67 protein-coding genes and 1 pseudogene are annotated in these 109,446 nt (G+C 69.3%); 45 read left to right on the top strand and 23 right to left on the bottom strand.

Annotated elements, in window-relative coordinates; translation table 11 throughout:
• Positions 1-313 precede the first annotated feature (313 nt).
• The 9 genes from GXY15_14925 (at position 314) to GXY15_14885 (ending at position 13,448) form a co-directional block, all read left to right on the top strand.
• Positions 314-1,720, top strand: a complete 1,407-nt coding sequence (locus GXY15_14925) for a 3' terminal RNA ribose 2'-O-methyltransferase Hen1 (GenBank protein ID NLV42503.1) — start codon at positions 314-316, stop codon at positions 1,718-1,720.
• On the top strand, positions 1,710-4,268 hold the full coding sequence (locus tag GXY15_14920) for a polynucleotide kinase-phosphatase (GenBank protein NLV42502.1): 2,559 nt from the start codon (positions 1,710-1,712) through the stop codon (positions 4,266-4,268). The genes GXY15_14925 and GXY15_14920 overlap by 11 nt, the downstream gene beginning before the upstream one ends.
• 230 nt (positions 4,269-4,498) lie before the next feature.
• Positions 4,499-7,726, top strand: coding sequence for a family 78 glycoside hydrolase catalytic domain (locus tag GXY15_14915; protein NLV42501.1), 3,228 nt, complete (start codon positions 4,499-4,501; stop codon positions 7,724-7,726).
• 119 nt (positions 7,727-7,845) lie between these two features.
• A complete protein-coding gene (locus tag GXY15_14910) occupies positions 7,846-8,274 on the top strand; it encodes a hypothetical protein (protein ID NLV42500.1) in 429 nt (142 codons plus the stop codon).
• Positions 8,275-8,302: 28 nt separating this feature from the next.
• Positions 8,303-8,770, top strand: coding sequence for a hypothetical protein (locus GXY15_14905; GenBank protein NLV42499.1), 468 nt, complete (start codon positions 8,303-8,305; stop codon positions 8,768-8,770).
• The gene (locus GXY15_14900; protein NLV42498.1) at positions 8,767-10,017 is read left to right on the top strand and encodes a PQQ-binding-like beta-propeller repeat protein; all 1,251 of its coding nucleotides are present in this window, start codon (positions 8,767-8,769) and stop codon (positions 10,015-10,017) included. The genes GXY15_14905 and GXY15_14900 overlap by 4 nt, the downstream gene beginning before the upstream one ends.
• A gap of 251 nt (positions 10,018-10,268) precedes the next feature.
• Entirely contained in the window at positions 10,269-11,258 is a 990-nt protein-coding gene (locus GXY15_14895) for a M23 family metallopeptidase (protein ID NLV42497.1), read from the top strand.
• 6 nt (positions 11,259-11,264) lie between these two features.
• Positions 11,265-11,636 (top strand): polymer-forming cytoskeletal protein, encoded by a 372-nt coding sequence (locus GXY15_14890; protein NLV42496.1) that lies wholly within the window; start codon positions 11,265-11,267, stop codon positions 11,634-11,636.
• 102 nt (positions 11,637-11,738) lie between these two features.
• Positions 11,739-13,448: a DUF262 domain-containing protein gene (locus tag GXY15_14885; GenBank protein ID NLV42495.1), complete on the top strand. Its 1,710-nt coding sequence runs from the start codon at positions 11,739-11,741 to the stop codon at positions 13,446-13,448.
• A 6-nt stretch (positions 13,449-13,454) separates the two neighbouring features.
• On the opposite strand, the gene GXY15_14880 is transcribed toward GXY15_14885, so the two are convergent.
• The 5 genes from GXY15_14880 to lpdA all read right to left on the bottom strand — a co-directional run bounded on the left by GXY15_14880 (position 13,455) and on the right by lpdA (position 20,711).
• A complete protein-coding gene (locus GXY15_14880) occupies positions 13,455-14,543 on the bottom strand; it encodes an alpha-L-fucosidase (protein NLV42494.1) in 1,089 nt (362 codons plus the stop codon).
• A gap of 59 nt (positions 14,544-14,602) precedes the next feature.
• The gene (locus GXY15_14875) at positions 14,603-15,550 is read right to left on the bottom strand and encodes an alcohol dehydrogenase catalytic domain-containing protein (GenBank protein ID NLV42493.1); all 948 of its coding nucleotides are present in this window, start codon (positions 15,548-15,550) and stop codon (positions 14,603-14,605) included.
• A gap of 152 nt (positions 15,551-15,702) precedes the next feature.
• Positions 15,703-17,919, bottom strand: a complete 2,217-nt coding sequence (locus tag GXY15_14870; protein NLV42492.1) for a hypothetical protein — start codon at positions 17,917-17,919, stop codon at positions 15,703-15,705.
• A gap of 155 nt (positions 17,920-18,074) precedes the next feature.
• Positions 18,075-19,112, bottom strand: a complete 1,038-nt coding sequence (locus GXY15_14865) for a hypothetical protein (protein ID NLV42491.1) — start codon at positions 19,110-19,112, stop codon at positions 18,075-18,077.
• A 177-nt stretch (positions 19,113-19,289) separates the two neighbouring features.
• Positions 19,290-20,711, bottom strand: coding sequence for a dihydrolipoyl dehydrogenase (gene lpdA, locus GXY15_14860; protein ID NLV42490.1), 1,422 nt, complete (start codon positions 20,709-20,711; stop codon positions 19,290-19,292).
• A 411-nt stretch (positions 20,712-21,122) separates the two neighbouring features.
• On the opposite strand from lpdA, the gene GXY15_14855 reads away from it, so the two are divergent.
• The 6 genes from GXY15_14855 (at position 21,123) to GXY15_14830 (ending at position 27,313) form a co-directional block, all read left to right on the top strand.
• Entirely contained in the window at positions 21,123-22,658 is a 1,536-nt protein-coding gene (locus GXY15_14855; GenBank protein NLV42489.1) for a solute:sodium symporter family transporter, read from the top strand.
• Between the two features lie 125 nt (positions 22,659-22,783).
• On the top strand, positions 22,784-23,971 hold the full coding sequence (locus GXY15_14850) for a Gfo/Idh/MocA family oxidoreductase (GenBank protein ID NLV42488.1): 1,188 nt from the start codon (positions 22,784-22,786) through the stop codon (positions 23,969-23,971).
• 4 nt (positions 23,972-23,975) lie between these two features.
• A complete protein-coding gene (locus tag GXY15_14845) occupies positions 23,976-25,016 on the top strand; it encodes a uroporphyrinogen decarboxylase (protein ID NLV42487.1) in 1,041 nt (346 codons plus the stop codon).
• Positions 25,017-25,333: 317 nt separating this feature from the next.
• Positions 25,334-26,326, top strand: a complete 993-nt coding sequence (locus tag GXY15_14840; GenBank protein ID NLV42486.1) for a hypothetical protein — start codon at positions 25,334-25,336, stop codon at positions 26,324-26,326.
• Positions 26,327-26,650: 324 nt separating this feature from the next.
• Entirely contained in the window at positions 26,651-27,073 is a 423-nt protein-coding gene (locus tag GXY15_14835; protein NLV42485.1) for a putative toxin-antitoxin system toxin component, PIN family, read from the top strand.
• A gap of 3 nt (positions 27,074-27,076) precedes the next feature.
• Positions 27,077-27,313, top strand: coding sequence for a toxin-antitoxin system HicB family antitoxin (locus GXY15_14830; GenBank protein NLV42484.1), 237 nt, complete (start codon positions 27,077-27,079; stop codon positions 27,311-27,313).
• A gap of 58 nt (positions 27,314-27,371) precedes the next feature.
• On the opposite strand, the gene nhaC is transcribed toward GXY15_14830, so the two are convergent.
• Positions 27,372-28,919, bottom strand: coding sequence for a Na+/H+ antiporter NhaC (gene nhaC, locus GXY15_14825; GenBank protein ID NLV42483.1), 1,548 nt, complete (start codon positions 28,917-28,919; stop codon positions 27,372-27,374).
• 1,089 nt (positions 28,920-30,008) lie between these two features.
• Between nhaC and GXY15_14820 the strand changes: the two are divergent.
• From GXY15_14820 to GXY15_14785, 8 genes and pseudogenes are all read left to right on the top strand, one after another.
• Positions 30,009-30,125: pseudogene (locus GXY15_14820) on the top strand (TetR/AcrR family transcriptional regulator).
• Positions 30,126-30,147: 22 nt separating this feature from the next.
• Entirely contained in the window at positions 30,148-30,522 is a 375-nt protein-coding gene (locus tag GXY15_14815; protein NLV42482.1) for a hypothetical protein, read from the top strand.
• 132 nt (positions 30,523-30,654) lie between these two features.
• The gene (locus GXY15_14810) at positions 30,655-32,244 is read left to right on the top strand and encodes a phosphoglycerate dehydrogenase (protein NLV42481.1); all 1,590 of its coding nucleotides are present in this window, start codon (positions 30,655-30,657) and stop codon (positions 32,242-32,244) included.
• A 76-nt stretch (positions 32,245-32,320) separates the two neighbouring features.
• Complete coding sequence (icd, locus tag GXY15_14805; protein NLV42480.1) at positions 32,321-33,565, top strand: isocitrate dehydrogenase (NADP(+)); 1,245 nt, start codon at positions 32,321-32,323, stop codon at positions 33,563-33,565.
• Between the two features lie 130 nt (positions 33,566-33,695).
• Positions 33,696-34,481, top strand: coding sequence for a hypothetical protein (locus tag GXY15_14800; GenBank protein NLV42479.1), 786 nt, complete (start codon positions 33,696-33,698; stop codon positions 34,479-34,481).
• Positions 34,482-35,038: 557 nt separating this feature from the next.
• The gene (locus GXY15_14795; protein NLV42478.1) at positions 35,039-36,394 is read left to right on the top strand and encodes a Gfo/Idh/MocA family oxidoreductase; all 1,356 of its coding nucleotides are present in this window, start codon (positions 35,039-35,041) and stop codon (positions 36,392-36,394) included.
• 25 nt (positions 36,395-36,419) lie between these two features.
• The gene (locus GXY15_14790; protein ID NLV42477.1) at positions 36,420-37,904 is read left to right on the top strand and encodes a hypothetical protein; all 1,485 of its coding nucleotides are present in this window, start codon (positions 36,420-36,422) and stop codon (positions 37,902-37,904) included.
• A gap of 383 nt (positions 37,905-38,287) precedes the next feature.
• Entirely contained in the window at positions 38,288-39,553 is a 1,266-nt protein-coding gene (locus tag GXY15_14785; protein ID NLV42476.1) for a Gfo/Idh/MocA family oxidoreductase, read from the top strand.
• Positions 39,554-39,997: 444 nt separating this feature from the next.
• Here the strand turns inward: GXY15_14785 and GXY15_14780 are convergent, their stop codons facing one another.
• Positions 39,998-42,844, bottom strand: coding sequence for a hypothetical protein (locus GXY15_14780; GenBank protein ID NLV42475.1), 2,847 nt, complete (start codon positions 42,842-42,844; stop codon positions 39,998-40,000).
• A gap of 233 nt (positions 42,845-43,077) precedes the next feature.
• Here GXY15_14780 and GXY15_14775 point away from each other — a divergent pair, with 233 nt between their 5' ends.
• On the top strand, positions 43,078-44,892 hold the full coding sequence (locus tag GXY15_14775; GenBank protein ID NLV42474.1) for a carbamoyltransferase: 1,815 nt from the start codon (positions 43,078-43,080) through the stop codon (positions 44,890-44,892).
• Between the two features lie 34 nt (positions 44,893-44,926).
• Positions 44,927-45,337, top strand: a complete 411-nt coding sequence (locus tag GXY15_14770; protein ID NLV42473.1) for a hypothetical protein — start codon at positions 44,927-44,929, stop codon at positions 45,335-45,337.
• Positions 45,338-45,550: 213 nt separating this feature from the next.
• Here GXY15_14770 and GXY15_14765 read toward each other — a convergent pair whose 3' ends face one another.
• The 5 genes from GXY15_14765 to GXY15_14745 form a co-directional block, all read right to left on the bottom strand.
• Positions 45,551-57,226 (bottom strand): PASTA domain-containing protein, encoded by an 11,676-nt coding sequence (locus GXY15_14765; protein NLV42472.1) that lies wholly within the window; start codon positions 57,224-57,226, stop codon positions 45,551-45,553.
• A gap of 178 nt (positions 57,227-57,404) precedes the next feature.
• Entirely contained in the window at positions 57,405-57,911 is a 507-nt protein-coding gene (locus GXY15_14760) for a hypothetical protein (protein NLV42471.1), read from the bottom strand.
• A gap of 122 nt (positions 57,912-58,033) precedes the next feature.
• A complete protein-coding gene (locus GXY15_14755; GenBank protein ID NLV42470.1) occupies positions 58,034-60,244 on the bottom strand; it encodes a hypothetical protein in 2,211 nt (736 codons plus the stop codon).
• Positions 60,245-60,368: 124 nt separating this feature from the next.
• Entirely contained in the window at positions 60,369-61,619 is a 1,251-nt protein-coding gene (thrC, locus tag GXY15_14750; protein NLV42469.1) for a threonine synthase, read from the bottom strand.
• Positions 61,616-64,513, bottom strand: coding sequence for a DUF4091 domain-containing protein (locus GXY15_14745; GenBank protein NLV42468.1), 2,898 nt, complete (start codon positions 64,511-64,513; stop codon positions 61,616-61,618). Before GXY15_14745 ends, thrC begins: the two co-directional genes overlap by 4 nt.
• A gap of 283 nt (positions 64,514-64,796) precedes the next feature.
• Here GXY15_14745 and GXY15_14740 point away from each other — a divergent pair, with 283 nt between their 5' ends.
• Complete coding sequence (locus GXY15_14740) at positions 64,797-66,422, top strand: hypothetical protein (protein NLV42467.1); 1,626 nt, start codon at positions 64,797-64,799, stop codon at positions 66,420-66,422.
• Here the strand turns inward: GXY15_14740 and GXY15_14735 are convergent.
• The 9 genes from GXY15_14735 to GXY15_14695 all read right to left on the bottom strand — a co-directional run bounded on the left by GXY15_14735 (position 66,408) and on the right by GXY15_14695 (position 77,763).
• Positions 66,408-68,780 (bottom strand): YfhO family protein, encoded by a 2,373-nt coding sequence (locus GXY15_14735; protein NLV42466.1) that lies wholly within the window; start codon positions 68,778-68,780, stop codon positions 66,408-66,410. The two genes, GXY15_14740 and GXY15_14735, sit on opposite strands and share 15 nt — an antisense overlap.
• A gap of 86 nt (positions 68,781-68,866) precedes the next feature.
• A complete protein-coding gene (locus GXY15_14730) occupies positions 68,867-69,571 on the bottom strand; it encodes a carboxypeptidase regulatory-like domain-containing protein (GenBank protein NLV42465.1) in 705 nt (234 codons plus the stop codon).
• A complete protein-coding gene (locus GXY15_14725) occupies positions 69,568-71,598 on the bottom strand; it encodes an ABC transporter ATP-binding protein (protein NLV42464.1) in 2,031 nt (676 codons plus the stop codon). The genes GXY15_14730 and GXY15_14725 overlap by 4 nt, the downstream gene beginning before the upstream one ends.
• A gap of 68 nt (positions 71,599-71,666) precedes the next feature.
• Entirely contained in the window at positions 71,667-72,497 is an 831-nt protein-coding gene (locus GXY15_14720) for a PTS transporter subunit EIIA (GenBank protein NLV42463.1), read from the bottom strand.
• 163 nt (positions 72,498-72,660) lie between these two features.
• Positions 72,661-74,583, bottom strand: a complete 1,923-nt coding sequence (locus GXY15_14715; GenBank protein NLV42462.1) for a hypothetical protein — start codon at positions 74,581-74,583, stop codon at positions 72,661-72,663.
• 52 nt (positions 74,584-74,635) lie between these two features.
• On the bottom strand, positions 74,636-75,829 hold the full coding sequence (locus tag GXY15_14710; GenBank protein NLV42461.1) for a Gfo/Idh/MocA family oxidoreductase: 1,194 nt from the start codon (positions 75,827-75,829) through the stop codon (positions 74,636-74,638).
• A gap of 288 nt (positions 75,830-76,117) precedes the next feature.
• A complete protein-coding gene (locus GXY15_14705; GenBank protein NLV42460.1) occupies positions 76,118-76,411 on the bottom strand; it encodes a four helix bundle protein in 294 nt (97 codons plus the stop codon).
• A 269-nt stretch (positions 76,412-76,680) separates the two neighbouring features.
• On the bottom strand, positions 76,681-76,938 hold the full coding sequence (locus GXY15_14700; GenBank protein NLV42459.1) for a hypothetical protein: 258 nt from the start codon (positions 76,936-76,938) through the stop codon (positions 76,681-76,683).
• 42 nt (positions 76,939-76,980) lie between these two features.
• Complete coding sequence (locus tag GXY15_14695; GenBank protein NLV42458.1) at positions 76,981-77,763, bottom strand: hypothetical protein; 783 nt, start codon at positions 77,761-77,763, stop codon at positions 76,981-76,983.
• 1,142 nt (positions 77,764-78,905) lie between these two features.
• Between GXY15_14695 and GXY15_14690 the strand changes: the two genes are divergently transcribed.
• The 13 genes from GXY15_14690 (at position 78,906) to GXY15_14630 (ending at position 97,498) form a co-directional block, all read left to right on the top strand.
• Complete coding sequence (locus GXY15_14690; protein ID NLV42457.1) at positions 78,906-80,006, top strand: alpha/beta fold hydrolase; 1,101 nt, start codon at positions 78,906-78,908, stop codon at positions 80,004-80,006.
• 129 nt (positions 80,007-80,135) lie between these two features.
• Positions 80,136-81,359, top strand: a complete 1,224-nt coding sequence (locus GXY15_14685) for a cofactor-independent phosphoglycerate mutase (protein ID NLV42456.1) — start codon at positions 80,136-80,138, stop codon at positions 81,357-81,359.
• A 66-nt stretch (positions 81,360-81,425) separates the two neighbouring features.
• Entirely contained in the window at positions 81,426-83,030 is a 1,605-nt protein-coding gene (locus tag GXY15_14680) for a citramalate synthase (GenBank protein NLV42455.1), read from the top strand.
• A gap of 443 nt (positions 83,031-83,473) precedes the next feature.
• On the top strand, positions 83,474-84,592 hold the full coding sequence (locus GXY15_14675; GenBank protein NLV42454.1) for a hypothetical protein: 1,119 nt from the start codon (positions 83,474-83,476) through the stop codon (positions 84,590-84,592).
• A gap of 83 nt (positions 84,593-84,675) precedes the next feature.
• Positions 84,676-85,566 (top strand): hypothetical protein, encoded by an 891-nt coding sequence (locus GXY15_14670; GenBank protein NLV42453.1) that lies wholly within the window; start codon positions 84,676-84,678, stop codon positions 85,564-85,566.
• Positions 85,567-85,686: 120 nt separating this feature from the next.
• Positions 85,687-86,412 carry a hypothetical protein gene (locus GXY15_14665; GenBank protein ID NLV42452.1) on the top strand — a complete coding sequence of 242 codons (726 nt, stop codon included), beginning with the start codon at positions 85,687-85,689 and terminating at the stop codon, positions 86,410-86,412.
• Between the two features lie 84 nt (positions 86,413-86,496).
• The gene (locus tag GXY15_14660; GenBank protein ID NLV42451.1) at positions 86,497-87,780 is read left to right on the top strand and encodes a glycosyltransferase; all 1,284 of its coding nucleotides are present in this window, start codon (positions 86,497-86,499) and stop codon (positions 87,778-87,780) included.
• A 175-nt stretch (positions 87,781-87,955) separates the two neighbouring features.
• On the top strand, positions 87,956-88,786 hold the full coding sequence (locus GXY15_14655) for a TonB C-terminal domain-containing protein (protein ID NLV42450.1): 831 nt from the start codon (positions 87,956-87,958) through the stop codon (positions 88,784-88,786).
• Between the two features lie 30 nt (positions 88,787-88,816).
• Positions 88,817-90,133 (top strand): Tol-Pal system beta propeller repeat protein TolB, encoded by a 1,317-nt coding sequence (gene tolB / locus GXY15_14650; protein NLV42449.1) that lies wholly within the window; start codon positions 88,817-88,819, stop codon positions 90,131-90,133.
• 319 nt (positions 90,134-90,452) lie between these two features.
• Positions 90,453-92,852: a 3-hydroxyacyl-CoA dehydrogenase/enoyl-CoA hydratase family protein gene (locus GXY15_14645; protein ID NLV42448.1), complete on the top strand. Its 2,400-nt coding sequence runs from the start codon at positions 90,453-90,455 to the stop codon at positions 92,850-92,852.
• Positions 92,853-92,873: 21 nt separating this feature from the next.
• Positions 92,874-94,040, top strand: a complete 1,167-nt coding sequence (locus GXY15_14640) for a thiolase family protein (protein ID NLV42447.1) — start codon at positions 92,874-92,876, stop codon at positions 94,038-94,040.
• Positions 94,041-94,415: 375 nt separating this feature from the next.
• Positions 94,416-97,022: a DNA translocase FtsK gene (locus tag GXY15_14635; GenBank protein NLV42446.1), complete on the top strand. Its 2,607-nt coding sequence runs from the start codon at positions 94,416-94,418 to the stop codon at positions 97,020-97,022.
• Entirely contained in the window at positions 97,019-97,498 is a 480-nt protein-coding gene (locus tag GXY15_14630) for a hypothetical protein (protein NLV42445.1), read from the top strand. The genes GXY15_14635 and GXY15_14630 overlap by 4 nt, the downstream gene beginning before the upstream one ends.
• Before the next feature lie 197 nt (positions 97,499-97,695).
• On the opposite strand, the gene GXY15_14625 is transcribed toward GXY15_14630, so the two are convergent.
• Both GXY15_14625 and GXY15_14620 read right to left on the bottom strand, forming a co-directional pair.
• Positions 97,696-98,025, bottom strand: coding sequence for a DUF86 domain-containing protein (locus GXY15_14625; protein NLV42444.1), 330 nt, complete (start codon positions 98,023-98,025; stop codon positions 97,696-97,698).
• Positions 98,012-98,326: a nucleotidyltransferase gene (locus tag GXY15_14620; GenBank protein ID NLV42443.1), complete on the bottom strand. Its 315-nt coding sequence runs from the start codon at positions 98,324-98,326 to the stop codon at positions 98,012-98,014. Before GXY15_14620 ends, GXY15_14625 begins: the two co-directional genes overlap by 14 nt.
• A gap of 185 nt (positions 98,327-98,511) precedes the next feature.
• Between GXY15_14620 and GXY15_14615 the strand changes: the two genes are divergently transcribed.
• The 6 genes from GXY15_14615 (at position 98,512) to GXY15_14590 (ending at position 109,218) form a co-directional block, all read left to right on the top strand.
• Positions 98,512-100,293: a hypothetical protein gene (locus tag GXY15_14615; GenBank protein NLV42442.1), complete on the top strand. Its 1,782-nt coding sequence runs from the start codon at positions 98,512-98,514 to the stop codon at positions 100,291-100,293.
• A 4-nt stretch (positions 100,294-100,297) separates the two neighbouring features.
• Positions 100,298-100,735 carry a TerB family tellurite resistance protein gene (locus tag GXY15_14610; protein NLV42441.1) on the top strand — a complete coding sequence of 146 codons (438 nt, stop codon included), beginning with the start codon at positions 100,298-100,300 and terminating at the stop codon, positions 100,733-100,735.
• A gap of 132 nt (positions 100,736-100,867) precedes the next feature.
• Entirely contained in the window at positions 100,868-103,183 is a 2,316-nt protein-coding gene (locus GXY15_14605; protein ID NLV42440.1) for a glycoside hydrolase family 95 protein, read from the top strand.
• Between the two features lie 317 nt (positions 103,184-103,500).
• Positions 103,501-104,004, top strand: coding sequence for a rubrerythrin family protein (locus GXY15_14600; protein ID NLV42439.1), 504 nt, complete (start codon positions 103,501-103,503; stop codon positions 104,002-104,004).
• A 160-nt stretch (positions 104,005-104,164) separates the two neighbouring features.
• Complete coding sequence (locus tag GXY15_14595; protein ID NLV42438.1) at positions 104,165-105,613, top strand: hypothetical protein; 1,449 nt, start codon at positions 104,165-104,167, stop codon at positions 105,611-105,613.
• Between the two features lie 140 nt (positions 105,614-105,753).
• Positions 105,754-109,218: a hypothetical protein gene (locus GXY15_14590; GenBank protein ID NLV42437.1), complete on the top strand. Its 3,465-nt coding sequence runs from the start codon at positions 105,754-105,756 to the stop codon at positions 109,216-109,218.
• The last annotated feature ends 228 nt before the right edge of the window (positions 109,219-109,446 follow it).

The raw sequence follows: 109,446 nt of genomic DNA, 5'->3' as shown, positions 1-109,446 counted from the left end.
TGGTATCGCTTCGCTCAACCACCGGCTAATGGCCCTCACCCCTCCGGGGTGAAGAGGGAAAGGACACCCGTATCCATGGCTTCATGGACAGAATTCCCGCCTTCGGCGGTCTGGGGCTCGCAATGACTGTGAAAAAGCGCGTCATCGCGAAGGAGCGAAGCGACTGACGCGATCTCGTGCCCGCCTTGGCTTCGGCGCCCACGCTGTCTTATCCGGCGACCGGGAGACGGGACGTGCCTTGTTTCCAACGGAACTAATTGCATAGGATAGGCAATTCTTCGCGGGACCGGCCCGCGAACAGGGAAGAACGAGCATGCTGTTGACGATAACCACAACCCACCGTCCCGCGACGGACTTGGGGTTTCTTCTTCACAAGAACCCCGCGCATGTCCACTCGCTTGACCTGTCTTTCGGACGCGCCCACGTTCTGTACCCCGAGGCCGGGGAGGACCGCTGCACGGCGGCCCTCCTGCTGGAAGTGGACCCGGTGGGGCTTGTTCGCGGGCGCCGCGGCCCGGCCGGCGAGGGGGGCGCACTGGAGCAGTACGTGAATGACCGGCCCTATGCCGCCACGTCCTTCATGAGTGTGGCGCTTGCGCGGGTATTCTCGACGGCCCTTGCCGGGAACTCCAAGCAGCGTCCCGAACTGGTGGACCAGCCGATCCCCCTGGAAGCGGTTCTGCCGGTCTTTCCGTGCAGGGGCGGCGAGGCGATACTGCGCGGGCTCTTTGAGCCGCTGGGATACGAAGTGACGGCGGAGCGCCTCCCTCTGGACGACCATTTTCCGGAGTGGGGGGAAAGCCCCTATTTCCGGGTGGGACTTCGCGGGACGCAGACGCTCAAGGTGCTGCTGTCGCATCTGTATGTGCTGATCCCCGTGCTGGACAACGACAAGCACTACTGGGTCTCGGAGGACGAGGCGGAGAAGCTTCTGCGGCACGGGGAGGGGTGGCTTGCCGGCCATCCCGAGCGCGACCAGATCACGCGGCGCTACCTTAGACACCAGCGGCGGCTTGTCCGGGAGACCCTGGCGAGACTGACCGAGGAGGACGCGGAGGATCCGGACGAAACCACGGCCATGCGGGAGCAGGAGGAGGCGGAGATTGAGCGGGCCGTTTCCCTCAACGAACTGCGCCTGCGCGCCGTGGTGGAGGCGCTTCTGGGGTCCGGAGCGAAGCGCGTCCTTGACCTGGGCTGCGGCGAGGGAAAGCTGCTCCGCGAGCTGTTCAAGGAGCGCCAGTTCGAGGAGGTCGTGGGGCTGGATGTCTCCCACCGCGCGCTGGAGCGCGCGCAGGAGAGGCTGCGTCTGGAACGAATGGCCGAGCGGCAGCGGGACCGTGTGACGCTGCTGCACGGGTCGCTGACATACCGCGACCGCCGTCTGGAGGGATATGACGCGGCGGCGGTGGTGGAGGTGATCGAGCACCTGGACGAGGCGCGTTTGGAGGCCTTCGGGCGCGTGGTGTTCGAGTTTGCCCGCCCCCGGACAGTGGTGCTGACAACGCCGAACTCGGAATACAACGTGAAGTTTGAGACCCTGCCCGGGGGACAGTTCCGCCACAAGGACCACCGGTTTGAGTGGACCCGCGCCCAGTTTGAGGAGTGGGCGCGCGGCACAGCCGAACGAAACGGCTACGGGGTTCGCTTTGCCCCTGTGGGGCCGGAGGATGGCGCCGTCGGCGCCCCGACGCAGATGGGGGTGTTCACCCGTGAAGATTAGCATCCCCGAACTTTCCCTGGTGGTGCTCATCGGCGCTTCCGGTTCCGGAAAATCCACCTTCGCCCGCCGCCACTTCAAGCCCACGGAAATCCTCTCATCGGACGCCTGCCGCGCCCTGGTGAGCGACGATGAGAACAGTCTCGACGCCACGAAGGACGCCTTCGACGTGCTGTACTTCATCGCCGCGAAGCGCCTGGCCGCCGGGAAGCTGACGGTGATTGACGCGACCAACGTGCTCCCGGAGTCCCGGAAACAGCTTGTGGAACTCGCGCGCCGGTATCACGTCATCCCGGTCGCGGTGGTGCTGGACCTGCCGGACAAGGTCTGCCTGGAGCACAACCGCCAGCGCACGGACCGGCAGTTGCGGGAGTCCGTGGTTCTGCGCCACGCCAAGCAACTCCGCCAGTCGCGGCGCTCCCTCAAGCCGGAGGGATTCCGCCACATCACGCACCTCCAGACGGTGGAGGAGGTGGCGGCGGCGGAGTTTGAGCGGCAGCCGCTCTGGAACAACCGAAGGAACGAGGCGGGCCCCTTCGACCTCGTCGGGGACATTCACGGGTGTTTTGACGAACTGGTTGCGTTGCTCGCCCAATTGGGGTATGTCGTCACGGAAACCCCCGAGGGGCGGTATGTGGTGACACCGCCCGAGGGCAGACGGGCGGTGTTTCTCGGCGACCTCGTGGACCGCGGGCCGAAGACGCCAAAGGTGCTGAAACTGGCCATCGACATGACCGCGCAGGGTGCCGGCCTGTGCGTTCCTGGAAACCACGACATCAAGCTCAAGCGGAAGCTCTTCGGACAGGACGTTCAGATCAAGCACGGCCTGGCGGAGTCACTGGAGCAGTTGGAGGCGGAGATCCCCGAATTCCGCCGGGAGGCGGCCGAGTTTCTGGACGGGCTGGTGAGCCATTACGTCTTCGACGACGGAAAGCTGGTTGTCGCGCATGCGGGCATGAAGGAGGAGATGCAGGGCCGGGGCTCCGGCGCGGTGCGCGATTTCGCCCTGTTCGGCGAGACCACCGGCGAGACGGACGAGTTCGGCCTCCCCGTCCGGCACAACTGGGCGGCCGAATACCGCGGGAAGGCCCTGGTTGTGTACGGCCATACCCCCACGCCGGAGCCGCAATGGCTGAACCGGACCGTGAACATAGACACGGGCTGCGTTTTTGGCGGACGGCTCACCGCGCTGAGGTATCCCGAGGGCGAAGTGCTCTCGGTCCCGGCGGCCAGGATGTACTGCGAGCCCGTCCGTCCACTGACCTCTCCGCAGGCCGAGGGACTCTCCGCCCAGCAGACACACGACGACATCCTGGACTTCGAGGATGTGTCTGGAAAGCGCATCATCTCCACCCGTCTGCAGAGCCAGGTCATCATCCGCGAGGAGTTTTCCGTGGCCGCCCTGGAGGCCATGAGCCGGTTTGCCGCCAATCCCAAGTGGCTCATTTACCTGCCTCCGACCATGTCGCCCTGCGAGACATCCAAGGAGCCGGGCATGCTCGAGCATCCCGCCGAGGCGCTGGGCTATTACTCGTCGGCCGGGGTGGACCGCGTGGTCTGCGAGCAGAAGCACATGGGGTCGCGGTGTGTCGCCATCGTGTGCAGGGATGAACAGGCGGCGCTTCACCGTTTCGGCGTGCGGGGCTCATCGCCCGCCGGAGTCCTGCTTACCCGCACCGGGCGTCCGTTCTTTCAGAACGCCGGCCTGGAGTCGGAGCTGCTTGCGCGTCTCCGCCGGGCCATGGATGCGGCGGGTTTCTGGGAGGAGGTTCGAACCGACTGGGCTTGTCTGGACTGTGAGCTGATGCCCTGGTCGGCAAAGGCCCAGGAGCTCCTGAAGAGCCAGTACGCCCCGGTTGGGACCGCGTCCCGTGCGGCGCTGAGCGCGGCGCTGGAGACGCTCGAAAAAGCGCAGGCCCGGGGGTTGGACACGGATGCGTTGACCGAAAGAACGCGCGCGCGCGCCGAAGCCGCAGGACGCTATGTGGACGCCTACCGGCAGTACTGCTGGACGGTCGGTTCGGCGGATGACTTCCGGATTGCCCCGTTCCACCTGCTGGCCACCGAAGGCGCCGTGCATGTGGACAGGGACCATGTGTGGCACATGGAGGCGTTGGCCCGCTTCTGCGGGGAGGGGGACGGTCTCCTCATCAGCACGCCGTACCGGGTGGTGGATCTGTCGGATGAGGGAAGCCGCGGGGAGGCCATCGCGTGGTGGGAGTCCCTCACCGGCGCGGGCGGCGAGGGCATGGTGGTCAAGCCCCTGAGTTTCATCGCCACGGGAAAGCGGGGACTGCTGCAGCCCGCCGTCAAATGCCGGGGCCGGGAATACCTGCGCATCATCTACGGGCCGGAATACACCCTCCCCGAAAACCTGGAGCGCCTGCGCGCCCGGGGGCTTTCGGCGAAGCGCTCGCTCGCGCTTCGGGAATTCGCCCTGGGTGTCGAGTCCCTGGAGTGCTTTGTGCGAGGGGAGCCCCTGCGCCGCGTGCACGAGTGCTGCTTCGGGGTTCTCGCCCTGGAAAGCGAGCCGGTGGACCCCCGGCTCTAACGGGTTCCCTCGTTCCAACCTTTTACTTGGGAACGAGGGGAACGCGGCATCCTGCCGCGTTCTTTGGGCCAACCAAAGGCCTAAGAACGCGCCAAGATGGCGCGTCTACGTGCGGGGTCCTTCTTCTCCGTTGCGCTTCCCTGGCGGGGTTGCTACAATCGGCGGGGGCCGGGTTTCCGGCCGGTGTTGGGCTGCATCCGGCGGGTGGCCGCCGAACGGGAGAGGTTTCCATGAAACGGACGCTTGGTTGCGTGGTTTGTCTGGCCGTGTGCGCGGCGGCGGGCGCCTGGGCGGCGGGGCCGCTGGCCCCGGCGGAGCTGAAGTGCGAGTATCGGGTGGACCCGGCGGGGATCGGCGAGACGGCGCCGCGGCTCACATGGATCCTCACGGGGGAGGGGCGCGGCCTGTACCAGGCGGCGTACCAGATCCTTGCGGCGGACTCGGAGGCGGCGCTGGCGCGGGATGAGGGCACGCTGTGGGACAGCGGGAAGGTGGTCTCGGGCGAGTCGGTGCTCGTCCCCTACGGCGGCAAGGCGCTGGTGTCGCGGACACAGTGCTTCTGGAAGGTGCGCGTGTGGGCGCGGGGGCAGGAGGAGCCTTCGGACTGGAGCGCCCCGGCGCGGTTCAGCATGGGCCTGCTCGCGCCGGAGGACTGGTCGGCGGAGTGGATCGGCCATGACGCCCCGGCGGAGGACGAGGCGGTCCCCCGGGACCCCTACACCGGCGGCTTCTGGATCTGGTACCCCGAAGGGGTCGCGCCGGAGGCGTTCCCGTCGGGGAAGCGGTGGCTGCGCAAGGGGTTCACGGTGCCGCAGGGCGCGAAGATCGTGAAGGCGGCGCTGTGCGCGACGGCGGACAACGGCGCGCGGGTGAACCTGAACGGCGGGCGGGTGGGCCGGGGGGAGGAGCCCATCCAGAGCCACAGCAAGCGGTATGAGTTCGACGTGACGGCCCTCGTGAAGCCGGGGGAAAACCAGTTCGCCGTGGAGGTGGAGAACGCCCAGGGGAACGCGGGCTTCATCGCCACGCTGGACGTGACGCTGGAGGACGGCTCGATGCTGTCCATCCTCACGGACAAGACGTGGAAGGCGGCAAACGAGCAGCCGGGCGAGGGCTGGCGCGGCGCGGCGTTTGACGACGGGAAATGGGCGGCGGCGCAGGAGGTGGAGGCCTATCCCGGCAAGCCGTGGGGGCCGCTCTTCGGCAAGGACATGTACCTGCCGCCCGCGCCGTACCTCCGGAGGGAGTTCGCGGTGAAGGGCGACGTGAAGCGGGCCACCCTCTACGCGACGGCCCTGGGCATCTATGAGACGCACCTGAACGGGCAGCGCGTGGGCGACGTGCAGCTCGCCCCCGGCTGGACGGACTACAACAAGCGCGTCTATTGCAACACCTACGATGTGACGGGTCTCGTGGCGCCGGGGGCGGCCAACGCCTGGGGCGCGATCCTTGCGGACGGCTGGTACGCCGGGCATGTGGGCAACCGGGGCCGGGGCGTCTACGGCACCGAGCCGCGTTTCATGGCGCAGCTTGAGATCGAGTACGCCGACGGCACGACGGAGCGCGTCGTGACGGACGGCTCCTGGAAGGCCGCCTACGGCGAGGTGCGCGCCGCCGACCTGCTCATGGGCGAGACGCGCGACCTGCGCAAGGCGCTGCCCGGCTGGGACGCGGCCGGCCTCGACGACGCGGCGTGGAAGCCCGTCGCCGTGACGCCGCGCGCGGAGGTGAAGGCGGCGGTGCAGGCTTACCCGGCCAACCCGGTCCGCGCCATCGAAACCATCACCGCGAAGTCCATGACGGAGCCGCAGCCCGGCGTCTACGTCTACGAGATGGGGCAGAACCTGGTCGGCTGGCCGCGCATCACCCTGACCGGCAAGGCGGGCGACACGGTGACCGTGCGCCACGCCGAGCGCCTCCAGGACGACGGCATGCTGTACACCGTGGCCCTGCGCAGCGCGCGCGCCACGGACCAGTACACCGTCGCCGCCGACGGCCCCGTGACGCTGGAGCCCGCCTTCACGTTCCACGGCTTCCAGTACGTGGAGATCACCGGCGTGGCCGCGCCGCCCGCGCCGGAGCAGGTCATCGGCGTCGTCCTCCACAACGACATCCCGCGCGCGGCGGTCTTCGAGGCCTCCGACCCGCTGCTCACCAAACTGGCCAGCAACATCGTCTGGGGCCAGAAGGGCAACTATCTGGAGGCGCCCACGGACTGCCCGCAGCGCGACGAGCGCCTCGGCTGGACCGGCGACGCCCAGTTCTTCATGCCCACGGCGCTGTACACCGCCGACATCGGCGCGTTCCACACCAAGTGGCTCGTGGACCTCGTGCAGGACTCCCAGCATGAGGACGGCAGCTTCGCCCACGTCTCGCCGGACGTCGGCATCGGCGCGGGCGCGGTGGCCTGGGGCGACGCGGCCATGATCTGCCCGTACCTCATGCACCGGTTCTACGGCGACACGCGGGTCATCGAGCGCCACTTTGACAACCTGGTCAAGGGCATGGACTTCCTGACGCGCACCAGCGCGGACCACATCCGCAAGGACCTGGGCTTCGGCGACTGGCTGAACCTCGGCGGCGGCGCGAAGGACGAGGTCATCTGCACGGCCTACTACGCGTACCTGGCCCGCATCATGTCCGAGATGGCCGGCGTCATCGGGCGCAACGAGGAGGCCGCGCGCTACGCCGAGCTCTACGCGAGCATCCGCGACGCCTTTATTAAAGCCTTCGTGTCCGACGACGGCACGATCCTCGAAAGCAGCCAGACGGGTTACGCCCTGGCCTTCGCGTTCGACCTGCTGCCCGAAGAGAAGCGGGCGGACGCGGCGAAACACTTCGAGGCCGAGGTCGTGCGCTTTGACCATCACCTGGCCACGGGCTTCATCGGCACGCCCCGGCTCCTGCCCGCGCTGGTCGCCGCGGGGAAGGAGGACATTGCCTACCGGCTCCTGATGAACAAGACCTACCCCTCCTGGCTCTACCAGGTGACCCTCGGCGCGACCACCATGTGGGAACGGTGGAACGGCTGGACGCCCGAACAGGGCTTCGCCGACCCCGGCATGAACTCCTTCAACCACTACGCCTTCGGCGCCGTCGGCGAGTTCATGTACAGCCACGTCGCGGGCATCGCGCCGCTCCAGACCGCCTTCCGCACCGTGCAGGTGCGCCCGCGCCCCGGCGGCGGCCTCACGTCCGCCCGCCTCGCCCACCGCTGCATCCGCGGCGAGATCGTCAGCGACTGGAAACTCGACGGCGGCAAAATGCGCCTGACCGTGGTCATCCCCCAGAACACCGACGCCGTCATCTGCCTGCCCACCGACGCCCCCGACACCGTCACCGAGGGCGGCCAGCCCGCCGTCGCCGTCTTCGGCCAGAGCATCCGCGCCGAAAGCGGCGAGACGGTGATCCGCTGCGGCGGCGGCAGCTACGCCTTCGAGCTCCCCTACGCCGGATAAGAGAAAAAGGCCCCCCTGCGGCGCGTCCCGGATTCCTCCGGGGCGCGCCGCTTTGCCCGGGGGCGGACGGCTCGGGTATCATGGGGGGAGTCGAGGCCGCAGCCCAGGAAACTCCCCCCATGCCCCCCCTTCCCCATATTGACAAGACGCCTGAAACGGAGACGGAATGGTTTGCCGCGCTGGCGGCGCTGACGCGGTTTCTGCGGTCGCCGGAGGGCTGCCCGTGGGACCGCGAGCAGACGGCGGTGAGTTTTGCCCGGTATGCCGGGGAGGAGTCGGGGGAGTATGTGGAGGCGCTGGAGACTTCCTCCGCCGCGCACGCGGCGGAGGAATTCGGCGACGCCCTGTTTGTGCTGCTTTCGAGCGCGGCGGCGGCGGAGGCGGAGGGGCGGTTCACGCTGAAGGACGCCCTGGCGGCGGCCCATGAGAAAATGGTGCGCCGCCACGCCCATGTGTTTGACAAGACGAAGGCGGCCACCTCCGAGGAGGCGGTCGCCTCCTGGAACAGGATCAAGGCTGAGGAAAAGGCCGCCCGGGGCCAGGCCTGACGCCCCCGGTTTCCGGAGAACACCCCCCATGACACGATGGTTTTCAGCGCGGACGGCGGCCCTGCTGGCCCTGTGCGCCGTGGTGATGGCCGGATGCGGCGGCTCGGATCCGGCCCCCGCGCCCACGCCGGCGCCCAAGCCCCCGGCCGTGGCCCCCGCCCCGGAGCCCGCGCCCGCGCCCGTGGCGCTGCCGGAGGATCCGGTCCACCGGAAACTGGTGGGCACGCAGTGGACCCTGGGCGACCTGAAGGTCACCTTTCTGGACCGGGACCGGCTCCGGGTGGAGGGGGGCGACGTCTCGCCCCATGCCCCGGGCGGCATCACGGTGAAGTACGCCTACACCGACGGGAAGGTGGAGGCGAACGTCATGGGACAGGCCATTGCGGCGGCCTGGGACGGCGCCGCCCTGAGTGTCAACGGCCTGCCCGCCACTGCCGTTAACCCCGGCGCGCCGGAAGGCACCGCCGCGAACGACAAGGAGACCCCCACCCCATGAAGGCTTTCCGCACCGGCTGGGCGCTTTTCCCGGCGCTGGTCTTGTGTGTCTGCGCCCTGGCCCCGGCGGGCGATGTGCTGAATTTCCGCGGCCCCAACCGCGACGGCGCCTTCCCCGGCGAGACGGGGCTCATGGCCTCGTGGCCCGAGGGCGGGCCGCCCCTGCTGTGGACGGCGACCGGCTTCGGCGTGGGGTACTCCTCCGCCGTCGTGCGGGGCGACCGCATCTACCTGACGGGGACGCTGGAGGGCCAGATGAGCCACGTCTTCGAGCTGGACCTGGACGGCAAGGAGCTGCGCCGCCTGCCCTACGGCACCGAGACCACCAAGGACCAGGCCCCCGGCGGGCGCGGCACCCCCACGCTCGACGGCGACCGGCTCTTCGTCCTCACCTCCCTCGGCGAGCTGGCCTGCGTGGACATTCCGTCCTGGGCTGTCGCGTGGAAGGTGAACATCCTGGAGCGGTTCAAGGGGCCGCTGACGGAGTGGGACCTGTCGGAGAACCTGCTGGTGGACGGCGACCGCGTGATCTGCACCCCCGGCGGCGAGAACGCCGTGATGGCGGCCCTGGACAAGAGGACCGGCGACACGGTCTGGGTCACTCAGGGGCTCACAGACATGACCTCGTACTGCGGCCCCGCGCTCGTCACCCACAACGGCCGCCGCATTATCCTCACCCTGACGAGCAAGTTCGTGATCTGCGTGGACGCCGACTCGGGCACCCTGCTCTGGAAGCACCCCCACCCCACGGACTGGGACGTCCACCCGAACACGCCGCTCTACCACAACGGCTGCGTCTATTACGTCGCGGGCTACAAGTCCGGCGGCGGCCTGCTGGAACTGTCCCCCGACGCCTCCTCCTTCACCGTCCGCTGGACCGACACGGAGCTGGACTGCCAGCATCAGGGGGTGGTGCTGGCCGAGGGCGCGATCTTCGGCACCTCCCACCACCGGTCGGGCGGACGCCTCGTCTGCCTCGACTGGGAGACGGGCAAGATGCTCTGGGACGACAAGGCCATCCGCCAGGCCAACCTGATCCTGGCCGACGGCATGATCTACTCCTACGAGGGGCCGAAGAGCGGCGAGGTCGTGCTGTTCAAGCCGTCCCGCGAGGGGTTCCAGCCCGCCGGGAAGTTCACCGTGGCCTTCGGCGACCGGGAGCACTGGGCGCACCAGGTCATCGCGAACGGCCGCCTCTACCTCCGGCACGGGGACGCGCTGGGGTGCTACGACATCACCCAGAAGTGACGCCCGGCTTTGGATGCGCCGGGATTTATTGATTTGCGCAGAATGCGTCGCCCGGCCCCGCCAGGGGTTGACATGGCGGGCGGGGCATGCTATAGTCAAGCCGTTCGTGGAAGGGAACCACGCGGGGCCGACGCGGTATAGTAACGGCGGTCAACGGCGAGAGAATGCGCCGACCATGGGGCTGTCATGGCGGCGCTCCGGATTCAAGGGAAAACCAGAGGCGAATCTTGGTGATCAAGAAGTGGACAGTCATGCTCATCCCCCAGACCCCGGGGGAGACACGCGTCCTGACCGTCTCCAACCTCCATTTTTGGGTGCCCGCCGTCTTTCTGGTGGCGCTGAGCTTTGTCTCCGCCTTCTATTACCAGCGCCAGGGCGAGCTGTCACAGCGCGCCGAGCTGCTGCGCCAGGCCAACCGGTCGCTGGAGCTGCAAAAGGCGAACACCCCCGCGGAGGCGCAGCCCTCCGGCCCCAGCCGCGACGAAATCCGTCAGGTGGAGACCCGTCTCCGGGCGGAGTATGAGGCCAGCATCGGCACGATCACGGCGGCGCTGAACGACCTGTACGAGATGGAGGCCAAGGCGCGCAGCATCACGGGGATCGCCCCGCGCGCGCCGCAGCCGGCCACCGCGCTCCCCGCGCCGGGCAACGGCAAGGGCGGCGTGGCGGGCGGCGCGGGCTTTGCGGCGATGCCGGCGGCCCCGCGGGGCCCCCAGGTCCCCTGCCTCATCTACGGCGTCTCCCGCCCGACGGCGGACCTGCTGCTGCAGGAGATCAGCCTGCGCGCGCGGAGCCTGGGCGACCTGGTCAGCGACATGAACGCGCAGTTGGAGCGGGTGTCCCGCATGCCCGCCGGATGGCCGCTGGCCCGGGGCGTGGGGCGCATCACGTCCACCTTCGGCTACCGCATGGACCCGTTCAACCGCCGCGTGAGCCGCCACAGCGCCATAGACATCTCCGCGCGCCACGGCACCTCCGTGATGTCCACGGCCTCCGGAAAGGTGGTGGAGGCGGGGTACGACGGCGATTACGGGAACAAGGTTGTCATCGAGCACGGGGACGGCATGGCCACCCTGTACGCCCACCTTTCCAAGATGGACGTGAAACCCGGGCAGACCGTGAAGCGCGGCGAGGTGATCGGCCGCGTCGGCACCACGGGCCGCAGCACGGGCGCCCACCTGCACTACGAGGTGCATGTGAAGGGCGCGCCCGTCAACCCCGCGCGCTACCTCTCGAAGTGACCCCCCATGCTTGACACCCGCAAGTCCAAGACCTACAACGAGAACCATGTGGCGACCATCCTCGGCCCCGGCACCGCCGTCGGCGGCGAGATCCGGGCCAAGGGCACCATCCGCATCGAGGGCACGGTGGAGGGCGGCGTCTCCAGCAACGACAGCGTTGTCCTGCTGCCCGACGGGCGCATCCTGGGCGACGTGACGGCCGGGCAGGTGATCATCAGCGGCGAGGTGCGCGGCACCGTGACCGCCGAGGACCGCATCGAGGTCAGGACGGGCGGCCGCGTCACCGGCGACCTCTGCGCCCCCCGCATCAGCATCCAGGAGGGCGTGGCCTTCGAGGGGCGCTGCGTCATGAAGCCCCAGCCCCCCCGCCAGGGGTAGCTCCAGAAACCCCCACCGCATCTCCGCGCAGGGCAAGGCTGTATAATGGGGCGCGGTTTCTGTTTCCCCGGAAACGGAGAGGAAACCCTTTGGAGACCACAGATGGCAGGAGCTTTTCTTCTAAACACCAGCACCGTGAATTTCCTGGACCTTCTCGGCAACGGAAAGACCTACAGTGTCCCCCCCGCCCAGCGCGACTATTCCTGGGAGGAGGAGCAGTGGGAGGACTTGTGGAATGACATTCTCGACATGAGGGGCCGTCCGGACGACCGCCATTACATGGGTGCCGTGGTGGTGCAGACAATGGGGGACCGCGAGTCTCTCATCATTGACGGCCAGCAACGGCTGGCAACGCTCACCATTCTTGGCCTTGCGGTGCTGGCGTCGCTGCAGCGCCTTGTGGACGCGGGCGTTGACGCAGGAGACAACCGGGAGCGCATGACGGAACTGCGCAAGCGGTTCATAGGTGAAAAGGATCCGGCGTCCCTGGTGGAAAGCAGCAAGCTGAATCTCAACCACACGGACAACGGCTTCTTTCAGGACTATCTCGTGCAGTTGCGCACCCCCGTCAATCCCCGCGGGCTGCCGAAATCAAACGCGCTGCTCTGGAAATGCTTCACCTATTACCGCGCGAAGATGGGGGAAGACCGGGACATGTCGTCCAAGGGGGAGCAGCTTGCCGCCCTCCTGAGCGAGACGGTGGCCCGCCAGCTTCTGTTCATCCTGATCAAGGTGGACAACGAATTCAACGCCTACACGGTCTTCGAGACGCTGAACGCCCGCGGTTTGGAGCTTTCCTCCACCGACCTCCTGAAGAATTACCTGTTTTCGCGCGTTAACGCCCCGGCCGACAAGAAGATGCTTGAGCGCCGATGGCAGTCTCTCCTCGAAACCGTCAGGGCGGAGCACTTTCCCGAATTCCTCCGGTATCACCTGCTGTGCGAGCACCCAAAAATCCGCAAGCAGCGGCTTTTCAAGATTGTCCGGGACAGTGTGTCCAGCAAGGAGGACGTCTTCGGCCTCATGGACGCCCTGGAGGCCCGCGCGGAGCTTTTTGCCGCCCTTTCGGACCCTCATCACGGGTTCTGGCAGGAAAATCCGGGCGCGAAGCTCCCCATTCGGGAGTTGAAGCTCTTCAAGTCGCGGCAGTTGACGCCCATGCTGTTCGCCGCCTGGGAGAAGTTCCCCCCCGCCGATTTCGTCCGCGTTCTCCGGCTGGTCAGCGTTGTCATCTTTCGCTACACAGTGGTTTCCGGGCTGAACACCAACGCGCTGGAGCCTGTCAGCCACGCCGCAGCCAAGGCCCTGTTGACGGGGGACGCGCCGACCCCTTCGGCGGTGTTTGAACGGCTGAAGCCCGTCTATGTGGAGGATGGGCGCTTTGTGCAGGCCTTCGCCACATTGTCCATTCCGACACAGGGACAGAAAAAGACGCTGACCAAGTACATTCTGAGCAAACTGGAAGCCGACGCCTCCGGGCGTGCATGCGACCATGAGACGGACCCCGCGACCATTGAACACATCTTCCCGGAGAATGCTCCGGCCGATTGGGACGAGGCCATATCTCAAGAGGAGGGGAAAGGTGCCGTCTATCGGCTGGGAAATCTGGTTCTTCTGGAGTCCCATATCAACAGGAATATCGGAAACCGCCCGTATCCCGAAAAAGTGGGGGGATACCAGGAAAGCGAGTATGCCTCCGCGAAGGCGCTGGCCAAAATGGCGCCCAATGAGTGGACGCTGCCGTTGATCAACCGGCGCCAAGAGGAAATGGCGAAGCGCGCCGCGCATGTCTGGCGCGCCGACTTCTCCTGACGCCCCTCAGATGCCCGCGTTCTGCCTCAGGCGCGTGAGGGCCTGGATGGACTCCTCCGGGATGACGCCGTGTTTGTCGGGGGGCACGGAGAGGAGCAGGTTCACGCCGCGGTCGCGGCAGGCCCTGTACTGGGCGGCCAGCTCTTCGTCGGGGCGGGGGGCGTCGCCCTCAACCCAGAACCACTCCTTGCCTATGGGGTCGCAGACTTCGCCGGGCAGGTAGTAGGTCTTCCCCTCGATCTCGCGGAGCTTCTGGAAGCCCCCCTCGGCGGGGAGACGGCGCTCGATGGCGACCAGGTCGGACGGCCACGCGTAGGCGGCGTCGTAGGTCTCCTGGGTGGAGATGCCGCTGTTCATCATGACCAGCGCGGTCGGCTGGAGCGACGCGATGTGGTTGTAGAGGAAGGTGCGGTAGCCGCGGCCAAGCACGCCGGGGATGTCAATCCACACCTCGGCGAAGGCCCCGTAGCGGGTGAGCAGCTCGGTGACCTGCGCGGTCTGGAAGTCCTGGTAGAGCGAGGTGGTGTAGGCGGGCTCCCCGCCGTCGGAGGGGGTGCGGCTGCTGAAGCGGTGGTGGTTGTCCCAGGAGCAGTAATAGATGCCCGGGAGCACGCCGCAGGCGCGGCAGGCCTCCACGAACTTCGCCACCACGTCCGTCGTGTCGCCGCTGTTCTTCACGGAGTAGTCCGTGTGGTCCGACGGCCACAGGCAGTGGCCGGCGACGTGCTTCGCCGTGAGGACGGCGTATTTCATGCCCGCGTCGCGGGCGACGGAGACCCACTGGTCCACGTCCAGTTTGTCCGGGGCGTAGACCGGTGCGGGGTCCGCGCCGGAGGGCAGCTCGTTCTGCACGAAGGTGCTCATGCCAAAGCACAGGAACATGCCGTAGCCCAGCTTCTCCCACGCCTGGAGCTGGGCCGGCGCGAGACGCTGGCTGCCCGCGGCCCCGGGCTTCTCGGCGGGGTCGCCGCGCCGGGGGTCCACCGGGCGCGCCGGGCCCTTTGACGCCGTGTCCTCCTGGGCGGCGGCGAACGCCGCCAAGACCGTGCCCGCCCCGGCCAGAAACGTGCGCCTCGTGGGGAATTTGTCCAACATCTCCGACTCCTTGGTCTTGGGACCGGCGGCGCCTTTCGGGTGCCGGTCCGCGGGCCGCGTCACATGCGCAACAGGACCTTCATCACGCCCGGGTCGCGGGCGCGGGCCAGGGCGGTGACACCTTCCGCAAGATCATACGCCTCGGTGATCATGGGGCGCACCTCGATCTCCCCGGCGGCCAGGGCCGAGAGCGCCGGACGGAACGGCCCGCAGCGTGACCCGAGAATCCGCACCTCGTTCACCACCGCCAGCACGGAGGCCAGGGGGATGGTCTCGGCGACGGTGGACTTGAGGACAATGGCGCCCTCCGGGCGCACGAGTTCCAGGGCGCGGGCCAGCCCCTCCGGTTTTCCGGTCGCCTCCACCACGAGGTCCGCCCCCGGGGCCACGGGCTCATCCTCCCCCGCCACCGCGATCCCCCGCGCGGCGAGCAGGTCCAGCTTCCACCGGTGCCTCCCCGCGCAGACGAGGCTGCGGGTGCGGGTCGCCAGCACCTGGGCGGCAAGCTGGCCCAGTTTGCCGTCGCCCAGCACCACGACCCGGTCCGCCGGGCCGACGGCGACCTGTTCCAGGATGCGGAAGGCGGCGGCCAGGGGCTCGGTGAACACCGCCACGTCGTCGCGGATGTTTCCGGGGACGGGGTGGAGGTTCTCCTCCGGCAGGGTGAGGTATTCGGCGAAGGCGCCGGGCCGTCCGGCGATGCCGAGGACGGTGCGGGCGGCGCAGTGGTGGAACATTTCCATGCGGCACCACTCGCAGCGGTGGCAGACGCAGTTGATCTCGCCGACGACCCGCTTCCCCTCGAGGGCGCGGGTGGGGGTCTTCTCCACCACGCCGACAAACTCGTGGCCGAGCACGCCGTGGAAATCCATGTAGCCGCGGCAGATTTCGAGGTCCGTGTTGCAGACCCCCGCGGAGAGCACGCGCACCAGCGCCTCACCCGGCCCCGGCTCGGGTGCGGGCAGCTCCTCCACGCGCAACGCCCCGTCGAAAACCAGCGCCTTCATACCGTTCTCCCTGGGCATCCCGGAAGCCGGGGGCCGTCCGTTCCGTCCCCATCATCCCGCCGCCGCGCCAAGATTGTCAAGGGGCGCGCGGCGGAAAAAGCCGCCCCGGCTCGCGGGAGCCGGGGCGGCAAGAAACGGATGTCTTCAGACGCTCACGGGGCCAGGCGGATGTAGTCGCTGCACCGTTCGGAAACCAGGCCCGCGCGGTCGCGGTACTGCGCGCGCACGGTGTAGTAGCCCGGGGCGCTTCCGGCCAGGGTCCATGCCTTGGTGGCGGCCACGGTCTCCCAGGCGCTCCAGGTGGACCCGTTGTTGCTGAACCGCATCCGGCTCACGCCCGAGCCCGTGCCGTCGTCCCAGGTGAGGTTCAGGGTGACATTCTGGCTCGCGGTCACGGACTGGTTGCCGTTGATGAGGATGCTGCCCGTAGGGGCTGCGGCGTCCAGCAGGATGTAGTCGCTGTACCGCGCCGAGACGTTGCCCGACTTGTCGCGGAACTGCACCCGCACGGTCTTGTACCCGTCGCCCGCCGGAAGGGTCCAGGCCTTGGCGGCCGCGGGCTTCTCCCAGGAGGACCAGGTGGACCCGTTGTTGCTGAACCGCATGCCCGACACGCCCGACCCGTCGCCATCATCGTAGGTGAGGGAAAGCAGCACGTCCGGACTGGTGGTGTACGACTGGCCGCTGTTGATCACGACGGACCCCGTCGGGGGCGTGGTCTCACTCACGACAAACTGGTCCAGCCACCCGGCGTCGTCGCCTTCGGAGAAACTCTCGTCCTTGTTGTAGGCCCAGGACAGGATGTTCTCCCCTGCGGGCAGGTCCACGGTCACCTGGGCCCAGCCCACCTCCCCGGAGATTTCCTCGTTGACGCTGTAGTTGACGTAGAAGATCAGGAAGTCCCAGTCTTCCTCGCTGGACACCTTCCACCAGAAGCTGACCGTGCAGGGGCCGGTCACCGTCGTCTGCACCGACGACGCCCCGTTGTCCCCCACACCGCCGCTCTGGAGGGCATTCCAGCCGTCATGGTTGACCGCGGTCTGGAGGAACCAGGACGCGTCGCCCGCGTTCGTCCACTCGCGGTTGCACGCGCCCACCCCCTCGCACAGGTGGAAGTAGGCCCCCGTTGCGGTGGTCAGCTGGTTGCTGTTGACGACCACCGTCTGGCTGTTCGGGGTGTCCCATCCGGCCACAGACTGGAAGGAGACGGTGTGTATGCCAGCCGCAACCCCTGTCAGGGTCGCGCCGGAATCCTGCCACGCGCCGCCGTCGAGCGCCCATTTGGCCCCCGCCGCCACGGCTTCCGGCGGCGAAAGGGTGACCTGAAGGGAGCCCGGATCCACCCCCGCCAGATGGATGATGGTCACGGCCTGCATGGCCATGCCGCTATAGCTGGCGCCCCAGTCCATGCTGTGGACCGAGTTGTCCCAGGTGTCGTGGAGGTAGACGGTGCCGGGGGTCGTGCTGTCGTCATAGCCCACGCCGACCATGGTGTGCCCCACGACATGAAGCATCACGGGGAACCCGTTGTCTATCTCGGTCTTGTAGTCGGCAAAGGAGAACCCGCCCGTGTACAGGGCGTCCACCTTCTGGGTGTAGTTCTCGAGCACCGTGTATCCCCGCGACTCGGCGAACAGCCTCATCCCGTGGCAGGCCTCGGTCTGCGGGAGCCCGTACGATGCCAGGGGGATGTAGTCGTACAACTTCGCGCCGGAACCGGCGGACCAGTAAAGCGTGCTCCCGTCCGTGTTGAAATCCTTTGTGCCGTCCGCGTCCGTGTCCCATTTCCACTGGTTGGTGCCCATGTAATCCGCCGTGCAGTCGCCCCAGGTGTGTTCCGTGCCGCCGCTCTCCCACGGGTCGGGGCCTTCGGAGTCAAGGGAAATCCAGTAGTCGTTCACATGGCCGGGGGTGGTACGCCCGTCGAAGCCGTTCATTGTGGCGATGATGGAGCAGGCGCCGGGGAGGGGGGAGGAGGGGTTGTCGCCCTGCCCCAGTTCCGTCAGGGGGCACACGCCGCCGTTCGTCGGCCCGGTGTACATGTTGGGGTACCCGTTGCGGTCGTAGTAGCCAAAAATCATGCCCGCCGAGGTTGCGGTGCATCCGTAGGTCCATTGGGAGGTGGGCACCGTCAGGATGTTCGTTGTCTTGTTGTCGAGCTTGTTGACATCCACCGCCGGCCGGTCAAACCCCACCGGGGGCGTCGGGGGGCTGTCAATGATGGTCATTTCGATCATCGCCAGCTTTTCCGGCGGCAGGTTGTCCGCCACCGTTGAGGGGGCGGGCACCTGGCCCATCGCCGACAGGCAGGCCAGCGCGACCGTCAGCCCTGAAAACACCCATTTCACCCGTGCCGCTTTTGGAAACATCCCCGACATTCCTTCTTGGCGCCGAAGCGCCCGGTTCAAACCTAACCCAGGGGGCGCTGTCCGCCCCTCTTTTTGGAAGTGTCCCGCCGTCCGCCCGGGCATGTCAAGAAAACGCCCCACCCGTTCCCGTCCCGAGCCGGACCGCCCGCCGTGTCCTAGGGGTCAAGCCGGATGAAGTCGCTAAACCGGTCGGAAACAAGCCCGGCCCGGTCCCGGTACTGCACGCGCACGGTGTAGTGGCCCGGGGTGGCGCCTGCCAGCGCCCAAGCCTTGGTGGCTGCCACGGGTTCCCAGGGGCTCCAGGTGGCCCCGTCGTTGCTGAACCGCATCCGGCTCACGCCAAAACCGTCCCCGTCGTCCCAGGCGAGGGTCAGGGTGACGTTGGGATCCTGCGTTGCGGACTGGCCGCCGTTGATGACCATCCCGCCCGTGGGGGCCGTCGTGTCCACGGCGATGTAATCGCCTGCAATGGCCGAGACATTGCCCGCCTTGTCGCGGAACTGGGCGCGCACGGTCTTGACGCCGTCACCCGGGGAGAGGGCCCACGCCTTGGCGGCGGCGGGTTTTTCCCAGGAAGACCAGGTGGACCCGTTGTTGCTGAACCGCATGCCCGACACGCCCGACCCGTCCCCGTCGTCGTAAGTGAGGGAGAGCGTGACATCCGCGGAGGGCGTCCGGGCGTCGCCGCCGTTGACCGCAACGGACCCCGTCGGGGGCACGGCTTCAACCACCAGAAACTGGTCCACCCACCCGGCATCGGCACCAATGGATAATCCGCTGTCCTTGGTATAGACCCAAGTGAGGAGGTTGGAGCCCGCGTCGAGGGACACGGTCTCCTTCGTCCAGTCGACTTCACCGGATGTCTGGTGAGTCAGCGTCCCGTTCACCGAGAAGCTCAAGACATCGTAATCAACCTCGCTGGAGACCTTCCACCAGAAACTGACCGACACGGGGCCCGTGACCATCGTCTGGAGCGTGGAGGACTGGTTGTCGTACACATCGCCGCTCTGGACGGCGTTCCACCCGTCATGGCTGACCGCCGTCTGGAACAACCAATCGGCGTTGCCGCTGGTGATCCACGGGCGGTTGCACGCGCCCACGCCCTCGCACAGTCCGGGAATCCCCTCGTCCTGCGGGACCGGGATTTCCTTCGCGGCCGCCCCCTGGCTAAAAAGGGCCGCCAACACCGTCAAGAAAAAAACAGAAACCGCCCAATAACCCTTATTCATACCCCACCCGTCCTTTCCGAGTGCCCGGGGCACCTCTTATTGTCATCTTCCCAAACGCACTGCCCATCCGCAATTTCGCATTAAGCGTATCACCACGGCCTGAGAAAATCAAGCAATTTGTGATAACGGTGAGCGGCCGCTCTAACCGCGTTTGGGGCGGTAGATGTGGGTGCTGAGTCCGAAGAGGGCGGCGGCGCTCTCCATGACCGTCTCGCTGAGGGTGGGGTGGGGATGGATGGTCATGTCCAAATCTTCGGCGGTGGCCCCCATCTCGATGGCGAGCACGCCCTCGGCGATGAGTTCGCCCGCGCCGGCGCCGCAGATGCCCACGCCGAGGATCTGCCCGGTGTCCGGGTCGGTGAGGAGTTTGGTGAGGCCGTCGGAGCGGCTCAGCGTGGTGGCGCGTCCGGAGGCCGCCCAGGGGAAACGGGTGATGTGCACCGCGCGGCCTTCGGCGGCCGCGGCGGACTCCGTGAGGCCGCACCAGGCCAGTTCGGGGTCCGTGAAGACCACGGCGGGGATGGCCTGGGGCTCGAAGGCCGCCGGTTTCCCGGCGATGACGGAGGCGGCCACGCGGCCCTCGGCCGACGCCTTGTGCGCCAGCATGGGCTCGCCCGCCACGTCGCCGATGGCGAAAATGGCGGGGTCCGCGGTGCGGCGCTGCGCGTTCACTCCGATGAACCCCTTCTTGTCCACCGTCACGCCGGTGGAGGACAGGTTGAGGCCGCTGGAGTTGGGTTTACGGCCCACGCACACCAGCACGCGGTCGAACAGGCGCGACGGATCGCCGACCGCCGGCCCCTCCAAGGTCACCCGGATGCCGTTCTTTTCCTCCTTCATCCCCGCGACCCTGGTTCCCAGCAGGATTTCGTGCATGAGCGCCTGGAGCCGCACGTGCAGGGGTTTTACCAAGTCGCGGTCTGCCCCGGCCAGCAGGCCGTCGGCCATCTCGACCACCGTCACCTTCGATCCGAGGGAGGCGTAGACGGAGCCGAGTTCGAGGCCGATGTAGCCGCCGCCGATGACCAGCAGGGTCTCCGGGATCTCCTCCATCTGCAGGGCGGAGGTGGAGTTCATGAGGCGGTGGGAGTCAATCAGCGGGCCGAAAAGCGCGGGCCGCGAGCCGGAGGCGATGATCGTGTGCTGTGTCTTCAGGACGATCTCGGAGCCGTCATTGTGGAAGACGGCCAGGGTGTTCGAGTCCAAAAAGCCCGCCCTGCCCTGGATGTGGTTGAGGCCGCGGGCGCGGCAGAGCTGGCCGAGGCCGCCCGTCATCTGCTCCACCACGGACCGGGTCTTGCTGCGGACCTTGTCCAGGTCCATCTTCGGCTCGCCGAACGCCAGCCCCCACTCGGCGGCCTCGCGGGTGTCGTTGATGAGCTTGGCCACATGCAGGAGCGCCTTCGATGGGATGCACCCGCGGTAGAGGCAGGTGCCCCCGGGGTTCGGCTCCGTGTCCACCAGCGTCACCTCCAGCCCCAGGTCCGCCGCGTGAAACGCCGCCGTATAGCCCCCCGGCCCGCCGCCCACGACGGTCAGGAATGTGCTCATCTGCTTGGCCATGACAGAAAAATCCTTGTTCTCTTGGGTGAAAAAGCGCCCCGCTTGGGCGGTTTCCCGTCCGGACACTCTGGAAACAATAAAAGCGATGGGTATCATACCCGAAAGCCGCCTCTCAGTGTCTGCGGCGGAGAATGCCCGGAGCGCGCGCAGGGACCCTTTTTCATCGGACCGATCCGACGGATCCGACCGATCGGTCCGATCTTCCGGCCCCGTCCGACCTGTCCGACTTGTCCGACCTGTCCGACGGGCACCCCGCCGCTCCAGACTCCAGACTCCGGACTCCGGACTCCAGACTCCGGACTCCAGACTCCCCTTGTGGCGGCGGCGGGGTTTCGAGTACCTTTAGAACTCCCGCAGGGGCCGGTCCGGCGGAGTGCCGGGGGCTGGGGCCGCCGCGGGGGGAGGTGACGCGTGGAACTGAGCCTGTTTGATCTGGCGGCGTTTGCCGGGGCCATCGGCTTTGTGGTCGTCTTCAGCATGTACAAGAGCCGGAGCGGCGGCGCGACGGGGGAGGACTATTTCCTCGCGGGGCGCGGGCTGACGTGGCCGCTCATCGGGCTGTCCATTGTGGCGGCGAACCTGTCCACGGAGCAGTTCGTGGGGATGGCGGGCCAGGGGGCGGGGAACGTGGGGCTCGCGGTGGGCAACTGGCAGCTGACGGGGGCCGTGGGCGTGGTGGTGGTGGCGTTTGTATTCCTGCCGCGCTTCCTGCGGGCGGGCATCTACACCATGCCGGAGTATCTGGAGTACCGCTACAACGCGGCGGCGCGGGCGCTGATGGCGGTGTACACCGTGGTCATCTATGTGCTGGTGACGACCGCCACGGTGCTCTACTCCGGCGCGCTCACGCTGCACACCATCTTCGGCCTGCCGATGACGGGCTCCGTCTGGCTCATCGGCGGGGTGGCGGCGGTGTACACGGTCTGGGGCGGCCTGAAGGCCGTGGCGTGGGCCGACCTTATCCAGGGCGCGGGGCTGCTGCTGGGCGGGCTGCTGACGGTGGTGCTGGGCTTTCAGGCCGTGGGCGGTGTGGACGCCTTTTTCGCGCACAACGCGGACCGGCTCCACATGATCCTCCCGGCGGACCACCCCGTGCTGCCGTGGACCGGCCTCCTCGCGGGCATGTGGATCCCCATCTTCTACTACTGCGGCCTGAACCAGTTCATCGTGCAGCGGGCGCTGGCGGCGAAGAGCCTGCGCCAGGGCCAGCTCGGCGTCATCTTTGCGGGCGCCCTGTGGCTGCTGGTGCCCTTCGTCATCGTGTTCCCGGGGATCATGGCGGCGCAGCTCTACGGGGACACGCTGGCCTCGCCGGACCAGGCCTACCCCACGCTCCTGCGCGAGATCATCCCGCGCGGCCTGCGCGGGCTCATGCTGGCCGCCCTGGCCGGGGCCGTCATCAGCTCCATCGCCTCCATGCTCAACAGTGCTTCCACGGTGTTCACCATGGACCTCTACCGCCGCCATTTCCGGCCCGACGCGCCGCAGGGGCTCCTTGTGGGCATGGGCCGCGCCGCCACCCTCGTGTTCCTCGTGATGGGCTGCCTCATCGCGCCCTTCCTCGCCAATCCGCGCTTCGGCGGCATCTTCAACTACATTCAGGAGTTCCAAGGGTACATTTCCCCCGGCATCCTCGCCGTGTTCGTGTTCGGCTTCGTTGTGCCCCGCGCACCGGCCTTCTCCGGCGTCGCGGCGCTGCTGCTGGCACCCCTGGTCTACGGCGCCCTCCAGTGGGGCATGTCCGACGTGGCCTACCTCCACCGCATGGCAATCACCTTCGGCGTCGCGCTGGCCGCCATGGCCGCCATGACGCTCATCGCCCCGGCGAAGGAGCCGAAGGTCCTGCCTGTCCGCGAGGAAATGGACATGCGCACCGACAAGGTCGCCGTCGCCGCGGCGGCGGCGGTTCTTGCGGGGATTGGCGCGTTCTACGCGGTGTTCTGGTGATGGCGGGGGAAGGCCAAAGACAGGGCAGGCGGGACGCCTGCGCTACGAAAAAGCCCGGCGGGTCGCGGCACCGTACCGCAGGCGTCCCGCCTGCCTCAGTAACCTAAGCCGACAGGAGACAGACGATGAAGAAGAAAAGCATCCGCGCCGGGATCGTGGGCGCGGGGTTCAGCGCGCGGTTTCACTGGGAGGCCGTGTCCCGGGTTCATGGGGTGGACGTGGACGTGCGCGGGGTCTACGCGCTGGACCGGGCGCAGGCGGCGGAGTACGCGGCGCAGCGCGGCATCACCGCGTATGACTCGCTGGACGCGCTGCTGGACGACGTGGACGTGGTCCACTGCTGCGTGCTGGTGGCGGGGCATGAGGAGGTGGCCGTGGCGGCGCTGAAGCGCGGGCGGCATGTCATATTGGAAAAACCGTTCACGGGCTACTGCGGCGACGGCTCGGAGGACTTCCACGGGGACCGGTTCCCGAAGGGGGACGCCCTGCGCGCGGGGCTGGAGAGCGTGCGCCGCATGCTGGCGGCGGAGCGCGAAAGCGCGGGCCGCATCTGCTACGCCGAGAACTGGGTCTACGCCCCGGCGGTGCAGCGGGAGCGCGAGGTGCTGGAGAAGACGGGTGCGCAGATTCTCTGGATCCACGGCGAGGAGGCGCACTCGGGGTCGCACAACCCCACCTACGCCTACTGGAAATACTCCGGCGGCGGCGTGATGATCGGCAAGGGCTGCCACCCCCTGACCGCCGCGCTCTACCTCAAGGCCGTCGAGGGCCGCGCGCGCACCGGCAAGGCCATCAAGCCGGTCTCCGTGTCGGCGCGGACCGCCGCCCTCACGCGCATGGAAAACTTCCAGGACGAGGGCCACATCCGCCGCGACTACCACGACATTGACGACTTCTCCATGATGCACGTCACCTTCGAGGACGGCACGCTGGCCACGGTCTTCGCGTCGGACATCGTCCTCGGCGGCATCCACAACTGGCTGGAGGTCTGCGCGAACAACCACCGCACCCTCTGCAACATCAACCCGAACACGGCCATGCAGGTCTACAACCCCGTGGACGCCAACTTCCGCGACATCTACACCGTGGAGAAGACGGGCACGAAGCAGGGCTGGACCAACATGCCGCCGGACGAGGACTGGTTCACGGGCTACCCGCAGGAGATCGAGGCCTTCTACCGCGCCCTCACGGAGGGCACGCCCGTCGAGAGCGACAGCCTCCTCGGCGCGGACACCGTCTCCACCATCTACAGCGCCTACGTCTCCGCCGAACGCGGCGGCGCCGAAACCCCCGTCACCTCGTTCAGGGAGTAGCCCCATGACCAATGAACAGTGGGAGAAACTGCTGGCCGTGCTGGACGGGCACCGCGTGGACCCCGCCCCCGTCGGCTTCATCATTGACAGCCCCTGGCTCCCCGGATGGGCCGGCATGGGCATCCTCGACTACTACGCCGACGGCGGGCGCTGGCTGGAGGCCAACCTCCGCGCTGTCACCCGCTGGCCCGGCATCCTGTTCCTGCCGGGCTTCTGGTCGGAGTACGGCATGTGCACCGAGCCCTCCGCCTTCGGCGCGCGCTGCATGTGGCACGAAAACGAGTTCCCCTTCGCCGACAAGATCGCCGACTCCCTCGACGCCGCGCTGGCCGCGCCGGTCCCCGTGCCCGGCCGCGACGGCATGACCCCCTTCGTGCTGAAACGGCTGGCCCACACGGAGGCGCGCATCCGCGCCGCCGGCCACGCCGTCCGCTTCGCCGTCGCGCGCGGACCCCTCAACATCGCCGGGTTCCTCCTCGGCAACACCGAGTTCCTCCTGGGCATGAAAACCGAGCCCGACAAGACCCACGCCCTGCTCGACCGCGTCACGGACTTCCTCTGCGGCTGGGTTAAGGCGCAGAAGGCCGCGTTCCCCGGCATCGGCGGCGTCCTCGTCCTCGACGACCTTGTCGGCTTCTGCGGCCCTGAGGATTGCGTGGAGTTCGCCAACCCCTACCTGACCCGGCTCTTCGCCGCCCTCGACGTGCCCGTCCGCTTCTTCCACAACGACGCGCACGGCCTCGTCTGCGCGCCCCACCTCGAAAAGGTCGGCGTCAACCTCTTCAACTTCAGCCACGAGCACCCCATCGCCGAGATGCGCCGCCTCGCCGGCGACCGCGTCGCCCTCCTCGGCAACATCCCCCCCCGCGACATCCTCGCCCAAGGCACCCCGGAGGACGTCTCCGCCGCCGTGACCACCCTCCGCGCCGACACCAAAGACATGAAACGCGTCCTCCTCTCCTGCGGCGGCGGCATGCCCCCCGGCGTCCCCACGGAGAACATTGACGCCTTCCTGGCGGCGGTCTCCACCACCAGGCTGCCGTAGAGGTTTACCGACGGTGTCCCTGCAGCTGCAACCCCTTCGCACAAAGGCTGTCTCTGCTGACGTTCATTGGCGTGACGTCCACGCACTGTCCGGGTCCCCCCTTGAGGGGGGTAGTTCGCGGGAGCGAACTGGGGGATGTTCCGGAGATTGGGTTGTGGCGCCAACGCTAAGAACATCCCCCGGCCGCGAAGACGCGGCCACCCCCCTCAAGGGGGGACCAAGACCGGCAGGGCGTCTGACTCAGGTGTCTGTGCCATAATGACCCGCCCCCTCCGGGGGCCTTGGTGTGGAGCCTCAACGAACAGGGAGACACAGGGATGGGCGACTGCAACACGGACCTGGGCCGGATACCGACCCTTCATGTGGTGGGGGACTCGATCCCGCGGGCGTATTACCGGGCGATCAAGGCGGTGTGGGAGCACGGGTACTCCATGCGGACGGAGTATGACCGGAAGAACGCGGCGGGGGAGTTCATTGACCCGCCGAGCCGGGACGCGCGGGTGCTGGTGGAGATCACGGACCCGTTCGCGCAGCCGCGCTTTCCCCCGATCTCGTTCTGCGAGATCGGCACGTACATCGCCGAAATCATGGGGGTGAAGGATTACCGGGTGGTGCCGTTCGACAAATTGCAGGGGGCGGTCCACGGCGAGCTGGAGGCCCACGAGTGGCCCTACACCTACCACCAGCGCCTCTTCGCCCACCCGGACGCAGGCGGGTCGGTGGTGGACCAGATGGCCCTGGCGGTGGAGCGTGTCTGCGCCACGCCGCACAGCCGCCGCGCCGTCGCCACGACGTCGGTGCCCAACCTGGACCCGTATCTGAGGGAGGACATCCCCTGCCTGCGCGAGGTGCAGCTGCGCTGCCCCGAGGACGCGGACGGCACGCTGGTGCTGAACATGAACACGATGTGGCGCTCCCGCGACCTGTACAAGGCGTGGGGGGACAACATTGTCGCCCTCACGTTTCTCCAGCAGGTGCTCGCCCGCCAGATCGCCGAGAAGACGGGCCGGAAGGTGCGCGTGGGCAGCTACGCCGACTACAGCTGCTCGCTCCACATCTACGGGCAGGACTTCGGCGCCGTCGGCGGCAGCGCCGAGCGCGGCCTCAAGAGCTTCTTCGACACCTTCGACGAGGAGAGCTTCGTCGCCCGGTCGCTGCCGAGCGAGTTCGCCAAGGACATGCTCGTCCTCCCGCAGCTCCAAAACCTCCTCACCGCCCGCGAAATCGAGCAGTGGGGGTTCCCGAAAGAGAGCCAGGACCTCATCCGCAGCCTCATCGCCGACATCGAAAGCGGCACGCTGGAGGTGTGAGGGGGGGGGCGGCACATGATTACTGCCCGGAAGGGTTTACATGGATGGACAGGATAGACAGGATTTCCTGCCGCATCCTGTGTATCCTGCCCATCCATGTAACCGTAGTTTCTGTTTCCTTGTCGGGCGGAGGGGCCAGGGAGACGGAAAATCGGACCGATCGGTCGGATCGGACCGATCCGTCGGATGAATTGGGCGGGTCGGACCTGTCCGACGGGTCCGACGGGGCCAATGGGTCGTTGGCGTCCCCCCCATTACAGACGCTTCCTTGGCGAAAACCGTGCTTGTCTTGACAAACGCGGCGGTATCGTATACAATACCAACATGAGCCTGCCCCGGATTGTCATGGACACCAACGTGCTGGTCGCGGCCCTGCGGAGCAGGCAGGGCGCGTCGCACCAGCTATTGATGCTGGTGGGTACCGGGAAGTTCGAGGTGGCGGTTTCTGTGCCGCTGGTGCTGGAATACGAGGCGGAGGCGATGAAGCTGACGCGCCGGGACGGGCTGACTGCGGCGGATGTCTCCGCCATCATTGACTACCTCTGCTTGGTGGCTGTTCGGGCGGAGGTGCATTACCTGTGGCGGCCGTTCCTGCGCGACCCCAAGGATGACATGGTTCTGGAGGCGGCGGTGGCGGCGGGATGCGGGCAGATTGTCACGTTCAACAGGCGGGACTTCTCGGGGGCGGGGCAGTTTGGCATTGGTGTTGCGACGCCCGGCGCGTTTCTTGCCGGGATTGGAGGCTGACCCATGAGCACGATAAGCCTGCGTTTGCCGGATTCACTGCATGACGAGGTGCGGAAGCTGGCCGCCCGGGAGAACGTGTCCATCAACCAGCTGGCGACGCTGGCCATCGCGGAGAAGGTGTCCGCGCTGGCCGCCGAGGAGTATCTGGCGCGGCGCGCGGCGCGCGCGGACCGGAAGAAGTTCGAGCGGGCGATGAGCAAGGTTCCCGATGCGCCGCCGGACAAGGGGGACGCCCGGTAGGGCGTTGCCGCGCCGCCAGGGAGACGGAAAATCGGACCGATCGGTCGGATCGGACCGATCAGTCGGAGGGGTCGGACAGGTCGGACAGGTCTGACAGGTCTGACGGGTCGGACTTGTCTGACTTGTCCGACTTGTCCGACGGGTCCGCGCCTTTCCCTTCGGCGGGCGGTTCTGCTTCGGGTTCCGCCTTGGCGATGGCAATGCCGAAGGCGGCCATGGCGATCGCCACCACGGGGGACAGCAGGTTGAGGAAGCACCAGGGCAGGTAACTGAGCGTGGGCACGGACAGTGCGGCGGCGGCGAAGGCGCCGCAGGTGTTCCAGGGGACGAGGACGGAGGTCATGGTGCCGGAATCCTCGAGGGCGCGGGAGAGGTTCTTGGGGGCGAGGCCCATGTCGGCGTAGGCGGCGCGGAACATGCGGCCCGGCACGACGATGGCGAGGTACTGGTCGGCGGCGAAGAGGTTGAACAGCACGCAGGTGGCCTGGGTGGCGGGGATGAGGGTGCGCGCGCCGCGCACGCCGGCAAGGACGGCCCGGGCGAGGCGGGGCAGCATGCCCGCAGCCTCCATGACGCCGCCGAAGAGCATGGCCATGAGGATGAGGGAGACGGTGGCGTACATGCGGGTCATGCCGCCGCGCGAGAGGAGCTGGTCGAGGGCGGCGTCGCCGCTGTCGAGGGTGAACCCCTCGTAGGCGACTTTGAGCAGGTGGACGTAGCGCGCGCCCGCGCCCCCCTCCGGGAAGAGCCCCGGCTGGAAGACCAGGGCGGCGCCCGCGCCCAGCAGTCCGCCGACCACCAGCGCGGGAATGGCGGGCACCCGTCGCGCCGCCAGCAGGATCACCCCCAGCGGCACCGCCAGCAGCCCCCAGTGCATGAAGAACACCCCTGACAGGCCGTCCACGGTCCGCCCGACCAGCGCGGGATCATAGGCCGCGCCGCCGCGGCCCAGCCCCACAATGGCGAAGCCCGCCAGCGCGAGCGTGCCCGCGGGAATGGTCGTATAGAGCATGTGTCGGATGTGCTCGAAGAGCGTGCTGCCCGCGGCGGCGGGGGCGAGGTTGGTGGTGTCGGAGAGGGGGGAGAGCTTGTCGCCGAAGTAGGCGCCGGAGATGACGGCGCCCGCCACCATGGCGTCGGGGAAGCCGAGGGCGCGGCCGATGCCGATGAGGGCGACGCCGACGGTGCCCATGGTGGACCAGCTGCTGCCGATGGCCAGCGAGACGACGCCGCACACCGCGCAGGCGGCGGGCAGGAACACGGCGGGATGGATCAGGCGCACGCCGAGGGCGATCATGGTGGGGACGACTCCGGAGAGAATCCACAGGCCGATGACGCACCCGACGATGAGCAGGATCAGCACGGCCTCCATGGCGAGGACAATGGACTGGATGGCCCGCAGCTCCAGGTCGCGGTAGGAGCGCCCGAGGAAACCCTTCGCCAGCACGGCGGCGAACACGGCGGACAGCAGCAGGGTGATCTGGTTCGGCCCGGCCGACGCGCCGTCGCGGAACAGGGCCACATTCACCGACAGCCCCCCCATGAGGGCGATGCAGGGAAGCAGCGACAGGAGCAGGGACGGGTCCTTTTCTCGCGCTGTTTTCATCGGGGAGACTCCAGGCGTTACTATAGCGGCCGCAGGCATGTCCGCGCCAGCGGGGGCCGGCCACATTGCCGCGTGAAAGGCATGTATACTAGGGACGGCGGCGCCCTCCGGCGCGGACAAAGAAAAAGGAGGACGTTTATGCGGACAAGCGGTCTGCGGCCCATCCAGGCCGGATTGGTTCCTGTTGTTTTTTGCGTGTTGCTCGCCGCTTCCGGGAGTGCGCGGTCAGCGGATGGCGACATGGTGGTGGAGTCCCCCGCGGCTGCGATGGCGCCCGGCACGGCCCTCTTTGCGGGGGACCCGCGCCCGTATCAGGAAAGCCCTTACGCGCACAGCATGGACCGCGGGCTGAAATTCGTGCTGTTGGACAAGGATCCCGAGCGGTTTATGCACCTGGCGGTCCTGGATTACCTGCAGCGGAAATTCGGATTGGGCCAGCGCTTCAGCATCTCCCGCGCTTATGACCCCGACATCCACATCGAAGTGAACACAAAGGACATGGCCGCCTTTGGACGGCTGACCACCCCCTTCCACCGTTACACGCCCGGCGACACCGGGGAAGTGAGGGACTTCGTGAAGGCCATGGTGGTCGGCCTGTACAGCGACCGGTTTCCACCCCCTCCGGACTATGTGACCCGTCTCCGGGGAGAACTGGAGGCGAACCGGGGCAAGGGCGGCATGCACGACTACGCCGTGACGCACCACGCGCTGGCCTTCCACTGGATGGTGGAAAACAATGTGGCCTGGAATTACGAGGGCAGCAAGGGGCTCCGCCCCGAATTCGCCAACGCCATGGTGGAAATCATCACCCGCAACGGCCCGGACAAGGACATCAGCTACGAGGCCATGGCCTTCCTGCAGTACATGGGCTTCCGGTCCATGGTGAAACAGGAGTGGATCGAGGCCGTCGCCGCCGCCCAGCGGCCCGACGGCGGCTGGGGCTACAAGCCCGACACCGGACCGTCCCACGGCCATCCCACGGTGCTGGCCCTGTGGGCCCTGCTGGAACACGCCCTGCCGGACGTGCCGGCGGTCACCTGGGTGCAGCGCACCGAGGACGACATCAACAGCACCTCGGGAAAGAGCGCTCCGGCGGAGACGCCCCCGGCGGAGACGCCCCCGGCGGAGACGCCCCCGGCGGACACGCCCCCGGCGGACACGCCCCCGGCGGACACCCCCCCGGCGGACACCCCCGCGGCGGCGCCCAAAGAGTAGGAGCCCGGGGAGCATGACGCCGCCCGCCCCCGAAGCCGTCCCCCGCTGCCACCTCTGCGGCGCGGTCTGGCAGGGCGCCGCGGCGCAGCCCGGGTTCAAGGAGACCTGCGCCGGATGCGGCGCCTATGTCCACTGCTGCCTCAACTGCCGGTTCCGCAACCCGTCCCTGCACAACCAGTGCGCCATCCCCGAGACGGACTGGGTGGGCGACCGGAAGCGCCTGAATTTCTGCGAGCAGTTCGAGTTTGCCCGCCGGCCGGAGGCCGGGGCGGCCCCCGGGGACGGCGGCGCGGTGCGGGACCGGTTTGACGCGCTTTTCGGGGGCGCGGCGCCGGGGGATCCGCCCGGCCCGAAGGGGTTTGACGACCTTTTCGGGGGCGGCGGTTGACAATCGAGAAGTTTTTCCTTTATTATTAAGGCGGATGGTGAGATTTTTCTTCGCGACGGGCCGCGCACGGGCCGTTTTTTTTCTTTCCGGCGCGCGTGCCGGGCCGCGACAACCTGCTGGAGGCCTGGGCTTATGTTTCGAGTGCTGGTGCTGGACAATCTGAGCGAGGAGGGCGTCGAGGTCTTCAAGGCCGAGGGGATCGAGGTGGACGTGCGCCCGCCCCAGAAGCCCGCGGAGCTCGCCGCGGTCATCAACGACTACGACGGCCTGGTGGTGCGCAGCGCGACCAAGGTGACCGCGGAGGCCCTGGAGGGGTCCACCCGCATGAAGGTCATCGGCCGCGCGGGCGCGGGCACGGACAACATTGACAAGGACGCCGCCACGCGCCACGGCATCGTGGTGATGAACACGCCGGGCGGCAACACGATCTCCACGTGCGAGCACACCTTCGCGCTCATGATGGCCCTGTGCCGCAACATCCCGCAGGCCCACGCGTCCATGGCGGCGGGCCGCTGGGACCGCAAGCTGTTCATGGGCAAGGAGCTGAGCGGGAAGACCCTGGGCATCGTGGGCATCGGCCGCATCGGCGGCGCGATGGCCAAGCGGGCCAAGGCCTTCGAGATGAAGATTCTCGGCTTCGACCCGATCCTGAGCCCCCTCAAGGCCGAGGCCCTCGGCGTGGAGCTGGTCCCCCTCGACGACATCATCGAGCGGTCGGACTTCATCACCATCCACGCGCCGAAATCGGACAAGACGAACAACCTCTTCTCCATGAAGGAGTTCAAGCGGATGAAGCGGGACTGCCGCATCATCAACTGCGCCCGCGGCGGCATCGTCAACGAGCAGGACTTGGCCCAGGCGCTCCGCGAGGGCGTCATTGCCGGGGCCGCGCTGGACGTCTACACCTCCGAGCCCTTTGAGAACAACCCGTTCCTTGGCCTGGACAACATCGTGATGACGCCGCACCTGGCCGCCTCGACCGACGAGGCCCAGGTCACCGTGGCCGTGGACGTGGCGAGGCAGATGTCCGACTGCCTGAAGACCGGCGCCATCGTGAACGCCGTCAACGTGCCCAGTCTCGACAGCGAGACGCGCGCCGCCCTGCAGCCCCTCCTGTTCCTCGCGGAGCGCATGGGGCTCTTCCAGTCGCAGTTCGTCCAGGGACGGCCCCGCTCCCTGGAGATCGAGTACATCGGCGACTGCGGCGCGGCGGACACCTACCCCGTCACGGCGGCGGTCATGTCGGGCTTCCTCACCCCCATGGTCGAGGCGGTCAACATGGTCAGCGCGCCCAGCCAGCTCCAGGAGCGCGGCATTGAGGTTTCCGAGAAGCGCAGCCCCGAGTCCTCGTCCTACGCCTTCGAGATCGGCGTCACCGTCAAGTCCGACACCGAGACCCAGCGCATCCGCGGCACCCTCTTCAACGGCAACGACCCGCGCATCTGCACGGTCAACGGCATGCGCGTGGACGCCGTGCCCGTGGGCAACATGCTGGTCTGCCTGAACGAGGACAAGCCCCTCATCGTCGGCCGCATGTGCACCCTCATCGGCGAGGCGGGCATCAACATCGCCAACCTCATGCTCGGCCGCGACGCCAAGGGCGGCCAGGCCCTCACGGTGCTCAACCTCGACCAGCCTGTGCCCGGGGACGTGCTGGACACAATCCGCGCCGCGGCCCACGTGAACGAGGTCCGGCTCGTGGCGCTGCCCGACGCGAAATAACCGCGCGCTGCGCGGCGTTCTGAAAACAGGCGGGACCGGTGCGCCCCGCCGCCCCGTGAACAGGAAAGGAATCCCCATGTCCCGCTACCAGCACATCACCGTCCCCGAAGGCGAGAAGATCGAAGTGGGCCCGGCGGGCCGCCCCCAGACCCCCGACCGGCCCGTCATCTGCTTCATTGAGGGCGACGGCACGGGGCCGGACATCTGGCGCGCCTCCAAGCACATCTTCGACGAGGCGGTGGCCCGCTGCTACGGCGGGAAGCGCTCCATCGCGTGGATGGAGGTTTTCGCCGGCGAGAAGGCCAACGGCGTCTGCGGGTCCTACCTGCCCGGCGAGACTCTGGAGGCCATCTCCGAGTACGGCGTGGCGATCAAGGGGCCCCTCACGACGCCGGTCGGCGGCGGGTTCCGCAGCCTCAACGTCACCCTGCGCCAGGAGCTGGACCTGTTCGCCTGCGTGCGCCCCGTGCGCTGGTTCGAGGGCGTGCCCAGCCCGGTGAAGCACCCCGAACTGGTGGACATGATCATCTTCCGCGAGAACACCGAGGACGTGTACGGCGGCCTGGAGCTGGAGGCGGACTCCGACAAGGCGAAGCGCCTTTCGGACTTCTGCGCCGCGGAGTTCGGGTGGAAGATCCGGCCCGGCTCCGGCCTCGGCCTCAAGCCCATCAGCGAGACGGGCACCAAGCGCCTCGTGCGCGCCGCCATCCGCCACGCCCTGGAGCACGGCCTCAAGAGCGTCACCCTCGTGCACAAGGGCAACATCATGAAGTACACCGAGGGCGCCTTCCGCAAGTGGGGCTACGAGCTCGTCCGCGAGGAGTTCGCCGACGTCGCCGTGGCCTGGGACGACTGCGGCGGCGACCCCAAGGGCAGGCTCCTCGTGAAGGACACCATCGCCGACATCTTCCTCCAGCAGATCCTCACGCGGCCCGACGAGTTCGACGTGATCGCCACCATGAACCTCAACGGCGACTACGCCAGCGACGCGCTGGCGGCCCAGGTCGGCGGCATCGGCATCGCCCCGGGCGCCAACATCAACTACGAGACCGGCAAGGCCGTCTTCGAGGCCACCCACGGCACCGCCCCCAAGTACGCCAACCTCGACAAGGTGAACCCCAGCAGCCTCGTGCTCTCGGGCGTCATGATGTTCGAGTACCTCGGCTGGCAGGAGGCCGCCGACACCATCATCGCCGGGCTCACCGCGGCCTTCGCCAACAAGACCGTCACCTACGACTTCGCCCGCCTCATGGAGGGCGCCACCCTGCTCAAGTGCAGCGAGTTCGCCCGCGCCGTCACGGAGAATTTCAAGAGGGTATAGGGTCTGGGGTCTGGGGAGTCGGACAGGTCCGACTTGTCCGACAGGTCTGACGGTTGCGGGTGGGCCTGCGCGTTCCTCCGCCCCCCCCGGTGGTATACTTCCCTCTGACCAAAGAATGGAGGGTGCCGCCATGCGTTGCGCGCTTGTGTTGGCTTTCTGCCTCGCCCTGACGGGCTGCGGCGTGGAGCTGCTCACCACCACGGCCATCCAGGGCGAGCTGCAAACCCAGCAGATGCAGGCCATGAAACGCCAGGTGCAGTCGGCCTCCGACACCTCGGGGCGCGTCACCCTGGAACGCGCCATCCAGACCTACCGCGCGGAGAAGGGGGACAATCCCGCCTCGCTGGACGACCTGGTGCCCGACTATGTGCCCGCCATCCCGAAGCGCGGCGACGGCACGGAATACGGCTACGACCCGGCCCGCGGGGTGCTGCTGGACGGCCCGGCGGCGCCCGCCGCCGCCCCGGCGGCCGCCGCCCCCGGCGGCGCGACCCCGGCAGACCAGCAAATGATGACCGCCATCCGCGACGCCATCACGCGCTACGGCACGGCCACCGGCTATTACCCGGCCACGCTGGACGCGCTGTACCCGACCTACCTCGCCAAACCGCCGCGCACCAGCGCGGGCGAGGCTTTCCTCTACAACAACCAGAACGGCGCGGTGACCCACCCGCGCGGCGGCGGCGCCCCGACCGCGTCCGCGCCCGCGCCCACGGCGCCCCGCGTCCCGTCCGGGGTGGGCGGCGCGGGCCCCATGGGCGAGGTGATGACCGGCATCGGCATGCAGCAGCAGCTCAACAGCATGGGCAGCAGCGGCGCGTCGGCGGCCCAGGGCCACGCCACCCGCTCCCTCGGCGGCGTCTCCTCGGGCCACACCGACGCCCAGAACCGCGCCATGGACCAGCTCGGCCTCTGAGGGCGCGGTCCCTTCCGGGGACAGGGCAATCGCACCAAAATCCGGCCACCCTTTCTGACAAAGAGTTCTTTCGCCCCCTGCTCCTTGTTCTTTTCAACGCTGAAAGCGTTGCCGAATATAGCCCAGGCCAGGCCGCCGCCCGAAGGGCCAGGCCTGCCCTGGGTCGCCCGGACAGGAAGAATCATGCCCCAACGGGGCAGCCGAAATTGCGGCGGGGAGTGCCGCGGCGGCCTTGGGGAAACGCGCGGTCCCAGTCGTTTTTCGTGCGCCCCCGCGCGGGCAAGCCCACGCGAAGAAAGGCGGCAGCAAGCTACCGCACTCCAAGGCGCTGCGCGCTGTGCAGACCCGGGGCTGCGGTAATGGGCGGCGGCCTGCCTGGGTCCTATGCGGATGTCCGGTTGGCCCAACAAAGACAAAGGTACAAATCCAAGGGGCATTGTAGTGCGATTGCCCTGCTTCCGGGGATGCGCCCGTCCCCCGCCGCTGATATACTGCGGCGAGGCTGGACGGCCCGGAGGACGGTTCCGGGCCGCCGCAACATTCAAGGAGCGGCGCGCATGGACGGCATGACGCGGCGGGGGTTCATTTCCAAGTCGGCGAAAAGCATGCTCACCGTCGTGGGCGGGGTTGCGGTCGCCGCGCTGCCCGGAAAGGCGCGGGCGGTGTCCGCGAACGACCGGGTGGTCATGGCGGTCATCGGCGTGGGCGGGCGCGGCCGCGACGTGTCGCGCCAGTTCGTCAACAGCAAGGGCGCGGTCATGGCCTACGTCTGCGACGCGGACGAGAAGCGCATCGGCAGCTACCCGGACCAGCTGGAGCGCCTCCAGAAGCGCGCCCCGAAGGCGGTGCAGGACATGCGGCGCGTCTTCGACGACAAGGAGGTGGACGCCGTCCTTGTATCCACCTGCGACCACTGGCACGGCCTCGCCACGGTCTGGGCCTGCCAGGCGGGCAAGGACGTCTATGTGGAAAAGCCCCCCTGCCACAACCTCTGGGAGGGGCGGAAGATGGTGGAGGCGGCGCGCAAGTACGGCCGTGTCGTCCAGTGCGGGCTGCAGAACCGCAGCGCCGCCTACGCCCTCGCCGCCCGCGAGTACCTCCAGAGCGGAAAGCTCGGCGACATCCCCCTGGTCAAGGTCTACAACATGAAGGGCGGCGGGCCCTTCACCTGCCCGCCGGACTCGCCGAAACCGGACGGCGTGGACTACGACCTCTATCTCGGCCCCGCGCCGTCGCGCCCGTTCAACGAGGGCCATTTCCACGGCGGCTGGAAAATGTGGTGGGCCTACGGCGGCGGCGACATGGGCGACGACGGCATCCACCAGCTCGACCTCGCCCGTTTCGCCCTGGGCGACCCCCCGCCGCCCAAAGTGGTCACCGCCAGCGGCGGCCGGCTCGCCTTTCCCGACGACCGCGAGGTGCCGGACACGCAGACGGTCACGTTCGAATACGAGCGCCGCATCATGACCTTCGAGCTGACGCAGTACTCCCCCTACATGATCAAGGCGGACGACGACGTCCGCAACGGGGACAAGTACCCCTTCTGGCCGACGAACGCCACGCGCATCGAGTTCTACGGCACGCGCGGGCTCATGTACCTCGGCCGCCACGGCTGCGGCTGGCAGGTCATCCGCGAGAACGGCGAGGTGGTGGACGGGGGCTACGGACGCCAGGCCAACGACGAGCACCGCGCCAATTTCCTCGACTGCGTCCGGACGCGGAACAAACCCGCCGCGGACATCGAAACCGGTGTGGCCAGCAACCTGCTGGTCCACTACGGCAACATGGGCGTCCGCGTCGGCGGACGCCGCATGGCGGTGGACCCGCAGACGCTCCAGACTGCGGACAGCGAGGTTGACGCCCTCTTCAAGCGGGAGTACCGCGAGCCCTTCGCCATCCCGGAACAGGTCTGAAAACACCCCCAACGGAGCCCGCGCCATGAGACCCTTTTTCGCCTGCCTGGCCCTGTGCTGCCTGTGCGCCTGGACCGCCCCCGCGCAGGAGGCCCCGCTCCGGGTCTGCCTGGTCTCGGGGTCCTTCGAATACGACTCGGACACCGCCCTGACGATGTTCAAGGCCTATCTGGAGGAGAACTTCGCGGCGGAGTGCGTGCTGCTGCGCGCCGACGGCTGGGAGAACCTCCCCGGACTGGAGGCCCTCGACACCTGCGACACGGCGCTGTTCTACACGCGGCGGCTGGAAATCTCGGGCGACCAGCTCGACCGCGTGAAGCGGTACTGCGCGGCGGGCAAACCCCTCGTGGCCGTGCGCACCGCCAGCCACGGGTTCCAGAAGTGGCTCGCCTTCGACCGCGAGGTGCTCGGCGGCAACTACAAGGACCACTTTGGCGAGGGCCCATCCATAGAAACCTTCCTCATGCCCTCCGGGAAGAAGCACCCCGTTTTCGAGGGCGTCGAGCCGTTCCGCTCGCGGTACAGCCTCTACCGGACCAAGCCCGTCGCCAGGGACGCCGACGTCCTCATGACGGGGAGCACCCCGGCGTCCCGCGGACGGCAGCCCGTCGCCTGGACGCGCGTCCACAACGGCGGCCGCGTCTTCTACACCTCCCTCGGCGGCGTGGGAGACTTTGAGAACCGCGCCTTCGCGCGCATGGTCGCCAACGCCCTGTTCTGGACGGCGAACCGCGCCCCGGCGCTCAAGACGCCCGCCGTGCCCGCCCTGCGTGAAAAGCGGGCGGGCGCGATAGGCCTGTCGCTTCGCACCCGCGACGCGGACGACCTGACGTCGGAGGGGCGCACCGCCGCCGCCGAGTGGCCCGCCGCCGAGACCGCCGTCATCGTCAGCGACATGTGGGACAAACACTGGTGCGACTTCGCCTCGGAACGGGTGGGGGAGATGGCCCCGCGCATGGACGAGCTTCTGAAGCGCCTGAGGAACGCGGGCGTCCAGATCATCCACTGCCCCTCCGAGACCCTCGGCTTCTACCAGGACACCCCGCAGCGCCGCCGCATGCGGGACGCGCCCGCCGCGGACCTGCCCGCGCCGCGGGACATCCAGGACCCGCCCCTGCCCATAGACGACTCCGACGGCGGGTGCCCGGGAGAGGAGGGCTTCTACCCGGCCTGGACGCGCCAGCATGCCACCCTCACCATCGCCCCGGAGGACGGCATCTCCGACGACGGCCGCGAGATCTACAACTACCTGCGGCAGGAGGGCATCCGGAACCTCCTCTACGTCGGCGTCCACACGAACATGTGCGTGCTCAACCGCACCTTCGGCATCCGCCAGATGACCCGCTGGGGCGTCAACTGCGCCCTCGTCCGCGACCTCACCGACAGCATGTACAACCCGGCCATGCCCCCGAAGGTGCCCCACGACGAGGGCACCGGGCTGGTCGTGCGCCACATCGAGGCCCACTGGTGCCCGTCGGTCATGAGCGGCGAGATTGCCGCGGGGAAGTAACCACCGATGAACAGTGATAAACACCGATGAAGAGGGGAATGATAGGCCCGGAGCGGGCTCCGGAAAGTGCGGGGTGTTCCGGGAACGGGATTGCTTCACTTCGTTCGCAATGACGGGAATAAGCGCGTCATGGCGGGCTCAGTGCGGTCCTCTCGTACCCGCAAAGTAGACGCGGCATCTTGCCGCGTTCTTTGGGCCAACGAAAACCCCAAGAACGCGGCAAGATGCCGCGTCTGCTTTGCGTCCCCCCCGCCCGGCGGTTCGGGCCGAAGGCGCGCGGTTGACCGGATATCCCTCCGGCTCCCATACTCTTCATCGGTGTTCATCACTGTTCATCGGTGGTTCCCCTCCCTCCGGAACCGTCCAACGAGAAGGAGCATCCCATGGACGCATGCAGCCGCCGCACCTTTCTGACCGCCGCCGCGCTCTCCGCAGGGACGGCATCCCTCGTCCTGCCGCGCGCCGCCCGCGCGGAGGATGTGAAGATCCGCCACGCCGTCATCGGCCTCGGCGGCCAGGGCACGCACCACGCGCGCACCCTCAGCGGGTTCCCGGACTGCGAGATCGCCGCGCTGTGCGACGTGGACCCGGAACGCCTCGCCAAGGTCGGCGAGAAGCTCCCCGGCGCGAAGCTCCACGACGACTTCCGGCGCGTGCTGGAGGACAAGAGCATTGACTCCGTGAGCGTCGCCACGCCGGACCACTGGCACACGCCGGTGGCGCTGGCGGCCCTCGCCGCGGGCAAGCATGTCTACGTGGAGAAGCCCTGCGCCCAGACCCTCCACGAGGCGCGCACGCTGCGCGACGCCGCCGCCCGCTCCGGCAAGGTGGTCCAGCAGGGCACCCAGGGCCGCAGCGGCCAGTCGCTGAAGGACGCCGTGGCGTTCATGCGCGACGGCGGCCTCGGCAAGGTGCGCGCCGCCAAGGCGATCAACCACCAGCTCCGCGAGCCCATCGGCCGCGCGCCCGAGTCGGACCCGCCCCCCGGCGTCAACTACGACCTGTGGCTCGGCCCCGCGCCCAAGCGCCCCTTCACCGCCAACCGCTGGCACTACAACTGGCACTGGTTCTGGGACTACGGCTCCGGCGACGTGGGCAACGACGGCATCCACCAGCTGGACCAGGCGCGCTGGGGCCTCGGCGGCGGGGTGCCCCACTCCGTCACCGCCACGGGCGCCCAGCTCTTCTACGACGACGACCACGAGACCCCCGACACCATGACGGCGGTCTTCGACTACGGCGACCGCCACCTCATCTACGAGATGCGCCTCTGGACCCGCTACCCCCTCGAGGGCCATGACAACGGCGTGGTCTTCTACGGCGACAAGGGCCGCCTCGACTTCGGCAGGAAGGGCTGCACGGCGACCTTCACCGACGGCGCAAAGCGCGAGTTCGGCCCCTACGGCGACTTCGACGCCCACCAGCGCAACTTCCTGGACTGCGTCAAGGCGGGCGACCCGACGGGGCTCAACGGCGGCATCGCCGAAGGCGCCGTCTCCACCGCCCTGTGCCAGCTCGCCAACATCGCCCACCGCACGGGCCGCAAACTCGCCGTGGACCCCGGCACCTGGGAAATCCCCGGCGACCCCGAAGCCATGAGGCTCTTCACCCGCGAATACCGCGAGGGCTACGGCCTGCCTGCCGTGTAGGGCGTTCCAGAGTCCGGCGGTTCCGGCGCGAACGGTCGCCTGGATCCGACGGAAACGCACCCATGGACACGTCACAAAGACGGGGCAGGCGGGACGCCCGCGGTACGGAATGTGCCGACGGGGGCAAACCGTACCGCCGCCGTCCCGGCGGCCTTGTCTTTGGGTGCCCGTCCCCGTTTCGGCTGCCCCGTTGGGGCATGATTCTTTCTGTCCGGGCAACCCAGGGCAGGCCTGGCCCTTCGGGCGGCGGCCTGGCCTGGGCTATATTCGGCAACGCTTTCAGCGTGAAAGAGAACAAGAAACAGGGGGCGAAAGAGCTCTTTGTCGGGAAGGGTGGGCGGATTTCTGGTGCGATTGTCCTGGCGATGAAGTTGCGAGACTCGAAAGGCGGTGACCAGTGGGATTGCCGCGAGGGAACACCCCGACGGTTTTCGAGAGCATTCCTCAATTCAACTCAGGGCCCTCGATGCGCTCGCCTTTTAGCTGGCGAGCCTGGTCTTCGGGCTTGAAGGTGCCGTAGAAGAGGGCGTTGGCGTCCATCCAGGTGGTGAGGCGGTCCTGGTCTTCGGCGGACAGGGCGACCTCGTGGTGGCCCGCGTCGAGGAGGGCGGTGAGGCGGCTGGCGACGGCGCCGAAGCGGCCGGGCGGGGTTTCGGGTTCGCTGTTTTCCTGGAGGCCGGCCCAGGCGGTGTAGGCGACGAGGGGGCCGAGGGCGTTGTAGGACTTGGAGAACGCCCCTTCGGGGTCGCCGGTGAGGACGGGCGGGGCGGCCTGCGGGCCGCCATCGTGGCAACGCACGCAGTTCCGGTCGAGGACGGGCTGCACGAGGATCGGGTAGCTGAGGGGCTTGGACCCGTCGGGGCCGGGGGTGAGGACGGAGGGTTCGCGGCGCGCGGCGAGGGTCGCGGCGGCGGGGGGCGGGGTGCCGTGGCGGGACTCGTGGCAGCCGACGCAGGAGGCCTTTTCCCCCGGCTGGAGGTAGGTCACGCTGCGCATGGTCTGGAGGGCGCGGCCGCGTTCGTCGAGAATCTGGAAGTGCAGGGGGATGCGCGCGGGGGCGCGGAAGTACGCGGAGCCGTCGGCCTCAACGGGCACGGTGCCGAGGACCTGTTTCCCCGGCGAGGCGCTGGCCAGGCCGACCATGGGCTGGTTGGCGTTGGGCGTGGTCTTGGGCAGCACCTGCACGATGCGGAGCTGTTTCACGGACCCGGGCGCGATGCCGTAATTGCCGCGCGCCACGTCCTGCAGGTAGAAGACCCCCTCGTCGCCGAGGGCGGCGTCGGTCTCGTCGGGGAGGACCGGCGGGCGGGGCCGGGGACGCAGCGGCGCGGCCCAGAGGCTGGAGATGTTCGGGTCGCGGTAAAGCAGCTCGCGGTTGCCGTCGGCGTCGGCGAGGTAGAGGCCGAACTGGTTGGCCGGGTTGGCGGCGGGCTCGCCGATGAGGCCGTCGTAGCTGTACGAAACGAGGAAGACCGTCTCGGACAGGGGCGTCGGGCTCTTGTAGCAGTGGCCGGGCCAGCGGCGGTCCTCCTCCGGGGTCAGGTACTCGGCGGGGCTGCCGGGGGCGTGCCAGTTGGCCGGGGGCACGATGGTCTCGCTCTCGGGGAAGGGGGCGTCGGGCGTGAGGCGGCGCAGGGGCGCCTCATTCTCCAGCCCGAGGCGGCGGTCCACCAGCACGACGGAGCCCGCCGTCATGGCGTGGTGCGCGGCGGCGGTGGCCATGACCAGCGGCGACCCGGGCACCTGCCGCGCCTCCCACACGCCCACGGGGTTGAACGTGTTGTTGCCGTAGTAGGCGCCGGGCGACGACCCGTCGGGGCGCGTCATCCAAAGCTGCTGGTAGTGGACGGCGTTGCGGTCCACATAGTCCCAGCGCGTGTAGACCACGCGGCCGTCGGCCAGCACCGCCGGGTCCCACTCGTTCGTCTCGTGGAACGAGACGGGGTGCGGGTTGGCGCCGTCGGCGTCGGCCACGGCGAGGGTGTACACGTCGCAGGGCCCGCCGCCGCAGCGGTGGAATCCGCCGCGCCGCGTGGAGACGAACAGGATCTTCCCGCTGGGCAGCTCGCGGGGCGAGAAGTCGTCATACGCCCCGTCGGTCAGCTGCCGCAGGCCGGAGCCGTCCGGCCGGATCTCGTAGAGGTGGTAGTGCCTCGCGCGGGTCTCCGGCGTGGGCTCCCACGCGGGCACGGACGGCGACGCGCACCACGCGAAGAGGATGCGGTCCGCGTCGTGGGTCGGCTCGGGGTGCATGAAGTTGCCGTCGGGGAAGAGGCCGTCCGTCAGGGGGCGGCAGGCCATGGATTCGCCGGGGCTCTCCAGCACGAAGAGCCCGCCGCCCGCGCGGGCGAGGCGGCCGTAGACCTGCGTGAGCTGGTGGCTGAAGGCGGACGGCACATGCTTCGCGAAGAGGATGGGGCCGGTCTGCGCGAGGGGGTCCGACAGCATCAGACGCCGCCGCGCCCAGTGCGTCCGCCGCCACAGGTCCTCCCAGCGCGGGTCGCCGTCCGGCGGCGCGACCGCCGTGAGGGCCGCGTGGGCGGCCTCCAGGGCGCGCCACTCCGCCAGCAGGGCGTCCGGCGGCGACGCCAGCCGCGCGACGAGGGCATTGCCCTGCGCGAGGACGCGGGACACCGCCACGGCATGCGTCACGGGCTCGCGCGCCGCGCCGATGCCGTCGCGCAGCCGCCAGTCGTGCTCAATGAGCGCGCGCTCCAGACCGGGGCGCGGCGCCGGGGACACGGGGGGCGGGAACACCTCCGCCGCGGGCGGCGGCGTCAGCGGGACCAGAAGCGTCTCCGCGCCCAAAGCCAGCGCGGCGCTCCGCCACTGGACCACGCACTCGCCGGGGCCGCCGACGACACGCAGGCGGAGAATGCCGTCTCCGTCCCCGGGGACGGCGGCGTCCAGCCGCAGCGTCTGCCCGGCGGTGAGTTCCTGGAGCGCGGGGTCCGGGTCAAACGACATGCCGACCCGGGCCGACCGGCCCTCGGACAGCGTCACCTCGGCGCGGCAGGGCGTCCCGGCGGGAACCCCGCCGACGGGGACTTCGATCACCACCTCCTCGCCCCGGCGCAGGCACGCGGCGAAGGCGGCGCCGCCCAGCGCGGCGACCTGCGGCCCCTCCGCCCCGGCGACCAGATAGAACCCGCAGGTGGCGGGCCCCGGCGCGGGCGCGGGCGCGCCGTCATAAAACACCCGGGGCGTGCCGAGAACGGGCGCATCAGCGGCCAGGACGCACACGGGAAACACCGCCAGCACAAGACAGCAAAGAACGGTTCGCAGAAACATGACAACCTCCAAGGTCTGCCACCAACCGCTCCAGTGTACACCAAACCCCGCCGGAACAGGGCACGCCGCAGGCGGCCGGTGGACGAAGTGGACAGGGTGGACGACGTGGACAGCGTAGAGGAGATTGAACCGATGCCCCCGCGCCGGAATCCCGCCGGGCGGCCGGCCGTTTACTTGGACGCGGCCGCGCGGGTACAATGGCGTCTTCATGGGCGGCAGACGGAAAGAACCGCATGTACATTCTCGGCATATCGGCGTTTTACCATGACAGCGCGGCGGCGCTGCTGCGCGACGGCGAGATCGTCGCGGCGGCGCAGCAGGAGCGCTTTTCGCGGCGGAAGCACGACCCGCGCTTTCCGAAGGAGGCGGCGGACTACTGCCTGGCCGAGGCGGGGATCACGCTGGACGAGGTGGACGCGGTCGCGTTCTACGACAAGCCGCTGGTGAAGTTCGAGCGGCTCCTGCTGACCTATGCCGCCCTCGCCCCGAAGGGCATCCGCTCGTTCTACGAGCAGGTGCCGTCGTGGCTCTCGGAAAAGCTCTTCATGCGCGGCACGCTCCGCAAGGAGCTGGGATACAAGGGGAAGGTCTACTTCTCGACGCACCACCTGTCCCACGCGGCGTCGGCGTTCTTCCCCTGCCCGTGGGAGGAGGCCGCCTTCATCACCGTGGACGGCGTGGGCGAGTGGGCCACCACGACCTACGGCGTCGGCCGGGGCAACAGGGTGGAAATCCTCAAGGAGATCACCTTCCCCCACTCGCTGGGGCTGCTGTACTCGGCCTTCACGTACTTCACGGGGTTCCGGGTGAACAGCGGCGAGTACAAGCTCATGGGCCTCGCGCCCTACGGCGAGCCGCGCTACGCGGACATCATCCGCCGCGAGCTGGTGGACCTCCGCGACGACGGGTCGTTCCGCCTGAACATGAAGTATTTCGACTACTGCGCGGGCCTGCGCATGACGAACGCGGCCTTCGCCGGGCTCTTCGGCGGGCCGGAGCGCAGGCCGGAGACGAAGATCACGCAGCGCGAGATGGACCTCGCCCGGTCGGTGCAGGAGGTGACGGAGGAGATCATGCTGAACATGGCCCGCCAGGTCCACAAGGAGACCGGGGCGCGGCACCTGGCCCTCGCGGGCGGCGTGGCGCTGAACTGCGTGGCCAACGGGCGGCTCCTGCGCGAGGGGCCCTACGAGGATGTGTGGATCCAGCCCTGCGCGGGCGACGGCGGCAACGCCCTGGGCGCGGCCCTGAGCGTGTGGCACCAGTGCCTGGACCAGCCGCGCACGCCGGACCCCCGGCGACAGAAGGCCACCTATCTCGGGAACACCTTCTCCGACGAGGAGATCGGCCGCTTCCTCAAGGAGCGGAACATCCCCCACAAGCACTATTCCATGGACGAGATTCCGGACGTGGTCGCGGGGATCATCGCCGGGCAAAAGGTCGTGGGGTGGTTCCAGGGGCGCATGGAGTTCGGCCCGCGCGCCCTCGGCGCGCGCAGCATCCTCGGCGACCCCCGGTCCCGCGAGATGCAGTCGGTCCTCAATCTCAAGATCAAGTTCCGCGAGTCCTTCCGCCCCTTCGCCCCGTCGGTCATGGTGGAGCACGCGGACGAGTGGTTCGACCTGCGCGGCCACGAGAGCCCCTACATGCTGCTCGTGGCGGACGTGCTGCCGGACCGCCTGCGGGCGCTGACGGAGGAGGAGACCGCCGCCCAGGGCTTTGACAAGCTCAAGGTGGTGCGGTCGGAGATTCCCGCGGTGACCCATGTGGACAACTCGGCGCGCATCCAGACCGTGCGGCGGGAGGACAACCCCGCCTACCACGCCCTGCTGGACGCCTTCCGCCGAAAGACCGGGTGCCCGGTCCTCATCAACACGTCGTTCAACGTGCGCGGCGAGCCCATCGTGCGCACGCCCGAGGAGGCCTACACCTGCTTCATGCGCACGCACATGGACTTCCTGTGTCTCGGCGGCTACGTGCTTGACAAGACGGAGCAGGCCCCCTGGAAGGACGAGTCGGACTGGAAGGCGGAGTTTGAGCTGGACTAACACGCGGGGGAACACCCCCCACGGACGGTGAAGAATGAAGAAGCCGGACATATCGGACAGAAACGAGCAGCGTAAATTTGGGCTGGTCATGGCTGCGGCCATCATCGTGCTGGGCCTCGTGCGCTGGGCATTCCACGGGTTCCACGGCGTGCCGTGGGCCTTTTTCGCCGTGGCCGCCGTCTTCGCCGTCCTCGGACTCGCCGCGCCCGGCCTGCTGAAGCCTGTCTTCGCCGGGTGGATGAAGTTCGCCGAGGGCGTCAACTGGGTCATGACCCGCCTCATGCTCGGCATCGTCTTCTACGGCATGCTCACCCCCACGGGGTTCATCATGCGCATGATGGGCAACGACCCCCTCAAACAGCGCCGCGCCGCCCCGGACCAGTCCTACTGGGAGACCCCCGAACCCCAGCCCTCCACGGAAGAGCAGTTCCGGCAGATGTTCTGAGCGGGGGACACGCCCCTCGCCACAGACAACGCCCCGGCCCCCCCCACGCCAGCCCGTCGGACCCGTCAGACAAGTCCGACCCGTCCGACAGGTCTGACTTGTCCGACCGATTGGTCTGATCGGTCCGATCCGACCGATCAGTCCGATTCCCTCCCAAAAAGAGCACCGCCCGCCGGGGCATCCCCCCGGCGGGCGGCTTGATTCAGTCATTCACTACGGCATCCGGCGGCGTCCCGCGGCGGCCAGCAGCGTCAGCGCCAGCCCGCCCAGGAACAGGTCGCCGAGGCGCGACTTCAGGCCGTCCACGGTCATGTCGGACTTCTTGCAGCCGCACCCGCAGCCGGTCTCGGCGCCCAGCTCCTCTGCGGACAACTGGCCGTCCCCGTCGGTGTCGAGGGCGTTGAAGACGAGCTGCGTCACCGACGGCACGGCCGCCTGCGCCTCGCCGAAGCTCAGGGAGCCGTCGCCGTCCGTGTCGGCGTCCTCAAACATCCCCGCCAGCGACGCCCGCGCGGCGTCCGAAACCGCCTGATCCACGCCCTTGCTCACCACGAGGGCCACCGCCGCGCCGGGGGGCGCCTGCGCGCCGGCGGCCGGATCCTGGCTGATGACGGACCCGGCGGGCACCGTGTCGCTGAAGGCCTCGGTCACCGCGCCGACCGTGAGGCCCGCGCCGGTGATCGCCGCCTCGGCGGCGGACTGCGTCATCCCGGCCACATTCGGCACCGTCAGAGGGCACGGCCCGCTCGAAACGTGCAGATTCACCGCCGCGCCCGGGGCCACCACCGTGCCCGCCGCCGGATCGGTGCGGACCACGCGCCCCTCGGGCACCGTGTCACTGCACTCCCCGGTGGTCTGGCCCACGGTGAGCCCGTCGCCGGTGATCATGCCTTCGGCAACAGTCCCGGTCATGTAGGCCGTGTCGGGCACGGCCACCCCGTCCGCGGGATTGGGGCCCTTGGACAGGAGAATGTTCACCGGCGTGGCGGCGGCGACCATCGCCCCGGCGGCGGGATTCTGGCGGATGACCTGCCCGGCGGGCACGGTCTCGCTGTACGCCTCGGTCACCGCGCCGAGCGAGAGCGACACGTCCGTGAGCGCCGTCGCGGCCTGCGCCTGCGTCATCCCGGCGAGGCCGGGCACCTCAATGTCGCCCGCAGGCGCCGGGCCCTTGGACACTTCGAGGTCCACCGCCGTTCCCGGCGGCACCTCCGCGTCCGCGGCGGGGTTCTGGCTGATCACCCGGCCGACGGGGATCGTGTCGCTGAAGGCCTCGACCACCTGGCCAACGGCCAGCCCCGCGCCCGTGAGGGCGGCCTCCGCGTTTGCCCGGGTCCTGCCGGTGACATCGGGCACCACGGCGGGCTCGGGGCCCCTGCTCACGGTGAGGTTCACCGCCGTCCCGGCGGCCACCTTCACGTCTGCGGCGGGGCTCTGGCTGATCACCTGCCCGGCGGGCACGGTGGCGCTGTAAACCTCCGAGACCGTGCCGAGGGACAGTTCGGCGGCGGTGAGCGCCGCGCCCGCCTGCGCCTGGGTCATCCCGGCGAGGTTCGGCACGGGAATGTCGCCCGCCGGCGCGGGGCCCTTGGAGACTTCCAGGGCGACCGCCGCGCCGGGAAGGACCGGGGTCCATGCGGCGGGGTTCTGGCTGATGACGGACCCGGCGGGCACGGTGTCGCTGTAGGACTCGGAGACCTGGCCGGCGGCCAGCCCCGCGCCGGAGAGCGCGGCGGCGGCGGCGGCCTGGGTCATGCCGGTGACATTGGGCACGGCCACGGGCAGCGGCCCCAGGCTCACGGTCACGGCGACGGCGGTCCCTTCCAGGACCTCCACGCCCGGCGCCGGGCTCTGGCCCATGACCTGTCCGGCGGGCACGGTGTCGCTGTTCACCTCCGTGACCGCGCCCAGGGTGAGGTCTGCGCCGAGCAGCACGGCCTCGGCCCCGGCGGCGGTCATGCCGGAAAGGTCGGGTACGGCGATCATGCGCACGCCCAGGCTCACGACGAAGGACACCGGCGTGCCCGGAGGCGCCTCGGTCCCCGCGGCGGGATCTTGGCTGATGACCTGTCCGGCGGGCACGGTGGCGTCATACGCCTCGGACACCTGTCCAACGGACAGATTCGCGCCGGTGAGGGCCGCCTCGGCAGCCGCCTGGGTCATGCCGGTGATGTCGGGCACGGGTACCGGCGTCGGCCCGAGGCTCAGCACCATGTGCACCATGGCTCCCGGCGCCGCGGGAGTCCCGGCCAGCGGATTCTGCTGGATGACCTCGCCCGCGGGCACGGTGTCGCTGTACTCGCTGGCGACCTGGCCGACGGCCAGCCCGGCGGCGGTGATTTCCGCCTCCGCCTCGGCCTGCGTAAGCCCCACGATGTCCGGCACCGTGACCACGACAAACTCGAGGTCGTCGCAGTCAATGACGCCGTTCTTCGGGGTGGTCAGGTCCGCCGCGTTGAACACCGCGGCAGGCAGCGCCGGATTGAACGCCTGGTACTCCGCCAGGGACACAGCGTTGTCCTCGTTCGTGTCGAGGGCGAACAGTGGGTCGAGGGCGGTCCAGGTGGACACCTCGAACTCCGGCATGGAGGCCCGGTCGTCGCCGTTGGTGTCGAGCTGGCCCCAGTTGTTCATCTGGATCCCGATGAAGCCGGTGAGATCCTGGAACTCCTGCTTCGTGAGGTGGCCGTCGGCGTCGGGGTCGCCCGCGAAGAGCTGCAGCATGCGGAAGACGCTCAGGCGCGCGCCGATCTCGCAGAGCGGCGGGACATAGCCCACCTCCTCCGGGCTCAGCTCGCCGCTCTCGTCCGTGTCGAGGGCGTCGAAGTCCTCGGGCCACAGGCCGGGATAGCCCGCCAGCGCCTCGTCCCACGACAGGCCGCCGCTGGCGTCCGTGTCCAGCGCGTCGAAGGCCGCCAGGAGCGCGGCCATGGCCGCGTCAAGCGGGTCCTCGCCCGCCGGGTCGGTGCCGGTGGACACGGCGATGTGTATCTGGGAGTCCTTCGCCACCGTCGTGCCCTGGGTCGGGTACTGGCGCAGCACCTTGCCCTTGTCGGCGTCGTCGCCTGTCTGCTCGTAGCGGACCAGGCCGAGGGCCAGCCCCTCGCTGACAAGCCGGTACTCCGCGTCGGAGTAGGCACCGATGGGGTAGGAGTATTCGGCCATGTCGGTGCCGGGCGGCGGCTCGACCCGGGGGGCGTAGGCCTTGCCCACGACATTGGGCGTCGTGACCGGCCCGGGCACGAACACGGGCTCCACGATGTGGCCGGACGACAGGGGCACGGTGATCGAGGGCTGCGCGCCCTTGGTCGGCACCGCCGCGCCGTCGAGCTTCCAGTGGGAGAACACGTAGGTGCCGTAGACGGGCGTCGTGGTGAGGGTGACGGTGCCCGCTGAAGCGTACTGGCGGAAGAACTCGCGGTAGCCGCCGGTCTTTCCGTCCACCACGTCGGGAACGCTGACATCCACCCGCGGCGACACCCCGCCGCCGGAGGCGACGTAGATGTCCGAGACGTTCGCGGGCTTCGGCGTGTAGCTGAGCAGGAAGGCCAGCCGCAGGCTGTTCACCGTGAACCCGTCGCGGTAGGGGCTGTCCAGCCGGATCTCGATGTCGGCCCACGCGGACGGCACGCAGTAATAGAACTGGTTCTCCTCCAGCCCGATGAAGTCGAGCATGGAGTCCGCCTCGCTGCTCAGGGTGGACTCGGTCCACGACCCGTTGTAGTTCGTGTAGCGCGCCTTCCACTGGAGCGGCGTCGCGTCGGGCTTGGCGTAGTGCTGGAACTTCAGCACCTTCCCCCGCGACCGCATGCGCGACACCCCGCTGTGCGTGTACGAGATGTCCAGATAGGCGTTGTCCGGGTCGCCCCCGGCGTAGCCCGCCGTGACCGCATCGGTGACCAGGCCGCGGATGCGGTGGTTGTCCTCCCCGAGGGAGAGGATGCCGAGCTGCTGGAGGTTGATGGTGAGGCGCTTGCGCCGGTTGAGGGTGTCCAGCTGCTCCGGCGAGAGGGCGTAGGTCAGCGGCAGCTCCTGGTCCACCCCCGCGGCGTTCGCGTCGTCCACGAAACGCTCGACCACGGCGCGCATGTCCTGCTCGAACGGCACCTTGAGGGTTTCCACCTCGTCGGCCGTGAGCACGGGCCCGTGGCGCAGCTCCGGGTTCATGGGGTCGGGCTCGGCCAGTTTCTGCATGAGTGCCGTCAGGATGTCCTGCGACAGCCGGATGGGCTGGTTGTAGGGCTTCAGCGTGCGGAACTCGTAGGCCTTCGCCATGTAGTAGTGGTACTTGAGCAGGCGGTGGCGCACCCGCTGGTCGAGGTCCTTGAAGTACTGGCGCGACCGGTGGTCCTGGGACCGCGTGGTCGTGAGCAGGGACTGGCGCTGCTCGCCCAGGGCGACCAGGGTTGTTCCGAGGTCGGTGACCGCCTGGTCCAGCTCCGTGGACAGTGTTTTGTACCTGTCCGTCGCCGTCGTTTCCCGGTCCGTCAGGTCCTTGATTTTTCCGGCCAGTTCCTGGAAGGCCGCGCTCTTGGCCTTCAACTCGTCCAAAATGCGTTCCACCTTGGACTGGGGCGCGCCGTTGACGCGCACCGCCTCCTGGTACTTCACGGACTCCTGGGCCAGGGCGTCCAGCTTCGTCTTGTAGTCGCCGTAGAGGGCCGCCGCGTCCTCGCGGCTGTCTATGACCGACGGGTCTATGGCCGCGGCCGTGTTGACCACCTGGTCCAGGGCGTTCCCGTAGCGGTCGAGCTGCATGTTCAGCCCGAACTCCACCCCGTTGTCGGCGAGCTGGGCCGCGCTTTCCCAGGAGAAGTCCTGCACGAGGTCTATCGCCCCGCCGAGAAGCTGTGTCTCCGGCAGGGGGATCACCTTGAGCAGCGAAGTGGTCACCTTGAGCGCCTTCTTCCACCACGGGTCCTCGGCCTCCTCCTGCGCGCGCTCGCGCAGCTTGGTCTCCAGAATGGCGCTCTCGGCCTCCAGATTGGCCTTTTCCACGGCCAGCGCCTGCGCGCCCGTCGCCAGCCCGGGCAGTTCGGCGCGCTTGCGGTTGATCGTGGACTGGAGGGATGTGATTTGCCGCTCATACTCGGTGATTTTTGCGTTGATCGAGGCGACGTTCGTCTCCTTGCGGTGCTCCTCGTCCTCGATCCACTTGGAGAGGAACAGGGTGCGCACGGCGCTCTCGTACTCGTCGCGGAAGAGGGTGGCGTTCGCCTCGAAGGAGAGCATGGGCGTCCATCCGGGCGGGTTGCCGAAGTAGTCCAGCCCCGCGGCGGCCCGCTCGTAGATGACCTGCAGCTCCCCGGCCAGCGTCTCCAGAATCCGCGCCTCGTCGGCGGCGGGCGGGTGGTAGGCCAGGCGCCCGTAGATGCGGTTCAGGTACTCCATGGCCGTCCTGCGCACCCGCAGCGTGTTCCCGTTCAGGTACAGATCCTTCAGGTGCATGAGGGCCGGCTGGAGCACCTCCGGGCAGATCCAGGCGTCCTCGGCACCGGCCGGGGTGTGTTCAAGCGGAGGCGCCGGGTTCCCCCGGATCAGACCGCCCTGCGTCTCGTCCTGGAGCTGCGTCTGGTTCGGATCCTCATTCCGGTACCAGTACACCTCCCAGTCGTCCTTCTTCCGGTGGTTCAGCTGGAGTCCCTGGCTTTCGGCGAGCGCCCGCGTGGCCCCGGAGGGGCCGGTGGCGTCGGGGTCGCCGATCCACAGCCAGAACCCGGGGTCCGGCACGGGCATGTCGCCCACAACGGGGACATCCGGGTCAAGCGTCCCGGGGTCGCCATAGTCGGCGTCAATGAGCGCGGCGAACTGGCTGAAGGGCGCCAGGAGCGTCCCGTAGTCGCCGCCTTTCCCCGGCGCGCCCCGCGCGATGATGGGGGTGTGGGGCGTGGGCCAGACCGCCGCGCCGCGCGCCTCGGTCACGTCGGCGTTGTGCAGGTAGATGACGCGCCCCACCATCTCCGTGCGCGTGGCGCTGTCCACCCCCGCGTTCTTCACCTTGTCCTGCCAGCCGAAGGACGACGGGCCCCTTACCTCGACGACGCCGCCGCTCACGCCGTCCTGCCCGGCGCCGCCGTCCTGTCCGCGCGCGCCGTGGAGGACAAAGCGCTTGACGGAGCCGCTGTTGTCAAAGGCGCAGTGCTCTATGTTGAGGAAGAGGTCCCCGCTGTCCTGCCCGTTGAAGCCGGCGGACCCGGTGGCCGGGGCGGTGGTGATGGCGTAGGGGGTCAGGTCAATCCGCCCGGGGTTTCCGGGGAGGTCCTCGAAAACCAGGTTTCGGGCCGTGATCGTCACCCGCGCCCCGGGAATGCGCAGCGTGCCCGCCACCACCACGTTCTCCGCGAACAGGGTGACGCTGTACAGGTCGCGGACCGCGCTGGCGTCCAGCTCGTTGAACAGGTTGTTCTCGTGCCCGTCCTGGATGCGCAGGGTCTTCCCGCTGATGCGCAGGTTCCTCACCTCGACTTTGGGCATCGCGTTCCACGTCCGCGTCATGTGGATGTCTTCGGAGATCGTGATGTAGTCCCGCGAGTTCTCGTCCGGGATGAAACTGTCCGGATTGTCCGGCTTCACCGTGTCGTCCTCGGTCACCGGACCCGCCACCGGGTACACCGTCACGGCCTGGCAGACAGGGTCGCCGCCGGGCGGCGTGGCGCAGAAGGTCACCTGGAAGGACTCCACATCCGTCTCCGCCGCCGTGTAGGTGAACACGCCGGAGGACGGGTTGAACGTGATGGGGCCGTCGGGCGCGCCGCTCAGGGTGTAGGACAGCACCGTGCCCGGGGGCATGTCCTCCGGCACCAGCACCTGCACCGCCGTGCGCTGCCCCTGGACCGCCGTGATCTCGGGGATGAGCCCCAGGGTGTACTGCTCCACGCGGAAGTAGTAAATGTTGACGGTCGAGCCCCGGCCGGCCGAAACCACCGCGTCAAACGGGGCCACCGGGAGCCACCCCTCCACATCCTCGCAAATAATTCGGACCACGCCGGGCCGCACGTTGGAAATGGACTGCCCCGAGTTCGCCCAGGCATAGCCCTCCACGCGCCACCGCGCGCCCGCCGCCGCCGCCTCCGGCGGGTTGGCGATGCCGGTCACGCTGCCGGGGTGCAGCAGCTCGTTGACCCCCACCTCCGGCAGCGGCTCATAGCGCATCACCACGTCCGCCGTCTCGCCCGGATTGATCGTCACCCGGTTGTTCTGCGGGCTGAGGTAGCCGTTGACCACCGGGGTGAACACGTCGTAGACCCCCGGCGGAATGTCCGGGATGGTCTCTCCGGACGCCGCCACCCGCTGGTCGGGCGCGTAGATCCAGAAGTCGCCCGCCACGGGGGCGCCGTCGCGCTCGAGCGAGACGCGCAGGGCGCCCGCCTGGGTGAACACCACGGCGACCTCCTCGATTTCCCCCTGGCGGACCCAGACGTTCTGCCGCGCGGGCGGCGTCCATCCGGAGGGCGGATTGAACTCGATGATGTAGTTCTTCTCCACCTGGACCATGTCCGTGTAGGCGGCGCCGCCGTCCTGCCACGGCATGGCGGCCTCGCTGGTCAGTTTCCACTGCGCCCCCGCGGCGGCGGCCGCCGCCGGGAAGATGTTCACGCGCACCCCGCCGCGCTCCCCCTGGACGAAATAATAATCAGCCTCATTCAGGACGTCCGGCAGGACCTCGGGCGCCGCGGAATACGACGGGTCCGGGACCCAGCCGTTCATGTTGTTGTGCGAGAGCGGGTTGACCCCGAGCGCCACGTTGCCGCGCGTGGCCCCGCTTGCGGTGTAGTTCAGCGAGCGCGGGAGGGCATTCCACTGCACGCCCGCAGTGACGGCCGCCGCCGGAAAAATGTCCACTTTCAGCTGCCCCTTCGCCGCCGGGACGGTCGCGCAAACGCCCGCCCAGTCCGAAGCGCAGGCCCAGCTGATGCCGTTCTCATAGCTGCCGCCCGTGACCGCCTTGCCGGTCACCAGCGCGCCGCCCCCGAGCAGGGCCTTGGACTCCGCCTGCCCCTTCCAGAGCAGGACCAGGTCCCGGTCCTCGTGGTTTGTCGCGGTGTCCAGGTTCGGTGAAAAATCGCCCGAAGCCACACTCATCACGTCAAGGTACAGGCCGTCGCTCGGAACCACTTCGGGACCGCCGTGGGAGGCCGACGGCGCGGTTCCGGAATGCGTGGAAGAAGACAGCGGCGCGGCCAGGTCCACATCGTTCAGGAACAGGCACACGGCCTGCATGGAGAAGGCCGCGCTGGTGCCGCCGAAGAGCACCGTGACCACATTGCCCTCCGTCTCCTGCGTGTTCGGGTTCTTCAGGTAGTACATCGCCGCGCGCACGGCGCCGTTGGCTCTCTCGGCCCAGAGGGTGTAGGTGCCCTGGTCCTGGTCCAGGGTGACGGTGGGGGCGGCATAGTCCGCCTGCCAGGTCAGCGCCACCACTGAGAAGTCGGGCAGCGGCCGCGGCAGGGCGATGTCGAAATTCGTGAGGCCGGTGGTGTCGCCCTCCCAGAAGCTCTGGCCGACCACGCGCGGCGTGCCCCACGGCTCGTACCGCACCGTGTGGGTCCGGGTCTCGTTGTGGGCGACAAACACGTCCAGCACCGGCGCGCGCCACCCCTCCAGTTCGGAGAACTCCACCGTCCGGCTGCCCGCCGCTGCTTCCGCAGTGTCCTCCAGGGTGTACCACGTCTCCGTGCCGGCAAAGCGCCACAACGGGTTCTGCGCCGCCGCCTCGGGGGGCTCCACGATGAAGTTGACGTTTCCGTGCTGGTTCCAGGTGACGGTATGGGGGTTCGTGGCCCCCTCGGTGACCGTATAGCAGGCCGTCGCGGGCGCGTCATAATCCCCGTAGCCGGAGGCCCCGGTGAATTCGAGCTCCACGCAGCCCCGGTTCACGTCCTGCGCCGTGATCCCGGTGTAGGTGTACCCGTCCCCGTGCCAGGTGTCCTCGGGCGTGCGCCCCTTCACCCGCCAGGTCGCCCCCCCCTGCGCGGCGTTCTCCGGCAGGATGAACACGCGGATTCCCGTCGCGGCCAGGGGCGCGTAGTGCAGCGTCCGCGAGACCGTCTCCCCCTCCGCCACCTCCACCCACAGCTCCTCCGGGTCCGTGAGCCGGTAGTCCGGGGGCTCGGCCACCGTGAGCTGCTGCCAGCCGCACAACGACGCGGCCGACGCCCCGGAGGCGAAACTGCCCGTCGAGCCCGCCACCTGCCACAGCATCTCGGGGCGCGCCGCCAGCGCGGGCGGGTCTATGGTCACGGTCACCGTCCCCGTCGCGTGGGGGACCATCCCCTCCGCGCCGCCCCAGAACCGGCTCACAATGAAGGTGGGGCCCTGGGCCGCGGCGGGCAGTCCGCCCACGTCGGCCAGGGAGGTATACCCCACGAAGCTCTGATTCACCGCGCCCGCGGCGTTGTAGCCCTTCTGCCACCACAGCCAGGCGGGGTTCATCACCGGCGACGTGGTGTGCGTGTCCAGCGAGGCCGTGCCGCTCGCCTTGACCGCCCCGCAGAGCGTGTCCCACTGCGTCGCGCCGGTCAGCGTGTTGAGCACGTTCGCCGGCGAGGCGGTCCCCCCGCCGCCCGCCGTGTTCGGATAGGGGGGATGTCCGCCGAGGCCCAGGGCCGCCGAGTCCACATTCCGGAACAGCATCACCGAGCCCCACACCCGCGTCTCCCCGACGCCGTAGTCCAGGTCCCACACGCTCGTTGCGGGAATCGTGGTGTTGGAGCGCGCGAACAGGGTGGAGCGCGCCGAATCCGACTGCGCGTCGGCGCTGCGCGCCCACTGGGTCAGCTCCACCGTCCCGCTGTGGGCGGCGGAGACCGCCGTGCCCGAGGGGGACCCCATCGCAACCACCAGCAGTTCGGCGGCGTAGTCGGCGGGGTCCGCCGGCAGCTGCGCGCGCACCTCAAGGTTGCCGTGGCTGTCCGTCACCCCCTCGAAGGAGAGCATCTGGAAGGGGTGGGGGATGCCCGACAGGGAGAAGGAGGCGCGCTCCGTGTTCACGACATCCGGGGCGACCACCACCCAGCGGGGCGACGGCGCCTGGAACCGGCGCGCGTCCGGATTGAAAAACTCCATCCAGTGGTAGCCCGCGGACACCAGCGGCACCTGCTCGCCCGCCGGGTGCCATTCCCGCCCGTCGATCCGCCACAGGGCGGGCTCGCCGATATGCGCCGTGTTGAGCACGGTCTGGAGGTCCCCCCGTCCCGCGTCCGGCAGGACGACAAGCATCAGCTCCCAGGCCCGCTCCGTCGCCGCCACGTCCCAGGTGAGCAGTGCGTCGTCCAGCTCCGGCTCAAACGGACGCACCGCGCCCACCGAGGCGAAGCCGTCCCCCGGCGCGGGGCTGTTCCAGAGCTGGGTGTGCGTGGGGTCCGTCACCCCGCCGAGCGGCCCGCCGCTCGAAAGGACGGAGAACACCACCTCGCCGTTCACCGGCTCATCCTGGGGGTCGAAGGCATAAGACGCGGACACGCCGGTCCCGGAGACGGTGGAAGGGGCCGGGAACGCCGCCGTGGCGGCCCAGGGGTCGCTGAACGCGGCCAGGTCCACGCCGCGCAGGAACACCAGGTTCAGCGTGCAGGGCACATCGGACGTCCCGTCCGCCGGCGTGACCACAACCCCGCCGTCATAGTGCGCCCCCGCAAGGAGCTGGGGGCGTTTCATGAAATAGACCCGCGTGTGCACGCCCGTCTCCGCCGCAGAGGGGGACTCGAACAGTTGCGTGGGCGCGGAATGCTGGGGATAGGCGCTCAGGCCCGAATCCGGCCAGGAAACCGTCAACGCGCCGTCATGCCCCGCCGAAAGCGTCATCAGCACCAGCTCGCCCTCCCAGGGCGTGTCGCCGGACAGGGGCAGGGCAAACCCGCCCGCCGCCGTGGCCGTGCCCTGGAAGCTCGCCGTGCCCACCACCTCCGGCGTGCCCTCGCGCTGGTAGCGGGCCGTCACCGTCGCCAGTGCGTCCGGCGGCACCTCCGCCGTCAGCGAGGGCGTCCTGTAGCCCGGAACGTCCGTGAAATCAACGGGCCAGCTCCCCGAAGGCTCCCCGCTGAGAAGCGCGCCGGAGGCCAGCCAGCCCCCGCCCTCAATGCGCCAGCGCGCCCCCGCGTTGCGCGCGGCCTGCGGCGTGATCTCCATCTGCAGGGAACCGAAGGCCCTCGGGCGCAACGGCACCATGAACATGGAATACTCGCCCGTGACCCCCGCCCAGCCGAAGGTTTCGCTGGGCAGCGTGTCAAGCACGCGCGTTACCGACGCCACGCCGGTCATGCCGGCGCCCGACGCCCGCGACAGCTCCTCCATGTGCGGCTGGTCCGCCGCCCCCACCCCCGTTGCCGCCCCGATGAAGTTCAGCACCAGGTCGCCCCGCCGGAAACCCTCCCCGTAGGTGTACCCCACCGAGCCGGCGGCCGTCCCGCTCGACTCGCCCCAGTCACCGTCGAAGGGCGTGTCCGTGCCCGGGAAGTCCGTCATGTCCGCCCCGCGCACGCACACCGCCGTCACCACCGCGCTGAACGAGTCCTGGAAGCTGCTGCTCATGCCCACCAGCAGCTCGCCTATGGTTCCGGGGGAGGGCGCCGGCAGGCGGCGGTAATAGACCGCCGTCGTCATGTCCAGCGACGCCATGCCGTCCGTTTCGGCGATGAGCCGCGCCGAACCCCCCGGCGCCACATAGTCCACCTGCGCGCCCAGCAGCGACCCCGCGCTCACCGCCACCAGGATCATTTCCGTGCCTGGGGCGACGGTCATATCCAGCGAGATCTCATCGCCGTCGGAGGTCAGGACATGGAAGGTCTCCGACTCCAGCACCTCCAGCGGCGCGGGGGGGAACTCCTGCGCCTGCGCGGTTCCCCCGGGAACCAAGAAGGTCACCAAGGCGGCCAGCAGAAGAAGGATGGACACACTATCCGCGCGACGTGACATGAGGCTCATTGGACCGTTCTCCCGTGAAAAACACTTCCGTCAAACACACCAAGAGCGTACCACAGGAGGGCCATTTTCGCAATAGGAAATTGAGAAGAACTCCCAATTATGCGAAATGGCAGGCCCAATTGTCCGGCGGACTTTACTTTCAACGGGGTCAGACGGCGGGCGGCGTCATCCCCATGGCCGCCCAGTCCTCCCGCGCGGGGCCGTAGGTGCCGGGCACGCGGAGCCCCGCCAGCCGCATCAGCGCCGTCATCTGCCCGCGGTGGTGAATCTCGTGGAGCAGCAGCACGCGGAGCGTCATTCCGCGCGGCCAGGTCTCGCCGTACAGGTTGTCGGTCACGGCAAGCGTCTCATCGGTCCACTCGGCCGCCAGCCGCTCCGCCAGCTCCGCCGCCGCGCGGCCGTAGGCCGCCGCGATGTCTGCGGCGCGGGCGGGCACCGGCGCTTCCCCGTCCACCGACGACAGGTGCAGCCCCGTCCGCGCCATCATCTCGGGAAGCGTGGTGACGACGTGCCACGCGATCCGGCCCAGGGTCCGGTCCTCCGCGCCGCCCGCGGGCTGCGCGAGCGAGGCGTCCGTGAGCGCCGCCATCACGGCGCGGGTCATGCCCGACTCGCCCTTCCAGTCTTCCAGAAATTCCGCCACGCGCGTGTAGATCATGGGACAATCCTCCATCCGCCCCGGTCCGGGGCTTTCCCCGTAGCCTATTCCCGGAAACCATCGAAATGCAACGCGGACCCGTCCCATCCGTGTTCTCCACGTGTTCCGTGGTGTCCTTCTCAGGGGCGCACCGCGAGGCAGTGGGTGTCCCGGGCCAGGGCGGCCAGCAGGGGCACCGCCGCGCCGGGGGGCGTTTCCACGCGAAGGCAGGCGTCCTCCAGAAAGGCGTGGAGCGCGGTTTCGGGGTCCGGCATCCCCGCCGGCCGCGAGCCCCCGCCCAGGGAGACGCCGGGGCTGTACTCGGGGGCCTCCATGTCCGGCCGGCGCTGTTGCAGCGCGGCCAGGGCCGCCGGATGCGCCGCCGCATCGAGGGCGGCGAAACGCTGGGAGACGTCGCCCCCGGCGCCCTCCACGAGGGACAGGCGCATGTTCCGGCGCCGGGCCTGGTCGCGGCAGGTGTGGTCCGCCCGCGCCAGAATCTCCGCGGCCCGCCGGTCGCGGTCGCCCGCGCCGCCGCCGGGCAGCAGGTCCAGGCACTCCCGCAGCCCCTCCAGGGCAATCTCGAACACCAGGTCCTCGGCGCGGAGCGGCGGCGTGCCGTCCCCGGCCAGCAGTCCCAGGGGCCCGCGCTCCCCGGCGACCAGCAGCTCCTCCACGAAGCGCCGCTTCTCCTCGTGGGCCTGGGCCGCCGCCGCGAGGGCCCGGTCCAGATGCCGGAGGAGTCCGGCCAGGCCGTCCTCCGTCACGAGCGCGGCGCGGGGCAGGTTGACGCTCACGCGCTGCGCGACGACGCGGGCGCCCTCGTCGGCGCCCCGGTCAAAGCGGACCTCCGCCATGCCGCCGGCCTCCATCAGGGCGCCCAGAGGCGCAAGCATCTCCCGGGTGGACGGCCCGTCAAAATCGCCCACGCGCAGCAGGATGCCCGCGACGGGCTCGGCGAGGGGCACGCCGGCGGCGGCCTCCGCGAGCACGGCAAAAACGGCGCAGGCGGCGCGCTGGGCCGTGAGGGTGTGCTGGTCGTAGGTCTCCCCGTCGGGATTGCCGCCGGGTCCCACGGCCTCGCGCAGGGCCGCGCCGGGGCCGGGGGTCCAGTGGGCGCACAGGCGCGCCGCGGGGCCGGCGTCCGGACGGGTGAGGGCGTGGTGCGCGAACTCATAGACGACCATCCGCGCGAACTGCTCCAGCTCCGCGTCGCTCCGCCCCGCGAGGTAGGGGGCGGCGGACAGGTTGAACCCTTCCCAGCACAGGCTTTCGGAAAAGAGGGGCTCCAGCAGGGCGTGGCGCCGCAGCCACTGCGACAGCAGCGCGTCGGGGGTCTCGGGCGGCCCCGCCAGCACCGCGCCGCGCACGCGCAGGCCGCCGCGCAGGAATGCGGACAGGTCGAGGCGGGCGGCGTGCAGCCGGTCCACCTCCTCCAGGTGGTGGAGGTGGATGTCGCCGAAGAGGTGCGCCGCCACGGTGTCCTGCGAGAAGACCTCCGTGAGCGCGTACTCGCGCTTGAGCGCCTTCGCCAGCACGCGCGCCGTGGTGTCGGGGGAGCCGCGCATGGTCTCCGGGGTCTGGCCGCGGAGCATCCGGGCCGTGTCGTAGAGGGGCACGCCCAGCCGCTGCTGGCGCTCGCGCGCCTCGCCCAGGCCCTGCTCCACGAGAGCGGCACCCGCCAGTTCGCGCAGAAGCGAGGTCGTGGGCGCGGTGATGCCCGCGCGGGCGATGTGGCCCTCCACCGCCGCCGCCACCAGGTCCGCGGCGGCCCGGTCGAGCCCCGTCTCGCGCACCAGCGCGTCGGCGATGCGGCCGCGGTCCCAGGGGCGCACGCGCCCCTGGCTGTCGCGCACGCGGACCGCCGCCCAGTCGAAGCCCCCCGGGGCCTCCGGCGAGCGGGCCTCGCGGATTTCGCGCAGCACGGCGCGCAGGTCCCCCTCGCGCAGGCGGCGCATCCGCGCGCGGCGCTCGCGGTCCCGCGTGAAGACCAGCGCCTCCGTCACATGGCCCATGTGGATCAGCACCCGCTCCGCCGCGTCGTCCACCTGCTCCACCGTCGCCGATCCGCCCGCGAGGGTTTTCTGCAGGAAAAGGGACACCGCGTTCGCCAGCCCCTCCGCCGTGGGCCGGTCAATCGTGCCGCCCGCGCCGCCGCACCGCACCAGCGCCGCCGCCACCCGGGCACGGTCAAAAGGTTCCACCGTGCCGTCCGCCTTCACCACCGTGCAGAGCGGCTTCGGCGGCTCCCCCTCGGCGAAGGGCAGCGAGAGCTGCCGGTCGCACATCCCCTCCTCCCCGAAGAGGCTGTCTTCGGGGCGGGGATCCTCCTCGTGTGGGCGGTCGGTCATGGGCGTCCTGTCCGGGGGTGTCTGCGCCGTCTCGTGGCGGCCGACCAGTGTAGCCAAGCCCCGGCCGCCGGAGCAAGCGCAACGCGTCCGCGCCCGGACCGGCGGGGATTGCGGGGCGGAGGGGTCAGGCCTGATCCCCAAGCGCCGCTTGGACGGCCTCCAGGGTGGCTTTCACCGGCACGGGGCCGGACGTCCTGCCCTGGAAGAAGGCGAGGTCTTTGAGGCCGTTGCCCGTGACGAGGCAGCAGACACGGGTGTCAGGGCCCGCGCCGGGGAGTTTCTTCAGGGCGGCCACGGCCACGGCGGCGGTGGGCTCGCAGAGGATGCCCTCGTCGCGCGCGAGGGCGAGGGCGGCCGTCTTAATCTCCTCCTCCTCCACGGTGACGGCCGCGCCGTCCGTCGTGCGCAGCGCCGGGAGCACGGCGTGCCCGTCGAAGAGGATGTCATCGGCAATGCCGCCCGCCATCGTCTTCGGATCGGGCCAGGGATGGCGCAGCGACTCCTGAAAGGAGAAGCCCCCGTCCAGGGCCTGCTTCAGGGGGGCGCACCCGGCGGCCTGCACCCCCGCCATCCGGGGGATGCGGTCCACGAGGCCAAGACGCTGCAGGTCGCGGAAACCGCGCCACACCCCGCCCAGCAGGCCGCCGCCGCCGACGGGCGCGACCACCCACTCAGGCAGGTCGCCGCCGTACTGGCGGAACAGCTCGTAGGCGACGGTTTTCGCGCCCTCCACGTTCCACGGTTCGTACATGCCCGCCGTGGACAGGTGGGCCCATCCCCAGGCGGCGCAGGCGTCGAGGCACAGCCGAAACGCCTCGCTGGGCGCGGGCGTGTCCACGCGCAGCACGCGGGCGCCGTGGGCGCAGGCCTGGGCGATCTTGCCCGCGCCGGCCTGGCCGTGCATGAACAGGACGGCGCGGATGCCCGCGCGGGCGGCGTAGGCCGCCGCGGCCACGCCCACATTGCCCGAGGACACGACGGCCACGGTGTCGCAGCCGCGTTCGAGGGCGCAGGTGATGCCGACGGACACCTGCCGGTCCTTGAAGGAGCCCGTGGGGTTGAGGGTCTCGTTCTTGAGGTGCAGCTCGCCGAGCCCGCAGTCCCGCGCGAGACGGCGCGCGGGCACCAGCGGGGTCGCCCCCTCGCCGAGGGTGACCGCGCGGAAGGGGTTGCGCACGGGCAGCAGGGGCGCGTAGTGCCAGAGGCTCTCGGGCCGGTCGTGAAAGAGCGCGGCGGGCACCCCGGCCGTCGCCCGCAGACTGCGCGGGTCGCCGCAGCGCGGACAATGAAAGTCCTCCGTGAGCGGTCCGGTGGACGCGCAGGCGAAACATTCCCACTCAAAACCTGGAAGGGGGGGCGCGGGCGTCGGGTTCATGGCTTCGCTCCAAAGTTCCTGGTGGGGCCGGGGGCGGGCGCGGGCAGGGGTGCGGGCGATCCCGGAAGGCCCGGCGCAACGCCGGGCGCGGGAGGCGCGGGTTTCAGCGCGGGGGACGCGGGTTTCGGCGCGGGGGGCGCGGGCGGGGCCATCGGTGCCTTTGCGGCGGGCGCAGCCTTGAGCGCGCGCCCCATCTCGACAATCGTCTCGCCGATCTCGCCGCGCTTTTTCAGAAGCTCGGCGGTGTCGCGGGCAAAGGTGACCAGCGAGGGCAGCAGCGCCGACAGGTCGCCCGCCGCCTTAACCCGCGCCGTCAGGGCCTCGGGCGCGGCCCGCCCGGCCAGGGCGGCGCGCCGCTCCGTGAAGAGCGCCAGATAGTCGTAGTCCTCGATGCCGTCGCGCACGGTCTCCCAGCGGACCGAGTTCACCGGGCCGTCCTTCCCCGGATAGACCAGGCAGCCGTCGCCGTTCACGGGCGTCGTGTCGAGCGGGTCGGTGAAGGGGTCCTGCCCCTCCGGGGCGTAGTTGACACACCAGTACTGCACGCCGCGCATGCCCAGCGCCCACGTCTGCCAGAAGAGGATGCGGTGCTCCACCGCCGTGAAGTCGAGGAAAAGGTTGCCGTAGGGCCGGGGGGGCTGGTGGCTGAAGTACCACCACACCTCGCGGCCGCCGCTGATGCGCTTGAGCAGCTCGATGCCCGCGGGCGTGTCCATCACCTGCGCGTGGACGCACCACAGGCCCACGTCGTCCGGGAGGAAGGGCCGCAGGCCGAGGGTGCCCACGGCGGCCGGCACCGACGGCGCGCCCGCCCGCCATTTCGCGAGGCTCTCCATGAGCCGGGGCCACGCGGGCTCGGCGGGCTCGTGGCTGAGGGGGACAAAGACCCGCCCCTCCAGCTTCTCGCGCTTGACGAAGGCCTCCAGCGCGGCGAGCTTCTCCGGCGCGTCCAAAAGGGCGGGCGGCGCGGCGAGGGTGGTGGCCCCGCCCGCCAGCGCGGCGCGCAGGTCGGGCAGGTGCTTCTGGAGGGTCGCCGCGTAGTCTCCAGGGCCGGGGGCAGGCAGGGCCGCCGCCTCGCGCAGGGTGACCCGGTGCTCCAGTGCGTTCTTCATGTAGGCGGCCAGCAGGGCGTCCGGGTTGCCGGATCCGCCGCGCGCCTTGGCGCCCGCCACCGCTGTCTCCTCCCAGTAGCCGAAGTCGGTCTTGAGCCCCGGCGTGGCGGGCAGGTCGAAATCGAGCACGCGGGCCTCGATGGTGAACTCCCGCTGCGGGCCGTCCACCGTGGCCAGGCGCAGGGGGCCGCGGTAGACCCCGGCGGGCAGGCCGGGCCGGGCGAAAATGGTCACCCACACGGCGGAGGTCGTGCCCCTGTCGGCGACGAAGGGCTTGTGCGGCGTGAGGGGGTCGGGCCAGCTTCCCGTGGGCCCCTCGAAGTGCGAGGGGATGCGGACGGGCACCCAGCCGACGTCCGCCACCGTGATGTCCGCGGCGGGGATGCGGGCGTCGCCCGTCTCCGAGACGAGGTCACCCGGCGTGAACGACACGCCCAGCAGCGGGGCCGTCTCCGGGCGCATGCACACCTGGAAGGCCTCGCGCTCGCCGCGCGCCAGACTCACGCGCGCCACGGGCGACGGCGCGCCCTTCGCCTTCACCCGGTCCTCGCGGAAGACCTTCTCCAGCGCGGACTCGACCCACAGCAGGGGCTCCCCCGCGAAGGCGGGCGCGCGCTCCAGGGTGCGGGCACCCCGGTCCAGCGCGTGGGGCGCGTCGGTCCACGGTTCCATGCGGCGCGGTTTGGGGGCGCCGACAGCGAAGCGCGTGTCTATGCCGCCGTGGGGTGAGCCGGTCTCCACGCCCAGGGGCAGCGTGAGCCCGCCCTGCTTCAACTGCGCCATGAAATCGTAGTGCCCGTCGGCGGGGGCCTCCCACGCGTAGGTGCAGCGGATGACCTTGCCCGGCTCCGTGTCGAACTGCTTGCCCTGGAGCTTCCAGACCCGGCCGTTTTCGGCGACCACGCTGGCGTCTATGCGCACGCCCGTCATGGGTTTCACCGTGGCGATGTACGCCAGCAGCGCGCCCGGGGTGTATTCCAGCTGCACCGCCAGTTCGTCCGTGGCGAAGTCCACGCGGCGGAGACCGCGCGTCACGCCGAGGCGGTAGACCGTCTTCCACGACGCGCCCGGCTTCAGCAGCACCGGCACAAAGGCCGCCTGCACCCCGCGCCCCACGCTCGACTCGCCCCAGAGCGTCAGATACGAGTGGATTTGGTCGGAGTTGAAGACCCAGTAGAGGCTCTCCTGCGCGGCGGGGGCCGTCACGGCCAGCCAGTTGCGCGAGGCCACATGCCACGCCGTGCGCGTGGCCCGGACCACGCCCGCGTCCGACGGCAGGTCCAGCCGGTCGTCCGCGCTGATGCCGCCGCCCGGCAGCACGTCGTTCCCGATCCAGGGGGCCACCCACTGGGACTCCGTCCCCCTGTTCTCCACGGTCCAGGTCACGCGCAGGGCCGCCTCGTCCGGCAGCGGCTCCATCAGGCGGGTCACATGCAGCCCGTCAATGTTCGGGCCCTGGCAGTCATAGCTGAACCGCAGCACGGGCCGCTCCCCGAACTCCTCCAGCGCCTCCAGCGTCTCATTCAGGCGGCGGTTGGGAACATAGGGGCTGGCCACGCCGAAGCCCTCCAGCAGGATGCCCGCGGGGCCCACAAGGTTCTGCGCCCCCGTCAGCAGCCGCATTTGGTGGATGACCCCGCCGTCCCCGGGGGCCATGAGCAGCTGCATGTACCTGCCCGAGATGTCCGCCTCCTGGTCAATCACCGCCGCGTGGGCGGCGGCGGCCAGCAGGACGCATGCGGCCGCCACAAACGGCGGGCGCGGAAATCGGAAACGGCGCATGGGGGAAACTCCCTAATGATGACGGTGATGTGCACCATAGTAGCCAATGGGACGGGTCCGTGTCACCCGCGACGCCGGGAGCGGGCGAGAAACTGGACGTTATGGACAGAATGGACAAGATGGACGGCATGGGCAAGAAGCCCCGGGGCCCTTCCTTCACCCCGGTCCATCTCGTCCATTTCGTCCATTTCGTCCATACCGTCCATACCGTCCATGGGGCCCATGCAAGTCCGTGCGCGTCCGCCCCGCTCCCGTGTGCGGACGCGGGCCGGGGTGCCGTACAATGCGGGGCATCATGGCGTGCTGCACCACACTGTCCGGCGGCCGGGCGCGGGTCTGGGCGGCGGGGGCTTTCCTGTTCCTGCTGGCGCTGGGGCTGCGCCTGCGCGGGATCGGCGCGGAGTCGGTCTGGATGGACGACTTTTTCTCGGCGGCCCGGCTGGACGCGCCAAACCTCCTTCAGTTCCTGCGGGACCAGCGCGGCGACAACTGGGAGATGGTGCCGGTCTACTACACGCTGGAGTATTTCTGGGCGTGCCTGCTTCCGGGGAGCCTGGCGTGGGTGCGCGGGCTGTCCGCCCTGTTCGGCGCGGGGGCCGTGGTGATGGTGTTCTCGCTGGGCCGCCGCCTCGGCGGGATGGTGGCGGGGTGCGTGGCGGCGCTGGTGATGGCGCTGTCGCCGTGGCAGGTTTTCCACAGCCAGGGGCTGCGCCCCTACGCCCTCATGCTGTTTCTGTCGCTGGTCTCCATGGACGCCCTGCTCCGCTGGACGGAGTCCCGCCGCCCCGCGCCGCTTGCGGCGCACCTTGCCGCGAACCTCCTGATGCTCTGGAGCCATCTCTTTGCGCCGCTGTTCTTCCTGCCCCAGGGGCTCATCGTGCTGTTCGCCCGCGGCGTGTCCTGGCGGGAACGCTTCTTTTGGGGCGGTGCGCACGCCCTGTTCCTGCTCGCGGTGCTGGGCTATGTCGCCACGATCAAGCCCGCGCCGGACCCGCCTGTGACCCCGCCGGGCTGGGGAAATTCCTGGGCGGTGGTCACGGGGGCGGGGTTCTACGCGGGGGACGACACGCTCACCGGCGGGGTGCTCTCCGCGGACGGGGAGAACCTGCGCTGGGCGGAGTACAACTCGCCGACGGTCCTCCGCGACCCGGCGCACCCGCTGGCCGCCGACCTGCTGCCCCTGCGTCCGGCGGTGGAGCTGGCCCTGGCGCGGTGTTACCTGCTGACGCTGGCGCTGGCGCTGTTTTTCGCGGTGCGGTGCGCGCTCCGCCGCGATGAGGAGTCCCGCCGGGAACTGCGGAAGACCCTTGTGCTGCTCGCGTGGTTCCTCGTGCCGGTGGCCGCGCTGTTCCTGGTGGCGCAGTTCTGGAAGCCCCACGCCTTCCAGCGCCGCTACGTCCTCTACGCGTGGCCCGCCCTGTGCCTGCTGGTGGGGGTGTCCGCCGCGCGCCTGCGCGGCCCCGCGCGCTGGGCCCACGCCGCCGCGCCCCTGGCGATGCTGGCGGTGCTGGCGGCGGCGGCGGCGGCGCTGCCCATGCGCCACGACTACCTGTCCGCCGCGGGCCTCCTGCGCGCGCACGCCGCGACCCATCCCGCGGCCATGACCGACAACTGGAACCTCATGCGCATCCTGCGCTGCAACGACCCCGGGCTGCCGGTGCCCGTCGAGCGGTATTTGAGCCCCGAGGAGACCGCCTCGCGCGCGGTGGAGACCGTGCGCGCGGGCACGGGGGTGTGGGTGCTCTTCGTGGGCCCGGAGAGCCTGCCCCAGCGCCAGTCCCTCGAACAAACCCTGCGCGACAACGACATCCCCTGGGGGCGCGTCATCCTGCCCGGCATGCAGAGCCTCTACCTCTACCGCTGCGACCCCGCCGAACCCGCGCTGGTGATGGCGTCATCCCCCGGCTGAGGCGCGCCGCCGCGCGCGCAGCAGCGACCAGGCCGCGAAGACGCCGATCCCCAGCAGGGAAGCCACGGACACGGCCAGCCCCGCGGGCAGGGTCCAGGGTTTGTACTCGAATACGACCTCGGAGGCGCCTGCGGGCACCTTGACGGCGCGGAAACAGTGGTAGGCCGGGAGGACTTCGGCGGGCGCGCCGTTGACGGTGGCCGTCCATCCGGGATACCACGCGTCGGCGAGGACGAGCATGCACGCCGCGCGCGCGCCGGCCTCCAGCCGCACGCGCTGGCAGCCGTAGTCCAGCACCCGCACCGCGCCGGGATCGCCCGCCACCGCCGGGGGCACGCCGTCGGCGGGGGCCGCCTCCAGGAAGACCACCTCGGCCGGGTTGAAGGGGGGGGCCTTCATGTGCTTGATCGCGGCGTCGGGGTCGGGCACGACCTCGGCGCGGGGGACCAGCCGGGCATGGGGCAGGGCGCGCGGGTTGCGCATCACCTGCACGCCGTCCACCTCCGCCTCCAGCTCCAGGCGGGCCAGGACGTCCTTGGGCATGATGGAGGGATAGCGGGGGTCGTTCAGAAAGTACTGGATGGCCGCGGCGGGCTCGAAGGCCTCCCAGATGTCCGTCTTGAGCCCCCGCTGCACCTTCCAGACGCGGCCGGGATAGAGCCCGTCGTAGCCGAGCCAGTCCTGGATGTTGTAGACGTTCATGATGCCCGAGGGCAGCCCGCCCTCGTTCACGCCGATCCGGCAGGGCTGGCCCTTGGCGCGCAGGTGGTCCGTGAGGTTCGTCCGGGGGAAGAAGTCCTCCCGGCGCGAGGTGGGGTTGAGGCCCCACTGGCCGTAGATGAGGTTGGCCGCCGTGAGCAGGGTCACCAGCGCCGCCACCGTGCGGGGCATGGGCCGGAAACACTGGAGCGACAGGGCCGCCGCCACGGCCAGAAACAGGCCCAGCGCAACCCCGGTGTGCAGCAGGACATGCCCGGACACGCCCTCCAGCACCAGCACCTTCCAGAAGAAGACGCACACCCCGGCCGCCACCGAAAAGCCGGCCGCCGTCACGGCGAGGGGGACCAGCAGGTCGGTGGGCCGCCGCCGCTCCGCCGTCCACCGGTCCAGCCCGTGGGCGGCCGCGAGGGCCAGCGCGAACAGGGGAAAGGCGACGTAGTACCCGCGCAGGGTCGCGCCGAACACAGGCAGGCGGTGCACCCAGTCGAGCGAGGGGATGCAGAAGGCCAGCCCCATGCAGATGAACCCGCTGAAAAACAGGGCCAGCAGCCGGACGGGCCACAGGTCGGGCGCCGCGTCCGTGTCCGCCGCCGCGGAGGGCCGCCGCGCCGCGCGCGCGAAGGCCCAGCCGGACAGCAGCAGGACCGCCGCGCCGGGATGCAGCATGGTGTCGAGGTTGGCGTTCACAAGACCCCAGTAGTTCTTGAGGTACTCGGCCCCCAGGCAGCGCGGCACAAACACGGCCACCAGCGACCGGAGGGGGTAGGAGACCATGTGCTCCATGTCGTGGCGCGCGTAGAAGGTGGCGCTGTTCAGCAGATACTCCGCAAAGGGGAGGAGCTGGGCGGCGCAGACGCCCGCCGCGATCACCCACAGCCCGCCGCACACGAGCACGGGCCGCACCACGGGCCCGCGCCGGAGCGCCTGAAACAGCAGCCGCACGGCGAAGTAGAGGCCCGTCCCCACGCCGAACGTGAAGACGGTCTCCGGATGGCCCGCCAGCAGCATCATGGCGCCCGCAAAGGCGCCCGCGGCGAGCCCCCGCCGGTAGCGCCCCTGAAGCGCCCACTCGACCCCCAGGATCAGGATGGGGAACCACGCCGCCACGTCCGTCAGCGGCCAGTTGGCCCAGATGAGGTTGTATTCCGCGAAGCCCCACGCCACGGCCAGGAAGAGCGAGCCGCGGCGCGACAGGGCCAGCCCCCGCCCGCCGAGATAGGCCGTCAGCCCGCACAGCCAGATCTTCAGCAGCACAAAGACCGTCATCGCGACGGGCAGGTCGAGAACGAGCAGCAGCATCCGGGGCGGATAGAACACCGATGCCTGGTAGTTGGCGAGCACGGGCATGCCCGCCATCTGGTACGGGTTCCACAGGGGCCATTCCCCGCGCTGGAAGCCCTCGCGGACATTGTGGTAGGTCTGCGAGAAGAAGGCGTAGATGTCCAGCATGATGTGGTAGGGGTTGCCGTTCCAGCCCTCGGGCGCGTACGCCTCCCAGGGGCGCAGGTTGCACAGCACGTCCGCCGGCCCCGCGATCTCCCCCCGCAGGAAGATGCCCGGATACACCACGGCCGTGCCCAGCACCATCAGGGCTGCCACGAGCAGCACCATCCCCCCCTCACGGCGACAAGCACTCATTGCACAAAGACCTCCCGCGTTCGGACAAGTCCCACCATGCGCATACTTTACCCCCGCAGGGGCATAAAATCAACGGCGCGGGCGGTTCAGGGGGCCGGCGACAGCGTGGGCGCGCCGAGCTCGTTGGGCGCGCCGGGCTGCAGCGTGACCTCCTCCAGCATTGCCGCGCCCGCCGCGGCGGTCAGCTCCACCCGGAAGACACCGGGCGGGATGTTCGGAAACGAAAAGGCGCCATCGGCGCCGGTCACGGCCTCCGCGGGCCACCACGGGCCGCGCGTGGGGTGGGAAAGCATGAGGGAGACGGGGGTGTTCGCCGCCGGACCGCCGCCGGGCAGCAGCAGCACGCCGTGCGCCTCGGCAGCGGGCACCATGGTGACCGGCGTGTCCGCGGCGACGGGACCGGTCACCGGGCCCACGTCGAAGTAGTTGTTGGCGAAGTAATGCAGGTCCGCGTCCCACGCGCGCAGGCACAGCGCCTCCCCGGCGGGGAAGGCAAACACGCTGCGGCCCGCCGCGTCCGTCGGGTCGCCCCGGGTGACGGGCGGGTCGAAGGCGTTGGGCTTCCGCGTGACGATGGGGACCATGCCCGCGAGGGGGGCACCGTCGAGGTCCCTGACGGTGACGGTGGCCGTGATGACCGGCGGCCCGGCAGGTATCGCCGGAGCGGCCTCTTCCGGGACGGCGGCGGATGGTGCCGGCGCCGGGGCGGGTTCGGGATTGCACCCGCCGCAGCCGGACAGGAGGCACGCGGCGGACAGCAGGCCCGCGGCAAGCGCGCGGGCGGGGGTCATGGCCGGGGCTCCGTGCGGGCGGGATGGTCGCGGAACTGGGTGTTGTGCAGGCGGCGGTAGAGGCCGTCGCGGGCAACCAGCTCGTCGTGGGTGCCCTGCTCGACGATGCGGCCGTGCTCCATCACGACGATGCGGTCGGCGCGGCGCACGGTGGAGAGCCGGTGGGCGATGACGATGGTGGTGCGGCCCGCGACGAACTGGTCGAGGGCCTCCTGGATGAGGCGCTCGCTCTCGCTGTCGAGGCTGGAGGTGGCCTCGTCGAGGATCAGGATCGCCGGGTCCTTGATGATGGCGCGGGCGATGGCCAGGCGCTGGCGCTGCCCGCCGGAGAGGGAGTTGCCCGACTCGCCGATGACGGTCTCGAAGCCCTCCGGCAGCGCGTCAATGAACGCGTCGGCGTGGGCGGCCCGGGCGGCGGCGCGCACGCGCTCCACCGGGTACTCGGCGCGCCCGAAGGCGATGTTCGCGCGCACGGTCTCGGCGAAGAGGATGGTGTCCTGCGTGACGATGCCGATCTGCTCGCGCAGGCTGTGGAAGGACGCCCTCCTGATGTCCACGCCGTCCAAAGTGACGCGGCCCGCCGTGGCGTCGTAGTAGCGGGGGATGAGCTTCACCAGGGTGCTCTTGCCCGCGCCGCTCGGGCCGACCAGGGCGATCATCTCGCCCCGGCGCACCTCCAGCGTCACGTCGTCGAGCACCTGGTCCACGCCGTTGTAGGAGAAGCTGACGTTCTCGAAGCGCAGGGCGTCCGCCAGCGGCGCCAGTTCGGCGGGCTCCGTCGCCTCCACGATGTCGGGCACGGCGTCCACCAGCTCGAAGCAGCGCTCGGCGCTGGCCACGCTCGTCTGGACCAGGTTGTTCACGTCAGAGAGCTTGCGCACCGGGTCGAGCATCATGGCCAGGGCGAAGTAGAGCTGCACGAGGGCCCCGGCGTCGAGCAGGCCCTCCTCCACGCGGTGGCCGCTGTAGAGGACGAAGGAGACGACGCCGAGGACGAGGAGGAACTCGGTGACGGGGCCGGTGGCCGCGTGGAGGCGGGCCATCCGGTAGAGGAACTTCCGGAGGCGGTCAATCTCGCCGCGCATGCGGCCGATCTCGTACTCCTCCATGTTGTAGCTCTTGATGACCGCCATGCCGCGGACGGTCTCGCCGACGACGGTGGTCATGGAGGCGATTTTCTGGAGGGAGCGGCGCACGCTCTTGCGCATCTTCTTGCCGATGAACACGAGGGCGTAGAGCACGACGGGCATGACGCACACGCCCACCAGCGTCAGCTTGAAGTCCACGCTCAGGGCCACGGCGAGGAAGGCGGCAATCTTGAAGGGCTCGCGCATGAGCTTGACGAAGACGCCCTCGAGGCCGCGGTTCACCATGAACATGTCGTTGCTGAACCGCGCCAGAATCTCGCCGCTGTTGCGCGTCTCGAAGAACACCATGGACTGGCGCATGAGGTTGGCGTACATGTCGCGGCCGATGTCCGTGGTCACGCGCACGCCGATGGTGGCGGCGAGGTACTCCTGGAAAAAGCGCGACACGCCGACGAAGCCCGCCAGCAGGGTCACCAGCGCGCAGGCGTAGAGCAGGGCGCGCATCCGGTCCGCGCGCATGCCCGCCACCACGTCCAGGAAGCGCCGGTCCAGCCCCCCGGGCCCCCAGCCGGTGAGGCGGCGCATGGTTTCGGAATAGTCGGCGATGTCCCGCGCCATGCCCTCGGCGGGGTCCTCCTGCGTCTTGGCGGGGGCGTCCCCGCTTTCCGGGGCCTGCGCGGCGGGCTGGTAGAAGGTGAGCCGGATCACCGTGCCCACGCCGACCAGCATGGCGCCGAAGGAAACCGCAATCAGGATGGCCAGGGCCATGGACCCGAAGAGGCGGGCCTTGTACCGCCAGGCGTAGCCGACCAGGCGCGCGTACACCCGCCACGCCGACCCGCGGGGCGGCGCGGCGGAGGCGGCGGCAAAGGGGCTGCTGTAGTCGGACATGTGGCGGGACCCGTTCATGGTGACACTGGAAGGCTGCGCGCAGAGCATAGCACAGCCCCCAAAAACCGTTCAAAAACGGGGCGTTTCGCGGCCCCGCCCGCACGCCGGAAACCGGGTCAGACGATGTAGATGAAGCGGCTGCAGTTCGGGCAGGTGTGGATGTGGTCCGTGTCCTCGCGGACGCGCTGGGCGAACTGGGAGGGCAGGCGCATGAAGCAGCCCTGGCAGGTGTCGCCCTCGACGGGCACCAGCGCGGGCGGGCGCGCCGTCATGAGGCGGTCGTAGTGCTTGAGGATGCGCGCGTCCACGAGGCTGCGGATGTTCTCCATCCGCTGCTTGATCTGCTTCTTGCCCGAGCGGGCCGCGTCGTACATCTCCTGGCAGAGCTGGAGCCGCGCCAGCAGAATGAGGTCGGCGTGGGCGTCGCGCGCCTGGAGCAGTTCGGGGTCCGCCTTGAGCTTCTTGGCGTAGTACTCCTCGGGGGCCGCCAGCTTGTGCGCCATCTCCGTGAGCACCTCGAGGAACACCTTCTCGTCGGCCGCGGCCATGAGGGCCTTGAAATTCTCCGGAACGCGCAGCATCTTGGCCAGCGTGGCCACGAAGTTCAGGTAGGTCGTCTGCTGCGTGGGCGGGTAGACGATGAGGAAGACCAGGTTGACCGGCTTCTTGTCCACCGCCGCGAAGTCCACGCCCGCCGCCACGCGGCCCGCCGCGCAGTACAGCGACTTGAGGCCCGACACGCGCGCGTGGGGCACGGCGAGTCCGTGGCCGATCCCCGTGCTTTCGGTGGTCTCGCGCGCCATGATCTGGTCCAGCGCGGGCTCGACCCCCTTGATCTTCTTCTTGTCGAACAGGAGGCGGGTCATCTCCTTGAGCACGTCCTTCTTCTCCTTCGCCTCCAGCTCCGGCACAATGCAACTGACGTCTATGTAATCACTTAGCAGCATGGTTCGCTCCTTGCCTGGGGTTGTCCCGACCGCGCCGCGTTCCGACCGGAACCTCACGCCTTCATGCCGCGGCGCGGATGCAATTGTAGCACTCCCGCGCCGTCTTCGCAATGGTTTACGCGGTTTTTTGCGGCCCGCGCCGCGAAAAACCCGCAAGACCGGATTATTGCAGGGCGGCAGAGACCTTGGCGGCGCGTTCGCGGACCGCGTCACTGGCGGCCCGCTCGGACACCAGGGCGAGGGCGGCCTTCACACGCTCCTTCGCCGCCGCGTCCTGTTTCGCCAGTTCAGGGGCCAGCGTGATCACCGCGGCGGCGGCCTCGTCGCGCGCCTCGTCCCGCGCCAGTTCGGCGGTCAGCTGGTCCAGCGCGTGGGCCGTGGGGGTCTTTCCCCAGGCGGCCAGCAGCATGCGCCGCTCCTCCACGCGCTTCACCAGCGTGGCCGCGTCGTCGAGCAGGGTCTGGCGCTTGCCGAGGTCGGACTCCGTCTGGGCCAGGCGGATGAACCCGCGCAGGCCGAGGATGTGGCGGCCCTCGTCGGCGCCGGCGGCCAGCGCGCGCAGGGGGGGCAGCGCGTCCAGGGTGCGCCATTCGGACAGCGCGCGCAGGGCCTCCTCGGAGACGGTCCCGTCGGCGTCCTCCAGGGCGGTCACCACGGCGTTCAGCGCGGCGGGGGACGCGGCCTGCGCCAGCACACGCACGAGGGATCCCCGCAGGGCCGCGTCGGGGCCGGCCAGTCCGGCCAGCACGGGCGCCAAAGCGGGGTCGCCGTTGCGCACACTGATGGAGCCGAGGGTCTTCTCAACGGCGCCGCGCGCGTCGGGCGCCGCCGCCGCGAGCATCTCCAGGCACGCGGGCACCTCGCCCGCGCCGCCGTGCTCGGCCAGCAGGCCGAGGGACGCGGCGCGCACCGCCGGGTCGGCGTGCTTCAGGCCGTCGAGCGCCAGGGCCACGCCCTGCGGCGCGGCGCGGCGGGACAGGATGCCAAGAATTGTCGCGTGCACGCCGGGGGCGGCCTGCGGCAGGAACGCCGCGAGCGCCTGGTCCACGGCGTCCCCGGCCATGGTGTCGAGGCTCTTCTCCGCCTCGGCGGCCACGGCGTCGCCGCCGCCGAGCAGCGCGGTGAGGCGCGGGGTGTCGGCGGCGTCGCCAAACACGGCGAGGGCGCGGACGGCCTCCATGCGCACGGCCGGGTCGGCGCTGTCGAGGGTTTTCAGCACGGCGGGCCGGGCGGCCACGTCTCCGCGCCCCGCAAGGCCCCGCAGCATGCGGACCTGCGCCTCCGCGGGCAGTGTGTCCAGCGCGGCGGCGTAGCGGTCCGTCGCGCCGTCGCCCGCCGTTTCAACCATCATCTGCGCGGAAAACTCGCGGAACAGGGGCTCATCGCCGTTGACCGCGGCGAGCAGGCGCTCCGGCGCGTCCCCCGGGCGGGCCAGCGTGCGGCCGCGGAAGGCGCCCAGCCGGACATGGTCCGGCCACTCGGTGCCCAGCAGCCCCTCAAAGATTCCGGCCGCCGCCTCCCCCTTCTGCTCCGCCGCCCAGATGTCGGCCAGGCACAGCAGCGCCTCGCCGAGGGCGGCGCGCTGTTCGGGCGCGGCACCCTTCGCCGCGTCCTGCAGCGCCTGGAGGGCGTCCTTGGTGGCGATGCGGCCCAGGGCCGCCGTGGCCGCCCCGGCCACCGCCGGGTCGGCGCCCGCCATCAGGGCCGCCAGCGGCGCCACGGCCTCCGCGTCGCGGCGCACGGCGAGGGACGTGGCCACGCCGGCCTGAAGCGCGCCGGAGGTCGTGCCGAGCGCGCCGCGGAGCGCCGCGCCCGCCTCAGGGAAGGGCATGGGCTCCAGTGCGTAGCGGGCCAGGTTGGAAAGCTGGGGGTCGGCCAGCAGGGCCGCCAGGGCGGGCACGCTCGCGGGGGTGCCGGTCTGGCGCAGGGCGCGGCAGGCGGCCTGCTTCTCCATGAACGGGGCGTCGCCGGACAGGGCGGCGATGAGCGCCTCCTCAGAGGTCTGGGCGGCGGCCAGCCCGGCCAGGCAGAGGCAGCAGCAGAGCGCGGCGAACGCGCGGGTCCGGGGGGTCAACAGAATGTGCATTGTCAAATCCTTCCTCGCCGGCCGGGGCCGGAAACATGCCTTCGCCAAAAACTCACATGTGCCACGGCTCGCGCCACGCGCGCGCCCGCATCCGGTTCGCCTCGGGGTCGTCCGGGAAGGTCTCCGTGGCGGGGTCCCACTTCACCGGGCGGCCCAGGCGCTTGCAGATGTTGGCCACATGGCACGCCGAGATGGAGCGGTGCGCCGTCTCCGCGTGGGAGTTGGGCTGCCGCCGCGTGCGCACGCAGTCGAGGAAGGTGCGCGCGTGGTTGTCCACGGGGTACCCCCCCTTGAAGCGCATGTCGCGCGCGAGGGATTTCGGGTAGATCTCGATCTCGCCGGAGTCGCCGGTCTCCACCCAGCCGTCCTCGCCCTCATAGCGCACGGGGCACGAGCCGAAGCGCAGCCCCGTCCGGATCACCAGCTTCACGCCGTTCGCGTAGCGGCCGATGAAGCGCTCGCCCTCCTGCCAGAACTCCACGGGGCCCGTGTCGTCGGCGCCGTTCGCCCACTGGCACAGGTCCACCGTGTGGCTGCCCCACTCCGTGATGGAGCCCCCGCTGAAGTCCAGGTGGTCGCTCCAGTAGCCGCGCTGCGGGTACTTGCTGTTGAAGGGCCGCCAGAGCGCCGCGCCCAGCCAGCCGTTCCAGTCAAGCTCCTCGCGCGGGGGTTCGGGTTCGGCGGGCAGCACCGTCTCATGGATGTTCTTGAACCCCGACGCCTCCTCAGCGTGCAGCTCCTTGAGCCGCCCCAGCTTGCCGCTCAGCGCCAGGTCCGCCGCGAGGCGGAAATTGCCGATGCTGCGGCGCTGGGTGCCGCACTGGAACACCCGGCCCAGGCGGCGCATGGTGTCCGACACGGCCCGCGACTCCGAGATGGCCACGCTCATGGGCTTCTCGCAGTACATGTCCTTGCCCGCGCGCGCCGCCATGATGGCCGCCAGAGAGTGGTTGTTGTCCCCCGTGGCGATGACCACCGCGTCTATGTCCGGGCGCGCCAGCAGCTCCATCATGTCAATGTACGCGGCGCAGTCCTCGTTGCCGTAGGCCTGGTTCACGATGCCGCGCACCGCCTCGCGGCGCTCGCGCTTGGCGTCGCACACCGCCACCATCCGGACGTCCGGCTGCGCCATGAACGCCTGCATGTCGTACTCGCCGCGCCCCCCCGCGCCGATGAGGCCCATGGTGATCCGGTCATTCGCCCCGGGCCGCGTCGCGTCGCCCAGCGCCCCGTTCGTCAGCACCATCGGGAACAGCGGCACGGCCGCCGCCGCCCGCCTCAGAAACTGCCGCCGGGAGCATCCCGGCGCGGAAGACGTGTGTTTCATGCGGAGTCATCCTTCGACGTTGGAAAACCGGCCATGGCGCAATCCGCAACCGCCGCAGAACGCGCCGCCCGGTCCATTGTACCCATCTCCCGCGCGCGATGCCAGCGGGGGAAATGGGAGTTATGGGACGTATGGGACGGATGGGAAGTCAGGCAGGGGTGTGGCCGTCGGTTTTCCCCTGTCTCCGGCTTTGGAGGCGCGCCTGGGTCATGCGCTCGCGGAGGCCGCCTCGCGGCTGTCCTTCTCCCGCACCGCCAGACCATGCACACGCGGGAAGTCCAGACAGTCCTCAAGAAGTTCCTCCAGACTCGCCCGTGCGACATTCGTCCGCTTGATCTCCATTTCCCTGGAGGCGATCGCCGCCTTGCTGCCCTCCACAATGTTCTGCTTTCCCGAACGCGCCGCCTGCACCATCTGGTCAACGGTGTGGTCTCCACGCGACGGAAAGCGCGCACAGAACACGTGGATGATTTGGTGGGCGACGACGGCTTTTTTTTGCAGGAGAGCAGGGTGCGATTATCGCCCCGTGGACGGAGGAAGGCGGGGCAGGGAGGAGGCGGAGAGCGGGGGAAGTCGGGAGTCGGGAGTCTGGAGTCTGGAGGAAGAGAAGAAGACAGGCCTCACACGGAGTCACAGGGGCGCGGAGAACGGCGGGAACCTCCGTCCTGAAGCCTGAAGTCTGAAGTCTGAAGCCCTCTCCCTGGAGTCTGGAACCCAGAATCTGATGCTCTCTTCCTGAAGCCTGAAGTCTGAACTCTGAAGTCTGAGGTCTAATAAGCGTGACCTCCACCCCCGTCCAGATACCGGCCCGTGTAATACGGTTCCGGATCCGCCGTGATGCCCGGATCCTCCAGCACCAGCGCCCACTCCGGCGTGAACCCCGCCCCCAAGGCGATGTCATCCGTCATCTCCAGCACGCCCCCGCTTCCCACAAGGGCGGCGTCATCCCCCAGCCATCCCGTGAACCGCCACGGGGCGTCCTCCTCCACGGGAGAGGGATAGAGCGTCAGCTCCGTGCCATAGTCCACGACATACTCATATCGTAACTAGCTCTGCAACAGATGAAAGCATCAATTCTCATACTCGAGATACTTCAAATCATATTGCTCTGGGTACTTATCGCATAGCGAAGCCAGAATCGTACTCACCTCAGAAGAACCCGACTCATTCATTCTATGAATACACCACACAAACCCGAGGTCTTGCCACTTCCAAGCACAATCGCGCCGCCAAAAGTTACAATTATTGGACATTTCAACAATTCTGCGCGCCAGTTCAGAGGAAGCGTTTTGGGCAATATTCTCCCATGCATATATGGCAATTCTAGGAGAAAAAGCAAATCCATCACTCTCTGAAAACAGCAGATCAAGCTGGCTATCAGTTGCGGCCGCGCCATACGCACAAAGTAAAGTCGCCGCCCCAGAAGGCAACTTTTGAAAAATGCTTCCCTTCGGACCAAGTTGTTTTCGGCAGACCTCTCCAAGAATGGTTCTGTAGTTCTCTCTCAGCGATGATTCATCCCCATTCCTCACATTTACAGTTAGTGGTGGAAGCAGCACAATGTGTGTCTCGCCTGTTTTGCTAACTGAAGACTTGCGGACTACTATGATGTGAATTGGAGATAGCATAATGGAGTACACTCCAGCGGGAAGCCTTGTATCCCATTGCAGATGGAGGGGATATTCCACGGTAACAGACGTTTCAGGCATGATTTCCGAATGAAGAATCCACATAAACGCGCTGGAATATATAGGGAGATTACGTCTATGAATATGTTGCGGTGATACAGTTTGGCTTGTTATGTGTATATTAAAGGTGTCTCGAGAAAAAGTGGAATTCCCAAGGATCTTCACTAAGCAAGACTCCTGTGTTGTGTTTGCGGCTGTTATGAATAGACTCACGGGGCTACCCGAAGTAATTGAGTCGCTTGACAATCGGCAAGAGATAGCGATTGGGTTGCTTGACGCAGCCCACGCATACGTATTGACAAAAGTACACAAGAAAATGACGCGCGATAGAGTTTCCATGTCTTTGGCTCCTTTATTGGCAAGGGCAATTAATAATTTACAGTCATCGTTTATTTGTCTCCTCATGGGGTTTGTGCTCCGTTGGGATGCTTGCGCCAGCTTTTTTGCCTGCCGATGGGGAGGGGGCGGACGCGTTTCTTGCGGGTTTTCTCGATGGACTCGAGGAAGGATTCGCTGCCGAGGGGACGTCCGGTGCTGGGGACGGCGCGGAGGGCTTGGTGGCCGGGGTTTTCGTGGAGGCATGCTTCGAAGGTGGCGCGTCCTTCCCCGGGGGGGACGGGGTTTTCCCCTACGGCGGGGTCGAGGGGGCAGGAGTGTCCGTTCTTCAGGGGAACTGCCACGCCGTGAGCGAACCGGGGGATGTTCCGGATTCCGGGGCGTTGGCGAGCAAGAGATTGCTTCGCTTCGCTCGCAATGACAGGTATTTTCGCGGTCATTGCGGGCGAAGCGAAGCAATCTCGCTCCCGCGAAGATGCGTTCCCCCCCCTCAAGGGGGGACCAAGACAGGGCGGCCTGCCGGTGACGTGGTGCGGCACGCCGGGGACGACGGTTCTGGCGCATCTGGGCATGGGGGAATGATAGCGGAGGGGGTGTGGGAATGCAATAGGAGGGGTGAGTCTGGAGTCCGGAGTCCGGAGTCTGGAGTCTGGAGGAAGAGAAGAGGGGGAGGTTTTTTCACGCGGAGGCACGGGGGCCCGGAGAGTTGAGGGGGGAAGAGTCTGGAGTCTGGAGTCTGTAGTCTGGAGTCCGGAGTCTGCACGAGGAGGCGCGCGGCGAGACAATAGGCGGGAACGCCGGCAAGATCGTAGAAGCGGCTTCCAGCCGCTTTCTTCCGGGGTATCCATCGCCCCAAAGAACGCGGCTGGAAGCCGCGTCCACGTTGTGCGCGCCGCCGCATTTCCCGGGCCTGTGGTACAATTTGCTCGTTTGGGGGCGCAGTGCGCGGGGGGCGGGGGACCGAGGGCCTGATGGACGCGGAGTTTTTGCACACGTTTATCGCGCGGGTGGCGGACTGGTTCCGTCGGGCTGTCGCGTGGCCGGGGGAGGCCTGGGGGCGGCGGCGCGCCTCCGGCGCGCTGGCGGAGACGGAGGACCGGCGCTTTGAGGAGGACTACGCCGTCCACTACAGTCCCGGCCTGACCAAGCCCCCCGATGTGGGCCGCCCCTTCTTCCTGAAGCCCCTGGGGCGTGTCCGGGGCGGGGTGGTGCTGGTGCACGGGTACATGGCCGCGCCGCTGGAGGTGCGCGCCCTCGGCGAGCATCTGCGCGGGGCGGGCTTCGCGGTGTACGGCGTGCGCGTGGCGGGCCACGGCACGGCGCCCGAGGACCTGGCGGGCCAGAGCGTGGCCGCCTGGGTGGCGGCGGTGGAGCGCGGCTGCGACGTGGTCCGCGCGCTCACGGACAACCTGGCCGTGGGCGGCTTTTCCATGGGCGGCTGCCTGGCCCTGCTGGCGGCGGCGCGGCGGCCGGAACAGGTCCGCGCCGTGTTCACCATCTGCTCCCCCCTGCGCCTGCGCAGTTCCTCCGCCCGGCTTGCCCCGTCGCTGCTGGGGCTGAACACGCTCCTGAAGCGGTTTGGCGCGGCGCGCCCCTCGCTGGAATATGTGGACAACCATCCCGAGAACACCCATATCAACTACACCCGCAACCCCCTGGCCGGGGTCAGGGAACTGCTGGACGTCATGTACGAGACAAACCGCTGCCTGCCTTCCGTCACCGCGCCCGCGCTGGTGGTGCAGGCCTCCGACGACCCCACGGTCCACCCCGACAGCGCCCCGGCGCTCTTCGCCGGGCTGGGTTCCGCTGAAAAGGAGCTGACCGTTTTCCAGCGCACCCGCCACGGCATCGTCAACGGGGACGGCAGCACGGCGGTCCACGACCGCGTGGCGGCCTTCCTGCGCCAGACGCTGGTCCAGCGTCCCTCGCCCGGCGCGGTCCTCCTGGAAAAGGCCTTCCCGAAGCCCGAGTCCACCGTGGACGCCGCCTCCCTCACCATTGAGGCCGACTCCAACCCGGAGGGCGCGCCCGTTGAGGAGGACGAGGCGCTCAGCACGCTGCCCTCGGGCTGATCCACCGCGCCCGACGGGCATACTTCCGCGCAACCCCGTGTTTCTCAAGAACATACCGCGCCGCATCTTTGCGGCGCGGCGCGGAAATGCGGTAGAATTGCGGGAATATCCAACACAAGAGGGCGTGCGGTGAAATATCTGGTGCTCATAGGCGACGGCATGGCGGACCACCCGCTGGAGGTGCTCGGCGGGCGCACGCCCCTGGAGGCCGCCGATGCGCCCGCCCTGGACGCCCTGGTGGCGCGCGGGATGGTCGGACAGTACTGCCCCATCCCCGAGGGCATGCCGCCGGGCAGCGATGTGGGCAACCTCACGCTCTTCGGCTACAACCCCCGCGAGACCTTCACCGGCCGCGCCCCCATCGAGGCGGCCAACCAGGGCATCCAGCTCGCGGACGACGAGGTGGCCTTCCGCTGCAACCTGGTCACCCTGACCGACGGGCGGATGGAGGACTTCACGTCCGGCCACATCACGACCGACGAGGCGCGGGAGATCATCGCCGCGCTGAACGACACCCTGGCCCGCGAGTTCCCTGTGAAGTTTAACACGGGCGTCAGTTACCGGCATCTGGCCGTGATCCGCGGCGGCGACGCCGCGGGAGTGGCCGGGCTGGTGGACGCGGTCTGCGAGCCGCCCCACAACATCACCGACCAGGAATACGCGCCGTACCTGCCCCAGGGCGGCGGCGCGGACCTGCTGCGCACGCTCATGGACCGGTCGCGCGAGATCCTCGCCGCGCACCCGGTGAACGCCGCGCGGCTTGCCGAGGGAAAACGCCCCGCCGTCTCCATCTGGCTGTGGGGACAGGGCAAGGCCCCGGTGATGGACCCCTTCCTCACCAAGTTCAACCGGACGGGCGCCGTGGTGTCCGCCGTGGACCTCGTGAAGGGCATCGGCGTGTGCGCGGGACTGGAGGTGCTTAACGTGCCCGGTGCCACCGGCTGGCTGGACACGGACTACGCGGGCAAGGTGGCGGCGGCGCTCGACGCGCTGAACCGCTGCGACGCCGCGTACATCCACGTGGAGGCCCCCGACGAGACGGCGCACCAGGGCCGGGTGGACCTTAAGATCCAGGCCATCGAGGACTACGCCCGCCTCGTGGTCGGCCCCTGCCTCGACTACTGCGACACCCATCCGGACACGCGGGTCTTCGCCGCGCCGGACCATTTCACCCTCATCTCCACCAAGACCCACGCCGGGGGCCCCGTGCCCTTCGGCATGTGCGGCCCCGGCATTCCCCGGGACGCCGCCACGGCCTACACGGAGGGCACCGCCGCCGCAAGCGGCGTGCATATTGCCGAGGGGCACCGCCTCCTCCGCAGTTTCCTCTGCGACGAGACGGTGGTCCTCTAGGCGTTTTCTTTCCAAGGCCCGCATTGCCCCCCGCCCAGACCGGCGGATTTCCAGGAGTCGAAATCAATGAAAGCCCAGAAACCAAGAATCGAGATGTATGACACCACCCTGCGCGACGGCGCCCAGGGGCCCGGCGTCAAGTTTTCCGCGGACGACCAGCTTCGCGTGGTGAAGGCCCTCGACCTGCTCGGCATCCGCTACATCGAGGGCGGCCAGCCGGGGTCCAACCCCAAGGCGGCGGAGCTCTTCGCGCGGACGCGCGACCTGAAGCTGAAGAACGCCGAGATGGCCGCCTTCGGGAGCACCCGCCACCCGAAAATGGCCGCGGAGGACGACCCGAACCTGAAGGCCCTGCTCGACGCGGGCACGCGCGTGGTCACGATCTTCGCCAAGACCTCGCCGTTGCATGTGCGCGAGATCCTCGGGGTCTCCCTCGAACGCAACCTGAAGATCGTGGAGGAGTCCGTGGCCTACCTCCGGGCGAACAAGCGCCGCGTGTTCCTCGACGCCGAGCATTTCTTCGACGCCTATGCCGAGGACGCGGACTACGCGCTCTCCGTGCTGGAGACGGGGCTGGAGGCGGGCGCGGAGGCGCTGGTGCTGTGCGAGACCAACGGCGGCCGCCTGCCCTTCGAAGTGGAGGCGGCGACGGCGGCGGTGGCGGCGCGGCTCCCCAAGGCCTGCATCGGCATCCACACGCACAACGACTCGGGCTGCGCCGCGGCCAACGCGCTGGCGGCGGTGCGCGCGGGCGCGCGGCAGGTGCAGGGCACGATGAACGGCTACGGCGAGCGCACGGGCAACGCGGACCTGTGCACCATCATCCCGAACCTCCAGCTCAAGATGGGCTATGACGTGCTGAAGCCGGACCAGCTCGCCCGGCTCACGCGCAAGAGCCACCTCGTCGCCGAGCTGGCCAACATGACGCCGCGCGACAGCGCGCCCTATGTGGGCCGCGACGCCTTCACGCACAAGGGCGGCATGCACGCCGACGCCGTGCGCAAGTGCAAGGCCAGCTACGAGCACGTGGACCCCGGGCTGGTCGGCAACGCCACCCGCATCGCCGTCAGCGAGATGTCCGGCCGGTCCAGCCTCATCCAGAAGGCGGCGGAGCTGGGCATCCTCCTCGACAAGAACGATCCGGCGACGAAGAGCATCCTCAGCCAGGTGAAGCAGCTCGAGAACGAGGGCTTCGAGTTCGAGGGCGCCGACGCGTCCCTCATCCTGCTGATCCGGCGCGGCATGGGCGCCGTCGAGCCCTTCTTTACCCCGCTGAGCTACCACGCCCACGTCAACCAGAACAGCGCCGGTGCGCCCGTGTCCGAGGCCACCGTGAAGGTGGCGCTGCCCGACGGGTCCGAGCGGCACACCGTGGCCGAGGGCCACGGCCCCGTGGACGCGCTCAACCTGGCGCTGCGCAAGGCGCTCCAGGACCACTACCCCGAGATCGGCGAGGTGCACCTGGAGGACTTCAAGGTGCGCATCCTGGACGGCAAGCTGGCCACCCAGGCCAAGACCCGCGTGCTCATCGAGTCCAGCGACGCGATGGAGTCCTGGAGCACCGTCGGCGTGTCCGAGAACATCATCACGGCCTCCTTCCTCGCCCTGGCGGACAGCGTGGCCTTCAAAATCCTCCGCACCCGCGTGAAGAACGGGAAGGCTGCGGACTGACGTCCGGTGTGGCGAAAACGCCGAATCGTTCGTTTGCGGGCATGCCCCGCCGGGTTGTTTTAACTGCGCGGCGGGGAAGCGTGTTGGAACTCAGACTGCGGAAGACAGCTGGGTTTCGCGCGAAATGCTGAACGGTTCCGGCCCGCCGCCCATTTCTGGGGGAGGCCGTGAAGCCGTCGGATTGGACAGCGCTGAAAGCGCGGCATACAATAGCCCGGGGCGCAAGCCCCGGGAAAGCGGGTCCTTCTCCTCATTACAGCCCTGCAAGGGCGGCACAAAGGATGCCCCATGGCCGGTAACGGCCTGCCGCGCGCGGTCGGCATGATCCGCACGTTGCGGCTTGGGGCGGGGGGCTTTATAATGCCGGCGGCTTCAACATTTCGGGCCGCCCCGGGCGGCAGGAGGCGTGCGGACACATGACGGTCTTCCAGGGGAAACCAGGAATGGAGACGCGCCGCCGGGCGGTGGCGGGGGCGCTGTGCCTGCTGCTTTGCGCCTGGGCGGGGGCGCAGGAGACTCCCGGCGCACCGCCGTCCGCAGAGGATTTGGACCGGCTCCTCCGGGAGGTCACCCCCGCCTTTCCCGCCCCGTATGTGCAGGCGGTGTTTGGTCCGGAGGCGGACCCGGGGCCCCTGCGGCTGCTGGGGCTGGACCTGGCGCAGGACGCGCCGCTGACCGACAAGACCCCGCGTGTGGACGGGGCGAAGACGTTGACGGTGACGGCCTACTGGGTGCCTTCGGTGCGCATCACCGGGAAAATACCGGCGCAGCTCCGGTTCTGGCTGGAGAAGGTGGCCCTGGCGCGGACGCTGGACGTGTCCGCCGGCCCAGGCCCGGGGGAAGCGCCCTGGGAGCCGGGCGTGGTGGCGCGCCAGCCTTTTGAGGTGCCCGTGCGGGAAATCGTGTATGTCCTGAACGGGGCGGCGCATCTCACCGTGCAGTTGGCTGCGCCGCCGGGACGGAATGCGGGCCCGGGGCTCGTGCTCCAGAATCTGCCGCTCCACCTGGGGCCCGCCGCGGGCCGGGGGCGCCTGCGTGCGGAGCGCTGGGAGGCCTTTGCGGGGCCGGGAGTGCGGACGCTTTCCGCCAGTTTCCGCCTGTGCAACGACGCGGTGCTCACACTGCCCGTTTCGGCGGCGGACGGGGCGGAGGTTTCCGCGCTGGTGCTCTCATCCGCCTATGCCTACGGGATTGTGCCGCAGGGGGAGCCGGTGATGGAGGTGGTGCTGCGCGGCGGGGACGGCGAACGGCGGGTGGAACTGCTCAGCGGGGTGCACACCGCGCGGGCGGACTATGACTATTTCACGCCGGGTTCCCAGCGGCATGAGCGGGCCGTCATCGTGGAGTCGCAGGATGCCGACCACATGGACAGCACAGGCGCGCCGTTTCAGCGGCACCGCTACGGCGGGCGCGTCCCGCTGGATCCCCCCTTTCGGGACCTGAAATCGCTGGAGTTTCGCCTGCGCGCCGGGGTGGTGGTGGATGTGTTTGAGGCAGGGCTCGCGCCCGCGCCCGTGCCGGCGCCGCCCGCCGATCCGCCGGCGCAGGGCGCCGCGCCGTGAGTCCGCGTTCCCGCCGGGGGTTCCTGGCGCCGCTCTTCCTGGCCTGCGCATTTTCCGCGGCGGGGGACGGGATTCCGATACCCGTGCGGCCGCCGGCGGAGACACTGGCCCGCCCCGCCGCCCCGCTGGAAGTGGCGGAGCTTGTCCTGCGCGACGCCGGCGGTGCGGCGCTGACCCCGCCCCTGGCGATGGCGGAGGGGGAGGGGTACGATTGGTCCGTTGAATGGCGCATTCCCGCGCTGGTGGCCGGGGGCAACTACCGGCTGGCGGTCACGCTGGATATCAGCGGTCCGGTGGTGACTTCGGAGACAGTCGTGCCTTGGGACGGCCCCGCGCCCGGGGCCTGTGCCGGAAGGCTGGAGATTCCCCCGGTGACGGGCAGCGGGCGCGCCGTGCTCCGCGCCGTGCTGCTGCCCGGGGCGTCCGCCGAAGAGGACCCGGGATGGGTGCTGGCGGTGCTGCCGGTCGAGGTGCTTCCGAAACCGGCGGAATCCCGCGTTTCCCCGGACCGCGTCCGGGAGCTTTTCGGCGACGCGGCGCGTCCCATCGGGCAACGGGTGCGCGTGGGGCCCGGGGCGTCGGCGGAGCTGGCCGTGCCGGACCCGTCTGTCCCCTTTTCCCGGGTGGTGGTCGTTTCCTCCGTGGGCTGGCTGCCCCGTCAGGACCGCCGCAGGGCGGGCCAGGTGGTGGCCACGGTGACCCCGGTTCCGGTTTCGGGCGGGTCCGAGCCGTTTCCCCTGCGGCTGGGCCGCGAGACCCTGCAAACCGACCACCGGGCGTTCGCGCGGGAGAAGGCTCTCGAAAGGGAGGCGGTTCCTGTCTTCGAGACGTGGACTGCGGGAGACGGCGGGGACAGGGCCAACTATTGGGCCGAGTTTCGGCCTGTCCGGCCCCTGCGTCTGTCGGCAGTGCGGATAACCCACGCGGGGACCAGCGGGGTGCTGCAGGTGGACGAGGTGGTGCTGTTGCCGTGACCGGGGCCGAAAGGGCCCGCATGGTCCTGGGGGGGGTGTCAGGCCCCCAAACTGGGGAAATGTGCTATCATGGGTCGGTTTTGATCAACAGAGAGCCGCGAAGAGAGAAAGGATTCTGAGATGCCGAAAGGATGGACAGTGAAGGTGTTGGGTGCGGGCCTCGCGCTGGTGCTGATGATTGGGCTTTCCGCCTGCGGTTCGGGCGGTTCCAGCCAGCCGGAGGCGGCGAAAGCCGCCGTCCCCGCCGCAAAACCGGCCGACAAGCCCGCCGCGAAGCCGGCGGAAAGGGCCGCCGCGAAGGCCGCCGCGAAGCCGACGGCGAAGGACGCGAAGAAGGCCCCGTCCCTGAAAGACACGAAGAAGCCCGCGTCGGCCAAGTCTTCCGCGGCGGTGCGCCGCGCGCCGATGAGCCTGGTTGCCAACGGGACGTTTGCATCGTGGATGAAGGACGGGCGGCCCAAGGGCTGGCGGGGCTCCGCCTCCGCCGTGGCCAAGGCCCCGGGCCAGAAGCCGGGCGCCAGCGCCCTCCAGCTTAAGCCTTCGCAGGGGGACAGCGTCCTGTCCTGCCCGGTGAAGGGGGCGCTGGCGGGGAAGACGCTGACTCTTGCGGTGACCGCGCGGGTGCAGGACGCCAACGCGCTGGGCATGGCGGTGGACTACAAGACCGCGGCGGGTCCCAAGACCGAATTCTGGTATTTCAGCAAATCGCCGTCCTGGAAGAAGGAGATGAAGAAGGTGACGCTTCCGGCGGACGCGGCGGCGGACTCCGTGTCGGTGCGGCTGGTGCTGCGCAACAGCGCCAAGCCCGCCGAAATCGCCGCGGTGTCCCTGACGCCGGCCTCCTGATCCCGCAGTGAACGGTTGATGTTTTTTCCCGTGGAACGGCGGGGTGATTCCGCTGTTCCACGGGTTCTTTCATGGGAGAGCCTTATGACGCCGGAATCCCGGCCGGACACGGCGGCGCGGGGGGGCGCCGGACTGCGCATGGCCTACATGGCCCCGCAGATCGGCGTGCTGTCCGCCACCTTTGTCTACCGCGACGTGGAGGGGCTGCGCGCGCGCGGGGTGGAGGTGTCGCTGTTCTCCCTGCGGCGGCCCCGGCAGGAGGTGACCTCCGCCGAGGCGGACGGGTTCATCCGCGAGACCTGCTATCTCTACGATCTGGGCGCGGGCGCCGTGCTGCGCGCCGCAACGGGCAGGCTGCTGCGGCACCCGGGACGGTTTCTGCGGACCGCCGCCCTGGCGGCCCGCGACGCCCTGCTGGCCCGCACGGCGGCCCCGTCCGACCGCCCCAAACTGCTGGGGCATTTCCTGGCGGGCTGTCTGCTGGCGGAGCGGGTGGAGCGGGCGGGGGCGCGCCACATCCACTGCAATTTCGCGCACGCCCCGGCGGCGGTCACCATGTATGCCGCCCTCCTGGCGGACGTACCGTACAGCTTTCTGTGCCATGCCCATGACATCTTCGTGCACGGGGTGGCCCTGCGCGAGAAGACCGCCCGGGCGGCCTTTGGCATGTGCAGCTCCCGGTTCAACGTGCGGTTCCTGGTGGACGAGATGGGCTGCGACCCCGGCAAACTGGACGTCATGCGGACGGGGGTGGACCTGGAGGCGTTTCCGCTGCGCGCGGAAAAACCCTTCTCCAAACCTTTTCAGGTGCTCTCCGTCGGGCGGCTGGTGGACAAGAAGGGCTTTGACCTGTTGATTGCCGCCGCCGCCGAACTGCTCCGCGAGGGACGCGATCTCCGGGTGACCATCGTGGGCGGCGGCCCCGCCGGGGCCGCCCTGCGCGCGCAGGCGGCCGACCCGGCGCTGGGCGGGCGGGTGACCCTGACGGGGCCCCTGCCGCAGGAGGAGGTGCGCCGCCATTTCGCGGCGGCCGACGCCTTTGTGCTGCCCTGCCGCCAGGCGAAGGACCGTGACATGGACGGCACGCCCATTGTCCTGATTGAGGCCATGGCCCTGGGGGTGCCGGTGGTCAGCACCGCCGTCTCGGGCAATCCGGAGCTTGTTGAGGACGGCGTCTCCGGGTTTCTGGTGGCCCCGGAGGACGCGGCGGCGGTGGCCGGGGTGGTTCGACGGCTGATGGACGATGCGGCGGCCGCTCGGCGCATGGCGCTGCGGGCGCGGGACACGATCGAGGGCGCCTTTGACCTTGCGGGCAACATTGCCCGACTGGTGCAGAAGGTGGAGGCGTCACAGGCAGTCCGGAAATGAGGGACGTGGAAACCTTTCCCCCGATTTCGGTATTCATGCAGTGGATACCGCCACTACATGTGGGACACGGTGTCCGTCATTTTTGCCCGAGAGACACAATTTGTAGTGGTGAGGCCTTGATTTTGTCCGGGGGCTTCGGTATCCTGTACACGAATGAAAGCGCGATCTGAGCGTCATGAGTCCCATTTCGGCATACGACGAGCTCAGGGCCGAGTCCCGACGGTCCCTGAAGCGGATGATCCTTCTCTCCATCGCCCTCCATGTGGTGGTGGCGCTGGTGCTGCTTGGATTTCTGCGGTGGCACCGCATGCCGGATCCGGTGAAGGTGTATTCGGTGCAGTTGATGGACGCGCCGCCGGGGCCGGTGGCCGAACCGGCCCCCACGCCGCCCGCGCCGGAGCCGCCGGAGGAGGTGAAACCGGAGCCGCCCCCGCCGCCGCCGGAGCCGCCCAAGCCGGAACCCAAGCCGGAGCCCAAGCCCGAACCGAAACCGGATCCGAAACCGGATCCGAAACCGGAGCCCAAGCCCGAGCCCAAGCCGAAACCGGAGCCCAAGCCCGAGCCAAAACCGAAGAAGACCCAGCCGAAGCCGCCCCAGTTGAAGCCGTCCGAGCCGCCCAAGGACCCGGTGCAGCTCGTCCCGTCCTCGCCGCCGTCCACTGTGGAGGGGCCGGTCGCCATCGTGGGCGATGTGCCCGACGAATTGGGCCAGTGGGTGGGCCTGTTTCAGCGGGCGGTGTACCGGGAGTGGATGCTGCCGTCGGCCATTCCGATGAACGATGCGTCGTTCATGCCGGAGGTCATGGTCACCGTGGCGCGGGACGGGCGGATCATGGACGGGCCCACGGTGACAAAACCGTCGCCGAACGAGGAACTGAACGAGTCCTGCATCCAGGCGGTGCTGAACGCGACGCTGCCGCCGTTTTCGGAGGCGGCCACAGTAAACGAACTGACACTGCTGGTGCGGTTTCAGCCGCAGGCCCGGGCGGCCGCGGCGGGATTCTAGCCGCGCACGGACATTGAAGGAGAACGGACGATGAAGACACGACGCCTGTTGACGGTTGTCGCCGCGGCGGCCGCGGCCCTTCTGGGGGGAATGGCGCATGCCCAGCAGCCGGTGCTGGTGGACATCACCAAGGGCGTGGACGCGCGCATCCCCATCGCCGTGCCGCCCTTCGCCACCCAGGACCCGGGACTGGCCGCCGTCGCGGAGGACGTGGCGCGGGTCGTCGCGGACGACCTGACCTTTTCGGGGGTGTTCACCGTGCTGCCGCGGGACGTGTATCCCGTGAGCTTCACGGGGTTCACGGCGGACCTCAAGAGCATCAACTTCCCCGAATGGCAGGCGACGCGGGCCGAGAATCTCGTGTACGGCCTGATCTTCCAGGAGGGCAGCCAGATCGTCGGGCAGTTCCGCCTCTTTGATCTGAAGTCCTTCAACCAGGTCTACGGGCAGGAGGTGCGGGTGGACGCGAAGAACGCCCGCCTCGCCGGGCACCGCTTCTCCGAGGAGGTGGTGCGCTATCTGGACGGCGTGGCCGGGGGCGCGACCTCCGAGATGGTCTTCAGCGTGACCGCCGGGGAGACGAAGGAAATCTACGTGGCGGACTATGACGGGGCCAACGCGCGCAAGATCACGGACCACAAGTCCCTCTCCATCAAACCGAAGATCTCCCCCGACGGCAACCGCATCGCCTACGTCTCCTACAAGGACCGGTACTCCTACCTGTACGTCCTCGACCGCCGCACCGGGAAGTCCACCCCCCTGTCCAAGGAGGTCGGGCTCAACTCCGCGCCGTGCTGGTCGCCCGACGGGTCCCGGCTCGCCATTACCCTGAGCAAGGACGGCAACACGGAAATCTACCTCCGCAATCCGGACGGGTCGAACCCCGTGCGGCTGACGCGGAACACCCAGGGGGACACCTCGCCGACCTTCTCCCCCGACGGGAGCAAGATCGCGTTTGTCAGCGACCGGGTCGGGCGGCCGCAGATTTATGTCATGGACAGCAACGGCGGCAACCAGACCCGCCTGTCCTTCCACGGCGGAAGCGCCTTTGATCCCGTGTGGTCGCCCGACGGCAAGATGGTGGCCTTCGTGTCCGAGGTCAGGGGCGAGGGGATGGAAATATATGTGATGGGCGCGGATGGGGCCAACCCGACCAAGCTCACGGACTCCCAGGGCATCAACGAGTCGCCCAGTTGGAGTCCCGACTCCCGTCATGTGGTCTTCTCGTCCAACCGGACCGGGCGCAGCGAGGTATATGCGGTTAATGTGAAAACCGGGGAGGAGATGCGCATGTCCCGCTTCCCCGTGCCGGCCGAAGGGCCCAGTTGGGGCCCCCGGCGCCGGTAGAAAAGAGGCGATTATCTCGCGGGCCGCCCTCCCCGGGCGGCCCGCGTTGCTTTTTTTGGGAATGGGGATTGGGGGAGGCAGGGGGAGCATGAGAGGGGGTGGCGGCGGTCTTCTTTCTGTGTCCTCCGCGTGTTTCGTGGTCCCCTGCACGTGCTATTTTCCCTCTTTCTACGAATACCGCCAAAACGCCGGTCGAGTTTTTCGCATTGTGCTTGACTTGCGGCGCGGATTATTCTATGCTATGGACGGTGTTCTAACGAACGTTAGGTATAGAACGGCCCCCGGGCGAAACCGCAACCACCGAAGGAGAGCAGCAACCATGAGGGAAATCAAACGCGTCGCCGTGCTGGGTTCGGGCGTGATGGGGGCGACCATCGCCGCCCATCTTGCCAACTGCGGCATTCCCAGCATCATGTTGGACATCGTGCCGCCGAACCTGTCCGAGGAGGAGCGCAAGAGCCGGAAACTGCGGAACAGCTTTGCGGACAAGGGGAAGGCCGCGCTGCTGAAATCGTCACCGGCAGCCCTCTACGTAAAGTCCAATGTGGACATGATCGAGACGGGCAACTTTGAGGACGACATGGCGCGGATCGCCGAGTGCGACTGGATCATCGAGGTGGTGATGGAGAAGCTGGAGATCAAGCACCAGGTGTTCGCGGAGGTCGCCAAGCACCGGACACCCGGGACGATCGTGAGCACGAACACGAGCGGCATCCCGATCGGGAAGATCGCGGAGGTCATGGACGCGGAGATGCGGGCGCACTTCCTGGGCACGCACTTCTTCAACCCGCCGCGCTACCTGAAGCTGCTGGAGCTGATCCCGCTCCCCGACACGAAGCCCGAGGTGATGGCGCAGATGGCGGCCTTCGGCGAGAACGTGCTGGGCAAGGGCATCGTGTATGCCAAGGACACGCCGAACTTCGTGGCGAACCGGATCATCACCTTCGCCATGCAGTGGCTCATGCACGAGATGACGAAGGCGGGGCTCTCAGTGGAGGAGGTGGACGCGCTGACGGGGACGAACATCGGCCACGCGAGCTCGGCGACCTTCCGCACGGCGGACCTGGTGGGGCTGGACACGCTGCAGAAGGTGGTGGGCAACGTGCGCACGGGCTGCCTGGGCGACGAGCGGCTGGACCTGATGCAGGGGCCGGACTGGTTCGACGCCATGGTGGCGAAGGGCCTCTACGGCAACAAGTCGGGCGGCGGCTTCTACAAGAAGACGGACGAGAAGGACGAGAAGGGCAAGAAGATCGTGCTCGGGTTCGACCCGGCTACGGGCGGGCACCGGGCGCCGGTGAAGCCCCGGTTCGCCTGCACGGGCGCGGTGCGGTCGGCGGAGACGGTGGAGGAGAAGATCCGGATCATGCACCTGGGCGACGACAACGGGTCGAAGTTCCTCTTCAGCTTCTTCGCCAACCTGGCGCAGTACGCGGGGAACCGGATCCCGGAGATCGCGGACGACATCGTCAACATTGACAACGCGTGCAAGTGGGGTTTCGCGTGGGAGCGGGGCATCTTCGAGACCTGGGACATCCTGGGCTTCGACGCCGTGTGCGAGCGCATGGCGGCCGAGGGCGTGGCGCTGCCGCCGGTGGCCGAGGCCCTGAAGGCGGCGGGCGGCGGCTCGTTCTACAAGCTGGAAAACGGGCGGCGGATGCACTTCGACGCGGCGTCGAAGTCCTACAAGCCCGTGCCCGTGAACCCGCGCGAGCTCGTGCTGGTGAACGTGAAGACGGACAGCACCCGCATCGTGCAAAAGTTCGACGACGCGAGCCTGGTGGACCTGGGCGACGGGATTGTGTGCGCCGAGTTCCACTGCAAGATGAACGCCATCGGCCCGGACATCATCGCCGCGCTCAACGCGGGGGTGGACCTGCTGGAGGCGGGCAGGTTCGAGGGGATGATCCTGGCGAACCAGGGCCCGCATTTCAGCGCGGGCGCGAACCTGATGCTGGTGCTGGGCGCGGCCATGCAGGGGCAGTGGGACTTCATCGAGAACATGGTCCACCAGCTCCAGAGCGTGGGCGCGCGCATGAAGTACTGCCCGAAGCCCGTGGTCGGCGCGCCGCACCACTACACCTTCGGCGGCGGCGTGGAGCTGAACCTGCACACCGACAAGGTGGTGATCGCGGGCGAGACCTACGCGGGCCTGGTCGAGGTCGGCGTGGGCGTGATCCCGGCGGGCGGCGGCACCAAGGAGCTGCTGGTGCGCGCGCTGGAGAACATCCCGGCGAATGTGGCGGCGGACCCCTTCCCCTTCGTGCGGCGGGCGTTCGAGAACATCGCGACGGCGAAGGTCGGCACGAGCGGCGCGGAGGTCGTCGAGCTCGGCTACTTCCGGACGACGGACATCGTGCTGCCGAACTTCGACCACCAGGTGCAGCGGGCGAAGGACGTGTGCCTCGGCCTGGTCAAGGCGGGCTACACGCCGCCCAAGCCGCCGCGGCTGTACGCCCTCGGCGAGACCGGCCTGGCGTCGTTCCGCGCGGCGGTCTGGGGCATGCAGCAGGCCGGGTTTGCCAGCGAGCACGACATGCTCATCTCGGAGCATCTGGCGCGGGTCCTGTGCGGCGGCGACCGCCTGCAGGGCGCGCCGATGACCGAGCAGGACGTGTTGGACCTTGAGTGCGAGGCCTTTGTCAGCCTCTGCGGAACCGAGAAGACCCAGGCGCGCATCCAGCACATGCTTGCGACCGGCAAGCCGCTGCGCAACTAACCGGAAAAAAGGAGCCTTACCATGGAAAAGTCATACATCGTCTCCGCGGTTCGCACCGCGGTCGGAAAATCCAAGGCGGGCAGCGCCATTGCCCACGTGCGCCCGGACGACCTGGGCGCGGCGGCGATCCGCGAGGCCGTGAAGCGCTCGGGCGTCCCCGTTGAGCGCATCGGCGACTGCGTCATGGGCTGCGCCTTCCCCGAGGCGGAGGCCGGCATGAACGTCGGGCGCATCGCCCAGCTCGCGGCCGGGCTGCCCGACACGATCCCCGGCGAGACGGTCAACCGTTTCTGCTCGTCCGGCCTGGAGGCCATGACCACCGCGGCGCTCAAGATCGAGGTCGGCATGCTGGACGCGGCGATCGCGGGGGGCCTGGAGTCCATGAGCGTCATCCCCATCGGCGGCAACAAGACCTGCCCGAACCCGTGGCTGACGAAGAACAACCCGCGCGCCTACACCGGCATGGGCCAGTGCGCGGACAACGTGGCCAGGGACTTCGGCATCACGCGCGAGGAGTGCGACGCGTGGGCGCTGCGGAGCAACCAGCGCGCCGCCGCCGCCATCGGGAAGGGCCTCTTCAAGGAGGAGATCGTTCCCCTTGAGGTGATGGGGCCGGACGGCAAAACCTTCATCTTCGACACCGACGAGGGCCCGCGCGCCGACACGACCCTGGAGGGCCTGGCCAAGCTGCGGCCCGCCTTCGCCGCGTCGCCCAAGCTGGGCATCCACACGGCGGGCAACTCCAGCCAGACGAGCTGCGGCGCCGCCGCGGTGGTCATGGTCAGCGAGGCCGTCCTGAAGGAGCTGGGCCTCAGGCCGCTGGCGCGCCTGCGCGGCTACGCCGTCGCCGCGGGCGACCCCGGCTACCTCGGGCCGCCGCAGGTGCCCGCGATCCTCGACGCCTGCGAGCAGGCGGGCATCAACGTGGAGGACCTCGGCCTGGTCGAGTGCAACGAGGCCTTCGCCGCCCAGACCCTGTATGTGGTGAAGAACCTCAACCTGAGCGAGGACATCGTGAACGTGAACGGCGGCGCGATCGCCCTCGGGCATCCGCTCGGCTGCACGGGCGCGAAACTCGCCACCCAGCTCATCCACGAAATGAGGCGCCGCGGCGTGAAGTGGGGGCTGGAAACCATGTGCATCGGCGGCGGCATGGGCGGCGCGGGCGTCTTTGAGCTCTGCGACTGATCTTTGGCTCCAAGTCAAGGGACCGGGACGGCGCGGCGGCGGGACTACCACCCGCCGCCGCGCTCATGTTTTTCTGCGGCGAGACCGAAGGCCGCCCTTCGCGCGGGGGGACTGGCCCCCATTTATAGTGTGTGCGCACGAGTTGGCGGCATATAGGGGGCCAGCCCCGCGCCCGCGCGCCCCATATATGGGCTCTTGCCGGAAATCAACGCAATATATGGTTGAAAAATTGCCGGGCTTCTGCTAGACTGGTCTTGGTGTCAGGGCCACCTCATCGTCAAGGGAGCCTGTACGGTGCAGAAAAAAAGGTCGCTAAGTCACAGATGCCGATGTTACACGCTGGGGGTTTGCACCCTCATCGTGACGGCCACCCTGATGATATCGCTGATCGGCGACGGGTTCGACGCGACGGTGCAGGACGGGCGGCCGATTGACGGCATGCTCTCGGTGCCGAACACGCTGGGTCCGCTGGGGGCCTTTCTTGCGGGGACGCTTTCCCTCTTCTTCGGCGATGCGGCGCACCTGCTCTACTCGGTGACGTTCATCTGGATGCTGATGCTGTTCTGCCTGCAGCCGCTGGACCGTCCTGCGACGCGTCTGGCGGGGCTGACGCTGCTGACAGGGGCGGCGGCGGGGCTGGCGCAGATGGACTTTGCGTCGGGCTGGAGCAACAACGCGGCCGGGGGGCTGGTGGGGGCCTTTGTGACGGACCGCCTGCTGATGCCGTGGTTTGGGTTCGCGGGGTCGCAGGTGATCGGCATGATGACGGCGGTCATCGGCCTCCTGCTTTGCACAGACTTCCTGTTCATTCATCTGCTGGTCTACGCGGGCCGCGCCGTGGCGGTGCTGGGCCGCGTGCTGCTGTACCTGGCGGCGGCCTGCACGGGCATGGGCGGCCACTACCGCCGCTGGCGCACGGGGCGGCGCATCCGCCGGGCGCGCGCGCGTGTTGCTCCGCGCCCCGCAGACGAGTCACCGCTGGACGCGCCCCCCGAAGCGGGCGAAATGGCCCCGTCCGGGGCCGCCGCGCAGGACACCCGGTCGCCGTGGAGCGGCGAGCCGGTCATCAAGGGGGCGGGGGTTCCCGTGCCGTCCACGCCCGCGCCCGCGGTGCGCAAACGCCCCGCGCCGCCCTATCCCGAGACGGCGCCGCTTCCCTTTGACCTGCCGCCCGACGAGGCCGCGCCCGCGCCCGCGCCCGCGCCCGCGACGGGGTCCGCGGCGGCGCTTTTCGACCTGGGCGACGGCGAGGACGAGGACGACGACCCGCTGTCCACGGCGGCCTTCGGGCCGGCGGTTCCCGCGTTCCCCGAGCCGGCGGCGATGCCGGCGCCCGCCGTGCCGTCCGTTCAGGAGCCCGCGCGCGCCGTGGTGATCCACACGCCCGCGTCGGCCCAGGAGACGCGGACCCTGCGCAACGCGCCGGTGCCCGCGCCGGCGGCCCCCGCGCGCGGCCTGCGGCGGAAGACGGGGGACCAGGGCGACCTGCCCGAGGGCTACGTCTACCCGAAGAAATACACGGCGCCGCCGCTGGAGCTGTTCCGCCCGCCGGAGCATGTGGTGATCCCGAATCTGGAGCAGAAGCTGCGGCGGTCGGCCGCGGTGCTGGAGGAGACGCTGGCGGAGTTCGGCATTGAGGCGAAGGTGACGGACATCACGCGGGGCCCGACGGTGACGCGCTTCGAGCTGGAGCCCGCGCCGGGCATCAAGGTGAGCAAGTTCCTCGCGCTGACGGACAACATCGCGCTGACGCTGGAGGCGAAGGGCGTGCGCGTGGAGGCGCCGATCCCCGGCAAGGCGCGGGTGGGCATCGAGGTGTCCAACCTCGAGCGCGACCCCGTGGTGCTGCGCGAGCTGCTGGAGAGCGCCGGGTTCCGCCGGGGCAAGGGCGCGCTGAACCTCGCGCTGGGCAAGGGGATCAGCGGCGACGTGTGCATTGCGGACCTGGCGCGCATGCCGCACCTGCTGGTGGCAGGCGCGACGGGCGCGGGCAAGACGGTGTGCGTGAAGGCGCTGTTGGCGAGCCTGCTGCTGCAGCACACGCCCGAGCAGCTCCAGCTCATCCTGATAGACCCCAAGATGGTCGAGCTGAGCATCTTCGACGACATCCCCCACCTGATCACCCCGGTGGTCACGGACGTGAAGAAGGCCTCGGCCGCCCTGTGCTGGCTGGTGAACGAGATGGAGGAGCGCTACCAGCTTTTCCGCGACCTCCAGTTCCGCAACATCGAGGTGTACAACGAGAGCGTCGAGAACGGCGAGGTGGAGATCGTGAACGCCGGGGACGGCCCCAGCTCCGTCAGCGTCGTGCGCCGGCTGCCCTACATCGTGTGCGTGATAGACGAGCTGGCGGACCTCATGATGCTGGCGCGGGCGGAGGTCGAGGACTCCATCGCGCGGCTCGCGCAGAAGGCGCGCGCCGTCGGCATCCACCTCATCATCGCCACGCAGCGCCCGTCGGTGGACGTGCTTACCGGCGTGATCAAGGCCAACTTCCCCTCGCGCATCTCCTTCCAGGTGTCGTCGCGGGTGGACTCGCGGTGCATTCTCGACGAGATCGGCGCGGAGCGCCTGGTGGGCATGGGCGACATGCTCTACCTGCCCGCGGGGCAGGGCAAGCCCGACCGCATCCAGGGGGCCTTCGTTTCGGACGACGAAATGGACGCCCTGGTGGCCTGGCTCAAGCGGCAGGCCCCCCCGCAGTACCGCGACGAGGTGGAGAATTTTGGGAAAACCAAGGAGTACCTGGAAAAACTGGCGGACGAGGACGATCCTGAGTATGATAACGCCGTGGATGTTGTCCTCCAGTCGGGCCAGGCCTCGATTTCGATGCTGCAGCGCCGGCTCCGTCTGGGGTATAATCGGGCCGCGCGGCTGATAGACATGATGGAGATTCGGGGAATCGTCGGGCCGCACATGGGTAGCAAGGCGCGGGAGATTCTGGTGGACCAGAAACAGTCGTCAAGGGACGAAGTGGCATGAAACAGCTGCGGTTTCCAGGGCACCTGCTGCGCGAAAGGCGCGAGGAGCTTGGACTGTGCCTGGACGCGGTCCGCGACCGCGTCCATGTGCCCACCGACTGCCTGCGCCATTTCGAGGAGGGCAACCTCGCCGCGCTGCCGGTGAAGACCTACGCCCTCGGATTCCTCCAGTCCTACTGCCGCCTGCTCGGCCTCGACTCCGAGTCCTTCACCGCCCAGTACCACGCGTGCATGCTCCAGTCATCCCGGAGCGGGCGCGGCCTTGCGCGGCTTGCGCCGTCCCCCGACGCGCCGCCCCGGTCCCTGCCCCGCTGGGTCTACGAGGCCCAGGTGTGGGGCGCCGTGTGCGCCGTCATTGTCCTCGGCTGGTTCGCCTACACCACCGTGGCCAGGCCCCTCGTGGACTCCCTGCGCAACCGCGCCGAGGCCGGCACCGTCGAGATCACCCCGCCCGTCCACTTCGAGCAGGAGCGCTGACGCGCCGGTTGTTTTCCCGCCCGTTTCCCCCTTGCGCCTGTTTCTGTTTTCCCCCCCCAAGTCCGGCCGGTCTGACCTGTCCGACTGGTCCGACGGGGCCGCAGTCTTGCTCACCCGCCGAAGGCGGGACGAAAACGCCCCCAGGGCCCAAGCCGTTTACAGGGGCCTTGGCGCCGGGAAACGGCGTCTTTTCGTGTTCAGCGGTCCGCGACCGCGCGAAACAGCTCGGGAATCGCCTCGCTTGCTGTTCTCCACACCACCCCCAGGTCCACCGTCCCATAGCCGTGAATCAACCGGTCTCGCATGCGCGCAATGGCGTTCCAGGGTATATCGGGGTGGGTTTCGCGAAAGGCCGGCGTGAGGTGCTTTGACGCCTCGCCAATAATCATGATTTGATGCTGCACGGCGGCCTGGGTCTTCAAGTCCCCACGAAACGCGGCCTCATCCATGCCCTCAATGAACGAGAGAACGGCCCGTGCCGCATGCGCGATGTCAAGCAGGCAGGTGCTGTCGTCATGGCGCGACATAGAGGGGCTCCATGCTTTCCAAGATGGCCTGGCGCCGAATCCAGTTGGGGGATTCCTCGACCGCGCGCCGACTCAGCAGATCCACCGGCCGGCCAAACAGCGTCTCAAGCTCCTCCTCCATGAGCGCCTCGTCAAACAGGGTGATCCGGGCGTCCGGCGCGTACACCGCGAGCAGGTCCACATCGCTCTCCGGCCCGAAGTCATCCCGCAATGCCGAACCGAACAGGTCCAGCTCCAGAATACGCCACCGGGCGCAAAAAGACGCGAGCCGCCCCCTGTCTATGTCCAAAGGCGTGTTCATGCCGCAAGTTCCTGCGCCCAGTATACCATGCCGTCCCGCCCCCGGCACCGGTCCATTTCTTCCCGCAGCCGCTTATTCGGCGGGTCAGGGACCGCCGACCGCTTGTCCGGGCGGCGGGGGATGGTCTACCATGGCGGGACAGGCGCGGTCGGCACGTCAACTCCGCCGCGCGGGAGCACCCACTCATGAGGCACGGAACCCGGTTTGCATTTCTTGCGGCGTGCACGCTGCTGGCGGCGGGGGGGTGTGGGGCGGAGAGCCTCGCGGAGAAGTCGCTGGCGAAACTGGCGGCGACCCCGGAGGCCTGCGCGGAGGCGGTGGACTTCATTGTCTGCGCGGACCCGCAGCCGGGGGGGATGCTGGGCACGCCGCAGGTTTTCCTGGACATGATCCAGGAGTGGAACGCGCTGAAGCCGGACTTTGTGGTCTGCGCGGGCGACATGATCATGGGCGGGCCTCCCGCCGAGGTGGGGCCCATGTGGGACGAGTTTCTGGGCAATGTCGCCGCCCTCGACGCGCCGTTCTTCCCCGTGGCGGGGAACCATGACACGATGAACACGGACCCCGAGGTGCTGCGGGTGTATGAGGAGCGGGTCGGCCCGTTCAACTACACGGTGCGCCGGGGGACCGTGGAATGCGTCGTGCTGAACACGGAGGAACCGGGCGACCCGGACGGGTTCAGCGCGGCGCAGCGGGAATGGCTGAAGACGGCCCTCGCGGCGAGCACGGCGCGCCACCTCTTCCTGTTTCTCCACGCGCCGCTGTTCATGGGGAACTGGAACCGCGACTGGGCGCACATCGCGGAGATGATTAGACCATACCCCGTGCGCGCCGTGTTCGCCGGGCACCTGCACTACTACCGCCACTGGGGCGAGCGCAACGGCGTGCAGTATGTCGTGGCGGGCAGCGCCGGGGGCGCGGTGCGCGAGCCGGAGGAGGGCGGGTTCTTCTGCCACCTCGCCGAGAAGGTGCGCGGGGACGCCGTGTCGTGGACCGTGGTGAAGCCGCACGCGACGCTGCCCGCGGACACGGTCACCGAGGCGGGCGTGCTGCGGGCGCGCGCCCTGAAGGGCATGCTCGCCACGGAGGAGGTCACCGTGCCGCTGGGAGAACCCTTCCGGGGCGAAGGGGTGATGACGCTGGAAAACCCCTTCGCGGTCCCCGCCGGGGGCGTGTTCCGGTGGGACGTGCCCGCGGGCTGGACCGTGGACCCGCCGGAGATGACCCTGAACGCCGCGCCCGGCGCAACGGCGCGGGCCACCGCGCGCGTGCGGTCCGAGGGGACGGCGCGGTTTCCCGTGCCCGCGCTGAAGGGCGAAGTGGACAACCCGGAGACGGGGAAGCCGCTGGCGCTGGCGCGGGAGATTAATCTGGTGCCGACGCTCCGCGCGCCGAAGGCGCGGGGCCCCGTCACGCTGGACGGCGACCTGTCGGAGTGGGGCGACGCGCCCGCCGCGCCGCTGACCTACGGCGTGAGTTTTGACCCCGCCGACACCGAAGACCTCCGGGCCTTTACCCGGGTGATGTGGGACGAGGGGCACCTCTATCTCGCCGTGGAGGCGGAGGACAACGAGTTCTTCCAGCCCTTTGCGGGCGACACGGTCTGGATGAACGACAGCGTGGAGTTCTGGGTGGAGGGGTCCAACTGGAGCTTCAGCCTCACGCCGAAGGGGCCGCAGGTCTTCTCCCACGAGCGGCCCGACAAGAGCGTGGACTCCGTCACCGCCGCCGTGCCGCTTGCCGTGAAGCGCGACGGGCGGCGGACGGTGTACGAGGCGGCCTTTCCCGCCGCCGAGCTGCCCTGGCTTGCCCTGAAGGCGGGCGGCACGGCCGGGTTCTCCCTGCTGGTCAATGACCTCGACCCCTCCGGGCCGCTGGAAAAGCGGCACTGGGCGGAACTGACCCCCGGCGCGGGCGAGCATTTCGCCTGCCCCAAGGTCCGCATCCTGTTTGAAGGGGGGAAGTGACGCCATGCTGGGTTCGTGGTTCAAGAAGGCCGACCCGGGCGAGCAAAAAGAGACGCGGGAAAAGCGCCTGCAGCGGGCGGTGTGCATGCTCCTGCTGGAGGCGGCCGCGGCGGACAACACCCTCGACCCCGCCGAGACCGACCGCGCGGCGGAGACCCTGCGCGGCAAGTTCGGCCTGGACGACGACGAGGTGCGCGACCTCTTCGACGCCTGCGCCGCCGCGCGGGAGGGCAGCGTGGGGCTCTTTGAGCACACCAACACCGTGAACCAGAGGTTCACTCAGGAGGAGCGCGTCTGGATGATGGAGGAGCTGTGGCGCGTCTTCCTCGCCGACGGCGTCCTCAGCGCCCACGAGGACCATCTCGCCCACCGGTTCATGGATTTGCTGCGGCTCAACCACCGGCAGTTCATAGACGCCAAGCTCCGCGCGCGCGGGGTGTGAAGAAATGGACGGTATGGACGGTATGGACGGTATGGACGGTATGGACGGTGTGGACGGTGTGGACGGTATGGACGGTGTGGACGGTGTGGACGGTGTGGACGCGGCCAAGCGCTGCGGAAAAGGAGACTCGTCATGGGACTGATATGCGCGCTGGTCTTTGCGGTGTCGGCGGGGGCGGAGGCCGCCCCGGACAATCTCACGCTGTGGTATGAGCAGCCCGCCGCGCAGTGGGTGGAGGCGCTGCCCGTGGGCAACGGGCGCCTGGGCGCGATGGTCTTCGGCGGCGCGCCGGAGGAGCGCATCCAGTTCAACGAGGGCACGCTGTGGGCCGGGGGGCCGCGCGACTACGCCCGCGAGGGCGCGGCGGAATATCTTCCCGAAATCCGCCGCCTGCTCTTCGAGGGGAAGCAGAAGGAGGCGCAGGACCTGGCCATGGAGCACTTCATGTCGGCGCCCCTGCGCCAGCTCCCCTACCAGGCCTTCGGCGACGTGCTGATCCGTTTCGACCACGCCGACGGCGTGAAGAAGTACACCCGGTCGCTGGACCTCGACACGGCCACGGCGGTCACGGAATACACCGCCAGGCGGGTGACGTACCGCCGCGAGGTCTTCGCCAGTTATCCCGCGCGCATCCTCGCCCTGCGCGTCACGGCGGACCAGCCCGGCGCGGTCTCCTGCACCGTGCGCCTCGCGTCGCCGCACCAGCAGGCGGTATGCGAACCGGCGGGCGCGGACAGTCTGGCCCTCCGGGGCCGGCCCGACGACTACCGTTTCGAGCCGGGGGATCCGGAGACCATCCCGAGCCTCCTGCGCTTTGAGGCGCGGCTGCAGGCCGTGGCCGAGGGCGGCAGCGTCACCGTCGCGGGCGGCGAACTCCGCGTGGAGAAGGCGGACGCGGTGGTGTTCTACCTTGCCGCGGCCACGTCCTACCGCGACTACGGCGACGTGTCCGGCGACCCGGCGGCGGCGTGCGCGGAGATGCTGGGCGCGTCCGCGCGCGGCTGGGACGCCCTGCGGGCGGAGCACGTCGCGGACCACCAGGCGCTGTTCCGGCGCGTGTCCCTCGACCTGGGGCCCGCCCCGGCGGGGGTGCCCACGGACGAGCGGATCCGCCGCTACGCCGCCGCGCCGGACCCCAGCCTGCCCGCGCTGCTGTGCCAGTACGGGCGCTACCTCATGATCGCGTGCAGCCGCGCGGGCGGCCAGCCCGCCACGCTCCAGGGGCTGTGGAACGACAGCCTCACCCCGCCGTGGGACAGCAAGTACACCGTGAACATCAACACGGAGATGAACTACTGGCTCACCGAGCCGGGCAACCTGTCCGAGTGCCACGCGCCGCTCTTCGACGCGCTGGAGGAGGTGGCGCAGTCCGGCGCGCGCGTGGCGCAGGCGCACTATGGCGCCCCCGGCTGGGTGCTCCACCACAACTTCGACCTGTGGCGCGGCGCGGCGCCCATCAACGCCAGCGACCACGGCATCTGGCCCACCGGCGGCGCGTGGCTCTGCCAGGACTTCTGGCGGCACTGGCAGCACACGGGCGACGACGCCTTCCTGCGCGACCGCGCCTACCCGGTCATGAAGGGGGCGGCGGAGTTCTTCGCGCAGTACCTCGTCGAGGACCCGCGCGACCCGGCGAAGCCGCTGATCAGCGGGCCGTCCAACTCGCCCGAGCAGGGCGGCCTCGTCATGGGCCCCGCCATGGACCACCAGATCATCCGCGGGCTCTTCGCCGACACGGCGGCGGCGGCGCGCGTCCTCGGCGTGGACGCGAACTTCGCGGCGCGGCTGGACGAGCTGCGCGCGCGCATCGCGCCCAACCGGATCGGCCGGCACGGCCAGCTCCAGGAATGGCTGGAGGACAAGGACGACCCGAAGAACGACCACCGCCACGTGTCCCACCTGTGGGCCGTGTTCCCCGGCGAGGAGATCACCCCGGCCACGCCGGAGCTGTTCCAGGCGGCCAAGCAGTCGCTGATCTACCGGGGAGACGCCGGAACCGGCTGGTCCATGGCGTGGAAGGTCTGCCTGTGGGCGCGCTTCCTCGACGGCGACCACGCGTGCAGGGTGCTCGCCAACATGCTCCAGCCCGCCGACGGCACGGGCAAGCGAAACCAGCGCGGCGGCATCTACCCCAACCTGTTCGACGCCCACCCGCCCTTCCAGATTGACGGCAACTTCGGCGTCGCGGCGGGCATCATCGAGATGCTCCTCCAGTGCCACGACGGCGCGGTGCGGCTGCTGCCCGCCCTGCCCACGGACTGGCGCGACGGCAGCGCGGCGGGCCTCCGCGCGCGCGGCGGCCTCACGGTGGACCTGCAATGGCGCGATGGAAAGGTCGTGCAGGCCACCCTGCGCGCCGACCGCCCCGTGGAGACGACGCTCGTCTGCAACGGCGAGAAAATGCCGCTTGCCCTCGCGGCGGGGGAGGCGTTCACCTGGGAGAAATGACCGAACCCCTGCTCGCCGCGTCGCCGCATGCGGGGGGTGGCAGGGGTGTTCCCGGGAAGAGGGCGCGGCAAGCGGTACCCTACGGGCGGCGATCCCGGCGTTTTCGTGTGTGCCCAAGGCATGGGCAGGTAGGGGCGCCGCTTGCTGCGCCCTCTTTCTTCACGGCACGACCATCTCACCCGGCCGGACGTTTCGGGGGGCGCTTGCATGGCGTTTGCGCATTTGATAAGGTTTCCTGACAAGACCGCGCGGCGCGGTTCCGGCGGGGGAGCGTCCCCGGGGCCGGGCGCCGTGCAAACCAGAGAGGAATGGCTATCATGAGCAGCATGGACAATCTTCAGGCGGCGTTTGCGGGCGAGAGCCAGGCCAACCGGAAGTATCTGGCGTTTGCGAAGAAGGCGGAGCAGGAGGGCTTCCCGCAGGTGGCGAAGCTGTTCCGCGCGGCGGCGGAGGCCGAGACGGTGCATGCCCACGCGCACCTGCGCGCCATGGGCGGCGTCACCACCACGCTGGAGCATCTCCAGCAGGCGATTGACGGCGAGGGGCACGAGTTCCAGGAAATGTACCCGCCGTTTGTGGAGGAGGCGGTGGCCGAGGGCAACCGCAAGGCGGAGATCAGCTTCCGCAACGCGATGACCGTCGAGGGGACGCACCACGGGCTGTACCAGGGCGCGCTGGCGGCGGTGCAGGCGGGCGGCGATCTGGCGGCCGCGCCGATCTATGTGTGCGAGATTTGCGGCCACACGCACGTCGGCGACGATGTCCCCGACCGCTGCCCCGTGTGTAACGCGCCGAAGGAGCGGTTCTTCGAGGTGAAGTGAGGCGGCAAACGCCCCCGCCGTCATTCCCGCGCACGCGGGAATCCATCCGGGGTAGGCCGGTTGCGTCCCGAGCCGAAGGCATGGGCCCCCGCTTTCGCGGGGGTGACGAGGGTGCGGGTTTTCACGGCGCGCGGGGAGAAGACTGCGGCGCGCCCCAACATTGCCGGGAGGATACGTTATGTCCGCCATGGAAAAGGAATGGGTGTGCATCGTCTGCGGGTATGTCCACAAGGGGCCGGAGCCGCCGGACGAATGTCCGGTGTGCGGGGCGGGCCCGGGGGACTTTGAAGAGCAGGCCCCCCTGCCCGCGCCGAAGCCCGCCGTGACTGCCGCGCCGGTGACGGCTCCCGCAGCCCCGGCGGCGGAGGGCCCGGGCGGCGTGGACCCCGGCTACCTGTCCGCGTGGCGCAAGGACAAAGACGACGGCGAGCCGGGCATGGCCCGCATCCAGCAGATGGCGCTGTCGGGAGAGAGCGAGATCACGGCCATGCGCACGCGCCGCCCCGTGCCGGGGTGGGAGGCCGTCCTGTTCAAGGGTGTCCAGTTGTCGCGCCTGCCGCTGAACGAGGACGAGCCGGTGAGCCTGCGCACGGTGATCGGGCCGGGGGCGGCGAAGCCCGTGGTGCTCGATGTGCCGTTCTACGTGTCGCACATGTCCTTCGGCGCGCTCTCGCGCGAGGCGAAGATCGCCCTGGCGCGGGGCTCCAGGCGCGCGGGCACGGCCATGTGCTCCGGCGAGGGCGGGCTCCTGCCCGAGGAGCGCGCCGAGGCGGGCGTCTACATCTACGAGATCGGCACCGCGCCCTTCTCGTGGCGCGAGGAGGCGGTCCGCCAGGCGGACGCCGTGGAGATCAAGATCGGCCAGGCGGCCAAGCCGGGGCTCGGCGGCCACCTGCCCCAGGCGAAGATCACCGATGAGATCGCGGCGATCCGGGGCATTCCGCGCGACCGTGACGCCATCTCGCCGGGGCGGCCCTTCCATCTGGAGCGGCCCGAGGACCTCGCGGCCACGGTGGCGCAGCTCCGCGAATGGATTGACGGCCGGCCCGTGGGCGTGAAGGTGGCGGCGTGCCACATCGAGGAGGACCTGGCCATCGCCCTCGCGGCGGAACCCGACTTCATCACCGTGGACTGCCGCGGCGGCGGCACCGGCGCGGGCCCCGTGTTCGTCAAGGACAACACCTGTCTCCCGCCGGTCTACGCGGTCCACCGCGCGCGGCGCTTCCTCGACCAGGCCGGGAGCCGGGTCACCCTGTGCGTCACCGGCGGCTTCCGCGACAGCGCGGACATCGCCAAGGCGATCGCCCTCGGCGCCGACGCCGTGGCCCTCGCGACGGCGTCGCTCATCGCCATCGGCTGCCAGCAGTACCGCGTGTGCCAGACCGGCAAATGCCCCGTCGGCATCACCACCCACGACCCGGGCCTGCGCGCGCGGCTCGACGTCGAGCAGTCCGCCCGCCGCTTCGCCAACTTCGCGGCGGTCCTGCGCCACGAGCTGGAGGCCTTCGCCCGCATCAACGGCCGCGCCGACATCCACGACCTCAGCCGCGCCGACCTCGTCACGACCTGCGAAGACATCGCCAACCACGCCGGCATCGAGCACGCCTGAGGCGGAGGGGAAGGAAAACCCCGTTTCCGGTGCGCCGCGCTTCTAGAAAGCGCCGCGGGTCCGCCCCACACCGGTGGCATCGGTCCGGCGGACCCGTCCCGGAGCCTCCTTCCTATATACTTCCCGCGGGAGAAAAAGGAATGATGAGCAGGCGCGCGGGTTTGGCGTGTTTCGCGGCGGTGGCCCTTTCATTTGGGGCGGCGGCCGCTGCCGGGGCGGCTCCCTTCCTTTCCGGGGAGACGGCGTCCGGCGCGGAGTGGACGCGGCAGCCGGAGGGCCGCGCGCCCCTGTCTTTCGCCGCGCCGCAGGGGGAGCTTCGCGCCGAGACCTCCACGACACATGAGATCGTCGTCCGGGATCAGGGTTCCCGCCGGGTCCTGAGGCAGACGCAGCACTGGCTGCCCGATGCGGCGATGCACCTCCTGACCACGCGGGTCGAGCGCCCAGCCTTGGGCGAATCCCAGGCAAACGTCGTGGACTGGACGTTTCCGTGTGAGGGCGGGCGCGACGGGGCCCGGTTCCGGGAGCTGGAGCCTTCGGGGGACACCTGGTACGGGTCCACCTACTGGACCGGCCCGGACTGGACGCGTGTCGGAAAGGACTGGCAGCATTCCGGCGAGGCGACGTCCAGTGTCCGCCTGTTCACGGTTCCCCGCGATGGAAAGGTGGTTGTATCCGGGCGGGTCTGCAAGGCCGACACCAACGGCGGCGACGGCGTGCGGGCAAGCATCCGCCACAACGCGGCGGTCGTCTGGACGCAGGACATTGAGGCGAATGACGCCCGGGGCGCGGACCCGGCGGTGCCGCTGGACGTCCGGGTGGGGGACCGCATCCGGTTCGTTGTTCACCGGCGCGGCGCCATCGCGTGCGACACGACACATTGGGATCCCGTCATCACCTACGCCGACGGTGTCCTGTTCCGCGCCTCGGAAGGGTTCGGGGCGCAGCCCCGGGACGGCTGGTCCTACCAGATGGAAATGGAGATGGCCGCGGGATTCCCCCGTCTCTACAGTTTCGACCGCCATTTCTGCCTCCACGAGCGCCTGTTGACCCCGGGAAGCAGCGTTGTGCTGGAGGGGGAGTCCAGCCTTCCCCTGTTCATTCTGGCGGACGACAAGGACTCCTGCGGCCTTGCGGGCGCGGTGGTCAACACCTGTCCGTGGCGGCTTGAGGTGTCCTTCCCGGAGGACGGGGGGCTGGCCCTGCGGATCCGGAACAAGACCGGATCCCGTCTTCCGGTCGTTGCCGCGGGCGTCTACCGGGGCACCTGGACGGCCGGGGCCGCGCGGCTTGAGGCGCTTCGCCGGTCGGACACGACGCGGGTAAATCTCGGGCCTTTCCGCGACCGGCTGGGGAAGGCGTTCAGGGAGGTGCTCGGGGACATCGGGCCGGAGGCGGCGCCGGAGCTGGACCTGTGGGCCTGCGTCCAGTGGGACTGGCATTTGCAGGACGGCCTTGAGGAGACGCCGCAGGGGTATGAGGCGGCGATCCGCTCGACCGCGAAGAAGGCCGGCGAACTCGCGGCGGACCTCGGCGTCCCGTGCCCGCCGCCGGACACCCGCGGGGAACCGTGCCTGCGCTATCTGCGCGCCCATGCCCAGCGGAGAAAGACCGCTCTGGGCAACCCGCTCATGCAATTCGGCCCGCTCTTTTTCTGCAAGCGCGTTCCGGCCTCGTACAGCCATCTCGTGATGCAGTACTTCGGGTGGCGGGCCCGGCCCGGCGGCGGCCTCTTTGTCCTGGAAAGGCCGGGGTATTCCTTCGCGGCGCGCGACATCCTTAACGGCGCGCTTGAGAAGGGCTCCGTGCTTGAGCCCCGGCTGTCGTATGACGGCGGTCGCGTTCTGTTCTCCCTGGTGGCGACCGCGGGCGGGGACTACGACCCGGCGCGGCTGGACAACGGGACCGACGAGGGGTTCTACCATGTCTGCGATACCGGCGTGGACGGGACCGGTTTCCGGCAGCTCACCAACGGCCCCTACGACGACCTGATGCCGGCGTACCTTCCCGACGGGGGCATCGTCTTCTCCTCCACCCGCCGGGGGGGGTATGCCCGGTGTTTCGGCGCGCAGTTCAGCCCGCGCTGGCATGTGTACACCCTGCACCGCATGGACGCGGACGGCGGCAGCCTGCGGATGCTCTCGTTTCACGACACCAACGAGTGGTTCCCGGCGGTTTCCAACACGGGGCTGGTTCTGTACAGCCGGTGGGACTACATAGACCGCGACGCCGTCACGCATCAGACGCTCTGGGCGACCCGTCCCGACGGCACCAACCCCGCGGCCCTCTGGGGCAACGCCACGGCGAAGCCCCACTGCACCTTCCAGACACAGCCAATCCCCAACAGCCGGAAGATGGTCTTCACCGCGGCGGCCCACCACTCCATCACCGGCGGGCCGCTGGTCGTGGTGGATCCGGACGCGGGCAGCAACGGACAGGACGCCCTGACGCGGATCACCCCGGGCATCCCGTTTCCGGAGGCCGAGTCGAGCGACATCCGGGAGTACTACGACGCGCCGTGGCCGCTGTCGGAGAAGTACTTCCTGGCAAGCCACAGCCCCTGGCCGCTGGTGTGGGAACCCGGCCCCAATCCGCCGCAGGCCCTCGGCCTCTGCCTCGTGGACGTGTTCGGCAACCGGGAACTCCTCTACCGCGACCCCGCCATCGGCAGCACGAACGCCTGCCCGCTCGCGGCGCGCCCCGTTCCGCCGGTCCTGCCCGACGCGCCGCCGCAGGACGCGGACGCCCCGGGGAGCGTCCTCGTCTCCGATGTGTATCAGGGGCTCGGCGAAACGCCCCGGGGCTCCATCAAGGAAATCCGCGTGGTCCAGATTTTCCCCAAATCCACCCCGGTGGGCGGGGCGCCGCCCGTCGGCCTCGCCGGGGAGGAGAACGCGCGCGCCGTGCTGGGGGAGGCGCCGGTCGAGGCGGACGGGTCCGCCCATCTCACCGTTCCGTCGCGCACGCCCGTCCTGTTTCAGCTGCTCGACGAAAACGGAATGGCCTTCCAGACCATGCGGTCGCTGACCTACCTCCAGCCCGGCGAGACCGTCTCCTGCGTCGGCTGCCATGAGGGCCGGGGGAACGCGCCGCCGTCCGCGATTCCCGCCGCCGCGCGGCGGCCCGCGTCCCCCATAGTCCCCAAGGCCTTCGAGGGCGAGCCCTTTTCCTACGTCCGCGCGGTGCAGCCCGTTCTGGACGCGCATTGCGTCCGCTGCCATGGCGGCCCGGCGCCCCAGGGGGGGAAGGACCTGACCGGCGAGCCCCTCAACGGGTTCACGCGGTCCTATTGGGCGCTGTGCGGTGACCGGGATTTCGCCGGGGAAAACACGAACCCCGAAACGGCGGCGGCCGCGCTGGTGCCGCGGTTTGGCATGCGCAACCAGGTGCAGATGACGCCTCCGGGCGGCCTCTACGGCGCCCGCGGCAGCAGGCTGCTCGCGATGCTCCGCGCCGGCCACCAGGACGCGCGCCTGACGCCGGAGGACTTCCGGCGTCTGGCTCTGTGGATTGACTGCAACGCCGTCTTCTACGGGGTCAATCTGCCCGAGGACCAGGCCCGGCAGCTCCGGGGAGAGCGCCTGCCGATGCCGGAACTGCAATAACGGCGGGTTCCCGGAGGCGCGCGCCGCGGGGGCCTGCGGCGGAATTGGGGCGTTATGACAAGTGATTGCTTCACTTCGTTCGCAATGACGGCGGGTAACCCGTCATTGCGAGCCCCAGACCGCCGAAGGCGGGAATTCTGTCCATGAAGCCATGGATACGGGTGTCCTTTCCCTCTTCACCCCGGAGGGGTGAGGGCCATTAGCCGGTGGTTGAGCGAAGCGATACCA

The sequence above is a fragment of the Candidatus Hydrogenedentota bacterium genome (assembly GCA_012730045.1).
Lineage (GTDB): Bacteria > Hydrogenedentota > Hydrogenedentia > Hydrogenedentales > CAITNO01 > JAAYBR01.
The sequence above is the reverse complement of the archived record's forward strand: the minus strand, read 5'-3'. Positions and strand labels throughout refer to the sequence as shown.

Coding starts and splice junctions, on each gene's coding strand:
- GXY15_14925 (NLV42503.1), top strand. CDS start 314: ATGCTGTTGACGATAACCACAACCCACCGTCCCGCGACGGACTTGGGG.
- GXY15_14915 (NLV42501.1), top strand. CDS start 4,499: ATGAAACGGACGCTTGGTTGCGTGGTTTGTCTGGCCGTGTGCGCGGCG.
- GXY15_14910 (NLV42500.1), top strand. CDS start 7,846: ATGCCCCCCCTTCCCCATATTGACAAGACGCCTGAAACGGAGACGGAA.
- GXY15_14905 (NLV42499.1), top strand. CDS start 8,303: ATGACACGATGGTTTTCAGCGCGGACGGCGGCCCTGCTGGCCCTGTGC.
- GXY15_14900 (NLV42498.1), top strand. CDS start 8,767: ATGAAGGCTTTCCGCACCGGCTGGGCGCTTTTCCCGGCGCTGGTCTTG.
- GXY15_14895 (NLV42497.1), top strand. CDS start 10,269: ATGCTCATCCCCCAGACCCCGGGGGAGACACGCGTCCTGACCGTCTCC.
- GXY15_14890 (NLV42496.1), top strand. CDS start 11,265: ATGCTTGACACCCGCAAGTCCAAGACCTACAACGAGAACCATGTGGCG.
- GXY15_14885 (NLV42495.1), top strand. CDS start 11,739: ATGGCAGGAGCTTTTCTTCTAAACACCAGCACCGTGAATTTCCTGGAC.
- GXY15_14880 (NLV42494.1), bottom strand. CDS start 14,543: ATGTTGGACAAATTCCCCACGAGGCGCACGTTTCTGGCCGGGGCGGGC.
- GXY15_14875 (NLV42493.1), bottom strand. CDS start 15,550: ATGAAGGCGCTGGTTTTCGACGGGGCGTTGCGCGTGGAGGAGCTGCCC.
- GXY15_14870 (NLV42492.1), bottom strand. CDS start 17,919: ATGTTTCCAAAAGCGGCACGGGTGAAATGGGTGTTTTCAGGGCTGACG.
- lpdA (NLV42490.1), bottom strand. CDS start 20,711: ATGGCCAAGCAGATGAGCACATTCCTGACCGTCGTGGGCGGCGGGCCG.
- GXY15_14850 (NLV42488.1), top strand. CDS start 22,784: ATGAAGAAGAAAAGCATCCGCGCCGGGATCGTGGGCGCGGGGTTCAGC.
- GXY15_14845 (NLV42487.1), top strand. CDS start 23,976: ATGACCAATGAACAGTGGGAGAAACTGCTGGCCGTGCTGGACGGGCAC.
- GXY15_14840 (NLV42486.1), top strand. CDS start 25,334: ATGGGCGACTGCAACACGGACCTGGGCCGGATACCGACCCTTCATGTG.
- GXY15_14835 (NLV42485.1), top strand. CDS start 26,651: ATGAGCCTGCCCCGGATTGTCATGGACACCAACGTGCTGGTCGCGGCC.
- GXY15_14830 (NLV42484.1), top strand. CDS start 27,077: ATGAGCACGATAAGCCTGCGTTTGCCGGATTCACTGCATGACGAGGTG.
- nhaC (NLV42483.1), bottom strand. CDS start 28,919: ATGAAAACAGCGCGAGAAAAGGACCCGTCCCTGCTCCTGTCGCTGCTT.
- GXY15_14815 (NLV42482.1), top strand. CDS start 30,148: ATGACGCCGCCCGCCCCCGAAGCCGTCCCCCGCTGCCACCTCTGCGGC.
- GXY15_14810 (NLV42481.1), top strand. CDS start 30,655: ATGTTTCGAGTGCTGGTGCTGGACAATCTGAGCGAGGAGGGCGTCGAG.
- icd (NLV42480.1), top strand. CDS start 32,321: ATGTCCCGCTACCAGCACATCACCGTCCCCGAAGGCGAGAAGATCGAA.
- GXY15_14800 (NLV42479.1), top strand. CDS start 33,696: ATGCGTTGCGCGCTTGTGTTGGCTTTCTGCCTCGCCCTGACGGGCTGC.
- GXY15_14795 (NLV42478.1), top strand. CDS start 35,039: ATGGACGGCATGACGCGGCGGGGGTTCATTTCCAAGTCGGCGAAAAGC.
- GXY15_14790 (NLV42477.1), top strand. CDS start 36,420: ATGAGACCCTTTTTCGCCTGCCTGGCCCTGTGCTGCCTGTGCGCCTGG.
- GXY15_14785 (NLV42476.1), top strand. CDS start 38,288: ATGGACGCATGCAGCCGCCGCACCTTTCTGACCGCCGCCGCGCTCTCC.
- GXY15_14780 (NLV42475.1), bottom strand. CDS start 42,844: ATGTTTCTGCGAACCGTTCTTTGCTGTCTTGTGCTGGCGGTGTTTCCC.
- GXY15_14775 (NLV42474.1), top strand. CDS start 43,078: ATGTACATTCTCGGCATATCGGCGTTTTACCATGACAGCGCGGCGGCG.
- GXY15_14770 (NLV42473.1), top strand. CDS start 44,927: ATGAAGAAGCCGGACATATCGGACAGAAACGAGCAGCGTAAATTTGGG.
- GXY15_14755 (NLV42470.1), bottom strand. CDS start 60,244: ATGACCGACCGCCCACACGAGGAGGATCCCCGCCCCGAAGACAGCCTC.
- thrC (NLV42469.1), bottom strand. CDS start 61,619: ATGAACCCGACGCCCGCGCCCCCCCTTCCAGGTTTTGAGTGGGAATGT.
- GXY15_14745 (NLV42468.1), bottom strand. CDS start 64,513: ATGCGCCGTTTCCGATTTCCGCGCCCGCCGTTTGTGGCGGCCGCATGC.
- GXY15_14740 (NLV42467.1), top strand. CDS start 64,797: ATGCGGGGCATCATGGCGTGCTGCACCACACTGTCCGGCGGCCGGGCG.
- GXY15_14735 (NLV42466.1), bottom strand. CDS start 68,780: ATGAGTGCTTGTCGCCGTGAGGGGGGGATGGTGCTGCTCGTGGCAGCC.
- GXY15_14730 (NLV42465.1), bottom strand. CDS start 69,571: ATGACCCCCGCCCGCGCGCTTGCCGCGGGCCTGCTGTCCGCCGCGTGC.
- GXY15_14725 (NLV42464.1), bottom strand. CDS start 71,598: ATGCTCTGCGCGCAGCCTTCCAGTGTCACCATGAACGGGTCCCGCCAC.
- GXY15_14720 (NLV42463.1), bottom strand. CDS start 72,497: ATGCTGCTAAGTGATTACATAGACGTCAGTTGCATTGTGCCGGAGCTG.
- GXY15_14715 (NLV42462.1), bottom strand. CDS start 74,583: ATGCACATTCTGTTGACCCCCCGGACCCGCGCGTTCGCCGCGCTCTGC.
- GXY15_14710 (NLV42461.1), bottom strand. CDS start 75,829: ATGGTGCTGACGAACGGGGCGCTGGGCGACGCGACGCGGCCCGGGGCG.
- GXY15_14690 (NLV42457.1), top strand. CDS start 78,906: ATGGACGCGGAGTTTTTGCACACGTTTATCGCGCGGGTGGCGGACTGG.
- GXY15_14680 (NLV42455.1), top strand. CDS start 81,426: ATGAAAGCCCAGAAACCAAGAATCGAGATGTATGACACCACCCTGCGC.
- GXY15_14675 (NLV42454.1), top strand. CDS start 83,474: ATGGAGACGCGCCGCCGGGCGGTGGCGGGGGCGCTGTGCCTGCTGCTT.
- GXY15_14665 (NLV42452.1), top strand. CDS start 85,687: ATGCCGAAAGGATGGACAGTGAAGGTGTTGGGTGCGGGCCTCGCGCTG.
- GXY15_14660 (NLV42451.1), top strand. CDS start 86,497: ATGACGCCGGAATCCCGGCCGGACACGGCGGCGCGGGGGGGCGCCGGA.
- GXY15_14655 (NLV42450.1), top strand. CDS start 87,956: ATGAGTCCCATTTCGGCATACGACGAGCTCAGGGCCGAGTCCCGACGG.
- tolB (NLV42449.1), top strand. CDS start 88,817: ATGAAGACACGACGCCTGTTGACGGTTGTCGCCGCGGCGGCCGCGGCC.
- GXY15_14645 (NLV42448.1), top strand. CDS start 90,453: ATGAGGGAAATCAAACGCGTCGCCGTGCTGGGTTCGGGCGTGATGGGG.
- GXY15_14640 (NLV42447.1), top strand. CDS start 92,874: ATGGAAAAGTCATACATCGTCTCCGCGGTTCGCACCGCGGTCGGAAAA.
- GXY15_14635 (NLV42446.1), top strand. CDS start 94,416: ATGATATCGCTGATCGGCGACGGGTTCGACGCGACGGTGCAGGACGGG.
- GXY15_14630 (NLV42445.1), top strand. CDS start 97,019: ATGAAACAGCTGCGGTTTCCAGGGCACCTGCTGCGCGAAAGGCGCGAG.
- GXY15_14625 (NLV42444.1), bottom strand. CDS start 98,025: ATGTCGCGCCATGACGACAGCACCTGCCTGCTTGACATCGCGCATGCG.
- GXY15_14620 (NLV42443.1), bottom strand. CDS start 98,326: ATGAACACGCCTTTGGACATAGACAGGGGGCGGCTCGCGTCTTTTTGC.
- GXY15_14615 (NLV42442.1), top strand. CDS start 98,512: ATGAGGCACGGAACCCGGTTTGCATTTCTTGCGGCGTGCACGCTGCTG.
- GXY15_14610 (NLV42441.1), top strand. CDS start 100,298: ATGCTGGGTTCGTGGTTCAAGAAGGCCGACCCGGGCGAGCAAAAAGAG.
- GXY15_14605 (NLV42440.1), top strand. CDS start 100,868: ATGGGACTGATATGCGCGCTGGTCTTTGCGGTGTCGGCGGGGGCGGAG.
- GXY15_14600 (NLV42439.1), top strand. CDS start 103,501: ATGAGCAGCATGGACAATCTTCAGGCGGCGTTTGCGGGCGAGAGCCAG.
- GXY15_14590 (NLV42437.1), top strand. CDS start 105,754: ATGATGAGCAGGCGCGCGGGTTTGGCGTGTTTCGCGGCGGTGGCCCTT.